The 115,343-nt window shown below is 39.8% G+C and carries 113 protein-coding genes, 1 tRNA gene and 1 riboswitch (2 of these 115 running past the window's edge); of the genes, 20 read left to right on the top strand and 94 right to left on the bottom strand.

Going from position 1 to position 115,343, the window contains the following annotated elements:
- The 18 genes from P8P68_RS02220 to P8P68_RS02135 all read right to left on the bottom strand — a co-directional run.
- Nucleotides 1-314, bottom strand: the beginning of a protein-coding gene (locus P8P68_RS02220) for a hypothetical protein (RefSeq protein WP_278276071.1). Its footprint begins 658 nt before the window's first position; only the first 314 of its 972 coding nucleotides appear in the window; it begins with the start codon at nucleotides 312-314; the stop codon falls past the left edge of the window.
- 189 nt (nucleotides 315-503) lie between these two features.
- Nucleotides 504-632 carry a hypothetical protein gene (locus tag P8P68_RS02215; protein ID WP_000901527.1) on the bottom strand — a complete coding sequence of 43 codons (129 nt, stop codon included), beginning with the start codon at nucleotides 630-632 and terminating at the stop codon, nucleotides 504-506.
- 40 nt (nucleotides 633-672) lie between these two features.
- Nucleotides 673-1,290, bottom strand: a complete 618-nt coding sequence (locus tag P8P68_RS02210; RefSeq protein ID WP_216733060.1) for an SAP domain-containing protein — start codon at nucleotides 1,288-1,290, stop codon at nucleotides 673-675.
- A 104-nt stretch (nucleotides 1,291-1,394) separates the two neighbouring features.
- On the bottom strand, nucleotides 1,395-1,523 hold the full coding sequence (locus P8P68_RS02205) for an ADP-ribosylglycohydrolase (protein ID WP_080702749.1): 129 nt from the start codon (nucleotides 1,521-1,523) through the stop codon (nucleotides 1,395-1,397).
- Between the two features lie 11 nt (nucleotides 1,524-1,534).
- Nucleotides 1,535-2,341 (bottom strand): alpha/beta hydrolase, encoded by an 807-nt coding sequence (locus tag P8P68_RS02200; protein WP_278276070.1) that lies wholly within the window; start codon nucleotides 2,339-2,341, stop codon nucleotides 1,535-1,537.
- A gap of 154 nt (nucleotides 2,342-2,495) precedes the next feature.
- Nucleotides 2,496-3,239, bottom strand: a complete 744-nt coding sequence (locus P8P68_RS02195; protein WP_049489667.1) for a type II CAAX endopeptidase family protein — start codon at nucleotides 3,237-3,239, stop codon at nucleotides 2,496-2,498.
- 353 nt (nucleotides 3,240-3,592) lie between these two features.
- Entirely contained in the window at nucleotides 3,593-4,330 is a 738-nt protein-coding gene (locus tag P8P68_RS02190; RefSeq protein WP_049520305.1) for a hypothetical protein, read from the bottom strand.
- A 218-nt stretch (nucleotides 4,331-4,548) separates the two neighbouring features.
- Nucleotides 4,549-5,148 carry a hypothetical protein gene (locus P8P68_RS02185; RefSeq protein WP_049520304.1) on the bottom strand — a complete coding sequence of 200 codons (600 nt, stop codon included), beginning with the start codon at nucleotides 5,146-5,148 and terminating at the stop codon, nucleotides 4,549-4,551.
- A 579-nt stretch (nucleotides 5,149-5,727) separates the two neighbouring features.
- Nucleotides 5,728-7,083: a 23S rRNA (uracil(1939)-C(5))-methyltransferase RlmD gene (gene rlmD / locus P8P68_RS02180; RefSeq protein ID WP_278276069.1), complete on the bottom strand. Its 1,356-nt coding sequence runs from the start codon at nucleotides 7,081-7,083 to the stop codon at nucleotides 5,728-5,730.
- Nucleotides 7,084-7,157: 74 nt separating this feature from the next.
- Nucleotides 7,158-8,132 (bottom strand): DUF1002 domain-containing protein, encoded by a 975-nt coding sequence (locus P8P68_RS02175; RefSeq protein WP_001227745.1) that lies wholly within the window; start codon nucleotides 8,130-8,132, stop codon nucleotides 7,158-7,160.
- A gap of 86 nt (nucleotides 8,133-8,218) precedes the next feature.
- Complete coding sequence (locus P8P68_RS02170) at nucleotides 8,219-8,821, bottom strand: lysozyme family protein (protein ID WP_008289362.1); 603 nt, start codon at nucleotides 8,819-8,821, stop codon at nucleotides 8,219-8,221.
- The gene (locus P8P68_RS02165) at nucleotides 8,821-9,795 is read right to left on the bottom strand and encodes a nucleoid-associated protein (protein ID WP_000356117.1); all 975 of its coding nucleotides are present in this window, start codon (nucleotides 9,793-9,795) and stop codon (nucleotides 8,821-8,823) included. Before P8P68_RS02165 ends, P8P68_RS02170 begins: the two co-directional genes overlap by 1 nt.
- Before the next feature lie 7 nt (nucleotides 9,796-9,802).
- Entirely contained in the window at nucleotides 9,803-11,059 is a 1,257-nt protein-coding gene (gene glyA, locus P8P68_RS02160) for a serine hydroxymethyltransferase (RefSeq protein ID WP_278276068.1), read from the bottom strand.
- A gap of 49 nt (nucleotides 11,060-11,108) precedes the next feature.
- Nucleotides 11,109-11,540 carry a GNAT family N-acetyltransferase gene (locus P8P68_RS02155; protein WP_044020823.1) on the bottom strand — a complete coding sequence of 144 codons (432 nt, stop codon included), beginning with the start codon at nucleotides 11,538-11,540 and terminating at the stop codon, nucleotides 11,109-11,111.
- Between the two features lies 1 nt (nucleotide 11,541).
- Nucleotides 11,542-12,144, bottom strand: a complete 603-nt coding sequence (locus P8P68_RS02150; protein WP_278276067.1) for an L-threonylcarbamoyladenylate synthase — start codon at nucleotides 12,142-12,144, stop codon at nucleotides 11,542-11,544.
- Nucleotides 12,128-12,964, bottom strand: a complete 837-nt coding sequence (gene prmC / locus P8P68_RS02145) for a peptide chain release factor N(5)-glutamine methyltransferase (protein ID WP_000761888.1) — start codon at nucleotides 12,962-12,964, stop codon at nucleotides 12,128-12,130. The genes P8P68_RS02150 and prmC overlap by 17 nt, the downstream gene beginning before the upstream one ends.
- A complete protein-coding gene (gene prfA, locus P8P68_RS02140) occupies nucleotides 12,964-14,043 on the bottom strand; it encodes a peptide chain release factor 1 (protein ID WP_001028815.1) in 1,080 nt (359 codons plus the stop codon). The genes prmC and prfA overlap by 1 nt, the downstream gene beginning before the upstream one ends.
- The gene (locus P8P68_RS02135) at nucleotides 14,040-14,630 is read right to left on the bottom strand and encodes a thymidine kinase (protein ID WP_000068122.1); all 591 of its coding nucleotides are present in this window, start codon (nucleotides 14,628-14,630) and stop codon (nucleotides 14,040-14,042) included. Before P8P68_RS02135 ends, prfA begins: the two co-directional genes overlap by 4 nt.
- 122 nt (nucleotides 14,631-14,752) lie before the next feature.
- Between P8P68_RS02135 and P8P68_RS02130 the strand changes: the two genes are divergently transcribed.
- Entirely contained in the window at nucleotides 14,753-14,935 is a 183-nt protein-coding gene (locus P8P68_RS02130; RefSeq protein WP_001117401.1) for a 4-oxalocrotonate tautomerase, read from the top strand.
- Between the two features lie 134 nt (nucleotides 14,936-15,069).
- On the top strand, nucleotides 15,070-16,443 hold the full coding sequence (gene mnmE, locus P8P68_RS02125) for a tRNA uridine-5-carboxymethylaminomethyl(34) synthesis GTPase MnmE (RefSeq protein WP_278276066.1): 1,374 nt from the start codon (nucleotides 15,070-15,072) through the stop codon (nucleotides 16,441-16,443).
- A 46-nt stretch (nucleotides 16,444-16,489) separates the two neighbouring features.
- Here mnmE and dapA read toward each other — a convergent pair whose 3' ends face one another.
- The 4 genes from dapA to P8P68_RS02105 form a co-directional block, all read right to left on the bottom strand.
- Nucleotides 16,490-17,425, bottom strand: coding sequence for a 4-hydroxy-tetrahydrodipicolinate synthase (gene dapA, locus P8P68_RS02120; RefSeq protein WP_000121598.1), 936 nt, complete (start codon nucleotides 17,423-17,425; stop codon nucleotides 16,490-16,492).
- A gap of 56 nt (nucleotides 17,426-17,481) precedes the next feature.
- Nucleotides 17,482-18,558 carry an aspartate-semialdehyde dehydrogenase gene (locus P8P68_RS02115; RefSeq protein ID WP_000542494.1) on the bottom strand — a complete coding sequence of 359 codons (1,077 nt, stop codon included), beginning with the start codon at nucleotides 18,556-18,558 and terminating at the stop codon, nucleotides 17,482-17,484.
- Nucleotides 18,559-18,897: 339 nt separating this feature from the next.
- A tRNA-Thr gene (locus P8P68_RS02110) sits at nucleotides 18,898-18,970 on the bottom strand.
- A 105-nt stretch (nucleotides 18,971-19,075) separates the two neighbouring features.
- Nucleotides 19,076-19,588, bottom strand: coding sequence for a QueT transporter family protein (locus tag P8P68_RS02105; RefSeq protein WP_125418052.1), 513 nt, complete (start codon nucleotides 19,586-19,588; stop codon nucleotides 19,076-19,078).
- A riboswitch (PreQ1 riboswitch) is annotated at nucleotides 19,586-19,682 on the bottom strand. (Overlaps the previous gene by 3 nt.)
- 28 nt (nucleotides 19,683-19,710) lie before the next feature.
- On the opposite strand from P8P68_RS02105, the gene P8P68_RS02100 reads away from it, so the two are divergent.
- Complete coding sequence (locus P8P68_RS02100; RefSeq protein WP_278276065.1) at nucleotides 19,711-20,148, top strand: GtrA family protein; 438 nt, start codon at nucleotides 19,711-19,713, stop codon at nucleotides 20,146-20,148.
- Nucleotides 20,149-20,227: 79 nt separating this feature from the next.
- The gene (gene mscL, locus P8P68_RS02095; protein ID WP_000910206.1) at nucleotides 20,228-20,608 is read left to right on the top strand and encodes a large conductance mechanosensitive channel protein MscL; all 381 of its coding nucleotides are present in this window, start codon (nucleotides 20,228-20,230) and stop codon (nucleotides 20,606-20,608) included.
- 41 nt (nucleotides 20,609-20,649) lie between these two features.
- Here mscL and hemH read toward each other — a convergent pair whose 3' ends face one another.
- The 6 genes from hemH to pitA all read right to left on the bottom strand — a co-directional run bounded on the left by hemH (nucleotide 20,650) and on the right by pitA (nucleotide 28,162).
- Nucleotides 20,650-21,744, bottom strand: a complete 1,095-nt coding sequence (hemH, locus tag P8P68_RS02090) for a ferrochelatase (protein ID WP_278276064.1) — start codon at nucleotides 21,742-21,744, stop codon at nucleotides 20,650-20,652.
- A 77-nt stretch (nucleotides 21,745-21,821) separates the two neighbouring features.
- Nucleotides 21,822-22,694 (bottom strand): class B sortase, encoded by an 873-nt coding sequence (srtB, locus tag P8P68_RS02085; RefSeq protein ID WP_278276063.1) that lies wholly within the window; start codon nucleotides 22,692-22,694, stop codon nucleotides 21,822-21,824.
- 75 nt (nucleotides 22,695-22,769) lie between these two features.
- Entirely contained in the window at nucleotides 22,770-23,771 is a 1,002-nt protein-coding gene (srtB, locus tag P8P68_RS02080; RefSeq protein WP_000695090.1) for a class B sortase, read from the bottom strand.
- Nucleotides 23,772-23,787: 16 nt separating this feature from the next.
- On the bottom strand, nucleotides 23,788-25,008 hold the full coding sequence (locus P8P68_RS02075; protein ID WP_000750686.1) for an FctA domain-containing protein: 1,221 nt from the start codon (nucleotides 25,006-25,008) through the stop codon (nucleotides 23,788-23,790).
- 44 nt (nucleotides 25,009-25,052) lie between these two features.
- Nucleotides 25,053-25,604, bottom strand: a complete 552-nt coding sequence (sipA, locus tag P8P68_RS02070; RefSeq protein WP_000924791.1) for a PI-2 pilus system signal peptidase SipA — start codon at nucleotides 25,602-25,604, stop codon at nucleotides 25,053-25,055.
- Entirely contained in the window at nucleotides 25,604-28,162 is a 2,559-nt protein-coding gene (gene pitA / locus P8P68_RS02065) for a PI-2 pilus tip adhesin PitA (RefSeq protein WP_084880674.1), read from the bottom strand. The genes sipA and pitA overlap by 1 nt, the downstream gene beginning before the upstream one ends.
- 357 nt (nucleotides 28,163-28,519) lie before the next feature.
- Here pitA and pepT point away from each other — a divergent pair, with 357 nt between their 5' ends.
- The gene (gene pepT, locus P8P68_RS02060; protein ID WP_084880673.1) at nucleotides 28,520-29,743 is read left to right on the top strand and encodes a peptidase T; all 1,224 of its coding nucleotides are present in this window, start codon (nucleotides 28,520-28,522) and stop codon (nucleotides 29,741-29,743) included.
- Between the two features lie 35 nt (nucleotides 29,744-29,778).
- Here the strand turns inward: pepT and P8P68_RS02055 are convergent, their stop codons facing one another.
- The 5 genes from P8P68_RS02055 to P8P68_RS02035 all read right to left on the bottom strand — a co-directional run bounded on the left by P8P68_RS02055 (nucleotide 29,779) and on the right by P8P68_RS02035 (nucleotide 38,746).
- Nucleotides 29,779-32,826, bottom strand: a complete 3,048-nt coding sequence (locus P8P68_RS02055) for a pneumococcal-type histidine triad protein (RefSeq protein WP_278276062.1) — start codon at nucleotides 32,824-32,826, stop codon at nucleotides 29,779-29,781.
- 13 nt (nucleotides 32,827-32,839) lie between these two features.
- On the bottom strand, nucleotides 32,840-33,757 hold the full coding sequence (locus P8P68_RS02050) for a zinc ABC transporter substrate-binding protein (RefSeq protein ID WP_000747426.1): 918 nt from the start codon (nucleotides 33,755-33,757) through the stop codon (nucleotides 32,840-32,842).
- A 195-nt stretch (nucleotides 33,758-33,952) separates the two neighbouring features.
- Nucleotides 33,953-36,490: a pneumococcal-type histidine triad protein gene (locus tag P8P68_RS02045; RefSeq protein WP_278276061.1), complete on the bottom strand. Its 2,538-nt coding sequence runs from the start codon at nucleotides 36,488-36,490 to the stop codon at nucleotides 33,953-33,955.
- Nucleotides 36,491-36,743: 253 nt separating this feature from the next.
- Nucleotides 36,744-38,477, bottom strand: coding sequence for a phosphoenolpyruvate--protein phosphotransferase (ptsP, locus tag P8P68_RS02040; protein ID WP_000138129.1), 1,734 nt, complete (start codon nucleotides 38,475-38,477; stop codon nucleotides 36,744-36,746).
- Nucleotides 38,478-38,482: 5 nt separating this feature from the next.
- Entirely contained in the window at nucleotides 38,483-38,746 is a 264-nt protein-coding gene (locus P8P68_RS02035; RefSeq protein WP_000146948.1) for a phosphocarrier protein HPr, read from the bottom strand.
- 362 nt (nucleotides 38,747-39,108) lie between these two features.
- On the opposite strand from P8P68_RS02035, the gene nrdH reads away from it, so the two are divergent.
- The 4 genes from nrdH (at nucleotide 39,109) to P8P68_RS02015 (ending at nucleotide 43,640) form a co-directional block, all read left to right on the top strand.
- Nucleotides 39,109-39,327: a glutaredoxin-like protein NrdH gene (gene nrdH, locus P8P68_RS02030; RefSeq protein WP_000259239.1), complete on the top strand. Its 219-nt coding sequence runs from the start codon at nucleotides 39,109-39,111 to the stop codon at nucleotides 39,325-39,327.
- A gap of 80 nt (nucleotides 39,328-39,407) precedes the next feature.
- Nucleotides 39,408-41,567, top strand: coding sequence for a class 1b ribonucleoside-diphosphate reductase subunit alpha (nrdE, locus tag P8P68_RS02025; protein ID WP_278276059.1), 2,160 nt, complete (start codon nucleotides 39,408-39,410; stop codon nucleotides 41,565-41,567).
- 195 nt (nucleotides 41,568-41,762) lie between these two features.
- A complete protein-coding gene (nrdF, locus tag P8P68_RS02020; RefSeq protein WP_000451379.1) occupies nucleotides 41,763-42,725 on the top strand; it encodes a class 1b ribonucleoside-diphosphate reductase subunit beta in 963 nt (320 codons plus the stop codon).
- A gap of 147 nt (nucleotides 42,726-42,872) precedes the next feature.
- Entirely contained in the window at nucleotides 42,873-43,640 is a 768-nt protein-coding gene (locus tag P8P68_RS02015; protein WP_061427277.1) for a DeoR/GlpR family DNA-binding transcription regulator, read from the top strand.
- Nucleotides 43,641-43,679: 39 nt separating this feature from the next.
- Here P8P68_RS02015 and lacG read toward each other — a convergent pair whose 3' ends face one another.
- The 17 genes from lacG to P8P68_RS01930 form a co-directional block, all read right to left on the bottom strand.
- A complete protein-coding gene (gene lacG, locus P8P68_RS02010) occupies nucleotides 43,680-45,086 on the bottom strand; it encodes a 6-phospho-beta-galactosidase (protein WP_049484411.1) in 1,407 nt (468 codons plus the stop codon).
- 84 nt (nucleotides 45,087-45,170) lie between these two features.
- A complete protein-coding gene (locus P8P68_RS02005; RefSeq protein ID WP_001037310.1) occupies nucleotides 45,171-46,865 on the bottom strand; it encodes a lactose-specific PTS transporter subunit EIIC in 1,695 nt (564 codons plus the stop codon).
- On the bottom strand, nucleotides 46,865-47,182 hold the full coding sequence (locus P8P68_RS02000; RefSeq protein ID WP_001078328.1) for a PTS lactose/cellobiose transporter subunit IIA: 318 nt from the start codon (nucleotides 47,180-47,182) through the stop codon (nucleotides 46,865-46,867). The genes P8P68_RS02005 and P8P68_RS02000 overlap by 1 nt, the downstream gene beginning before the upstream one ends.
- A 35-nt stretch (nucleotides 47,183-47,217) precedes the next feature.
- Nucleotides 47,218-48,054 (bottom strand): transcription antiterminator, encoded by an 837-nt coding sequence (locus P8P68_RS01995; protein WP_278276058.1) that lies wholly within the window; start codon nucleotides 48,052-48,054, stop codon nucleotides 47,218-47,220.
- Nucleotides 48,055-48,290: 236 nt separating this feature from the next.
- Nucleotides 48,291-49,271 (bottom strand): tagatose-bisphosphate aldolase, encoded by a 981-nt coding sequence (lacD, locus tag P8P68_RS01990; protein WP_001229130.1) that lies wholly within the window; start codon nucleotides 49,269-49,271, stop codon nucleotides 48,291-48,293.
- Nucleotide 49,272: 1 nt separating this feature from the next.
- Nucleotides 49,273-50,202, bottom strand: a complete 930-nt coding sequence (locus P8P68_RS01985) for a tagatose-6-phosphate kinase (RefSeq protein WP_278276057.1) — start codon at nucleotides 50,200-50,202, stop codon at nucleotides 49,273-49,275.
- A gap of 10 nt (nucleotides 50,203-50,212) precedes the next feature.
- The gene (gene lacB, locus P8P68_RS01980; protein ID WP_001216921.1) at nucleotides 50,213-50,728 is read right to left on the bottom strand and encodes a galactose-6-phosphate isomerase subunit LacB; all 516 of its coding nucleotides are present in this window, start codon (nucleotides 50,726-50,728) and stop codon (nucleotides 50,213-50,215) included.
- A 30-nt stretch (nucleotides 50,729-50,758) separates the two neighbouring features.
- Nucleotides 50,759-51,184 carry a galactose-6-phosphate isomerase subunit LacA gene (gene lacA, locus P8P68_RS01975; protein WP_000029277.1) on the bottom strand — a complete coding sequence of 142 codons (426 nt, stop codon included), beginning with the start codon at nucleotides 51,182-51,184 and terminating at the stop codon, nucleotides 50,759-50,761.
- 286 nt (nucleotides 51,185-51,470) lie between these two features.
- Nucleotides 51,471-52,367 carry an aldose 1-epimerase family protein gene (locus tag P8P68_RS01970; RefSeq protein WP_278276056.1) on the bottom strand — a complete coding sequence of 299 codons (897 nt, stop codon included), beginning with the start codon at nucleotides 52,365-52,367 and terminating at the stop codon, nucleotides 51,471-51,473.
- A gap of 108 nt (nucleotides 52,368-52,475) precedes the next feature.
- The gene (locus P8P68_RS01965) at nucleotides 52,476-53,951 is read right to left on the bottom strand and encodes a PTS galactitol transporter subunit IIC (protein WP_044020842.1); all 1,476 of its coding nucleotides are present in this window, start codon (nucleotides 53,949-53,951) and stop codon (nucleotides 52,476-52,478) included.
- A gap of 55 nt (nucleotides 53,952-54,006) precedes the next feature.
- Nucleotides 54,007-54,312, bottom strand: coding sequence for a PTS sugar transporter subunit IIB (locus P8P68_RS01960; protein ID WP_000590551.1), 306 nt, complete (start codon nucleotides 54,310-54,312; stop codon nucleotides 54,007-54,009).
- Between the two features lie 37 nt (nucleotides 54,313-54,349).
- On the bottom strand, nucleotides 54,350-54,826 hold the full coding sequence (locus tag P8P68_RS01955) for a PTS sugar transporter subunit IIA (RefSeq protein ID WP_000521987.1): 477 nt from the start codon (nucleotides 54,824-54,826) through the stop codon (nucleotides 54,350-54,352).
- Nucleotides 54,827-55,016: 190 nt separating this feature from the next.
- Nucleotides 55,017-55,706: a sugar phosphate nucleotidyltransferase gene (locus tag P8P68_RS01950; RefSeq protein WP_000643950.1), complete on the bottom strand. Its 690-nt coding sequence runs from the start codon at nucleotides 55,704-55,706 to the stop codon at nucleotides 55,017-55,019.
- A gap of 11 nt (nucleotides 55,707-55,717) precedes the next feature.
- A complete protein-coding gene (locus P8P68_RS01945) occupies nucleotides 55,718-56,596 on the bottom strand; it encodes a DMT family transporter (RefSeq protein ID WP_278276055.1) in 879 nt (292 codons plus the stop codon).
- 1 nt (nucleotide 56,597) lies between these two features.
- Nucleotides 56,598-57,455, bottom strand: coding sequence for a phosphotransferase family protein (locus tag P8P68_RS01940; RefSeq protein WP_000413082.1), 858 nt, complete (start codon nucleotides 57,453-57,455; stop codon nucleotides 56,598-56,600).
- A gap of 16 nt (nucleotides 57,456-57,471) precedes the next feature.
- On the bottom strand, nucleotides 57,472-58,494 hold the full coding sequence (locus P8P68_RS01935; RefSeq protein ID WP_000609906.1) for a ribitol-5-phosphate dehydrogenase: 1,023 nt from the start codon (nucleotides 58,492-58,494) through the stop codon (nucleotides 57,472-57,474).
- Between the two features lie 4 nt (nucleotides 58,495-58,498).
- Nucleotides 58,499-59,206, bottom strand: a complete 708-nt coding sequence (locus P8P68_RS01930; protein ID WP_000638516.1) for a 2-C-methyl-D-erythritol 4-phosphate cytidylyltransferase — start codon at nucleotides 59,204-59,206, stop codon at nucleotides 58,499-58,501.
- A 441-nt stretch (nucleotides 59,207-59,647) separates the two neighbouring features.
- Here P8P68_RS01930 and P8P68_RS01925 point away from each other — a divergent pair, with 441 nt between their 5' ends.
- The gene (locus tag P8P68_RS01925; protein WP_000981534.1) at nucleotides 59,648-59,947 is read left to right on the top strand and encodes a YbaB/EbfC family nucleoid-associated protein; all 300 of its coding nucleotides are present in this window, start codon (nucleotides 59,648-59,650) and stop codon (nucleotides 59,945-59,947) included.
- Nucleotides 59,948-59,988: 41 nt separating this feature from the next.
- Here P8P68_RS01925 and P8P68_RS01920 read toward each other — a convergent pair whose 3' ends face one another.
- The 7 genes from P8P68_RS01920 to glmU form a co-directional block, all read right to left on the bottom strand.
- Complete coding sequence (locus P8P68_RS01920) at nucleotides 59,989-61,752, bottom strand: glycerophosphodiester phosphodiesterase (protein WP_213951979.1); 1,764 nt, start codon at nucleotides 61,750-61,752, stop codon at nucleotides 59,989-59,991.
- An 8-nt stretch (nucleotides 61,753-61,760) separates the two neighbouring features.
- Entirely contained in the window at nucleotides 61,761-62,351 is a 591-nt protein-coding gene (locus tag P8P68_RS01915; RefSeq protein ID WP_000413620.1) for a 3'-5' exonuclease, read from the bottom strand.
- Between the two features lie 81 nt (nucleotides 62,352-62,432).
- Entirely contained in the window at nucleotides 62,433-62,927 is a 495-nt protein-coding gene (gene rocS, locus P8P68_RS01910) for a chromosome segregation protein RocS (RefSeq protein WP_000021252.1), read from the bottom strand.
- A gap of 76 nt (nucleotides 62,928-63,003) precedes the next feature.
- Complete coding sequence (locus P8P68_RS01905; protein ID WP_278276054.1) at nucleotides 63,004-63,696, bottom strand: 5'-methylthioadenosine/adenosylhomocysteine nucleosidase; 693 nt, start codon at nucleotides 63,694-63,696, stop codon at nucleotides 63,004-63,006.
- A gap of 15 nt (nucleotides 63,697-63,711) precedes the next feature.
- Nucleotides 63,712-64,023, bottom strand: a complete 312-nt coding sequence (macP, locus tag P8P68_RS01900) for a cell wall synthase accessory phosphoprotein MacP (RefSeq protein WP_278276053.1) — start codon at nucleotides 64,021-64,023, stop codon at nucleotides 63,712-63,714.
- An 11-nt stretch (nucleotides 64,024-64,034) separates the two neighbouring features.
- Nucleotides 64,035-64,580 (bottom strand): NUDIX hydrolase, encoded by a 546-nt coding sequence (locus P8P68_RS01895; protein WP_000393797.1) that lies wholly within the window; start codon nucleotides 64,578-64,580, stop codon nucleotides 64,035-64,037.
- A 9-nt stretch (nucleotides 64,581-64,589) separates the two neighbouring features.
- Nucleotides 64,590-65,969, bottom strand: coding sequence for a bifunctional UDP-N-acetylglucosamine diphosphorylase/glucosamine-1-phosphate N-acetyltransferase GlmU (glmU, locus tag P8P68_RS01890; RefSeq protein ID WP_000073757.1), 1,380 nt, complete (start codon nucleotides 65,967-65,969; stop codon nucleotides 64,590-64,592).
- Between the two features lie 155 nt (nucleotides 65,970-66,124).
- Here glmU and P8P68_RS01885 point away from each other — a divergent pair, with 155 nt between their 5' ends.
- The 5 genes from P8P68_RS01885 to lysS all read left to right on the top strand — a co-directional run bounded on the left by P8P68_RS01885 (nucleotide 66,125) and on the right by lysS (nucleotide 70,606).
- Nucleotides 66,125-66,925, top strand: coding sequence for a glycoside hydrolase family 25 protein (locus P8P68_RS01885; RefSeq protein ID WP_001227570.1), 801 nt, complete (start codon nucleotides 66,125-66,127; stop codon nucleotides 66,923-66,925).
- 104 nt (nucleotides 66,926-67,029) lie between these two features.
- Entirely contained in the window at nucleotides 67,030-67,872 is an 843-nt protein-coding gene (locus P8P68_RS01880; RefSeq protein ID WP_278276292.1) for a DUF368 domain-containing protein, read from the top strand.
- The gene (locus tag P8P68_RS01875) at nucleotides 67,872-68,354 is read left to right on the top strand and encodes an aminoacyl-tRNA deacylase (protein ID WP_001085910.1); all 483 of its coding nucleotides are present in this window, start codon (nucleotides 67,872-67,874) and stop codon (nucleotides 68,352-68,354) included. The genes P8P68_RS01880 and P8P68_RS01875 overlap by 1 nt, the downstream gene beginning before the upstream one ends.
- The gene (locus P8P68_RS01870) at nucleotides 68,354-68,977 is read left to right on the top strand and encodes a histidine phosphatase family protein (protein WP_000780804.1); all 624 of its coding nucleotides are present in this window, start codon (nucleotides 68,354-68,356) and stop codon (nucleotides 68,975-68,977) included. The genes P8P68_RS01875 and P8P68_RS01870 overlap by 1 nt, the downstream gene beginning before the upstream one ends.
- Before the next feature lie 138 nt (nucleotides 68,978-69,115).
- A complete protein-coding gene (lysS, locus tag P8P68_RS01865; protein ID WP_000102437.1) occupies nucleotides 69,116-70,606 on the top strand; it encodes a lysine--tRNA ligase in 1,491 nt (496 codons plus the stop codon).
- 226 nt (nucleotides 70,607-70,832) lie between these two features.
- Here the strand turns inward: lysS and P8P68_RS01860 are convergent, their stop codons facing one another.
- The 6 genes from P8P68_RS01860 to P8P68_RS01835 all read right to left on the bottom strand — a co-directional run bounded on the left by P8P68_RS01860 (nucleotide 70,833) and on the right by P8P68_RS01835 (nucleotide 77,834).
- Nucleotides 70,833-71,672: an amino acid ABC transporter substrate-binding protein gene (locus tag P8P68_RS01860; RefSeq protein ID WP_000823413.1), complete on the bottom strand. Its 840-nt coding sequence runs from the start codon at nucleotides 71,670-71,672 to the stop codon at nucleotides 70,833-70,835.
- A 15-nt stretch (nucleotides 71,673-71,687) separates the two neighbouring features.
- Nucleotides 71,688-72,317, bottom strand: coding sequence for an amino acid ABC transporter ATP-binding protein (locus P8P68_RS01855; RefSeq protein WP_278276052.1), 630 nt, complete (start codon nucleotides 72,315-72,317; stop codon nucleotides 71,688-71,690).
- Between the two features lie 10 nt (nucleotides 72,318-72,327).
- On the bottom strand, nucleotides 72,328-72,969 hold the full coding sequence (locus P8P68_RS01850; protein WP_278276051.1) for an amino acid ABC transporter permease: 642 nt from the start codon (nucleotides 72,967-72,969) through the stop codon (nucleotides 72,328-72,330).
- 388 nt (nucleotides 72,970-73,357) lie between these two features.
- Entirely contained in the window at nucleotides 73,358-75,157 is a 1,800-nt protein-coding gene (locus P8P68_RS01845; RefSeq protein WP_278276050.1) for an FctA domain-containing protein, read from the bottom strand.
- 291 nt (nucleotides 75,158-75,448) lie between these two features.
- Nucleotides 75,449-76,678, bottom strand: a complete 1,230-nt coding sequence (locus P8P68_RS01840) for a tetratricopeptide repeat protein (RefSeq protein ID WP_278276049.1) — start codon at nucleotides 76,676-76,678, stop codon at nucleotides 75,449-75,451.
- Entirely contained in the window at nucleotides 76,668-77,834 is a 1,167-nt protein-coding gene (locus P8P68_RS01835; protein WP_139689832.1) for an AI-2E family transporter, read from the bottom strand. Before P8P68_RS01835 ends, P8P68_RS01840 begins: the two co-directional genes overlap by 11 nt.
- Before the next feature lie 144 nt (nucleotides 77,835-77,978).
- Here P8P68_RS01835 and P8P68_RS01830 point away from each other — a divergent pair, with 144 nt between their 5' ends.
- Complete coding sequence (locus P8P68_RS01830) at nucleotides 77,979-78,992, top strand: lactonase family protein (RefSeq protein ID WP_278276048.1); 1,014 nt, start codon at nucleotides 77,979-77,981, stop codon at nucleotides 78,990-78,992.
- 33 nt (nucleotides 78,993-79,025) lie between these two features.
- On the opposite strand, the gene P8P68_RS01825 is transcribed toward P8P68_RS01830, so the two are convergent.
- The 11 genes from P8P68_RS01825 to P8P68_RS01775 all read right to left on the bottom strand — a co-directional run bounded on the left by P8P68_RS01825 (nucleotide 79,026) and on the right by P8P68_RS01775 (nucleotide 88,147).
- Nucleotides 79,026-79,445 (bottom strand): F0F1 ATP synthase subunit epsilon, encoded by a 420-nt coding sequence (locus P8P68_RS01825; protein ID WP_000940836.1) that lies wholly within the window; start codon nucleotides 79,443-79,445, stop codon nucleotides 79,026-79,028.
- 10 nt (nucleotides 79,446-79,455) lie between these two features.
- The gene (gene atpD / locus P8P68_RS01820; protein ID WP_000094372.1) at nucleotides 79,456-80,862 is read right to left on the bottom strand and encodes a F0F1 ATP synthase subunit beta; all 1,407 of its coding nucleotides are present in this window, start codon (nucleotides 80,860-80,862) and stop codon (nucleotides 79,456-79,458) included.
- 192 nt (nucleotides 80,863-81,054) lie between these two features.
- Nucleotides 81,055-81,933 carry a F0F1 ATP synthase subunit gamma gene (locus P8P68_RS01815; protein WP_000301228.1) on the bottom strand — a complete coding sequence of 293 codons (879 nt, stop codon included), beginning with the start codon at nucleotides 81,931-81,933 and terminating at the stop codon, nucleotides 81,055-81,057.
- 15 nt (nucleotides 81,934-81,948) lie between these two features.
- The gene (gene atpA / locus P8P68_RS01810) at nucleotides 81,949-83,454 is read right to left on the bottom strand and encodes a F0F1 ATP synthase subunit alpha (RefSeq protein ID WP_000996615.1); all 1,506 of its coding nucleotides are present in this window, start codon (nucleotides 83,452-83,454) and stop codon (nucleotides 81,949-81,951) included.
- Nucleotides 83,455-83,468: 14 nt separating this feature from the next.
- The gene (locus P8P68_RS01805) at nucleotides 83,469-84,005 is read right to left on the bottom strand and encodes a F0F1 ATP synthase subunit delta (RefSeq protein WP_000359021.1); all 537 of its coding nucleotides are present in this window, start codon (nucleotides 84,003-84,005) and stop codon (nucleotides 83,469-83,471) included.
- Entirely contained in the window at nucleotides 84,005-84,499 is a 495-nt protein-coding gene (gene atpF, locus P8P68_RS01800; RefSeq protein ID WP_000366311.1) for a F0F1 ATP synthase subunit B, read from the bottom strand. Before atpF ends, P8P68_RS01805 begins: the two co-directional genes overlap by 1 nt.
- Before the next feature lie 18 nt (nucleotides 84,500-84,517).
- Complete coding sequence (gene atpB / locus P8P68_RS01795; RefSeq protein ID WP_000392937.1) at nucleotides 84,518-85,234, bottom strand: F0F1 ATP synthase subunit A; 717 nt, start codon at nucleotides 85,232-85,234, stop codon at nucleotides 84,518-84,520.
- 32 nt (nucleotides 85,235-85,266) lie between these two features.
- On the bottom strand, nucleotides 85,267-85,467 hold the full coding sequence (locus P8P68_RS01790; protein ID WP_001054551.1) for a F0F1 ATP synthase subunit C: 201 nt from the start codon (nucleotides 85,465-85,467) through the stop codon (nucleotides 85,267-85,269).
- Nucleotides 85,468-85,698: 231 nt separating this feature from the next.
- The gene (locus P8P68_RS01785) at nucleotides 85,699-86,010 is read right to left on the bottom strand and encodes a CHY zinc finger protein (protein WP_008279616.1); all 312 of its coding nucleotides are present in this window, start codon (nucleotides 86,008-86,010) and stop codon (nucleotides 85,699-85,701) included.
- A gap of 14 nt (nucleotides 86,011-86,024) precedes the next feature.
- A complete protein-coding gene (locus P8P68_RS01780; protein ID WP_000169096.1) occupies nucleotides 86,025-87,311 on the bottom strand; it encodes a U32 family peptidase in 1,287 nt (428 codons plus the stop codon).
- A gap of 137 nt (nucleotides 87,312-87,448) precedes the next feature.
- A complete protein-coding gene (locus P8P68_RS01775) occupies nucleotides 87,449-88,147 on the bottom strand; it encodes a GntR family transcriptional regulator (protein ID WP_000936182.1) in 699 nt (232 codons plus the stop codon).
- A gap of 140 nt (nucleotides 88,148-88,287) precedes the next feature.
- Between P8P68_RS01775 and guaA the strand changes: the two genes are divergently transcribed.
- Nucleotides 88,288-89,850: a glutamine-hydrolyzing GMP synthase gene (gene guaA / locus P8P68_RS01770; RefSeq protein WP_278276047.1), complete on the top strand. Its 1,563-nt coding sequence runs from the start codon at nucleotides 88,288-88,290 to the stop codon at nucleotides 89,848-89,850.
- A 79-nt stretch (nucleotides 89,851-89,929) separates the two neighbouring features.
- On the opposite strand, the gene ffh is transcribed toward guaA, so the two are convergent.
- The 4 genes from ffh to P8P68_RS01750 all read right to left on the bottom strand — a co-directional run bounded on the left by ffh (nucleotide 89,930) and on the right by P8P68_RS01750 (nucleotide 94,537).
- The gene (gene ffh, locus P8P68_RS01765) at nucleotides 89,930-91,501 is read right to left on the bottom strand and encodes a signal recognition particle protein (RefSeq protein ID WP_278276046.1); all 1,572 of its coding nucleotides are present in this window, start codon (nucleotides 91,499-91,501) and stop codon (nucleotides 89,930-89,932) included.
- A gap of 11 nt (nucleotides 91,502-91,512) precedes the next feature.
- The gene (locus tag P8P68_RS01760; protein WP_000402066.1) at nucleotides 91,513-91,845 is read right to left on the bottom strand and encodes a putative DNA-binding protein; all 333 of its coding nucleotides are present in this window, start codon (nucleotides 91,843-91,845) and stop codon (nucleotides 91,513-91,515) included.
- A gap of 138 nt (nucleotides 91,846-91,983) precedes the next feature.
- Nucleotides 91,984-93,180: an elongation factor Tu gene (tuf, locus tag P8P68_RS01755; RefSeq protein WP_001040720.1), complete on the bottom strand. Its 1,197-nt coding sequence runs from the start codon at nucleotides 93,178-93,180 to the stop codon at nucleotides 91,984-91,986.
- 235 nt (nucleotides 93,181-93,415) lie between these two features.
- Nucleotides 93,416-94,537, bottom strand: a complete 1,122-nt coding sequence (locus P8P68_RS01750; protein ID WP_000489829.1) for an AI-2E family transporter — start codon at nucleotides 94,535-94,537, stop codon at nucleotides 93,416-93,418.
- Between the two features lie 104 nt (nucleotides 94,538-94,641).
- On the opposite strand from P8P68_RS01750, the gene pbp3 reads away from it, so the two are divergent.
- Nucleotides 94,642-95,883 carry a D-alanyl-D-alanine carboxypeptidase PBP3 gene (gene pbp3 / locus P8P68_RS01745; RefSeq protein WP_278276045.1) on the top strand — a complete coding sequence of 414 codons (1,242 nt, stop codon included), beginning with the start codon at nucleotides 94,642-94,644 and terminating at the stop codon, nucleotides 95,881-95,883.
- Nucleotides 95,884-95,912: 29 nt separating this feature from the next.
- On the opposite strand, the gene sdbB is transcribed toward pbp3, so the two are convergent.
- The 9 genes from sdbB to P8P68_RS01700 form a co-directional block, all read right to left on the bottom strand.
- A complete protein-coding gene (gene sdbB, locus P8P68_RS01740; RefSeq protein WP_000755585.1) occupies nucleotides 95,913-96,458 on the bottom strand; it encodes a thiol-disulfide oxidoreductase-associated lipoprotein SdbB in 546 nt (181 codons plus the stop codon).
- Between the two features lie 11 nt (nucleotides 96,459-96,469).
- The gene (gene ccdA2, locus P8P68_RS01735) at nucleotides 96,470-97,177 is read right to left on the bottom strand and encodes a thiol-disulfide oxidoreductase-associated membrane protein CcdA2 (RefSeq protein ID WP_000443809.1); all 708 of its coding nucleotides are present in this window, start codon (nucleotides 97,175-97,177) and stop codon (nucleotides 96,470-96,472) included.
- 127 nt (nucleotides 97,178-97,304) lie between these two features.
- The gene (locus P8P68_RS01730; RefSeq protein ID WP_000631561.1) at nucleotides 97,305-98,165 is read right to left on the bottom strand and encodes a methionyl aminopeptidase; all 861 of its coding nucleotides are present in this window, start codon (nucleotides 98,163-98,165) and stop codon (nucleotides 97,305-97,307) included.
- Between the two features lie 15 nt (nucleotides 98,166-98,180).
- Entirely contained in the window at nucleotides 98,181-99,458 is a 1,278-nt protein-coding gene (spxR, locus tag P8P68_RS01725) for a CBS-HotDog domain-containing transcription factor SpxR (protein ID WP_000033809.1), read from the bottom strand.
- Nucleotides 99,451-100,002 carry a GNAT family protein gene (locus P8P68_RS01720; protein WP_001028744.1) on the bottom strand — a complete coding sequence of 184 codons (552 nt, stop codon included), beginning with the start codon at nucleotides 100,000-100,002 and terminating at the stop codon, nucleotides 99,451-99,453. The genes spxR and P8P68_RS01720 overlap by 8 nt, the downstream gene beginning before the upstream one ends.
- Before the next feature lie 15 nt (nucleotides 100,003-100,017).
- Nucleotides 100,018-101,277, bottom strand: a complete 1,260-nt coding sequence (locus P8P68_RS01715) for a UDP-N-acetylglucosamine 1-carboxyvinyltransferase (RefSeq protein WP_001227109.1) — start codon at nucleotides 101,275-101,277, stop codon at nucleotides 100,018-100,020.
- Nucleotides 101,278-101,436: 159 nt separating this feature from the next.
- Nucleotides 101,437-102,942: a pyruvate kinase gene (pyk, locus tag P8P68_RS01710; protein WP_001042816.1), complete on the bottom strand. Its 1,506-nt coding sequence runs from the start codon at nucleotides 102,940-102,942 to the stop codon at nucleotides 101,437-101,439.
- Between the two features lie 66 nt (nucleotides 102,943-103,008).
- Complete coding sequence (pfkA, locus tag P8P68_RS01705) at nucleotides 103,009-104,016, bottom strand: 6-phosphofructokinase (RefSeq protein WP_000820876.1); 1,008 nt, start codon at nucleotides 104,014-104,016, stop codon at nucleotides 103,009-103,011.
- A gap of 80 nt (nucleotides 104,017-104,096) precedes the next feature.
- Entirely contained in the window at nucleotides 104,097-107,198 is a 3,102-nt protein-coding gene (locus P8P68_RS01700; protein ID WP_000561561.1) for a DNA polymerase III subunit alpha, read from the bottom strand.
- 413 nt (nucleotides 107,199-107,611) lie between these two features.
- Here P8P68_RS01700 and P8P68_RS01695 point away from each other — a divergent pair, with 413 nt between their 5' ends.
- Together P8P68_RS01695 and P8P68_RS01690 are read left to right on the top strand one after the other, a co-directional pair.
- Entirely contained in the window at nucleotides 107,612-109,894 is a 2,283-nt protein-coding gene (locus tag P8P68_RS01695; RefSeq protein ID WP_278276043.1) for a Xaa-Pro dipeptidyl-peptidase, read from the top strand.
- Between the two features lie 520 nt (nucleotides 109,895-110,414).
- The gene (locus tag P8P68_RS01690; RefSeq protein ID WP_049477502.1) at nucleotides 110,415-110,885 is read left to right on the top strand and encodes an arginine repressor; all 471 of its coding nucleotides are present in this window, start codon (nucleotides 110,415-110,417) and stop codon (nucleotides 110,883-110,885) included.
- 35 nt (nucleotides 110,886-110,920) lie between these two features.
- Here P8P68_RS01690 and P8P68_RS01685 read toward each other — a convergent pair whose 3' ends face one another.
- From P8P68_RS01685 to P8P68_RS01655, 7 genes are all read right to left on the bottom strand, one after another.
- The gene (locus P8P68_RS01685) at nucleotides 110,921-111,085 is read right to left on the bottom strand and encodes a hypothetical protein (protein ID WP_000502578.1); all 165 of its coding nucleotides are present in this window, start codon (nucleotides 111,083-111,085) and stop codon (nucleotides 110,921-110,923) included.
- A gap of 9 nt (nucleotides 111,086-111,094) precedes the next feature.
- Entirely contained in the window at nucleotides 111,095-112,405 is a 1,311-nt protein-coding gene (obgE, locus tag P8P68_RS01680) for a GTPase ObgE (protein WP_278276042.1), read from the bottom strand.
- A gap of 71 nt (nucleotides 112,406-112,476) precedes the next feature.
- The gene (locus P8P68_RS01675; RefSeq protein WP_000863851.1) at nucleotides 112,477-112,611 is read right to left on the bottom strand and encodes a DUF4044 domain-containing protein; all 135 of its coding nucleotides are present in this window, start codon (nucleotides 112,609-112,611) and stop codon (nucleotides 112,477-112,479) included.
- Between the two features lie 29 nt (nucleotides 112,612-112,640).
- Nucleotides 112,641-112,829 (bottom strand): PspC domain-containing protein, encoded by a 189-nt coding sequence (locus P8P68_RS01670; protein WP_000735789.1) that lies wholly within the window; start codon nucleotides 112,827-112,829, stop codon nucleotides 112,641-112,643.
- 20 nt (nucleotides 112,830-112,849) lie between these two features.
- Nucleotides 112,850-114,175 (bottom strand): glycosyltransferase family 4 protein, encoded by a 1,326-nt coding sequence (locus P8P68_RS01665; RefSeq protein ID WP_001219459.1) that lies wholly within the window; start codon nucleotides 114,173-114,175, stop codon nucleotides 112,850-112,852.
- Nucleotides 114,176-114,183: 8 nt separating this feature from the next.
- Nucleotides 114,184-115,227 carry a glycosyltransferase family 4 protein gene (locus P8P68_RS01660; protein ID WP_008292415.1) on the bottom strand — a complete coding sequence of 348 codons (1,044 nt, stop codon included), beginning with the start codon at nucleotides 115,225-115,227 and terminating at the stop codon, nucleotides 114,184-114,186.
- 113 nt (nucleotides 115,228-115,340) lie between these two features.
- On the bottom strand, nucleotides 115,341-115,343 hold the 3' portion of the coding sequence (locus P8P68_RS01655) for a metal-sulfur cluster assembly factor (RefSeq protein ID WP_000331922.1). The gene runs 327 nt beyond the window's last position; only the last 3 of its 330 coding nucleotides appear in the window; the start codon falls outside the window, past its right edge — the gene reads right to left on this strand; it ends in the stop codon at nucleotides 115,341-115,343.

Raw genomic sequence — 115,343 nt, 5'->3', positions numbered from 1 at the left:
AACATAGGTTTTACAACATCACCGTAGTAGAAACTGATAGTAGAAAGTAGATGCTCATCATCAAGATAGACCCTGCATTTCTTTAAATGATTCTTGACAGAAAACGAATGTTCAAATACAATACCAGCATTGTCGTAAATGTACTTTATGTATTTATTTTCTTTTTTTACAACCTGATCAGGCTTTCCTAATACAGCCTCAATATCTTTCAAAGATAATGGAAAAGACAAGCTGGTTCCGTTCAATACCATTGAATTGTCATGAAAATTGATTTCGAGGTTTTTAGGACCTTTCTTTTTAAAAAAACTAAACATTTGATTCTCCTATTTATAATTTTTTTATCTAAATGCATCAAATCTATTTTTCTAACGTTAGAAAATTTACTGTATAAAATAAGGTTTTGCCGTATTTTTCGTCCGTAGGATTAAAAAAGCAGGAAGCCTTCTTACCTTAAAATGAAAAGGTGAGAGGATTAGCTACGTTTCACTAACAAACTTACACATTCAGCGGTTCGGATTTACCGTATCATCCGTGAAAAAACAATCCTCACGAAATAATGGAAAGTCTTTTGTTTTAATATTGTTCCATTCGTAAACTGAACCTACAATATCTCCAATAATAGATCCTAGCATGGCATTTCTCCTTATAAACTATTGGTTTAGACAGACATTTCTATTTGTCATACTCTTTTATTTTATCTGCATATTTAGTCAAAAGTTTTTTTGAATAAACTTTTTCTTTCTTTGAGTCTCGAACTTCTTTCCAAAGAATAGAAGCTACTTTTAGTTTGTTCGAGTAGTTGCCACTATTTTCGTCTGCACAGAAATCCTTTAAAAATTGATTCCATTGACAAACCGAATGGTCATACTTGGCATAATCTGAATCTCCATAATAAACTTTTAGCATATCTTGGATTGTAAAACTCAAATCATGTTCTCTTTTGACTTTTCTCCAGGCAGTGGCCATATCAGCAGTAAATTTAAAGGGCGAAACACCTGTTAAAGTTGAGAAATATTCTCTAAAGTGTGCATTAAAGGAGAATCCACATTCAAGTAAGGGCGAATCTAAGGTAACGACTTCTACTCGTTTCTTATTTTTTTTTACTGATGACTTTTTAATCAAATTCCCCTTGAAGTACTGCTCAATAATATCATTGAGTTCCTGTTTTGTACCTCTATATTCAAGTCCTAATGACCTGCATATCTGTGAAAGTTCATCACGATACCAGTAATATTTATTAAATTCATCAAAGGATGAGATTTTTTCAAACATAGGTCTGCTTTCTATCAATATTTCACCTCCTTAAAAACAGTTTAGGTTTTCATCTCAAAATAATGGAGTTTTAGTTTCTTTATTTTGAGGATTAACTACGTTTCACTAACAAGCTTACACACTCAGAGGTTCGGACTTACCGTATCATCCGTGAAAAAACAATCCTCACAAAATAAAGGAAAATCCTTCGTTTTGATATTGTTCCATTCGTAAACAGAACCTACAATGTCTCCAACAATTACTCCGAGCATCCGTTTCCTCCTTATTGCATATCAGATTCGTTACACATTTCTAATGAGTCACTCTTTAAAAATGGCACCACCAAATCAATCCACTCATAAGGCAGGTAAGCTGATAAATAGCCGTGGTTATAGCCCTTTGCTTCATACAAAATTGTATTTGAATGTAGCTGATGAAATAATTTCGCTGATTCTTTCACACAGTTCAATTCTTTTTCACCATAGATATACAGAACCTGAGCCTTGCTAGCAGAAATCATATCTTTCAGCTTGTAACATCCCATATAGTTTTTGTAAATGGTCACCAATGTTTTGATAGGCGTCCTCGGCAAATCCTCCAAATAATAAGTTTTTATTTCCTCTGGATAAGCGAGTTTAGGATAGAGTTTGTTCATCATGCTTAACTGAAGTTTGCAAGAGATTTTATTGAACATCAGTTTACCAAATAGAGACACTAGAAAGATGCTGATTTTAGCTAACCTTGGTTGAGGAATACAGAGGCTTCCATCTATGATGGCCTTCTCAGCAATTTCACTGTCTAAAGACAAAAGCTCTATGGCAATTTGACCACCAAGTGAAACACCACCGATTGCAAATAATTTCCCACCACAGTTTGCTTTGATATAGTCTAGAATCTCCAAAGCAGAATCTTCAGTAGAAACATAATCAAGTTGATATTCCTCGCCGTGGCCATTCAAAGTGGGTAGAATAATACGGTATTCTTCTGACAAGATTCGTGCTTGACGAAGATAATTCCACCAAGAACTTCCACCACCATGTATCAGTAAAATAGGAGGCAAATTCTTATCACCAAATTCATGGAATTTCATGTTTAAACTCCTTACTGTAGAACTTTCACTAGCTACACCCATGTTTAATCAGCTCGTACAAGCAGTGATGTCTCATCAAATAGAAAAGTCTCTAACATTGATTATCTAGAATGACTACACGTTACTTTCAATAATGGATATCCTGATCTAAATTTTAAAATGTTGTTTCCTTACTAATTCTATTACTCGCCAATATAGTATAAATCAAATAACCAATAAAAATGATAATAAAAATAAGATTAATTTTTAACACAAAATAGAGATTTAACAAATTTGCGAATGCATGAAATAATACACAGTATCCCACAGATTTCGTTTGACGGTAAAGAAGCCCTAAAACAAAACTTAAAAATAATGTATATATAAAAAATAAAATAAAAGGAAATCCTTGATGACTTTCTCCAACTATAAACCATAAAGGCAGATGCCATATTCCCCAAATTGATCCTACAATCAAATTAGATTGCCAATAAGTATATTTTTTGTCAAGTAATGGTTGTAATATTCCTCTCCATCCTAATTCTTCATGTCCACCACCAAAAAAAATTAGTTGTATAAAGAATAATGGCATCAGATAAATTGATACTCCGTTTAATTCTAAGGAAGATACAGAAAATAGTATCAAAATTGCTAACATATGATAAATGAAATAAATACTGCTATTTTCTATCTTATTAAATAAAAAATGTTTAAATTTTATATTATTACTTTTTAAATAAAAGCCACTTGCAATAGCTGGTCCAAGTGCACCAACTATATGTAATATTCTTCCTATAAATGTCTCTAATCCCAAAATATAAGATTGTGTAAATATGGCAAGAAGCCCCCAAGATATATAAGTAATTCCAAATGTAAAACAAAGATAATTTTTTAAATTCCTTTTATCAATTTCTGTCATTTTTTTCTTCCTGATCTTGATTATTTTATGAATAATATTTTTACTGCTTCTTAGTTGCTATCGATTATAACTACCTATATTCTATCATAAAAACACAAAAATGCCTTACAATCAAGGCTTTTGATTATCCCTTTCGTTACAAGGTTTCTAGGCTTTTACCAGCAAAGCTACACACTCAACGTGAAACGAGTGAACACCAAGTATGTCAAGTAGTTACGTTCGTATGTGGGAACATATCTATAAACCTTTTAACGATAGCATAAGGTTATCGTTAAAAAGTATCAGACAGATAAATTTAGATTTGTCATAATCCTAACCATTTTTATTACAACAACTTAGCCAAGTAATAACCATTAATTCGTAGTCTCAGCCACATTTATCAATCCAAGACCATCAAAGTAATCATACAGTTCACTATTATATTTTTTTACAATTTCACTAGCCCTTTTATTCCAAAAACTATATATACGTTGTATTTCATCAATACAACCTTTCTTATCTTTTGATATATATATTTCTAATGGATTATCTGATATTTTGTACCCTGACATACCATGAATTTCTAAAAAAGATTCATATGTAAACTTCTGAAAATACTCATCTGTATTTTTTATAACCCCTGAATATACTTTGTTTAAATACGAATCTAGAGAATCATAGCGATTGAGTTTTGCACTTGTTCTTCCATGACACATAGGAATAACCCAAAAATTAGCTAAACAATGATACTTAGACTGATAGTCAATTAATTCTTTAGGCCACTCTTCTTTTAGACTTCGTTCTTTTTGCGATCTATTACCCAAAATCACATTCGCAAGTGAATTAAATGAATGAATAGTATCTCCCATATAATTCTCATTTTTATATGTCCCATCTTCATTTAAAATTTCTACATTATTCCCCCCTAAAATGTCCTTATATACTATTTTATAGAAACCCACACTAAAATCTGACATGTCTTCATCCGGAGTACTTTTATATAACTGTGGGCTATATATAACATTATCTTTCAAACAAATTTTAGGGACATTTTTATCACATTTGATAGGAGTAAGTAATATTTTATAAACTGTATTTTCTTTTTCTGTCACTTTATTCCCCCATGTAAATTCTTATTATATCTTACATTTTTAATTCTTGTTGACTATATTTTATTATACCATATTTCGTATACTTCATAAATCACAAAAGGCAGAACCAGAGTTCTGCCATAAATAACCATTATTTATCTTACAACTTCAATCTCCACCTTGCTCTAAATCAAATTTTAAGGAATTGAAGTATTCTCTTTCTAATCCTATAGATATGCCTATTCTGTTCGAGTCTCAGCTAAATATATTCCACATTCAGCTAATTCTTCAGGCAAATCATAAACAGTTTTTCCATTACTCTCATAGAGTTCAGAGATTCCTGGTGAGGTCTTAGAAAAAGTTTTCCAAGCTGTCACTAGTTCTTCTACAAATTGAATATTATGAGGTTCAAAAAAGTCATTAAATTTCGATAGTTCTTCACTATAAATTGTCACAACATTATAGCTATCAAGCATAATCTCATCATGACTTTTATGCCCACCAAATCCAAACTTACTTAGTCCATCATTAACAAGCAAATCACCGTATCTAATCAACAGTGCTAGGCATTCCTCTCTTGAACAACCATCAATATAATAAACATCCTTATGGGATTCCTTGATAATATTCTTTGCTATCACTTTTTCTCTATCAATACTGACAGGCAATTCCAAAATAAAAAACAAGGGCTCGTCATGAATCGCAATAAAGTGTTGAAAAACCTCTAATATTTTTTCTGCGTGTACATTCGCCGTAAAATGATGTTCAGTTAACTTTGTAAATGATTCAAATAGATTTTCTACCAAGCTAACTTGGTGACCTTTTACTAAATTCAACATTATGCGTCCTCCAGAGAATTTAAACAATATCCAAATTTATAATCTCATTATACCATTAAAACCCGAAAAAGACTGAAACTTCCCAGTCACAGTCTTTTATCTGAAAGCTAATTCATTCGACTATAAAATGTGATAAGGACTATATTCAACTAATTCAATTAACTTTTTTCAACATGCAATAGTATCTGCTGATTAATGTTATAAAACTTTTGAATAGATAAAATACTTCTTCTTTATGTTTATTAGTTTATGTGTTTGTACGGATGAACGTATTTTATCATAAAAATTTTCATAGTAACAGTTTCAAAAGAAAGCCAAGACAGATCCGACTTTAATTCCATAGAACGATTTCAGATTGAGTTAGTTATCATAAAACAGAGTGGCTACGTTTCTATTCCCACAAACTCCTTGTCAATGGAAACAACACTGTATCCCCTAGGGTTTATGGAAATAGATTGAGAACCTATCAGGTTAGCATATTAAGACACACAACTTGTATTCTCACTCTGATACTTATCCCCTTTATAACAAAAAGCCTTGCAATCAAGGCTTTTGATTATCCCTTTCGTTATAAGGTTTCTAGGCTTTTACCAGCAAAGCTACACACTCAACATGATGCGTCTGCGGAAACAAGTCCACCGGCTGGACTTTCTTCAAGTCATATCCTAATTCTTGGTAGAGTTTGATATCACGCGCCATGGTTGCAACATTGCAGGAGATATAGGCAATGCGGTCTGCTCCTGTTTGACTACCTGCCTTGATAAAGCTTTCTGTGAGGCCTTTTCTTGGTGGGTCGACTAGGATAGCGGTTGGTTGGATACCTTCCTTGAGCCAATTCTTCATAGCATTTTCAGCTGTATCACATACATAGTGGGCATTAGTGATGCCATTTATACTAGCATTTTTCTGGCTATTCTCCACGGCTTCTGGAATCACTTCAACACCGTAGACTTCCTTTACATGTTTCGCAACAGACAATCCAATCGTTCCAATTCCTGAGTAAGCATCAATCACCACATCATCTCCTTTTAACTCTGCAAAGTCAATGGCTTTTTGATAGAGTTTCTCAGCCATTTCTGTATTGACCTGATAGAAGGCTGGTCCAGATATTTGGAAGTCATTTCCCAACATTTGGTCGGTAATGTAGTCTTGACCATAAAGTGTTCGCCAGTCCTTACCGAAAATAGCATTGGTATTCTGGTCGTTGATATTTTGCACGACAGAGACAATCTCTGGAAACTGCTTGATGACTTGTTCAATCAACTGCTCTACTCGAAAAACTTTCGGACGAGTTGTTACTAAAATGACCATGATTTGTCCTGAATAGTGCCCACGACGCACAACGAGGTTTCGAATCAAGCCAGACTGTTCCTTTTCATCATAAGGTTTCAAATCATAACGACGGAGCAAGTCGCGTAGGGCCACTACTACCTCATCAATCATAGGATCTTGGATAAAGAAATCTTCCAGTGGCATGAGATCATGCGAATTTTTACGGAAAAAACCTGTTTCCAAGACACCATTCACTCGACGAACGGGCACCTGTGCCTTATTTCGGTACTTGACTGGATGTTCCATACCCAGCGTTTCAGCGACCTCTACATCTCTAATGCCAGCAATTTTGTAGAGACTGTCTTTGACTTGCTTGCTTTTAAACTTGAGTTGCTCTGGATAGGCAAGATGCCCCAAATCAGCGATACCTGAGCGTAGATAAGCTAGGTCAAGGTCTTGGTTACGATGCGGAGAATGTGTAAGGTATTCTTCAACTTTCCCATAGCCAATCTTTTTATTGACCTTAAGGACACGCATGAGGATTTTCTCAGTTGGTAGAGCATTTTCTACAAAGAAAACCAAACCATCTACCTTAGCAACCCCTGCACCTTCATGAGTCAAATCAACAATTTCAACTTCTACAATATCATTTTTCTTTAACATATTTTTCACTTTCTATCGGCCGACAAAAAAAGACGGCAACATTTCTGTTACCATCTATTATATCATGAAATGACCTAAGCACCAAAACTCTTGAAGAAGTTGACAATGGCTTGCCAAAGAGAGCTAAAGAAGTTGCCCCCCTCTTCTAGCGCTTTATTGGCATCAAAGTTGAGGTTGATATTTTTAAAACTATCACCAGCTTGGGAAACGATGCTTTGTTTGAGATCATTTAGGGTTTTAGTAAAATCAGCATTTTTCAAGATGTCACTCTTTGAGAGGTTGAGCGCAAAATTGATGATGATATTGACCTGGTTTCCTGTTATAACCTGATCGAGTTTGTAGTTTTTTAGAGTGTCTTCAACGATTTTTCGGACATCTTCTTCTGTCAGATTTCCTTTGGCTTCTTTTGCCTTTGCGATTCCTGCTTTGATATCTGTCATAGCCGCATTGAGCTTATTGGCATCGTAGCCTGACTTGTCCTTGTTTTCAGCATTGATATCGGACAAGGCTTTTAGTTCTTCTTGGGCTAGGTCTTTATTGGCTTGCGGTACTTTAGCACCATTGGCCTCTAATGAGTAGTAAATCCCAGCTAGGGCGCTCTCACCTGTAACTGGTATGGGAGCTGCAACTGTGATTTTGGCATGCTCAACTCCCAGGGTCACTGCTGCATTACGGTACATATCCTGCGTCACCTTTGTGATATTTTCAGGCGTTTCAATCTTGACCTCTAGAGGTGATTTGTCACCTAGCTTTTGAATCTTAGCCGATGAATAGAGTTGTAGACTAGCATCATTAGCCACATTCATAATTTTCGAATAGATATCAGGTGTCATTGTTTTGATATCTTTGGTGTCTTTTGATGCGTCATAGCCAAGTTTGCTAAGAGTTCTATTTTTCTGGTCTTCAGTTAGTGAAGAACCAAGCACATATTCAGGTTGTACATAGGTTTCATCGATTACTTTTTGAACATCTGTTGCTGCGTGGACACTCGTCATAGCTGTTGCTGCCCACAAAACTGCAGCGCTTGTTAGAAAGAGTTTCTTTCTCATGGGATATTCCCTCCTTTACCTTTCTAGGGTAATAAAACAATCTTAAAGAAAGCTTATAGCGAAAAACACCTGGAAAAACCAGATGCTTAGAAGAAATTAAAGAATTTCATGATGTACAGGTTAAAGCGTACCTGTCGCGAATAGTAATAATTTCCACCATTTTCATAGAGTTCTGCACCATGAAAGATAGAAATTGGGTTGATGTAGGTATAGGTCTTCCCAGTGGTATTTCCAAGGATAGGAGCGACCGTTTCTCGGGAATAACGCTTGGCTAATGCTAGTGTATTTTCCTTACCATTCTGAGCGATAAAGTCTATATAGGCAGGTCCAAAATTATAGGCTTGAACGGCCGTCCAGACATCCACTCCTTTGTTTTGAGCAAGATAAAGGTTATCTGTAAGAGTTTGAATGCCTTGCCGAATGCTAGAGGCATTATCATTGATGGTGTTGGTGGAGCCACTTGCAGACTCACTAGACTGCATAACATCGCCTTCTTTTCCTTTGGTTTCGGTATAAATCATGGCGAGCACCAACTCTTCATTGGCTGGAGTATCTCTTTCACTGAGAATTTCCCGAACCATAGGTTGGTAGGTCATGACTTGCTTTACATCCTGACGAATGTGGTAGGCTTTGTATCCAGCAAAAAGGAGGACTGCTAGCACTAGCATTCTTCTTATAAATTTAAACATTATTTACTTTGAATATCCTCAATATTTTTGATTAAGATAGAATAGGTTCCATTGTCGTTTTGGATAAATTCAACAGACTCCGCGTCTTGGTATACATTATTTGGAACGATAAGTTCGATTCCATTTGACAAGGAAAGTTTTTGGTTTTCAAATTTCTTGAGTTGGCGACTGGCATCAATTTCATCGAACTGAACCGGTTCTGGTACAGCTTCCTTGACTTGGTCGATAAAACTTAGACGAGCTGTCAGGTTGTTATCAAAAAGGTCATTAGCCAATTTCTCAGGTGACAGTTCGTTGCTTTCTTCAAGATTGTTGAAAATCGCTGATTTGACCTTGGATTGGAATTGAAAATCATCTGTGTTAAAGGACTCTGCAATTCTCTGAGCTGTTTTTTCCAGTTCCTTGATGGATTTTTTTGGCGAAATCTTAGGGGCAACGTTTAAGAGATTGTCTGAAAAATAGTTCAAGAAAGCCCCGTTGTACTTGATTCGTTTTTCGATCAAATGGTACTTGCGACTTTGAAGATTGATGACCAAAGCCTCATCAGCCCCCGTTCCAAATCCAGGCAGGTTATTCTGAGTCATCTTGATTGGATTATCAACTTCTCCTCCAAGGTGAGTCAAGGTCTCACGTAGAGCAATTCGCAAGAAAGCGAAATGCTCTACGCCTTCTTTATAAAACTGAACAAAAACCAAGTCATTGGTCTTGAGATTTTCAGAAATGCTGAACTCCTCTTTCCAGAGATTAGCCAGTGTTACTGATGTCTCCAACAAATCGTCTGTGATGTGATTGAAGAAGGGATTTTCTTCCTCGAAAATCCCAGTCTTAGCTTCATCTGAATACACACGTTCAATTTTTTTGCGCAGGTATTCTTCGATTTTTGGAGTGATATTGAGAAACTTATCCGCTAAGAACAACTCAGTATCGTCTGGGCTGAACTGATGGATAATAGCTTTCTTAATATAAATGTCCATAAAAGTATTAGTCCTCGTATAGTGGGAAGGCATCTGTCAACGCTTTGACTTCACTTCTCACTTCTTCTAATACAGCCTCATTTTCTGCATTTTTAAGGGTTTTAATGATGAGTTCAGCCACTTTACGGCTTTCTTCTTCACCAAATCCACGTGCAGTGATGGCTGCTGCTCCGATACGAATTCCACTTGTCTTGAATGGTGACAAGGTTTCGTATGGAATTGAGTTTTTATTTAGGGTAATATTAACTTCATCCAGCAAGTTTTGAGCAACTTTTCCGTTTTCTACAACCTTAGTCACATCCACTAGGAAGAGATGATTTTCAGTACCACCTGAGATGATACGGAAATCAGGGTCTTTCAAGAAGACTTCAACCATAGCCTTGCTGTTTTTGATGACATTAGCAGCATATTCCTTGAAGGCTGGGTCCAAAACTTCTTTGAATGAAACCGCCTTAGCAGCAACAACATGCTCTAAAGGACCGCCTTGAATACCTGGGAAAATAGCTGAGTTGATTTTCTTAGCTAGGTCCTCATCATTTGTCAAGATCAAACCACCACGCGGTCCACGAAGAGTTTTGTGGGTCGTTGTTGTAGTGATATGAGCGTATGGTACTGGGCTTGGATGAAGTCCAGCTGCAACCAAACCAGCGATATGGGCCATATCGACCATAAGCTTAGCCCCAACAGCATCTGCGATTTCACGGAATTTTGAGAAGTCGATAATTTGAGAATAAGCTGATGCACCTGCTACGATTAGTTTTGGTTTTACTTCTTGGGCTTGTTTCAAGATTGCATCAAAGTCCAAGAGTTCCGTTTCAGGATCCACACTGTAAGAAACAAAGTTGTAGGTTTGACCAGAGAAGCTAACTGGAGCTCCGTGGGTCAAGTGTCCACCTGCTGCCAAATCCATCCCCATAACGGTATCACCTGGCTCAATCAAGGCCATGTAAGCCGCACAGTTGGCTTGGCTTCCTGAGTGAGGTTGGACATTGGCGAATTTAGCACCGAAAATTTCTTTTGCACGTTCAATAGCTAGAGTTTCTACCACGTCTACTACATCAGTTCCACCATAATAACGGCGTCCTGGGTAACCCTCGGCATATTTGTTTGTCAAGATAGACCCTTGAGCTGCCATAACAGCCTTGGAAACAACGTTTTCCGAAGCAATCAACTCGATATTGTTTTGTTGGCGTTCTTCTTCTTTGGCAATAGCATTCCATAGATCAGCATCGTATGCTTTAAAATCGTCTTTATCAAAAATCATAGGTCTTCTCCTTTATAGTGTGACTGGTCCTTTAGTTTAAGAAATTATACTAAAAGATGCGAATAAACCGTTTCTGCACTTTATCACAAGTATAACCAACTTTTTCATAAAATGCATGAGCTCCCAGACGATGATCAGCAGAGTTTAAGCGGATAAACCCATAACCCCGTCTTTTTGCTTCTTGATCCAACCCTTGCAGTAAACTTTTACCGATACCTCGTCCTTGTGCTTGAGGCGAAACTGCTAAGCCTAAAATATTAAATCCTGCTTTGGAATAGAGGGATTCATAAACTTCAGCATGGACATATCCAAGTAGGACATGGCTGACCTCATCCTCATAGCCAAGTAGGAAATGATGAGAATCCTGAGACAGTCTAGCTAGTTGACTAGCTGTGTCCTCTGGACTAAAAGAATAACCCAAAGCCTCTTGGTTAATCTCACATATAGCATTCACATCTGTTTCTTGCAAATCTCTTAGCATCTCATTCCTCCTCAAAAGAAATCTCTGGCAACCGAGCAAGAATATCTTCTCGCTTAATCGCCCCCTGGCGCAAGATTTTCACCTTGTCTCCAGACAAATCCAAAATAGTCGAATCCTGTCCAGTTAGAAAAGCGTCGTCCTCCAGACCCAAAACCTCTTGGTCAAAATCCTCTAGAATTTGAGCAAAGGTCACTCCACTCGCCTGACCCGAGATATTGGCAGACGGCCCAATCAAGGGTCCTGTCTCTCGAATCAAATCCAGTGTAATGGGATAACTCGGCATCCGAAATCCCACCGTTGAAAGACCAGAATTGACCCAATAGGGAACTCGGTCATTGGCTTCGAGGATAATGGTCAAGGGACCCGGTAAAAAGGCCTCTACAAGCTTTTGTAGATAAGTTGGCTGATTCTTTGAAAAGTGCAAGATGTCCTCTAGAAAAGCGACATTAAGATTGAGTGCCTTATCTCTAGGACGACGTTTGAGTTTGTAAACATGGTCGACAGCTTTTTCGTCTAAGGCCTTAGCAAAGAGACCATAAACTGTCTCTGTAGGCAAAACAACAGCTCCGCCCTTTTCCAACTCTTGTCTAATCCTGTCCATCATCAACTACAACCATCCTATCTTGACCAAATTGGTCTTTGAGTGTTCGTACTCGTTTTTCAGGAAGATATTTCCTAAAAAGCGCAGGAACACTTTGACCTTGCTTGTATCCAATTTCAAGGTAAATCTTACCACCATCTGTGAGATAGTCTTTTGCATCTTCCGCAATTCTGCGATAAATAGCTAGGCCATCCTCATCTGCAAAGAGAGCTAGATGAGGTTCTGAATGCAAAACATTCAAACCAACCTCTGACTCATCTTCACGAGAGATATAGGGTGGATTGGATACAATTATATCATATTTTTCAGAAATTTCTGCAAAACAATCAGATTTTTTAAAAAATATATTAAGATTTTGATTTTTAGCATTCTCTGATGCAAGCTCTAAGGCATCTTGGGAAATATCTGCTGCTGTCACTGACCAATCTGGTCTGTTTTTTGCTAATGCGAGAGCTATGGCGCCACTTCCAGTTCCGATATCTAGGACCTTAAGCTTATCCTCAAGATTTTCGACTAGGATAAGTTCCACCAACTCTTCTGTTTCTGGACGAGGAATCAAAACCCGCTCATCCACTTTTAACTGCATTCCAAAGAAATCTGCGTGACCAATGATGTACTGCGCCGGTTTGTGAGCCACTAACTGCTGGTAAATTTCTTCTACAAAATTTTCTTCCTCTTTTGTCACTTCCTGCTGAAGAGCAAAGACAAAGTCCGTAAAAGAGAGATTTTTTAGGCTACGATAGACAAAAGAGAGGCTTTCAGCTTCCTCTCCTTGTCTAACCAACTCTTCTTCAAAATCTGAAAATAATTGAGCTAATTTCATTATTTGTTTAATTCTTCTAATTTTTGTGTTTGGTCATAAAGAACCAAGGCATCCACAACTTCATCCAATTTACCAGACAAGATGGTATCTAGTTTTTGGAGAGTCAAGCCAATACGGTGGTCTGTGACACGGTTTTGTGGGAAGTTATATGTACGAATACGTTCTGAACGGTCACCAGTACCGATAGTAGACTTACGTTCAGCGTCTTGTTCATCCTGGGCAATTTGTGCAAAGTGGTCAGCAACACGCGCACGGATGATTTTCATGGCCTTCTCACGGTTTTTCTGCTGGGTACGTTCTTCCTGCATCTCAACCTTGATATTGGTTGGCAAGTGAACGATACGAACGGCAGTCGCAACCTTATTGACGTTCTGTCCACCAGCACCTGATGCGTGGTAGATATCAACACGAAGGTCTTTTGGATCAATATCGTATTCTACTTCTTCGACTTCAGGCATAACAAGAACTGTCGCAGTTGAAGTGTGGACACGACCTTGGCTTTCTGTCACAGGGACACGTTGCACACGGTGGGCACCTGATTCGTACTTAAGCTTAGAATATACAGATTGACCAGAAACCATAGCAACCACTTCCTTGAAACCACCGACACCATTCATAGAAGCTTCCATGACTTCAAAGCGCCAGCCTTGGGCTTCTGCATACTTTTGGTACATAGTTAGCAAATCTCCAGCGAAGAGCGCTGCTTCATCTCCACCAGCTGCTCCACGGATTTCAAGGATGATGTTCTTGTCATCATTAGGATCTTTTGGAAGGAGCAAGATTTTGAGTTTTTCTTCGTATTCTTCTTTTTCAGCCTTGGCATCTTTTAATTCTTGCTTGGCCATTTCTTCCAAGTCCGCATCTCCACCTGATTCCTTAATCATCTCTTCGGCATCAACGATGTTTTGAAGAACTTGTTTGTACTCACGGTAGGCTGTTACCGTATCACGAGTTGAAGCCTCTTCTTTTGAAAGCTCCATGAATCGCTTGGTGTCAGAAACGACATCAGGGTCACTCAGCAATTCTCCTAGTTCTTCATAACGGTCTTCTACAGCTTGTAGTTGATCATAGATGTTCATTTTTCTTCATTCTCCTTATTGATTTCAGGTGCAAAATAATGTTTTCGGCAGACTGAGATATAGGTTTCATTTCCACCGATCTGAATTTGTTCGCCATCATAGACTGGCACACCATCCTGCGTACGCAACACCATGGTCGCCTTTTTCTTACAAAACTGACAAATGGTTTTAATCTCATCGATTTTATCTGCTAAAAGCAAGAGATATTTGGAGCCTTCGAACAATTCATTGCGAAAGTCATTCTTCAAACCAAAAGCCATGACAGGTATGTCTAGCTCGTCCACAACACGAGCTAGGTCGTAAACATGGTGACGCTTGAGAAACTGGGCCTCATCGACCAACACACAGTATGGTTTCTCAGGTAAGTCTCGGATATAGCCGAAGATATCTGTCGTTTCCTCAATCGCAATTGCTGGGCGTTTCATGCCGATTCGACTCGACACATAGCCAACACCGTCACGCGTATCCAGAGCCGAAGTCATAATCACAACTCCCTTTCCTTGCTCCTCATAGTTATAGGCCACCTTGAGAATCTCAATCGTTTTACCTGAGTTCATAGTCCCATAACGATAATACAACTGTGCCATGCTTCTATTTCACGTCCATTTCTAAATTTTTGCTACATTCTAGTATATCATAATTTCCTGAAGCTTTAAACGGCAAAATGTGGTAAAATAGAAGAAATCACAAACTAGTGGAGGAAGCTATTATGCCATTTGTACGCATCGATTTATTTGAAGGTCGCACGCTCGAGCAAAAGAAAGCTCTTGCTAAGGAAGTAACGGAAGCTGTTGTCCGCAACACTGGAGCCCCTCAATCAGCCGTCCATGTCATCATCAACGACATGCCAGAAGGAACTTACTTCCCACAAGGGGAAATGCGCACCAAATAATCTAGCTTAAGCAGAATTGCTTAGGCTTTTTCAATCTCCAAGTAGCATCCATTGAAGAAATAGTCTAATTTTGTTACAATTTGAAGAGATGCTTGGATACCTATCCTAAGAAAAGAAATACAAAAGGAAATAGTATGATTACACGTGAATTTGATACCATCGCTGCTATCTCTACTCCACTAGGTGAAGGAGCCATTGGTATTGTCCGCTTGAGCGGAACAGATAGTTTTGCCATTGCGCAAAAGATTTTTAAAGGAAAAGACTTGAGCAAGGTTGCAAGCCATACCCTCAACTACGGTCACATTGTTGACCCGCAGACAGGGAAGGTCATGGACGAAGTTATGGTTGGAGCTATGAAGTCTCCAAAGACCTTCACTCGTGAGGATATTATCGAGATTAACACTCACGGTGGGATTGCGGTGACCAATGAGATTCTCCAACTAGCTATCCGTGAAGGAGCTCGGTTAGCAGAACCTGGTGAATTTACCAAGCGTGCCTTTCTAAACGGTCGTGTGGACTTAACACAGGCTGAGGCGGTGATGGACATCATCCGTGCTAAGACAGATAAGGCCATGAATATTGCAGTCAAACAATTGGACGGTTCTCTTTCTGACCTCATTAATAATACTCGCCAAGAAATCCTCAATACACTTGCCCAAGTTGAGGTTAATATCGACTATCCTGAGTATGACGATGTTGAGGAAGCCACTACTGCAGTCGTCCGTGAGAAAACAATGGAGTTTGAGCAATTGCTAACCAATCTCCTTAGAACAGCTCGTCGTGGTAAAATCCTTCGTGAAGGAATTTCCACTGCTATCATCGGACGCCCCAACGTTGGGAAATCCAGTCTTCTCAACAATCTCCTTCGTGAAGACAAGGCTATTGTAACAGATATCGCTGGTACGACACGAGATGTTATCGAAGAATACGTCAACATTAACGGGGTTCCTCTCAAATTGATTGATACAGCTGGTATCCGTGAAACAGATGACATCGTGGAACAAATCGGTGTCGAACGTTCTAGAAAAGCCCTCAAGGAAGCTGACTTGGTCCTGCTTGTCTTAAATGCTAGCGAACCTCTAACTGCCCAAGACCGACAACTTCTTGAAATTAGTCAAGATACTAATCGAATCATTCTCCTCAACAAAACTGACCTGCAAGAAGCTATTGAAACAGAGGAACTTCCAGAAGATATCATCCGCATTTCAGTCCTTAAAAATCGAAACATCGATAAGATTGAAGAACGCATTAACAACCTCTTCTTTGAAAATGCTGGTTTGGTCGAGCAAGATGCTACTTACCTATCTAATGCCCGTCATATTTCCTTGATTGAGAAGGCCGTTGAAAGCCTACAAGCAGTTAATGAAGGTCTTGAACTGGGTATGCCAGTTGATTTGCTTCAAGTTGACTTGACCCGTACTTGGGAAATTCTCGGAGAAATCACTGGAGATGCCGCACCTGATGAACTCATCACCCAACTCTTTAGCCAATTCTGTTTAGGAAAATAAGAAAAATCCATGATCGTTCATTCGGTCATGGATTTTATTGTCTTTATTAGTAATCTGGTCTAAGGACACCTGTTACAGTTGCCTTAGTCGCTTCGTAGTCGCCATCTACGACAACTTTGATGATGCGTTTGGCATCTTCTTCTGGTGCTGGAACAAGAGGTAGACGAGTTGGCCCCGCTTCAAATCCCATGTAGTTCAAAACTGCCTTAACTGGAGCAGGACTTGGATAAGAGAAGAGGGCATTGACCTTAGGAATGAATTTACGCTGAATAGCTGCAGCTTTCTTCATATCGCTTTCTGCAATGGCAGTGAACATCTCGTGCATCTCATCTCCATTTGTATGGGAGGCAACAGAAATAACCCCATCCGCACCAAGGTTCATGGCATGGAAGGCATCTCCATCTTCACCTGTATAAATCAAGAATTCTTCTGGCTTGTGCTCAATCAAGTAAGCCATATTTGCCAAGCTGGTACATTCTTTGACACCAATGATATTTGGATGGTCAGCCAAACGAAGCATGGTTTCTGGAGTTAATTCCACTACTACACGCCCTGGAATGTTATAGATGATAATAGGCAAGTCAGAAGCATCTGCAATAGCTTTAAAGTGCTGATACATGCCTTCTTGTGAAGGTTTGTTGTAGTATGGTACGATTGCAAGTCCAGCAGCGAAACCGCCAAATTCTGCGACTTCTTTGACAAACTCAATCGAGTCACGCGTATCATTGGTACCTACACCCGCAATCAAAGGAACACGTCCATTAACAATCTTTTGTACAGCCGCAAAGAGTTCCAACTCCTCATCGTGGGTCAAAGTTGGACTCTCAGCAGTCGTTCCAGCTAGAAGAATTGCATCTGTGTGATGGGCCAATAAATGCTCAATCAAGGCTGGAATAGCATCAAAGTTGATGGAACCATCCTCATGGAAAGGGGTAATAAAGGCCGTGATGATTTTACACTCTTTTAAATCTTGATAAGACATGAGAAACACCTCTCTATTTCAAAGAAGGAGTTCATCTGAACTCCTAAACGATATGACTATTTTAATTCAAATTTCAACTCAGCTGTTGGACGAACCAATCCACGTTCGTGAAGCGTTTCTGCAATCTGAACTGAGTTCCAGGCAGCACCTTTGAGAAGGTTATCTGAAACAACCCACATATGGATTCCTTTTTCAGCATCTAAGTCTTTACGGATACGACCAACAAAGGTATCACGTGAACCAACTGCATTGATGGCTTGCGGATAGATTTGATGCGCTACGTCATCCTCAAGAACTGCACCTGGAAAGGCTGCGATAGCTGCTTTCACTTCTTCGATTGGAGCCACTTCTTTTGTTTCGATATAAACTGACTCAGAGTGAGCTGACAAGACTGGAATACGCACACATGTTGCAGACACTGCGATGCTATCATCTTCCATGATTTTCTTCGTTTCCTTAGTCATCTTCATCTCTTCGTAAGTGTAATCATTGTCAGTGAAGACATCAATTTGTGGAAGAGCGTTAAAGGCAATAGGATAGTGTTTCTTGTCACCACCTGAAGGTAAGATTTCCGCATGCAAATCACGTGGATTCACACCGTCATTCAAGACTTCACGAAGTTCACGTTGTGTTTCAAGGATCGCTCCCATACCAGCACCAGAGACTGCTTGGTATGTTGAAACGATGATACGGTCCAAGCCCCATTTTTGACGAACAGGCTCAAGAGCCACCATCATTTGGATTGTTGAACAGTTAGGGCAAGCAATAATCCCGTTGTGGGCATCAAGTGCGTGAGCATTGACTTCCGGCACAACCAATGGTACATCTGGATTTTGACGGAAATAAGATGTGTTATCTACTACTACCGCTCCAGCTTGAACTGCGTATGGTGCATACTTAGCTGATGTCGAACCACCTGCTGAGAAGAGTGCAATATCAACACCCTCAAAAGCGGTCTCAGTCGTTTCTTCAATCGTAATATCTTGGTCTTTAAATTTCAAAGTCTTGCCTGCTGAACGTGCAGAAGCAAGGTAACGAATTTTATCGATTGGAAGTGTTGATTCTTCCAACATTTTTATCATCTGAGCTCCGACAGCACCTGTCGCGCCGACTACAGCAACTGTATATCCCATAAATAACCTCTTTCGGAATTTTCTAAAAATTTCTATAATAGATGTATTATACTACTTTTTCCAGAAATTGAAAAGCATTTTTGGGTTATATTTTCTGAAAATTAAAAATCCCTAGTCATTGACCAGGGACTAAGAGGCATCTTCATGTGATGAGCAGGTTCACACAACTCATCAAGGTCCGCTCCTGCGTTGTGACCTCCTTATGCTCAATAGCAGTCCGAAGACTACCTATCGACTCATCGCAGGTTTTATTCTACTATGCTTTGCTGACTTTGTCAAGGCTAATGCGGGGTAAATATAAAAAACTCTCAAATATCAAGAGTTTTCCTGTCTATATCATGCTAATTGCCGGGATTGAACCGGCGACCTCATCCTTACCATGGATGCGCTCTGCCAACTGAGCTAAATCAGCTTACCTAAAAAGTATACTATAGTTCTATGTTCTTGTCAAGCGCTCTCTTTTAATTTTATGGAATGAAAAAAGCTAGATTTAGCAAGAATCTAGCTTATAAACTTCTTATTTTGTTAGATCGATTCGCTGTCCCAGTTTACCAATCAAAATCGCTCCCACGATAAGTGATGCAAACTCTCCAATCCCTGTAGAAAACCAAGTGAAGAAGAATGGAGCTTCAGCAACGATATGAAGTTCTGCTGCAATGGTAATCATTGAAATAGAAAAGAGGATTGAAAAGAAGAAATGATCTTTTCGAATCAAACCATTGAACAAATAGTCTTTCTTATACTTGCTAAAGAGCCATACCCCTAGACTAAGGAAAACTAGGGTAGAACCTCCACCGACAAAGACATCTATTAGGCCAAAACTACTAAATAAATTAGCAATCATACATCCAATTGTCACACCAATGATGTATTTAGGGTTGTAAAAAGCCAAGAAATTCAACATTTCTGAAATACGGAACTGATACGCCCCAAAACTAAGAACATTGATTGGTGGTGTAATAGTCAAAACCACATAAATAGCAGCAACAATAGCGATGTCTGCCATGTCACGAACAGTTAATTTTTTCATGTTTTCTCCTTTGGCGGTTTCCCGCGTAAAATATGCTTGGTGAAAGAAGCTAAGCACCAAGGGTTGAGTGAATCAACCTTACTAGTATAGCACATTAGCCAGCTTTATGCTATACTAAAATCATGAAAAAACGAATAAAAGCTTTCTTTAATAACGAAATCCTCTCCTACCTATTTTTTGGTGGTGCTACTACTCTGGTTTCTATTGTATCACGTTTGGTTATTTACCATATCAGCCACCAGGAAATCCTCGCAACTGCCCTCGCTAATATTATCGGTATTCTTTTTGCCTTTATCACAAATGATACAATCGTCTTTAAACAAGAGAGAAGGAATTGGCCAACCCGCCTGGCTAAGTTTTTCTTAGCTCGTCTTTCTACTCTTGGTCTTGACGTTCTTTTAACTTATATCTTTGTTACAACTTTCCCTGATATTATTGGCCAGTTTGTCGAATTTAATATAGATAGGGTTAATACGATTGAAACTATTCTAGCACAAATCTTGATCATCATTTTAAACTATATTTTCAGTAAAATCTATATTTTTAAAGGGAACAACTGACCACTTTGAGCGTTCAAGTTGCTTTTTGTCACAATTTAGGATATAATAAATTAGAAAATTAGGAAAGGAATTTATGAAAATGTTAAAGGATCTTAAAGAATTTTTGCTTCGTGGTAATGTCGTTGACCTTGCTGTCGGTGTGATCATTGCCTCTGCATTTGGTGCTATCGTTACTTCATTTGTTAACGATATCATCACTCCACTTCTATTGAACCCAGCTTTGGAAGCTGCGAAAGTACAAAACATCGCTGAGCTTGCATGGAATGGTGTTACATATGGTAAATTCTTGAGTGCTATTATCAACTTTCTCGTTGTAGGTACTGTGCTTTTCTTCGTTATTAAAGCTATGGAAAAAGCGCAAAACCTTCGTAAGAAAGAGGAAGTGGTTGAGGAAGCACCTGCTGCTCCAACTGAACTTGAAGTTCTTCAAGAAATCAAAGCTCTTCTTGAGAAAAAATAAAACAGATAAAGGATTTAGCTTAAAGCTAAATCCTTTTTTCTTTACTCTTTTGGTAACTTCCCAGCCTTTTCGAGCATTTTCTTAATCAAGTAAGGCATCTTCACATTTTCACGGCCTTTTTTCTCAATGAGTTTTTTGACAAATTCTGGCATCTGAAGGTCGTCTGTCTCCTCCATGATGTCCTTTGTAGTTGCCGAAGGCGCTAACTCATCGAAGGTTTCTTCTTCTGGGAGAAAAGCTTTAAATTCTTTGTCTTCATTGGCTCGTACAGTAGCAACTAAAGCGTCAATTAAACGGCTATCCGTATTGGGCATCGGTGGACGATGGTAGGTGACACCTAATTCTTGACACAAATCATAACATTCCACATCATTATCGAACAAGACTTCGATATGCTCACTGATAAAACTTATCGGGACAAAAATATAATGTTCTGGATGTTGCTTTTGTTCTCGTAAATATTCTAAGACATCTGGCTTGATCCAAGGGATTCCAATATCGCTTTCGCTCTGCCAAGTATTGGTATACTGGTCTGTCATTAGGCCGAGTTGTTCAGCAATGAGCTTGCTATTATCGAAAATCTGATCAATATATGGATCTCCAAAGTCCAAGGCAAAAATGGGGACGCTATGGGCTGAAAAGATTACCTTGAAGGATTCTTCTCCCACCTCATTTCGTAAAATTTTTCTAATCTCATCTGTCCAGAAGTCCAGCAAAGGCTGTTGTTGATACCAGTCCTTAATAACTAAAAATCGGATCTGCTGGCTTTCCAGAAACTTTTCATACCCCATGACTGAGTAAAAAGAATAATGAGGTTCCAAAATCAAGCAGATACATTCTTCAACACCATCAGTTTCCATCTGCTTGATCACGTCTGGAATAAAGGGACGAGAAAATTTGTTGGCAAAGTAGATACCATACTCTTCTCCTAAACGTTCCTTGACTAGACTGACCTCCTCACGTGTAATCCTCTGCAGGGGCGTACCACCTATACGAACATAATTGTCATAAAGAGTCTGAATCTCGTGATCCTTGGGCCTGATTCCACGACGAATATTTGTAAAAAATTCTGCTACTCCTTCAAAACTAATCTCCTCTGGAGATCCAAAGGTCATCATTAATATTGCTTTTTTCATGTTATCATCCTTATGTTATTATTTTCACTATCTATTCTATCATGAAAGAAAAAAATAGTAAACGCTTCCGACGTCTACTATTTCTTTTGTTCTTTTGTTTTTCTATCTCGTCTTATGATTAGGATGATAACGACAAGGAGTAAAATGACGATAATCAGGAGAAGAAAGGCAAGGATATAAATCCAATGCGTTGGTATACCTTGGTCAAAATAGCGTGTTCCTACTGCTTCCCCACTTTTATACTGGGAGGCTTTTACTGGTGCATCCGTTATTTTAGCTAAGAGGATATGTCTTCCGTTGGTAATATTAAGGAAACAGGTGCTTAATAAAACAATCTTGTCTGTTGAAGTCAAAGAAACATCTCGCTTGTACTTGGCTTTACTTAGCAGATATTGATAGTAAGCCTGGTGTTCCTCATCGTTGGAACTCAAAGTTCGGTAAATCTCCGTGTCATAGGCATCCACTTCTAAAATCCCAAATATCTCAAGACCACGTTCACGACCATTGTAGTAGATAGAACCATAGCGATGCTTTTCAAAAAAATCTTGATCCGCAAATTTTTGAATCTCCCCAAACATAGCACCAGAAGCCATGGAGTGACCATAAATGATGGTGTTAAAGTCCGTAAAATTTGGGTTAAAACGATAGTCTAGGAATATAGAACCTGACACAGTATAATCGCCAAAAGCATTGCGGTCAAGGTATTTGACATTGTCCTGACTCTGCAAGAGGGGATAGTCTACCTTGGTCCCATCAAGGCTAATCCAACCACAAACATCCTTGTTGAGGTGCTGCAAGGTTTCAAAGCCCGTACTGCTGGCATCCTTTTCAATGGGATTATAATGATCGTAGTCGCTCGCAAGAGCTCTATCAGCTGTAAAAAGACAGAAAAAAACTAGAAAGAGGGATAGAATGACCATTATGGTCTTGTGACTCGTACTTGTTTTCATATTTCCTTCTTTCTCCTTTCTAGCCTTGAAAATAAAAGAGCAAGAGAGGCTATCCCTTTCTCTTTTATTGGTAGTTTAGTCAGTAATGGTATCTGCTCCTTCTTCCTTTGCTTCTCTTCTACGACGCAAGATCAAATAGAGGATGATGAGCAAGAAGATCAATAGCAAGAGCAAGATAAATAAGATGATATACCATATCCACAAAGGAATCGATGAGAGAAATCGTCCGAGCGACGAATCATCAAAGACACTATAAGGGAATGGTTTTGATTTTTTCGTATGGAAGGTGTTCTTTGGAACTGTATCCGTAATCTTGGCAACTACGATATGTCTCCCATTTGTTACGTCTAGGAAACAGGTACTGAGAAGAATGATATGGTCATTTGGCCCCAGTGTAATGTCTCGTTTGTGAATGGCAACCGAGAGTAAGTGATCGATATATTCTTGGCGCCGATCATCCCCATTAATACCTGGATCGTAGATGTTAAAGTCATAGGCGTCCACCTCGAGCATTTCAAAGATTTCAAGACCTTTTTCAACGCCATTATAGTAAATACTGCCGTAGCGATGCTGGTCAAAAAATTCCTTATCAGAAAACTTTGCTACATCTCCAAACATAACCCCATTTTCTACATGGTGTCCGTAGATGATGGTATTAAAGTCTTCGAACTTGGATTCATTTCGAGCCTCAAGGAAAATAGCCCCTGTAGCTGCAAATTCTCCCTTGGAATCCTTGTTCAGGTATTTTTCATTGTCTTTGGCTTGAACTAAGGGATAGTCGATATTGGTGCCATAGACATTGATCCAACCGAGAACCTCTGGATTGACTTGCTGTAGCTTGTGAAAGCCAGAAAAACTAGCAAGCTCATCCTTCTCACTGGTACTAACAGGTCTATAGGCCTCATACTCACTTGATGAAGCCTGAGAATAAACCTGATTGGCATCCCAGAGGGCGTAGAAACCAAAGAGAAAGACTAAGGCTGTCAAGAGGAGCAAGATATGATTCATCAATGCATCTACAGCAAGGACCAGACGCCTAGACAAACTCCTTTTGGGTTTCTCACGCTTGATTTTCATCGGTCAAACCACTTGCTTAAGCTTGTCTGCGTTTTTTAGACAAAACAACAAATCCAGCCAAACCAAGACCAATCATCAAGATGAAAGGAAGGTTGTCAATCAAGAGACCAGTAGGGGTAACGTCTGGTAAGCTATTTGTGATAGTGTTATCGTTTGGTTTTTCACCAATAAGGATACTATCTTGAGTGAAATTTGTAGAAACTGTACCAGCTTGATTTTTTGATGCTCCGTTCTCCTTATATGCAGCTGAAGCTGTGTAACCTTGAGATCCAGTTTCAACCAATTTATAACGAGTACCAGCAGGAATTGTGTCAAACACTAAAGATTGATCGTGACGTAGTGTTATAGTCGTTTCTTGACCATAGACAAATGTTTTTGAGGTTTCACCGATTTTACCAGTGATTGATTGTGAAGTTTCTGTAGATGCTTTTGTGAAAGTAAGCTTGAAAGTGAAATCTTTTGATTTATCTGCAGTAGCACCTGATACAACTTTTTTAATTACTAAAGATTTAGCATTTGGGTCAACTTTTGAAACATTTGGTTTATTAGGGTTTGGTTCATTTGGATCTGTAATTTTACCAGCATTTTTACGATAAATGTTAGTGAAAAGATCATATTTGTAAGTAGTTCCACTTTCAGATGGTTTTACTTTACCATTCACACTTGGGGATACTTGTTTAAAATACACAGAAGAAATATATGTTCCTCCTGTAGTTTTGTTCTTAACAATAACGTGCATTTCATAGTTGCGATTATCATATGTCATAAAATCAATAGGTGAACCATTTTTTTGAATAACTTTCCAACCAACATTTTGTTTTTCAGCAACAGTATAGACATATTCACCAGCATGTGTATAGTTCACTTCTCTAAAAATATCGCCGGTATCTTTCTTAATGTTAGTTTGGCCAGTTGCTAAAACGTCTGTTCCAGAATAAGATACATTTTTATCTGTAATTTGACCATTAGAAGAATCAATTGTTTCATAGGGTGCACCATTTGATGATGTACCAGTTTTTGGGGTGAAAGTAAATGTAAAAGTTGCTTCAGGTGTTGTAATTCCTTCAGCAATGTTCAACACCTTATTAATAGAAACTTTTGCACTTGTTTCACCAGTTGCTTTGGCAGTCGCCACATCATTATCATCCGCAAATGTTGGCACTCCTCTAAAGACCGACAAGGCGGTTACAGCTGCAATACTTGCAGTAACTAATTTTTTCAAAAATGTTTTTTTCATGATTATTCCTTTTATTTTTTAATTTCTTTTTTCATAAATTATCATCAAAAGCCCCGTCGCCTTAAGACTGTTACCACCTTGCCATGGGTATCCTGTATAGGAATGGTTCCAAAAGCACGACTATCTACAGCCGTTGTTCGATTGTCCCCGAGGACAAAGAGTTGTCCTGCTGGGACTTTCATTGGGAAGGTAGCCCCTTCCTTATAGAGCAGCGTTTCTTTGTAGATATCCTGCTCTTGTTGAGGAGAACCGTTGATGATGAGACCATTTTCGTTTATATCGATCGTACTTCCTTCGGTTGCTATGACACGCGCCACTCTTTCCTTGCCCTTATAACTATAGACGAGCAGGTCACCAATCGAATAACGTTTATCCAACCTATAGTAGACAACCAAGTCGCCATCTTTTAAGGCTGGCTTCATGCCATCGTCATTGTATCTCAATAGTCCAAAGACAAAAAAGTAAAGGGTGGCCAGTACAAACCCAACCATCAGAAGCTTACTGACTAAGTAGAGGATATCTCCCCATACACTCGGCGGAGACTTATCCCGACTGACTTGTGTTACTGTTTTCTTATGTTTCTTTTTAAGTAGCATTATTTTCTCCTATGTACCACTAGATAGCCGAGTAGGATTGTAAAGAAGATACCTCCTAGAGGAAGGATTATTCCTAACACGAGTGTACTGCTGAGGAAGTCAACTCCGGTTTCAGGTACACTATTCTTATTATTCGTGACTGTCGCGGACTTATCCCCATCCAGTTTGCCTTCTTGATTCTCATAAGATACCTGATATCCACGAGAAGAGTTTGATTCCTCTTCAATAGTGTAGTGACTATTGAGTGGAAGTCCATCAATTTTTATGGTTTGATCTTTGTTTAGATCTATAGACGCTCGACCGTTCGTAAATTGCAAAGGAATTCTTTTATTATTCACCGTTGCATTATAGGTTCCATTCAATGGACTGTTCTGAGCATCCCTGATGTTAATGGTAATCTTGAAGGATTTTAATAGATTGGCAAATACACCTGTAACTTTTTTTGTGACTGATAAACTTGGAAGCTTGTGATTTGTGACAATGGTGGTCTCGTCTTTATTCAGATCGCCCTCTTGATTCTCATATGTAACGTGGTAACCATTCGTTGATGCCGCTTCTTCTTCAACCTTGTAATGGGTTCCTCGAGGAAGATAGCTTAGAATACCTTTCCAACGTTTTCGTTTTTCGACACGGATCTCCGCTTCTCCATTCACAACAGTTATCTCGCCAAAAGTTCCATTCAATGGCGTAGAATTAGGAGAGGTTAGTTTTACCTTAATCCTAAACTCTTTGTTCAAGTTACTTTCAGCTTCCAACACTTTCTTAATCGTCAGACTTGGCAATTGTTTATAGATTACCTTGAAGGATGGTTTAGTTTCTGTACCAACATTTTTTATTTCTTTGGTAAAGGCGGGGACGTCTGGTGCAATTAAATCGTATTGATATCCTTTGGCAACTTTTTCAAAGTTCCTCGTTTCATTAGATACGTTTTTACTAACATTCACATTGGTCTTTCGATAGTCTTGATTATCAGGACCTCCGTTCTTGTTCTTTTGAACCAGTTTCAGTTCAACATTACTCGGTTGATCAGCTGTAATGACAGTTCTCGCACCCGTCACACCTTGCCATTCAACTTCCACTGGTACCGTTAATGGATCTGAAGGCTTAAAGGTTGGGTTGTCAGAGTATTCTTTGGTCTTGGTTTGAGAGGTGCCTATTCCATAGGAATAGGTGACACTGGCACCTTTATTGGAGTAGAGTTTATTGACATCCGAACCTTCAGCATCACCAGCCTCTAGTTTTTTATCACCAGCAATGGCATCCAGAGCATCTTGACTAGATGTAACAGTGAATTTGAGGGCGTACTTCACACCATCATCAAGAATGTAGTTAGGATTAAATTTTGCTGTTACTTCGACCAGACCATTTTCATTCTTCCTTGTTTCCAGCGTAACCTTATCTGATCCCAAGGTTTCCTCTTTATCGTTTTCGATTTTTACAACTCGAATATTTGAACTGTTATCGGGAAGAAGTTGAACATATTTGGACAAAACATCCTTGATGGTCACATGGTGAACAGCTAGGGGAAGGATTTTCTTGGTGATTTCCTTAAATTGTTCTCTCAATTCCCTTTCATTGTTAGCGGATAATATTTCGTTTGGAATGGAAGAATTATAACTACCAATGTACTCTTTTAGTTTAGAAATACTATCTGTACTATTAGAGTAGCGGAATTTGATAGAATAAAATCCATCAATCTTGGGAGCAAGATAACCAGAAACTGTTTCAGTAAACGTGTTTAGATTGGTTTGATACCACGATGGAGCTATTTCTGTTACACCATCATTATTGCTCCAATTGTAGATCGTATAGCCTCTAGTATCGTAGTACATGTTCGCAAAACCATCTGACAAAAGAATAACAACCTTTTTTGCACTTGATCTGGCTGACTGAAGTAATTCTGTTGCTGACTGAAGTCCTGCTCCAATATTTGTACCTGTACCTATTCCTCCTTCGTAACCAATCGAATCACCACTATTATCAACAGACATTCTAGAAACCATTCTTTTGGCTCCTTGAACATCATTGCTCCAGTTTAATACTGTCTTAGCATCATCATGAGAGGAAATACCAGAAAAGTACCCCGCCCAAGCTGGCCATTGATAATAACTATTGTAACGTTGGTTATCTATTTTCCCAGCAAATCCAACAATTGATAAACGGTTGTTAGAGTTTGAAAGGATTGTATCTATCAAACCACGACGACCGTTTTCGCCTTGGAGTGTATTTTTCAGAGCTTGAAGCCGACTAATCAAAGCCCCATTAGAGGAGTTGACATCCTGATAAGTCATACTTCCAGATAAGTCTGCTACTAAAACAACATCCAAGGGATCCGTTTGGGTCTCCGTTCCCAGTTTGGACGTGATATCCAATGACAACTCATACTTGTCATCCTGTCCCGATATCGGAGTAATTGTTTTATGAAGGGTTGTCTGAGGTTCTGTAGTAGAATCAGCATTTAACAGGCTTATCGGAGCACACAAAAAGAGAATAGCTAACAGTGTAACTAAACGGCGCGCAATAATTTGAACTTTCTTAAAATCGAAACGAATGTTCATTTTATTCTCCTTAACTAGAATGTACTAATATTGTTACTATATCAATCTAGGACATTTACAAGATAATTGTACAATAAAGTTCACGCAGTGTCAATTAATATGATTAATTTTATATTATATTAATCAATAAAAGAGTATGATTCTTCTTTGTCTTTCAAACTATTCTATGGTAAAATGAAAAAAGAATAAAAAAATCTCATAAAATATCAATGCATATATTTTATTCTAGAATATCCAAAATTTCATTTAAAAGTCTATTGAATTTGAATTATTATATTTTTTCAAAATTCATGAAATTTTCAGAATAAGGTTTTTCCGAAGTTTGCATTCTATTTTATGATTGTAAAAGGAGTTTTTATGACTTATCCGAACCTTTTAGATCGTTTTTTGACCTACGTTAAGGTCAATACGCGTTCTGATGAACACTCGACTACTACTCCAAGTACGCAAAGCCAGATAGATTTTGCGACCAATGTTCTTATTCCTGAAATGAAACGTGTCGGTCTGCAAAATGTTTACTACCTCCCAAATGGTTTTGCCATTGGTACCTTACCAGCTAATGATCCCAGCTTGACACGCAAGATTGGCTTCATCTCCCACATGGACACAGCTGACTTTAATGCTGAGGGAGTTAATCCGCAAGTCATCAAAAATTACGATGGTGGAGCTATCGACTTAGGAGATTCTGGATTTAAACTAGATCCAGCTGACTTTAAGAGTCTTGAGAAATATCCAGGCCAAACGCTTATCACAACTGATGGCACGACCTTGCTGGGTGCTGATGACAAATCAGGAATTGCTGAGATTATGACTGCAATTGAATATCTGACTGCTCATCCCGAAATCAAACACTGTGAGATTCGAGTTGGTTTTGGACCAGATGAAGAAATTGGCGTTGGTGCTAATAAATTTGATGCAGATGACTTTGACGTTGACTTTGCCTATACTGTTGATGGTGGTCCGCTAGGAGAACTTCAGTACGAGACTTTCTCAGCCGTTGCTGCTGAGCTTCATTTCCAAGGGCGCAATGTTCACCCTGGTACTGCTAAAGGACAGATGGTCAATGCCCTTCAGCTAGCGATTGATTTTCATAATCAACTTCCAGAGAATGACCGACCTGAATTGACAGACGGTTACCAAGGTTTCTATCATCTTATGGATGTGACAGGTAGTGTCGAGGAGGCGCGTGCAAGCTACATCATTCGTGACTTTGAAAAGGATTCCTTTGAAGCTCGTAAAGCGGCTATGCAGTCTATTGCGGATAAGATGAATCAAGAGCTTGGGAATGATCGCGTTAGCTTGACTCTGACAGACCAGTACTACAATATGAAGGAAGTCATTGAGAAAGACATGACACCTATTACTATTGCTAAGACTGTTATGGAAGATCTAGGGATTACGCCTATTATCGAACCAATTCGTGGTGGGACTGATGGCTCTAAGATTTCCTTTATGGGTATTCCAACTCCAAATATCTTTGCTGGAGGTGAAAACATGCACGGACGTTTTGAATACGTCAGCCTTCAGACCATGGAGCGTGCGGTGGATACCATCATTGGCATTGTATCTTATAAAGACTAAAAAGACGAGGTAGCTTAGCTACTTCGCCTTTCTTTTTATTCGTTTGGTTGAGCACTTAGCTCAGACTCACTTTGTGCTTGCTTTTCTGTTGGTTTAGAAGCATCTGTTTCACTGTCTTTCTCAGACTTAGATTGGCTATTAGTTTCACTTGCTTTTGAACGGAGTTCTTGGTTCAAGCTAATGATTTCTTTAGCTAGAGTGAGGAGACCTTCTTTATCACTGCTTTTGGCTGCAAGTTGATCAAATAGGGCATCAACACGTTCAAAGTCAGCATCGGATCCTTTGTTATCCTCTAAATACTTGTGAAGAGAGAGCAAGACATTATAGAGTTTTTGGTAGATAATCACCGTTTGTGGATCTTGTTCTGCTTCTTTTTTCTCTCGTTGGATAGTCGCTGCAATACGATTTAAAAGATCCTCAAGTTGTGTTTTAGCTTCGTCAAGGTCTGCATTTTCCTTCTCAATAGCCGCTTTGATATTAGCTGCTTCTTCAGCTAGGGATTGTTTGACACCATCTTCTTTGACACGTGCTAGGAGTTGGGCAGCTTTTGTTAGAAGAGCATCCACTTCTTCCTTCTTAACATGGCTAACCCGCTCTTCTGGCATAAAATCACCGTAGAGCTCTTTTAGGAATTCATAGATGGCGGTCTTAGCAGTTTGACTATCTACTTTTTCCGTATCTAGAATAGTCTTACCAGCTTTTGTAGAAACGGGTTCTTCTTTGAGAGCTTCTTCTACTTCTAGCTTAGTTTGGTAAATAGTTGGGAATAACTTGTTCAAGTCGGTTGCTTTGAGGAAAGATTGTGACTGGTAAAGTTCCCAAGTCAGCTTGGCAACACGGTTTCGAAGTTCTTCTCTCAAACGGCCATCAGACACATGTTCGTAGAAGTACTTGATGTACTCTACTGTTGTGACTCCTGTCCGATCTCGGAAATCTTGCAAGGCCTGAAGTTTCGCTTCAATGGCAGCCAACTCTGTCTCATCCTGTGCTAGTTTTGCTTCCTGCAAATGTACCAAAAGATCTTTCTTAGGCAAGCCATAAGTATCCGTATCCAGTGTATTGATCTTATCTACTAGGGCTTGGTATTTTTTGTCCAAAGGTGAAGTTTCAACCGGTGCCACACTTTGATCCACATGGATGTATTGTTTATCGAAGAGATCCAAGGTTGCTAGGTATCCAGCAGTTGAGTTTGTTGCCAATTTTTTCATATTTTCGGTAAACTGTCCCAAAGCAAGTTCAACCCGTCTCTGCATGATTGGCTGGTCTTTGTAGAGACTTCTGCTATCTGCTAACAGTTGATCAACTTTAGAAAGAACAGTTTGTTCATCAAATGCACCAGGCTGATAGCTTGATTGTAAGGCCGGAATCTTGTTCTTCAGAGCTACTTCATAGCCCTTAGTTTGGACCTTAATGTAGTGATTGTGGTCTCCGTGAGGAATGACAAAACTACCACTTTCTACCTGTAAACTATAAGGAGACACCCCATCACGCAGAGCAGTCGTATACAGTTCATTTAGGAAGTCCAGTTCTGGATTCCCAGTTTGGAGAGGAATTCGAACATGTTCTTTTCGAACAGCATAGGGATGGATATGGGTTGGATCATAGGCTTGATCCGGATTTCCAAAGACAAAGAATCCATTTGAAATGCGAATCGCTTCGAGCGGAACCCCGTAGGTCTGTGAGATATACTTGATTTTTTCTTCATCGCTAGCATCTCTTGAGAAACTTTCCACAGTCTTTGCAAGTGGTTGAACAGGCTCAGACTGATGATTTTCTTTCAAGTGATCTTGGGCAGCTTTGATTTGGGCTGCAGTCAAGTCCTTCTTAAAGAAATAATGAGCGTGATCTCCATGAGAAACTACAAACCCTTGCTCATCTTCACTAATAACATGGTCAGCTGCAAAACCATGATCATGTTCTTCACCGTGGTGATGGTCATGCTCCTCTCCATCATGGTCATGATCTTCATGGTTGGTACCCTGACTTCCATGGTCACCGTCTTGGTCATGAGGATGATCTGGTTGAGCTGGATGTTCTGCTGGTTTGCTTGGATTTTCCAAAGGTGTTGGCTTCCCACTGTCGCTAGATAAAGGAATCATACGTGCAATCTTTTCTTCCAAGGCAGAAAGTTTTGTATATGGGATGAAATGATAGTGATTTCCGTGAGGAATCGCCACGCCACTCGGTGTTCTACTTGAAATCTTAGCAGGGTCAAAAATCAAGCCATCTGATTCAGCATAACGTTGACTACTTGGAAGAGCATAGAGCTGTTGCAATAGACTCTGAAGACTCTCAGCTTGATTACTTGGTGTTTCAGCCTGTTGACTTTGGTTGGTAGTTTGACCAGTTTCGTTTGGACTAGGACGATAGTTAGTCACACTCTGCTGAGTTCTAGTTCCAGAGAGGTAGGCTTGGGCAGCAGCTAATTCGCTAGCAGACAAGGAACTCTTTGGAATGTAGTGGTAATGTCCACCGTGAGGTACGATATAAGCATCTCCAGTATCCTCTATAATATCAGAAGGATTAAAGATGTAGCCATCATCAGTTGTATAGCGACCTTGAGATTGAGCAAGCGCCACTGCACTATTAGAAGTTGGTGCGTCGTGAGTATGGTCTTGTTTTTGGCGCTCAATTTCCTCCTTCGTACGAACGTTATCTGCATGCGCCACATCCTTAAGGTAAACATAATACTTCCCATCAACCTTGATAATGTAGCCACCTTTGATTTCATTGACAATATCAGCGTCTTTAAGTTGATAATTGGCATCTTTCATCAACAGTTCTTCGCTGAAAATCGCGTCAAAAGGAACTTTACCATTGTAATAATGGAAATGATCACCATGTGAAGTCACATAACCTTGATCGGTGATTTTCACGACAATTTGTTCAGCCTGAATATCTTCTTTCTTGCTAACTTGATCTGGTGTCTGGGTCTCTGTTTTTTGAGAATCTTGCTTCCCATCGACATAAGACACACGGTTATTATCTTTGTTTCCTTCTATCTGGTGTTGGTTCAATGCATAGATGCAAAGGCTTAGGGAAAGGACAAGAGCCGATCCTGCTGCAAGGTATTTCTTCTTCATTTTCATCATCTCCTCATTTTAATTCTTCTGCAAGAACATTCATGTTTTCTTCTAGATTTTCTAAGTAAGTTTTGTCATTTTCAGGATCTGCTTCTAAAGGATTGAGTGTCTTTAGGCTAACTCCTGTTGATTTGACCAAGGTCTCAGCGACTTTAGAAGAAGCATTGCTCTCAGTAAAGATGGTTTTAACCTTATAGGTCTTAACGAATTCCTGAATTTCTGTTAGTTGTCTCGGACTTGGTTCTTGTTCAGGGGAAATCCCTGCTATACCAAGTTGTTTCAAACCAAAGCGTTTAGCGAGATAAGAAAAGGCTGTGTGTTGTGTAACAAAGGTCTTTTGACTCGCTTTTTCAAAAATAGGCTGGTACTTCTTAGTCAATTCTTGGGCTTTAGCGATAAAGTTTTTAGCATTCTTTTGATACGTTTCCTTATTAGAACTATCAATCTCCGAAAGTTTGTCAGCGATAATCTGAGCTTCTTCACCTGCTTTTTCTGGATCTAACCAAGTGTGAGGGTCGTAGAGTGTTTTTTCATCGATGCCGTCACCAGCTTCTACATCTTCTAAGCCCGGTACACGCTCCAAGGTCATTCCTTCAGAAGCTTCTAAAACTTTAACTTTTGAGTTTTTCAAGTTAGGATCTAGGCTTCCAGCCCAAGATTCGAGCGTATGAGAATGGTAGACAAAGACATCTGCATCATAGATAGCAGCAATGTCATTTGCTGACGGTTCAAAGGAGTGAATCCCACTACTTGACTGAATCATCCGTACGTCATTCAAGTCACCTGATACCTCTTTGACCATGGCATAGATTGGGTAAAAACTTGTTACAATCTTCATCCCTTTTGCTTCTTGTTTTTCTTTTTGGCTACATGCTCCTAAGACAAGAACCAAGAGACCTACCACTAATAATAGAAATGTTCTTTTTTTCATCGTTACTCCTTAACTAGTATTTAACCATTTAATTAACTAGTAAATAGTTTATCTTTATTTACACTATATGTCAAGATATTTTACATATTTTCATGAAAAAAATGAGAACTAGAACTTACATTCTGTTCTCATTTTCGATTTTAACTTTTCTAGTTCTCCTATCCTGTTTTTAGGAGTTAGAAAATGTTGTTACAACTACTTACTCTCCCTTAACAAAGCCAATAATTTTTCAGCTTCTGCCATAATAGTATTGTTGTCCTGGGAGCCAAATAGCAGGTTATTTTTTAAGCCAGTGAGAGTTTCTTTGGCATTGGACTTGATAATGGGGTCTTGGATCTTTGCAAGTAGCTCTTCAGCCTCTCTCAGTTTTTCTTCAACCTTTTCAGTTTCAACCTGAGGTTCTTCTGGTTCCTCTGGTGATTCTTCTTCTGGCTCCTCAGTTGGTTTTGGAGATTCTGGTTTCTCACTCTGAGGTTTCTCTTCGCGAGGTTTTTCTTCCTCAGGTTTTTCTGTACGAGGTTTCTCCTCTGATGGTTTTTCCGTTTGATTGGTATCAGCTTGACCATTTTGGTTTCTTTGAACATGGTCACTTGCATTCCCCCAACCACTATCTGAATGCGGACGTTCGTTTGGATGTTCGACATAGTACTTGACAGTCGCAAAGAGATCCTCAAGAGTATACCCCTTAGGTGCCTCATAAAGTCCTTCGTCAAACCACTCAAATTTTATGTTATGGTAATGATCATAATGAGGAATGATTAAACTACCGTTTTTAACTTCCACGGTATGTTGGAGATTGTAAGGCATACGATCAAGCGGCACCTTCTTAGCTGCTTTCACGCGGTTGTAGATAGCTTCTGCTCCTTTAGCCTCCGTATTTCCTGGATTCTGATGGTCTGTTGAAGGAGGAGTCAAACCTTTCTCTTTAGCATAAGCCTGGGCTGCCGCTCTTTCGGCTTCAGACAAACTATCTTTCTTAATCCAATGACTATGGGTCATATGTGGAGCTACATAGGCATCCCCCTCATCACTGGTGATATCACGAGGATCAAAGATATAGCCATCTTCTGTTGTATACTTGCCTGCCAACTTGGCTACCTGAATCTCATCATCAGTGTAGGCAATTTGCGCATTTGGTTTTCCTAAACGTTCTGGATGACGAATCGGTGCTAGAAAGGCCAAGATATCATCCACCAACTTGACTTTATCACTGCTTTCATCATTTAAACGTTCCAACAGTTTATCCAAAGCGTCAAAATCAGCTTGGCGCCCTTTATTATCAAGTAAGTCCTGATGAATTCTTGCTAGTAAATCATAAGCCTTATTGTAAAATCCTCGATCATCAGATGGGAGATTGGTTTTCTTAGCTCCGAGTTTATGAGACAAACTTTCTTGCTTGGCTAGTTTACTATCAATTGCTGCTGCTGTTTCTGCTGAAAGCTTCTTGGCAGGAATATAACGTGAGGTTCCATTCTCCTCAAAGACATAGCCGTCAGCTACTTTTCGAATAGCCTGTTTAACTAATTTTTCGTCAATTGGATTGCTTGGAGTTGGTTGAGGAGTTGGTGCAGGTTGCGGGCTTGGACTAGGTTCCGGAGTCGGTTGTGGACTTGGTTGTTCTGGTCTTGAATCCGGCACCCTATGGTTCGAACTGTACTGTAGAGGAATAATACGAGCGATTCGTTCTTCCAATTCAGACATCTGTGAATAAGGGATGAAATGGTAATGGTTCCCATGAGGCACAGCAACTCCTCTAGCTGTTCGACTTGTAATCTGTGCTGGGTCGAAGACAAGACCATCAGATTCTACGTGTCGTTGGCTGAGCGGCAAGGCGTAAAGTTGTTTCAGAAGGCTATCAATATCCTCATCACTCTGACTTGCTTGGTTATCGTCGCTACTGTTGTTAGCTGTGTTCGTGTTCGTATAGCTGTTGCCTTGATTATTATAGGATGGAGTCCATCTATCTACATCGCTGCTAGCACTGTTGTTATTGGTACGGCGATAAGTAGGCGTATTTGATTGGCCACTTCTACCAGATAGAAAGGCTTCTGCTGCAGCCAATTCGCTGGCTGATAACTCGCTCTTAGGAATGTAATGGTAATGGTCGCCATGAGGAACGATATAAGCATCACCAGTATCTTCAATGATATCGGATGCATTAAAGATGTAACCATCATCTGTGGTGTAGCGTCCCTGTGAACGTGCCAAGGCTACCGCACCATCGTTTGCTGAAGTCCCTCTTTCACGATGCTGACTATGTTCTTGTTTTTGCCGATTGATTTCTTCTTTCGTACGGACATTATCCGCATGTGCAGCATCCTTAAGGTAGACATAGTATTTTCCATCTACCTTGATGACATAACCACCCTTGATTTCACTGACAATATCCTCGTCCTTGAGCTGGTAGTTTGGATCATTCATCAGCAACTCTTCACTGATGATAGCGTCATAAGGGACCTTGCCATTATAGTAATGATAGTGGTCGCCGTGCGAAGTAACATATCCTTGGTCTGTTATCTTGATGACGATTTGCTCCGCATTGATGCCTTCTTTCTTGCTAACCTCATCAGGAGTCAGATTCTCCGTTTTTTGCGCCGCTTGTTTTCCATCTATATAGGAAACACGATTATTTTCTTTGACTGTTCTAGCTTGATACAGTCCCAACTCGTAAGAGCAAACACTTAAAATTAAAGCTGCCGCAGAACCAGCAAGGTATTTTTTATTAATTTTCATTGAAACTCACTTTCTTTTTGATATTTTTAGTTACAATTCATTTCTAAATTGCAGAAACTCCTCTCTATTACTTAACTGGTTAATAGTTTACTCCTAAATTTGCAACTTGTCAAGAATTTTATGAACCGGTTAAGTATTTTTTATTCTTCACCGCTACTTTCTCTAGAATGGACTTTATATAAGAAGAATTAGCTTGAACATTTTTTTAAAATATCAAAAAAATCCCTGCAACTGGGTTGCAAGGACTTTTCGATTAATCAAAATTAACGTATTCTTTTTGAAGTTCAAGAACTTCTTCCATTGTTGAGCATTCTGTAAGGGCACGGTTTGCGTACTCTTCCATCTTAGCTGTATCGAGTTTCTTCATCAAGCTACGTGTACGAAGTACTGATGTTGCTGACATAGAGAACTCATCCAAGCCCATTCCTACAAGAAGTGGAACAGCTTGTTGGTCACCAGCCATCTCACCACACATACCAGCCCATTTACCTTCAGCGTGAGCTGCTTTGATAACGTTGTTAATCAAACGAAGGATTGATGGGTTGTATGGTTGGTAAAGGTATGAAACTTGTTCGTTCATACGGTCTGCTGCCATTGTGTATTGGATCAAGTCGTTTGTACCAATTGAGAAGAAGTCAACTTCTTTAGCAAATTGGTCTGCAAGCATTGCTGCTGCTGGGATTTCGATCATGATACCAACTTGAATATTATCCGCAACTGCAACACCTTCAGCAAGAAGGTTTGCTTTTTCTTCGTCAAAGACTGCTTTCGCTGCACGGAATTCTTTCAAGAGCGCAACCATTGGGAACATGATACGCAATTGACCGTGAACAGACGCACGAAGAAGGGCACGGATTTGTGTGCGGAACATAGCATCTCCAGTCTCAGAGATAGAGATACGAAGGGCACGGAATCCAAGGAATGGGTTCATTTCGTGAGGCATATCGAAGTAAGGAAGTTCCTTATCTCCACCGATATCCATTGTACGAACAACAACAGGTTTACCGTTCATTCCTTCAAGTACAGCCTTGTAAGCTTCGTATTGCTCGTCTTCTGTTGGGAAGTCTTGAGAATCCATGTACAAGAACTCTGTACGGTAAAGACCAACAGCTTCAGCACCGTTGTCATTGACACCTTCAACGTCTTTTGGAGTACCAATGTTGGCAGCCAATTCAAAGTGTTTACCATCAGCTGTTACTGTTTTAGCATCTTTCAAGAGAGCCCATTCAGCTTTTTGCTTCGCATACGCTTCACCAGCAGCCTTGAATTCTGCTGCTTGCTCATCAGTTGGGTTGATAATAACCTCACCTGTGATACCGTTAACGGCAAGAATGTCACCGTCTTTAACGATTTCAGTGATGTTGTTTGTACCCAATACTGCTGCAATTTCAAGCGTACGCGCCATGATAGCTGAGTGGCTTGTACGTCCACCAATGTTTGTTACAAAAGCTTTTACAAAGTTTTTGTCCAACTGAGCTGTATCTGAAGGAGTCAAGTCATGCGCAATCACAATCACTTCTTCATTGATAGAAGCTGGGTTTGGCAATTTTTTACCAAGGAGGTTGGCCAATACACGTTTTGTCACGTCGCGGATATCCGCAGCGCGTTCTTGCATGTATGGGTTGTCTTCCATGCCTTCAAAGATAGTGATAAACATGTCTGTTACTTCTTTCAGACCTGCTTCTGCATTCACTTTCTTCGCACGGATTGTTTCCTTGATTTGGCTGATCATTTCTGGGTCAGCAAGAACCATTAAGTGAGCGTCAAAAACTTGAGCTGCTTCTTCACCGAGCGTACCTACTGCTTTCTCGCGAATAACAGAAAGCTCGTCTTGTGATGCCTGTAGAGCGGCATCAAGGCGAGCTTCTTCTGCGTTTGTATCTTCGACTGTAATAGTCTCAAATGACAAATCCGGTTGAACGAGTAGATATGCTTTTGCAACTGCAACACCGTCAGATGCTGCGATTCCTTTAAGCATTTCTGTCATTTTCCTTATGCCAATCCTTCTTTTTCCATAGTTTCAGTGATAGCAGCGATTGCGTCGTCAGCATCTGCACCTTCAGCTGAAATTGTAACGTCAGCACCTTGGCCAACACCAAGACTCATAACACCCATGATAGATTTAAGGTTTACTGATTTACCTTTGTATTCAAGAGTGATATCTGAAGCAAATTTGCTAGCTGTTTGAACCAACAATGTTGCTGGACGTGCGTGAATACCTGTTTCTGCCACTACGTGGAAATCTTTAGAAGCCATAGTTTGACTCTCCTTTAGTTATTTCTTTTTTGGATTATATGTGATAACCCTTACAAGACTGTATTATATCACCTTCTAGATAATTTTTCAAGTATTTTATGGACTTTCTTCTATTTCCTTTCTGATAACTTGCTGAAAATCTTCTATTTATCTTACCAATATACAGTATATAGTTTTTTTGTTTTGATAAACTTTGATAGTTCAATGAAAAACCAATTTTACACTCTGACAAAACACTATATCTTGTGCTTTGTTTTTGAAACTGTAACTTTTTAGCACAAGATTTAGTTTAAAAAGTTTGACAAAGTTTTTTTTTCTGATATACTAAGAAAGTAATCAATTTTGAAAGAGGAGTTACGAAAATGGTAACCGTTTATTCTAAAAACAACTGTGTCCAATGTAAGATGACCAAGCGTTTCTTGGACAGCAACAATGTCGCTTATCGTGAGATTAATCTTGACGAGCAACCTGAGTACATCGATCAAGTTAAAGAGCTCGGTTTCAGCGCAGCTCCTATTATCCAAACACCAACTGAAGTTTTTTCAGGTTTCCAACCAGGAAAACTAAAACAGTTAGCATAATCTTAGTACATCATCCAGAAGAAACTGCTTCTAGGGCTAACTTAGAAGCCTTTCTTTTGTAATTAGATAAGGGAAATTTTATGGGATTAAAACATCTTGAGGACGTGACCTACTTCCGTCTCAATAACGAAATCAACCGTCCTGTTAATGGACAAATCATGCTTCATAAAGATAAAGAAGCCTTGGATGCCTTCTTTAAAGAAAATGTAGTTCCAAACACTATGGTTTTTGATTCAATCACTGATAAAATCAACTACCTCATTGAACACAACTACATCGAAACTGCATTTCTCAAGAAATACCGTCCAGAGTTTTTGGAAGAATTGCATCAATTTATCAAAGACCAAAACTTCCAATTCAAATCATTCATGGCTGCCTATAAGTTTTACAACCAGTATGCCTTGAAGACTAATGACGGTGAATATTACCTTGAAAGCATGGAAGACCGTGTCTTCTTTAACGCACTTTATTTTGCTGATGGTGATGAAGCTGTTGCGATTGATATTGCCAATGAAATCATCCATCAACGCTACCAACCTGCTACTCCTTCCTTCTTGAACGCTGGTCGTGCTCGCCGTGGGGAGTTGGTATCTTGCTTCTTGATTCAAGTAACGGATGACATGAACTCTATCGGACGTTCCATCAACTCTGCCCTCCAGCTTTCTCGTATCGGTGGTGGTGTGGGAATTACCCTCAGCAACCTTCGCGAAGCGGGTGCACCTATCAAAGGTTATGAAGGAGCTGCTTCTGGTGTCGTTCCAGTTATGAAACTCTTCGAGGACAGTTTCTCTTACTCCAACCAATTGGGTCAACGTCAAGGGGCTGGTGTAGTCTACCTCAACGTCTTTCATCCAGATATCATCGCCTTCCTTTCAACCAAGAAAGAAAATGCCGATGAAAAAGTTCGTGTGAAGACCCTCTCACTTGGAGTTGTGGTACCAGATAAATTCTACGAATTGGCTCGTAAAAATGAAGAAATGTACCTCTTCAGCCCTTACTCTGTAGAGCTTGAGTATGGTGTGCCATTCAACTATATCGATATCACTGAAAAATATGATGAATTAGTAGCAAATCCAAATATCCGCAAGACAAAAATCAAGGCGCGTGATTTGGAAACGGAAATCTCTAAATTGCAACAAGAGTCTGGCTATCCATATGTAGTCAACATCGATACGGCTAACCGTGCGAATCCTGTTGATGGAAAGATTATCATGAGTAACTTGTGTTCTGAGATTCTTCAAGTTCAAGAGCCAAGTTTGATCAACGATGCTCAAGAATTCCTTCAAATGGGAACAGACGTCTCATGTAACCTTGGTTCAACCAACGTGGTCAACATGATGACCTCACCTGACTTTGGTCGTTCTATCCGTGCGATGGTTCGTGCTTTGACTTTCGTTACAGATAGTTCACACATCGTAGCTGTCCCTACTATCGACCACGGAAACAGTTTGGCTCACACCTTTGGTCTTGGTGCCATGGGGCTTCATAGCTACCTTGCCCAACAACTCATCGAATACGGATCTCCTGAGTCAGTTGAATTTACAAGCATCTACTTTATGCTTATGAACTACTGGACCTTGGTGGAATCAAATAATATCGCCCGCGAACGTGGTATCACCTTCCACAACTTTGAAAAATCAGATTATGCTAACGGAAGCTACTTCGACAAGTATGTAACTGGTGAATTTGTTCCAAAATCAGACCGTGTTAAAGAACTCTTCAAAGATATCTTTATTCCAAGTGCTGCTGATTGGGCTGAACTTCGCGAAAAGGTTCAAGCAGATGGTCTTTATCACCAAAACCGCCTTGCTGTAGCGCCAAATGGTTCTATCAGCTACATCAACGATGTTTCTGCTTCTATCCACCCGATTACGCAACGTATTGAAGAACGCCAAGAGAAGAAAATCGGTAAAATCTATTATCCTGCTGCAGGTTTGTCAACAGATACTATCCCTTACTACACTTCTGCTTACGATATGGATATGCGTAAGGTGATTGATGTTTACGCTGCTGCAACAGAGCACGTGGACCAAGGACTTTCACTCACCCTCTTCATGCGTAGTGATATTCCAAAAGGTCTTTACGAATGGAAGAAGGAAAACAAACAAACGACACGTGACCTATCTATCCTTCGTAACTATGCCTTTAACAAGGGTATCAAGTCTATCTACTACGTCCGTACCTTTACAGACGACGGTGGAGAAGTCGGTGCTAACCAATGTGAAAGCTGTGTGATTTAATTTTTATCTGGGGCAACCACATTTTCTCAGACTACTGATTAAGTTCCCCATCATACAAAACTTGATAAGTATCTTAAATACTATGAAAAACTAAAAAGTCGGTCTTCCGACTTTTTGTGCGATACTCTTCTCAGACTATGATAAAATAGAGAAGATTCCTTTATCGCATTATTACATACAGAAAGAGATTTCAAAATGGAAACTTACTACAAAGCCATTAACTGGAATGCCATCGAAGATGTCATCGACAAATCAACTTGGGAAAAGCTGACGGAGCAATTCTGGCTCGACACTCGTATCCCCTTATCAAATGACCTTGACGACTGGAGAAAACTATCAAACAAGGAAAAAGACTTGGTAGGAAAAGTCTTTGGTGGTTTGACCCTTCTTGATACCATGCAATCAGAAACAGGGGTTCAGGCTCTTCGTTCAGACATCCGTACACCGCATGAGGAAGCTGTTTTCAACAATATCCAATTTATGGAATCTGTCCACGCAAAATCTTACTCTTCTATCTTTTCAACCTTGAACACCAAGGCTGAAATTGAAGAAATCTTTGAATGGACCAACACCAACCCTTACCTACAAAGAAAAGCTGAAATTATCAACGAAATCTACCTCAATGGTACGCCTCTTGAAAAGAAGGTTGCCAGCGTCTTCCTTGAAACCTTCCTCTTCTACTCTGGTTTCTTCACACCGCTCTACTATCTCGGTAACAACAAACTGGCCAATGTTGCGGAAATCATCAAACTGATCATTCGTGATGAGTCTGTTCACGGAACTTACATCGGTTACAAATTCCAACTTGGTTTCAATGAATTACCTGAAGAAGAGCAAGAAAAACTCAAAGAATGGATGTACGACCTGCTCTATACCCTCTATGAGAACGAAGAGGGCTATACAGAAAGTCTCTATGACGGTGTTGGTTGGACTGAAGAAGTCAAAACCTTCCTTCGCTACAATGCCAATAAGGCCCTTATGAACCTAGGACAAGATCCACTCTTCCCAGACTCAGCTGATGATGTCAACCCAATCGTCATGAACGGTATTTCAACAGGAACTTCTAACCACGACTTCTTTTCTCAAGTCGGAAATGGTTATCTCCTTGGTGAAGTTGAAGCTATGCAAGATGAAGATTACAACTACGGTTTAGACTAATTTGGCCAATCATTCAAAATATCATGGTTTGTTTAAAACAACCATGATATTTTTGTTTTTTGTTTTTTGTTTTATTTTGTTTTTTTCTATTTGATATATTGAGCGTTTTATGGTAAGATAATGATAGTAGAAATCGAGGTGATAAGGATGCTAAAGCAAGAAAAACTAGATAATATTCTAGAAACAGTAAATACAAAGGGAACTATTACTGTAAAAGAAATCATGACGCGTCTGGATGTATCAGATATGACAGCTCGTCGCTACTTACAAGAATTGGCAGATAAGGATTTGCTGGTTCGTGTGCATGGTGGTGCTGAAAAACTTCGTACAGGTTCTCTCTTAAACAACGAACGGTCAAACGTTGAAAAACAAGGCTTACAGATTGCTGAAAAACAAGAAATTAGTCGTTTTGCAGGTCGTTTGATTGACGAAGGAGAAACCATTTTTATCGGGCCAGGAACAACCTTAGAATGTTTTGCTCGCGAGCTCCCTATCGATAACATTCGCGTTGTAACAAACAGTCTTCCAGTTTTTCTCATCCTAAACGAACGAAAACTAACAGATTTGATCTTGATTGGTGGAAATTATCGCGCTATCACTGGTGCTTTTGTAGGTACACTTACCTTACAGGATTTGACAAACCTTCAGTTTTCTAAGGCATTTGTTAGCTGTAATGGTATTAAGGATAAGGCAATTGCTACTTTCAGTGAAGAAGAGGGCGAGGTACAACGAATCGCCTTGAACAATGCCAATAAAAAATACTTACTGGCAGACCACAGCAAGTTTAATAAGTTTGATTTCTACACCTTCTACAATATCTCAGAGATTGATACGATCGTTTCAGATTCCAAACTGAGTCAGGAAACATTTGAAGATCTATCGAAACAAACAACCATTCTTTTATCAAAACCATAAAAATTCCCCTGCCTTTTGGCGGGGAATTTTTGTTGAATTTTAATCAATAAGTTGTGTCTCAGCTAGTTTCTTGTACCAGTGAGCCGATTTCTTTGGATAGCGCTCCTGAGTCTCAAAATCAACATAGAAGAGACCGTAACGCTTTTCATAGCCATTTGACCAAGAAAAGACATCCATTAGCGACCAGATAAAGTATCCTTTGACATTGGCTCCATCAGAGATTGCAGATGCAATCACTTCCATATGTTTCTTAACATAATCAATCCGCCCATCATCGTAGACTGTCCCATCCACAAACTCATCTTTGTATCCGAGACCATTCTCAGTGATGTAGATTTTTTTGTAATTAGGATAATCTTTCTTCACGCGCATGATTTGGTCATACAAACCTTGAGGGTAGATAATCCAATCCCAATCGGTACGTGGGACATAATCAGGAGCTACACGACGACCAACTCCCTTAATCTGATACTTAGAGCTTCCTTTTTCACCTTTTCCATTGTGGATGATTTCCGTCTCTCCATCAAAGGCTTGCATCCAATCACTCATATAGTAGTTAATTCCTAGGAAGTCGTTCAAGTCTTTTGCAGCTTCTAGGACTGCGAAGTCTTCTTCACGCAAATCTAAGCTTCCACCATTGACTGCTAAGATATGGTTGACACCTTCCATGGTTTCTTCGGAATATCGTCCTAGATAAGTTGCATCCAAAATAAATTTATTGTGAATGATATCTTCTAACTCAGCCGCTCGAACATCTGCTGGATTATCTGGATCCAGAGGATACTTAGTAGGCAGGGCATGAACCACACCAATTTCACCTTTATAACCTTTACCTTTATATAGCTTGACTGCACGCGCATGCGACACCATCATATTGTGATGAGATTGGAAGACTTTGGCAAGGTCGTACTGAATACCTGGAGGGAATTTCCCAACCAAGTATTGACCATCACCAATTGGCCCAATTTCATTAAAGGTTGTCCAATAGTTAACTTCAGGAAATTCTTCAAAACAGAAAGCCGCGTAGTCTACAAAGTGTTCAATGTTTTCACGGTTTAAGAAGTCTCCATTTGAATGTAGAGCTTCTGGCGTGTCAAAGTGATGAAGAGTTACAAAGGGCTCAACATGCCGTTTGTGACATTCTGCAAATAGATTATGATAGAACTCAACCCCCTTGTCATTAACCTTCCCATAACCAGTTGGAAAGATACGTGACCAAGCGATTGAAATACGGATACCATTGACACCATACTCTTCTGCAAGTTTGAGGTCAACTGGGTATTTGTGGTAGAAATCACTGGCTGGTTCAGCAGTGTACCAGTAGTTATCTTTGAGGTATTTGTCCCAGGCAACTGGTCCTTTACCATCGGTATTGGTCGCACCTTCTGCTTGATAGGCTGCTGTTGCCCCGCCAAAAATAAAGTCTTTTGGAAGTGTTTTTGTCATTTGATTCACCTTTCAAGAAATAGAAATGAGATGGAGATAGAGTTGGGAGGAGTTCCGCCATCTCACTTCTTTGCTATTTACATTTTACTCTTCGAACTGCGCTTGAACAAAGGCAAGAGCGCCTTTTCCATCACGAGTCAGTTTAATGTATTGGCCACCTTCTGTCTTGGCAAGTTTGATACCAAGTTTGTCGGTTTCGGCCTTCATGTCTTCAAAGTTTGAAGCAACTTGAGGAGCAAGGATAACCAGATCAAACTCAGGCAACATTTCACGGTGAGCACCATAGCCACCAGCTGCTGCTTTAACAGGAACTTTGTACTCTGCAGCTGCCTTGTTTAGAGCATTTGCAAGGAGACCACTTGTACCTCCTCCTGCACAGAGAACGAGAACATTTGTTTCTTCTGTGATTGTGTTTTGCGCTGCTTCTACACCAGCTTTTTCAAGAATAGCATCTGCTTTGGCAGTATTGAAGTTTGCAGCTACTTTTTCTTTCAATTCATCATTGGCTTTACCAGAACGTTCTTCTTCAAGGATTTGTTCATCATAAACCTTGAGGAATGGATAGTAGATGGCTACGTCAACAAGGATTAACAAAGCAGCAAGTACAAATGACAAGAATTGGAAGTTTGTACCGAGAACAATACCGAGCGGACCTGGTGTTGTCCAAGGAAGGTTGGCAGTAAATGAGTTCATGCCAAGCGTCTCAATGAAGAATTTAAAAATCCATACGTTGGCAATTGGCGCAAAGATGAATGGAATAAAGAAGATTGGGTTCAAGACAAGCGGTGCACCAAACAAGATTGGTTCATTTACACCAAAGAAAGTTGGAACTACTGAAGCACGTCCGATTGCACGGTTACGTTTCGATTTGGTTAACCACATGAACATGAATGGAACAACCAGTGTCGCACCAGTACCACCCATGGTAACGATAAACATTTGTGTACCAGAAGTAAGAATCTTGTCAGCGTGCATACCTTGTTGGAGAAGGTTCAAGTTGACTTCGGCATTTGCATAGGTAATCGCTGCGATAGCAGGTTCAACGATAGATGGACCATGGATACCAACAAACCAGAAGAAGGCAAAGGCACCAAAGATAATGGTAATACCTAGATAGCCATCAGCAGCTGAGAATAATGGTGCAAAGAATTTACCGATTGATTCAGCTACGCTTGCACCAACAAAATGACGAGCTAGTAAATCAAGAGCATAAAGAGAAACCACTGATAGAGTGAATGGAATCACATCTTTAAAGACTTGTGAGATATTTGGTGGAACTTCGTCAGGCATACGAATAGTGACGTTGTTCTTAACACAAACCTTATAGATGGCTACAGTAACAAAGGCAGCAAGGAAGGCCGAAAGCAAACCTTTTGTCCCCAAGAATCCAGTAGCTAGTCCATTTTCGATAGGATCAGCTGCTAACATTAACAAACCAACAATCGCAGCCAAAAGTGTCGACATATAGTTGATTTGGTTGGTTTTCTCCATGCTACGGTTTACTGAGTCGGTCAATGACTTAGCTGTTGTACCAGCTACCAAGAGAGCTAGAATCCCCATTGAATAGCTATAAGGTTTCATGAGGAGATTGACAACATCGTCAGACCATTTAAAGCCCCATGAGTTTGGTACAAAAGCAATCAAGATAAAGATACTTGAGAAGAGAATAACTGGCATTCCAGCAATGAAACCATCTCGAATGGCACGAAGGTAGATATTACGAGACAGTTTTTCAAAGAAAGGCTTTCCTTTCTCGATAAAAGCAATTAATTTATTCATTACTTAACTCCTCTCTTGTAGAGTTCGATTAAATGGTGCATCAAATCTTTTAACAAGATAGTTGTCATCAAGTGATCCTGACCGTGCATCATGGTTACACTATAGGCTAAGTCCTCACCTGAAGCTTCCTTAGTTAATAGACTTGTTTGCGCGTGATGAGCCTCAGCGATGCAACCACCAGCTTCCTCTACGAGAGTATCAGCTTTCGCAAAATCGCCAGCTTCAGCAGCCTTCAAGGCTTCCAATAGTTTTGAACGAGCATCGCCAGCATAGGCTACGATTTCAAAACCTAACAATGTTACTTCTTCTCTATTCATGATAGAATTCTCCTTATGTATTTTTAATTAAATTTTTATGACAATAAACGTTGGATATGTAGAACTAGATAAACTCGTTCACTTTTATACAAATCAAGACCCGTATGTTGCGTAATCACATCATAGATCTTGGAACCAATCTCGAACGCTTTTGGATAGGATTGTTTAATATGATCTTCCATATCCAGAAGTGATTGGTTATCATCTCTGGAACGGTCTAAATAATCCAAGAAATAATTCAAATGAATCATAAAACGATCATAGAAATGATTATTCTCTTTGGTTCGTTGAATTGCATAACCCTTTAGCACTTCTTCGACATTCCTGAGAATTTCTTTCCTCTTATCAATCGACTCAACCACTTGAACTTCATTCTCCCCTTCGGCATTGATGAAATGATAAGCGATCCGAATAATTTCATCCTCAGGGAAATGATCTGTCAACTTCTGACGATAGATTTCAAAGGCTTCCTTTGCGATTTGAAAAGCGAAAGGATACTTGGCAGAAATATCTGGCAGATTGCTATCCTTGTACCTTCCTTGTGCTAGAGCTTGGTAAGAGCAGTAAATATGATCTGTCAAGGTTACGTAGAGATACTCTTGAATCGGATAATGATATTTCTTTGATAGCTTATCAATGATTTCATAAGTCACTGTGATAAAATCAAGCGGAACATCTTTGAGGAGAGCCATAAAGTTTTCTCTTGACTCTTCGGTCTTCATCCGAAAGATTTTCTCAACCTGATTTTCAGCAATCAAATCCCCCTTCTTCTTTCCGAATGCAATCCCCTTACCAATTACAATCACCTCTTCTCCTTTGTCATTTCTGACAAGTGAAACATTGTGATTCATTGGATTTAGAATTCGATACATGGCAACCTCCTTTTATATCTTAAAGGTATATGAGTACAAAAAATGACCACAAATGAACTAGAAAATCCTTTGATTTCTAATTCACCTGTGATCATGCCTAATATTACTTAGTAACACTCACCTTGTATTAACTTGTGATTTAAGTATAGCACAAGTCAGTTTTTTTGTAAACCTTTACATTCAACTTTTTTTAAAATTTTTATTTAGATCAATGTTCCTAAGATTAGGGGGGAAACTTATACACGTTCTTTCCATGAAGTCGCTGTTGTTTGAAGAACCTTGTTGAGTTCGTCAATGTTCTCAAATCCAGTTGTACGCAACCACTCACGAGCTGCTGCTTCACCGTCTTTGATGTAGGCTTCAACTGATCCAGCCCAAGTTGCACGGCCACAAAGAACTCCGTTGAAGTTTGCACCTGATTCGTGGGCAAAGACAAGCGTTTCTTGGAAGAGTTTAGCTGATACACCCGCACTCAAGTAGATGTATGGAAGATTTGTTGCTTCGTCTTGCGCTTTGAAGAAAGCTGCCGCTTCTTCACGAGTATGCACGATTTCACCATCGCCAAAGCCTTCAACGTATTTGACGTTGACTGGAACTTCTACTTTCAAGACATCGATGTTAAAGCGTGGGTCTGAGAAGACTTTCATAGCACCAATAACCTTGTGTGGTTTCACTTTTGCGTATTCTGCAGAGCCAGCATCAGCAATTTTTTCATCGTAAGCCAAGATTTCAAGGAAGAATGGAATATCTTCTGCCACACACTCTGAACCGATGCGTTCAATGTAGGCTTGTTTTTCTTGGTTGAGTTCGTCAGCGCTGTCTACGTCATAGTAAAGCAAGAACTTAACAGCGTCTGCACCTTGTTCTTTGATGCGTTTTGCAGACCAAACATCCAAGCAGTCAGGCAAGCGTTTAGTGCTAGTTGTATCGTAGCCAGTTTTCTCATAAGCAAGGAGAAGACCAGCATTTGGATCAAGCGCTTTTGTAGCTGGAAGACCATACTCTGGGTCAAGAAGCATAGAGGATGCGTATTTTGTCAATTCATCTGCAACTAAGACTTTGAGTTCTTCCATTTGAGCCACTGTCGGCTCTTCTGTTTGGTATTGAGCCATAAGGCGTTTCAAAGCACCACGTTGGTCAAAGGCAAGAGCGGAGATAATGCCATTTTCATCTGAAAGTTTTTCTAAGCGTGCACGTTTTTGTTCTGTTAAAGCCATTTTATACCTCTTTTACTATTAATTGATCATATAAAGCTTGATAGTTGGCCATATTGACATGACCTGTCATCTTTTCTTGGGCATTGAGCATACCAAGGACATTGGCCTTGATGAGGAGTTCTTGATCAGATTCCTTATGAAGAAGACCTGAGGAAATCCCTGCCACAGTAGAATCTCCAGATCCAACAGGGTTCACTACCTGAATTCTTGGAATATCAACCTTGTAGAAAGTATCCCCATGCTTTGCAAAAGCACCATTTGCACCAAGTGAAACAATTATCCACTCAATCCCTGCAAATAAAGGCTCTTGAAGAACTTCTTTTAATTCATCCAAATCCTCAGAAACTTCTTTCCCAAGAAGCTGAGACAATTCTTCGTTATTTGGTTTAATAACTGTTGGTTTGTGTGGTGATTCAAGGACAGCCTGAAGAGCTGCACCTGAGCAGTCTAGAACAACTGGTTTGCCTGCTTGATTAGCAAGTTCTACTAAGCTTGCATAATAGTCAACTGGAAGCCCAGCTGGCAGACTACCTGAGATAGCGACTACTTCCACAGTGTCAAGGAGATTTTCGAAATGAGCCAAGAAATCTTGCCCTTCTTGTTCAAGAACTTCGGGACCTTTTTCAAGGATTTCTGTTTGGTTTTCACCGTGTAGAATAGCGATACAGTTACGAGTCTCTCCTTGAATCGAGAAGAAACGTTTCGTTACTTTATCATCGATATGCTCTACTAAAAACTCACCAAGTTTACCACCGACCAAACCAGTAGCAGCAACAGAATCACCAAATTCTGAAAGAACTCGTGTAACATTGAGACCTTTACCACCAGCTGTCTTGGTCACGTCCACCACACGGTTGACAGTGTCAATTTTTAATTCATCCAAAGGATAAGAAATATCAATGGACGGATTCATTGTGACTGTTAAAATCATGCGTCACCTCTTAGTCGTGGTATTCACCGCGATCCCATTTTTCAAGGAATTCTGTAAAGAAGTTTGCATCTGCTTGATGAGCATTGTGAGTTTCAACGTGCTCAATTTTCGCAATCAATTTTTTGTTTTCTTCTGATGGTTTGTATTCAGCATTGATGAAAGCTTCAATGATATCACACATAAGCAGTTCACCAGTGATTTTACCACCAAAACCAATAACATTGGCGTTCAATTGTTCTTTTGCATAAAGTGCTGTTGTCATATCACGAACCAAGGCAGAACGAACTCCTGGAACTTTATTTACAGCGTTGTTGATACCAACACCAGTACCACAGATACATACCCCAAGATCAGCTTGACCGCTTGTAACGGCTTCACCAACTTTTTTACCAAAGATTGGGTAGTGAGTACGTGTGTGGTCATAGGTACCAAAGTCGATGACTTCATATCCTTTTGATTTCAAAAATTCTGAAACCGCCATTTTTTCATCTGTTACGATGTGGTCACATCCAATTGCAATTCTCATTTTTAACTTACCTTTCTTACTGTAATCTAATTAGCACATTTTGTTCAACATATCCACACGAATTTGGTGACGACCACCGTCGTATTTACCGTTAACAAAACCTTTAGCAATATTTTTAGCCAATTCATCACCAACAAGTTGTGCACCCATAGTGATCATACGTGAGTTGTTGTGTCCACGAGTCATATAAGCTGAACGTTCGTCAGATACTTCTGCGGCAACCATTCCTTTGATCTTTGTTGCAACCATAAATGGACCAGCACCATAAGCATCAATCACGATACCAAGGTTTTGTTCTTCTTTGTTTACTTCTGCAGCAACAGCAAGAGTCACATCAACAAAATCTTGACCTTCAGCTGTAACATCCACAACGTGGAAGTTTTCTTTTTCCAAGAAGTCTTTCACAACTTCTTTCAATCTCAAACCTGCAGCATCTGCACCGATAACAATAGACATATTGTATACTCCTTTTTATTTTTCTAGGCTAGTAAAGACTTTTATAGTTAGCAGTTTACCTACAAAAGACTTTCTAGCAGTTTATTGACAAATTTGATTGAATGAGATGAATATCACCTTATCCAAGTCCAGGAAATCAAGTTCCTAGAAACAAACTTTCTCCTCTAAAGAGAATATAACAAGTGATTATTTGTTTGTTACAAACATCATTTGTTGCTTACAAACATAATATACTCCTATTTATAGAAAAAGTCAACAGTAAATGTTTGTTTTTGTAGTTTTTAATCTAAAATATTTCAATATCAAAGCCAATCTGATCTACTTGACCAGGTTCTAGGAGACGAACATTCTTCTTATCTTCTAAATGATCTCCTTCTTCAAGAGATGTTGACAAGCCAGACCAAGGTTCAAAGGCAATGAAAGGTCCCTTATTCAAAGTTGACCAAATGATGAGATTTGAAAACTCTTGAAAGTGTACTTTTAATCCCTTCTCATGCTTGCGAGAACGAAGGGCAATTGTTCTGGATTGCAACTCATCCAAAGTCACTGCATCAACACTAAACAGATTGTAACTGAGATCCACTTCCTTTTGCGAATCCAACCATGGACTTCTATCTTGGAAGTCTAACAAGCCAGTTTCTGGGAAAGGCCGGGGAACAGAGCAAGTCTCTTCTTTCTCAAACTCTAAATAGTAATCTTCATAAGTTTCGCCATCTAGCAGAGGACAATTAAATCCTGGATGTCCACCAATAAAGTATGGCATGACCTTGCTAGTTTCTTTATTGAAGACTTTGTATTGAGTACGAACAGTCTTGCCAGTCACTTCATAAGTGATTTCAAGGCGGAAGTGATAAGGATAGTTTTGATAAGTATTCTTATCGTCTTCGATAGCAAAAGTAACACTGTTTTCTGTCTGAGCAACTAAGTCAAATTTTTTTTTACGGACCAAACCATGGCGAGGAATGTTTCCTTTCGTCTCTGTTCCATCTGCATGACTGTAGAAGGCTGTATCTTCTCTTAAAGAGCCACAGATTGGAAAAAGTACTGGCGCTTGTCCACTCCAGTAAGTGGCATCTCCTTGCCACAAATACTCAATGCCTTCTCGGTCCTTGATTGACGACAAGGCGCCACCTAAGGTTTTAAACTGGACCGTTAACTGGTCTGATTTGATTTCAATTACCATAATATTCTCCAACTATTTTTTAGATTTTTATATAAAAAACTAGGTTGCCACTCCCAATGTAGGAAATTAACAACCTAGTTTTCACAATTTACATTTTATAGGAGCGAATTATTTAGCATTTGCTGCGTATTCTTCGTTACGTTTGATCATTTGTTTTCTATACCAAGCAAAGATACCTACATAGAATACAAGGAAGACTGCTGCACCAAGGATTGCTTTGATATCACCTGTTGTAGCATTACCGATTGCCCAACCAAATAGTTTTTCAATTGGTCCTTCAAGAGTTGAGTGAGTAATCAATTGAGATTGGTTCACACCTTCTGGGAAGGCACCTACACCTTTAGCAAGTTCTGTTGCGAATGGTGCGATAAGAGTACCTGAAAGAAGGAAGAGAGGCAACAAGAGTGTTCCGAAGATAATCATACGGAGCAATTTACCACGTGTAACAACCAAGAGAGCTGGAGTCACACCCATAGCGATGATACCTGCAAGTGGCAAGATACCATTTCCGACATTAGAAAGAAGTACAGCTTCAATCAACATGATTGGTGCAAGTACGTTGGCACAAGCCCAGATTTCAGCACGACCAGCGATGAAAGGCCAGTCAAGACCGATGTTGAATTTACGTCCTTGAAGACGTTTAGTAGCAACGTTTGTAATACCTTGTGAAAGTGGTTCTACGGCTGCGATGAACCAAGATCCGATAAGTGAGAAGAGCTCCAAGCAGACACCAGCTGTCAAACCAAGGCTCAACCAACCTTTAATAACAAGTTCCCATGAAGATGCATCTTCTACTCCAGCAACTGGATGTGGAGTTCCCATCAAACCAATAACGATACCAAGAATGAAACCGATGAAGAATTTAGATCCCCAGAAACCGATTTTCTTGTTCAATTTTGCAGCGTCAAAGTCATATTTATCAAGACCTGGCAAAACTTTATCAAAGATCTTATCCAAGACCATGATAACTGGGTTCATCATATAGTTCATGTGTGTTGAAGTCATTGGTGATGAACTTGGTGCGTTAAGAAGGTCGTCGAAAGTTGGTTTCATCAAGTCAGAGTTAATGATCTTCAAAATACCTACAAGTACTACTGCTGCTGTCGCGATGAAGAGTGAAACCCCTTGGCTTACACCGTTGTTGTCTGCATACCATTTGATCAAAAGACCAGTAATTGACAAGTGCCAGATATCGAAGATATCGACGTCAAGTGTATCTGTTTTCTTCATTGCAAGCATCACAACGTTGACAATCAACATTACAAGCAAGAAGTAAAGTGTCCATGCAGATCCCCAAGTGATCGTAGCAAGCGGTGCCCAACCAACGTCAGTGATGTTCAATTGGATACCAGTATTTTCAACAAACTTCGCAAGGGATGCTGAGAAAGCTCCGTTGAGCATACCGATGATAGCACCGATACCAGTAAGAGCAATGGCAAGCTTGATACCACCTTCAAGCGCTTTGGAGAATTTCACTCCAAAAAGTAGGGCCAATACTGTCAAAATGATCAGCATGATGATAGGACCACCCATAGCCAAGATAGGTTTGAAGATATCGTTGGCCAGATTGATAATGACATCCATAATGGTTCCTCCCGTTTTTTTTAGTTATATGAATGTTAACAAGATAAAGAATAAATTAGCTTAGTCCGTGTTCTTTGATAGCTGCTTCAATATTGTCAAATACTGGAGCGCTCATCGCTGGAATACGGAACAAGATTGGTCCAGCTTCAATTACTGGAATACCTGGTTCAAAACCAAGGTCAGTTGCAGCGATTGGTGTAAAGATATCGTAGCCCTTGATAAGGTCTTCGTTTACATCTTTCACCATGACTGCATCACAGTGAACATCATAACCACGGTTTGAAAGTTCTTCTTCTAGAGCACTTTTAATTTGGTGACTTGAGTTAACACCTGCACCGCAGGCAGCAAGAATTTTAATCATTTGGATTTCCTCCGATTTTATATTTTAATAGACAAGATTAAGCGGTTGCTTCAGCAATGTAAGCATAAAGTTTTTCTGGTTCGGAAATTTTTGATAGATCTTCCAGATGTCCATTTCCTGTGAAAAAGTCCATCAACTGAGCCAGAATATTTGTTTGACTTGAACTTGAGTTGTTAATGATAAAGAAGAGTAGGGATACTTCTACTTCCTTATCAGGAGCTATCATATTGTGAAAAGTTACTGGTTTTTCTAATCGAACAACCACTACTTTCTCAGCTAGATTATGAACAATATCTGTATGAGGAATCGCTACATTTGGCAAGTCCTTTCCTAGAAATTCCATATCTAAACCAGTTGGAAATGACTTTTCACGCGTGATCAAGGCTTCACGATAAGTTGGAGTGACAATTTCTCGTTCTTCCAACAAGCTTGCTACCTGATCAAAGAGTTGTTCTTGATTATTCGCTTCTAAGCAAAACACTAGGTTTTTGTCAAAGAAATGATCTAATCCCATAACATTTTCCCTTCTTTCAATTATCTTTTATGCTATAAGTATAACACTATATGAAATCGTTGTCAATAATTTTTGTTTTATTTTGTTCTTTTTTTTGTAATTTTTGTTTCATTTAAAGAATACAATCAATATCAAACATTCTTGTTGTAAAATCCACAAAAAAAGAAGGCCCAAGCCTTCTTCTCTTTCCTTACTCAATAGTAGATAAAATCTCTTCTAACTTATGGTAGTCCTTTACACTATCAATTTCATAGATGCTATTTCCTTCTAATTCTTCGACATAGACATCTAATTCTTTGATATTATCCTTAACCATGTTGTCCCAGTAGAGATCAACAAATTCACCACTTTCGTAAGCTTTGTCAATAAAGCCAACAATCTTCTCAGCAGTTGGTGCATCCCAGAATGAAACTCCGCTCAGAATGCGACCAGCCTTGCTGTCAACAATAATGTCTTGAACCTTGTAGTCATCACCGTAAACCAAGAACCACTCGTTCGTACAGTCTTCACGATAAACGCTAAAATAGGTAGAACGTTTAAGATCGTTTCGAAACATATTTTTGAAAAGATAGTTATCTGCATCGATGACGTAGCTGTTAGCCAAATCTTCTTTTACTAGATAAAGTGAGTAAAAGTTATTGTAATCAGCATACTTGTCGTTAAAGACTAAACGGACACCATATTTTTCTTTTAGGTAGTCAAATTGTTCTTTGAGGTAACCGACAACGATGATAATCTCATCAATTCCTCTCTCTTTCAAAAACTCAATTTGGTATTCTACCAAGGGTTTTTGATTAACCTTAACCAAAGCTTTTGGTGTATTTTCAGTCATAGGGCGTAGACGAGTTCCTAAGCCCGCTGCTAAAATAATCGCTTTCACACGAATCTCCTTTATTCTTTAATAATAATATAAACACCAGCCATAACAATAAGTGAAGTGATGATTGTCAGCATATCTAGCGGTGCACCCAAGAAAACAACTGCAAATAAGACAGTCCAAACTACATAGCTCACATTCAAACCTGTCGCTTTCGCAGGTTGCAAACGATTAATGGCGATATAATAAGCTAAGTAGGAAATCATGTTAAAGGCCGCAAAGACAAGCAAGAGGCCTAGTAACTGCCTATCTGCCACTTCTGCAAATGAATGGTGTGAAAAGAGCACAATCACAAGATAGGACAAGAATGAGGTTACTTGTCGGATTAACAAGGCTTCAATTTCACTTAAATCACTTTCCATAGCATAGGAGCTGAGAACACTTTCGCTCCCCCAGGCAATGGCACAGATAAGGGCACAAAGAATCCCAATGTAAAACGAGTTAACTTGTTCAACCTTATAGGTTTGAGCAATGATAGCTGCAATAATCAAGAAAACACCAAATACTGTATTCTTTGAAACCTTGTGTTTCAAAATGAAGAAGGCTAGAAAAACTGAAACTGCTGGATAGATAGCTGATACAGATGAAGCTAGTGAACTACCGATATATTTAACCGCATAAAGATTGGCCTGCATACCAATTGGTCCTGCTAGTAAAGCTCCGATTATAACACTCACATTTCGAATATTTAAGAAAATAGAGAGGCGAACTTTTCCTTCTTTTACCAAAAGAAAAGCTAACAAGATAAAGATACTCAAGAAATCATGAGCAGCAGCCACCACAAAAGGTGAGAGATTTGTAAAAATTGAAAAGATATAAGCACTAATCGTTAGACCTAATCCCCAGAAGATACCAGAGAGCAGACCAAAAGAAACACCATTTTTATTCTTCATCCTAACCTCCATAATAAGTCAAACCCTCGACAGCTCTTTGGTAACGGTTGATACCGTAATCTCCAAAATCAGCTCCTTGAGCTTCTTTGTACACTGTCCACAAACTCCAGATAGTATCTTGCAAGATTTTATAGATACGAATCTTCTCACGTGATACAGGCGTTTTGTCACTTTCATAGTAGGAAAGGAAAGCATCTTCCTCTTGCTTTGTAAATTCAGACTCTAAGAAAAGTGCTGCCAAATCCCACATTGGATCATTCATGGAAGAGTATTCCCAGTCAATCAAATACAAGCGACCTTGAGGTGACTCGATGAAGTTTTCTGGAACCAAATCGATGTGACAGGACTTTCTATCAACACCCAAATCAGCCAATCTCTTTTCTAGTGAAAATACATCTTTTCTTACAGCTTCATAGTTTTCATAAGGGATAGCTCCCTCAATCAAGGATTCATATTTGCTGATTTCCTCAAAAGGAGCAAACTCTCCTCTTAATTCTTTCCCTGAAGCATGGATGGTTTGTAAAATTGGTGCAATCTTTTCAAACTTGGACTTGATTGATGTTGAATCAAGAGTTACTGCTGATTCAATGTACTCATTTACTTTAATCCCTGACTCAATATCAAAGAGATAATTTTTGACATCTAAATCTAAATCCTCTAAAAGTTCAAGATTGTACTTTTCATTTTGACGATTGATGAGTTTTTCAGTCCCTTTACCAAAAAATTTCACAATATACTGTTTGTTGGTTGTTTTAACCAAATAGTTTTGGTTGGTCATGCCTCCCAACTGTTCAACACTGAGTACTTCCTCTTCATCAGATAGTAAAGAAGAAATTTTTTCTTTGATGAGTTTCTCCACAATTAACCTCCATCTTCTACACTTCCCACTTAAATACTGTTTTAAAAGCAGTATTCAGGTCTGTAGCAAAGACACGGTGAATGTCCTTGATTTCTCTCACAGGCTCTTCAACATAAAGGATATTCTTCAGACGATTTGCAAACTTTTTGACTTCCATCATTTGAATGGCCTTCTCAAAATCAACGCGTCCTGAACGAGATGATCCTACTAATAACAATCCTTTTTCCAAAGCATCTCGTGTATTGATATTAACCTTGTATTCACTCACTCCCATCATGAGAATCGTTCCCTGTGGACGAATATAGCGAATCAGGTCATTGATAGCTGGTCCTGTACCATCACCACCGCAACACTCAAATCCATGATCAAAGGTCAAATCCTCTGGGATATTATCAGTAATATAGCACTCTTTTGCAAAAGAGAAGAGTTCCAGTTTTTCCCAATGGCGTCCAATCACGATAATCTCTGCTTCTGGCAAGGTATAATTGATAATATTTGCAACCACAAAGGCCAAACTACCATCTCCGATAACAGCGATGCGCTCTCTCTTGCTATGAGCAAGATTTAAGAAACGATCCATGGCATGCATACCAACACTTACAAACTCGGTAATGGCAGCAACTGTATCTTCGATATCATTATAAGAAACGACTCGGTCTTTTGGAAGAGAGACAAATTCTCGCATAAAACCATCGTGACCACTAGATAGGAAGTAGGTTCCTGTCATGTAGTTCTCGTAGAATTCCTTGTCACTCTGCGTCGGCGGTTGATTGGGAATCATAACTACCTTTTGACCAACTTCATAAGTCCCAGTTGGATCTGAAATAACAGTCCCACAAGATTCGTGTATCATCGCCATAGGAAGCTTTTTAGCCAATATCTTTGGATCGCGTTTCCCTTGATAGTAACGTTGATCTGCATGACAAACCGCCATATAATTTGGACGAATAAGGATATGATTCTCCTGATCAATGTCTTCTTCTTGATATTTTACATTGATAAACTTTGGTTTGGTCAGTTGATAAATTTGATTAATCATAGCCTTAGTCTTTCTCAATCATGCTTTTCGCGATTTTCAAGTCTGTCACAGTTGTGATTTTAAGATTTGAATATTCCCCTTTAGCTAGGGCAACATCCTTCCCTTTGATAACAAAAATCTTACATGCATCCGTCAGGATTTCCTTTTCTTGGTCAGATAGGGAACCATACAAATCCATGAAATCCTTGCAGCGGAATGTCTGAGGTGTTTGACCTTGATAGAGGTGAGCACGATTTGGAATATCAGTGATAAACTGACCATTAGTACTTTCAACAATGGTATCAACTGCTTCTACTACTGTGTCAACCGCATCATGATTTTGGGCCAGTTTGATATTGTCCTGAATCATGCGAAGTGTAATAAAGGGACGAACAGAGTCGTGGGTAATCACGATATCTTCTGGAGTGATTGGACGATAGGCATTAATAGCTTCTATAATCTTCTCGATACTGGTATTGCGATCAGCACCACCCTTGGTAATGATGATGCGATCCTTGTGGAGAGAAAGATACTTATCAACTAGGTCCTCAGCGTGTGACACCCAATCTCCATGAACTCCAACTACAATTTTTTCAATACTTGGTTCCAAAACAAATTTTTCGATTGTGTGGATCAAAATAGGTCTATCACCTAACTCCAAGAATTGTTTTGGTAAATTACTGATTCCCATGCGTGTGCCAGTTCCTCCGGCTAGGATTCCTGCATAGATCATATATTTTCTCCTTTAGTTTATTCTAAAAAACTCATTACCATCTATTATATCACAATCTGTCTCCATCATGAAAAAAAGACAGAGCGTCATTTAGTCTAATCAACACACCATTAAAGGTAAAAAGTGAACAATGTGTTACTAAATCTGGAAAGACTATAACAAATTAAGAAATAAAATTAGGTTATCCTCTATATTTTCTGCTTAACGTTCGGTTAACATAGAGTTCTCTAGAATATAATAGAATCCTTAAAGAAAACTTAAATGAAATTTATTTGTTTCGCAAAGAATACCAGGTGTGCATAGTAAATTTCTTAAAAGTTGTTTAAGGGACTCATTATAAAAGTTCATATATCTAATGAATTAAACAAATAATAGACTTTTGCTCCTAAAATTGATAAAATAAAAAGAAAAATAATAGAAAAAAGGGAACTGTAAACCGCCATGATGAACATGCAAAACATGATGCGCCAAGCACAAAAACTTCAAAAACAAATGGAACAAAGCCAAGCAGAACTCGCTACCATGGAATTTGTTGGAAAATCTGCTCAAGAGCTTGTCCAAGCGACCTTAACTGGTGACAAAAAAGTTGTCAACATTGACTTCAACCCAGCAGTTGTAGATTCAGAAGATCTCGAAACACTTTCAGATATGACCGCGCAAGCAATTAACGCTGCTCTTGAGCAAATTGATGAAACGACTAAGAAGAAACTCGGTGCTTTCGCTGGAAAATTGCCTTTCTAATCCACAAAAAAAGAGAAACATCTGTTTCTCTTTTTTTTTTCTTAGAAATCAAAGAATTCCATTGCTTTCTTTAAGAGTAATTCCGTATATTCCGGATCGTCTTGAGCCATTGTGACTTGTGACTGGACCATTTCAAGATCATCAGTAATCATGCCATCTGCACCGAGACGAACTGCTTTATCAAATGCCTCCGAACCATTTACGGTCCAAACATAGAGTCTCTGATCAGTTGTCCAGAGTTTATTGACAAAGTATTCGTCCAAAGTTGAGTACTCCATAGTGTAACCAGTTGCCTTGGTTCTTGGGAAGATACTGTTATAGGGAAGAATAAAGTAAACTGGAATTTCAGAATCATAAGTCAACACTTTATCAATCACATGGTAGTCTAGCGATTGCATCTGGTGTCCATATTTCTTGATAGTCGCTCCGTACTTTTCGAGGAAATGGTCCATCATTTGCGGACTATCTTTTTTACTGGTCTTAATCTCAATCAGCAATTTTTGGTTTAAAGCATTTGCACGCTCTAAATAGGCATCAAAGCTTGAAATCTTTGTTTGATAACCATTCTCGTAAATATCTGTATTTGTTAATTCATCCAGAGTCAAATCTTGCGGTGTAGCATTAATACCTGTTAAATTTTTGAGGTTAGCATCGTGCATCATCACGAACTGACCGTCTTTCGTTTCCTGCACATCCATTTCGATGAGATCTGGTTTTAGTTGAGCTGTTTTTTCTAAAGACTGCACAGTATTTTGAACACCGTTTTTATTACTTACTCCTCTGTGCGAAATCACTAAAGGTGTATTGGTATCTGGAGTTTCCAGATAAACGTAGCCTTCTATGGCAAAGATGATGCTTGCACACCCCATGACACCCCATCTCATCAGATGATCTTTCTTTCGCCTTGGCATAATCTCTAGTTCTTCTCCTGTCAGGAAGGAAACAAACTTCACTAGGAAATAAGTAAGGGTCATATAATGGAAATTTTTAATCAAGACAAAATTAATTACACCGAGAATCAAGGATTCTTTTTGAGTTAGATTATCCATCACTGCTTGCGCAAAAAGCAAGGGAATTAACAAACCAAAGAAGAAAAGATACGTTTTAATGATAATGAGCAAGAGATGCCAAGAGAAGAAAAGGACATTTTTCTTTGTCTTTTGGAGACTATATTTCACACCTTCTCTTACGGTCTTTCTTTCAAAGAGAATCTTAGGAAGGGCAAACATAAATCGGACAGAGATGTAGAGAAAGATCCAAGCGGATGCTATGATCATCAGACCTACCAGCCAATGTTTACCTTCCCAATAATTCACAATAAAATCAGGGATAATAATCTTGTTGAGGTAGTAGATTTTTAAAATCTTACGGATGAACGGGAAAAGCAAAGCAATGTAAAAAAAGACAAAGGCCATCTTACAAAAGCTCAATCGCTTAACGAATAGAAAACTCTGGTGAAATACTTTTCTACTGTACTCAATTAAAGTTCTCTTTTCATGATAGAGAAGGTGACGAGCTCCTATAAACAAAAGACAAATCTGGAAATAGGCAACCAGGAGATTGATTGCAATTAAGATGAGAAAGGCTAAACTGATAAAAGGCGAGCCTTGTATAATCGCCCAAAAGTTATTGTAGGAGATAAACAAGTAACCTGTTTGTCTCAGAAGGATGCCAGCAATCCATGAATTTAATGGTAGCCAGACAAACTCAACCATCATAAATATCAAGAAAAATAGAAATAAAATCTTATCTAGGTTATAGTATATCTTCCTAAAACCTAGCTTCTTAGGTTTTTCAGGTTTCATAAGCACTCCTAGTCTAAAAATTGGGATAAATCTAAGCCACCGAAAGGATTCATCGAAAAACTACTCTGGTCTTCTATTAATAGCTTTCCTTCATCTGATTCCAAAAAAGCTTCGTAAACACGCGCCGTCATGCGGGCATCCTCTAAACTGTTATGAGACTTCCTGTGAAAGCCTAAAAAATTTGCAACAGTTTGCAATTTAAGATTGGCTATGCCGTGTAGATCAGAACTACGGCGTTCAAAAGCCTCCTCATATAGATCAACCTTATACTGGTCACGATAATCAATGCCATGCTCCAAGAGAATAGGCAAATCACTCTTAGCTGCATTGTAACCAACGATAGGTAAGTTACCGACAAATGCTTGAAAGTCCTTTAAAACTTGTTCTACCTTTGGCGCATCTTTCAAGGTTTCAGCTGTGATTCCAGTCAAACCATTGATAAAACTCTTCAATGGGGCTGTAGTATAAACATAAGAGTCAAAAGCAGCACATTCTTGCCCATCTTGAAAATGGACTGCTGATACTTGAATTAAATGGGTAACCCCCTCGTGTTGATTGAATTCCAAATCAAAGGCGATATAATCTCTTAATTTTTCCATTATTTACCTCAATTACTACCCAAAATAAACTATAAATAATAAAAGAAGCCATTAGGTTAGTGAGTAACCCAAACAGCTTCTTTATTTTCCTCCAAAAAGGCGAGCAAAAAAGCCTTTTTTGGTTGCTTGGACTTCTTCTTTTGCTTGGTCCAACTCGAGTTTCAAGGTTTCTTGATCCTTCATGGCTTGAAGAGTTAACTGTTGCTGTTGGTCCAACTGTTTGTCCTTTTCAGCAATCTGGCGGTCTTTGATACGCATCTGTTCGTCTTTTTCTGATAACTGGCGGTCTTTTGCTTTGAGCTGCTCGTACAAGCGAAGAATTTCAGCGTTTTTCTCATCGACCAAGATTTCCATCAGTTCACGTTGTTTGACATCATCACTGACTGGTTCATCTTCAAAAATCGTTTTTTTGTAGATTTCTTCTAGCTTGATCAAGCCACTTCGAGTAACTACAGTTACACCTTTGTCATTTTTTTTCGTGTCCTCTTCTGGAAGTTCTTTGACACGATTGTTGATTGCTTGACGAGATAGTCCTAAAACCTCTGCAATCTCACTGACGGTCATTTCAATACTCATAATATCCTCTGAAACGTTTTCTAGCTTTTCTTTATTTAAATCTTATCATAAGCTAGATAAACTGTCAAATTTCCGCTTAATCCAAGGCCTTTAAAAAGGCTAGTAAGACTTGGGCAGAACGATGTCCAGCTTCGATAATAAACTCATCAAAAGAGATAGAGGCTTCGTGATTGGCATTGTCACTCATAGCACGAATGACTAGGAACGGTAAATTAAGAGACTGAGCCGCTTGTGCAATAGCAGCCCCTTCCATTTCAACTGCTAAAACATCAGGGAAGTGGGATTTGATACTAGCAATCTTATCATCTCCAGCTATAAAACTGTCTCCTGTAGCAATCAAGCCTAGGTGCCATGTCTGCACTAACTGAAATAAGTTTTCTTTAATCCTAGCGATAAATTTCTTATCTGATTCAAAGTACAGAGGTTGACCAGCCATTTGGCCATAAGCATAACCAAAAGCAGTCACATCCACATCATGGTATGCTAGTCTATCTGCAATCACGACATCACCAACAGCAATCCCTTCTGCTAGAGCACCTGCTGATCCTGTGTTGATGATAGCTTCTACCTGAAAATGGTCAGCTAGAACAGCTACACTCATAGCTGACATAACTTTCCCAATTCCACTCTGAACTAGGACAACTTCTGTCTTACCAATAAGACCTGTGTAGTAAGTATTTCCGAGGACTTGGACTTCTTGAGGTTTGTCCAAATTCTGAGTCAAATATAGGAGCTCTTCCGGCATGGCAGCAATGATTCCAATTTTCATTTCATGTCCTTTCAATTACAAGAGTTTCATCGCTAAAATTAACAAAATCAAGAGTATAATGACTGCAAACAAGATGCGATTGAGTTTCGAATTAAAAACATTTCTCTTGGTGTTCTCAATGCGGCGGCTCTTATGAATCGTTGGCTCTACTTCGATTGTAAGTGTATCTTGACTAAAACCGTGGTCTCTAGAACGTGAATAACCAAAATATTGTGAAGACGTTGGTAGGATCTTTGTTTCCTCATCATCTTGAAGAGGTGGTCCTGAGATTTTCTCACCACGATTGGCACGTTCAATCATTTCGTCTGTTAATAAAGGTTTTCCCATGGGTTGCTCCTCTATTTCTTTTGTAGTTCCCAGTACTGGATCGCCATAATAGTTTTGGCATCACAGATATGACCTGACTGGATCAGGTTTTTGGCTTCCTCTAGGCTTACTTCTAGGACTTCCAAAGTTTCATCATCATCTTGTGGGCGAGGATTTTCCACCTTGACCAAATCACTAGCGAGGTAGAGTTTTAGTTTTTCATTACAAAATCCAATCGCAGAATAGAAATCGTACAACAGTTCTAACTTACCAGTGTAGGCAACTTCTTCTTCCAATTCACGAAGCGCCGCTGCCATTGGATCAGCATTTTCACCAAGTTCTAGTTTACCAGCAGGAATCTCATAAGAAACCGCCTCGATAGCCTTTCGGTATTGCTTAACGAGAACGATTTTGTCCTCAGCTGTCACGGCTAGTACACAAACAGCTCCATTGTGAAAAATCAAGTCACGTTGGGCAGTGCCCTTTCCTTCTGGTAGTTCCACCTGGTCTTGTACTAGTTTGAAAATAGGACCTTGATAGATTTCCTTCCGACTAATCGTTTTTTCTTCAAATTCCATGACAAACTCCTACTGGTTCTTTGGATGATGAGGGAGGCGAGTCGCATATTCATCTTTGTTGACCTGACGTCCACGGCCGATAGCAATGGCATCAGCAGGAACATTCTTGGTAATGGTTGAACCCGCTCCAACCAGAGAATTATCCCCAAGTTCTACAGGAGCAATAATAGTTGAGTTTGAGCCAACAAAGACATTATTGCCAATGACAGTTTTATATTTATTTTTGCCATCGTAGTTGACTGTAATAGTTCCTGCACCAAAATTAACGTTGCTACCCACTTCACAGTTTCCAATATAAGTCAAATGACCCGCCTTGGTATTTTCACCAATTGAAGATCCTTTTACTTCAACAAAATTTCCAATGTGAACTTGAGCAGCCAGGCTTGAACCTGGACGAATATGGGCATAAGGGCCAACAGTCACGCCGTCTGCAACTGTACTTTCCTCAATCATAGAGTTGGTAATCACAGCTCCAGCTCCGATAGTGCTATCCACTACATAAGTACCGTTTGTCAAAACAGTCTCAGCACCAATCTTCGTTTGACCTTTCAAGGTAACATTAGCTTCGATTTGGACTTCGGGAGCAATCTCAACATCAATGTCGATGTAAGTTGCTTCAGGATTGACAAAGCTAACACCATTAACCATATGCTTTTGGTTGATACGGCGACGCATCACTGCTTCTGCAGTCGCAAGAGCTACACGGTCATTTACCCCGAGGCTTTCATCAAAATCCTTGAGAGTATAGGCCCCAACCTTCTCACCCGCATTACGGAAAATACCAATCACGTCAGTAATATAGTACTCACCTTGGGCATTGTTGGTGTTGATGTTTTTAAGGGCTTCAAAAAGACGTTCATTGTCAAATACATAAGTTCCTGTATTGATTTCCTTGATTTGTTTTTCAAAGTCTGTGGCATCTTTCTGCTCCACAATGCGAAGAACTTCAGCATTATCATTGCGGACGATACGACCATATCCAAAAGGATCAGCTGCTTCAGCTGTCAAGATCGTCGCCACATTTTTGTGATTGATATGGAAATCCAAAAGGTTTTTCAAGCTTTCACCTGTAATCAGAGGAGTATCTCCAGCGATAACCAATGTGTGGCCTGTACGATTTTGGAGAATAGGCTCTGCCATCATGACAGCATGCCCAGTTCCTAGTTGTTCTGATTGGGTAACAAAGTCTGTCTGACCGGCTAATACTTGCTCAACTAGCTCTGCCTTGTGACCAACTACAGTAACTGTTTTTTCAGGTTGAATAGCACCAACACTACGAAAAACATGTTCCAACATCGAAATTCCAGCTACTTTATGAAGTACCTTTGGAAGATCTGATTTCATGCGAGTACCTTTACCCGCTGCTAAAATAATGGCATAATTTGACATAATCTTCTCTTTTCTCTAGAAATTCCCTTATATTATACCATAATTTAGTTTCTTAGGAGTAAACAAACAGAAAAATAGGGAGAAGACGCCCATATATTCACTTTTTCCGATGTTTTCTTTGATTTTTTTGTCTATTTACGTTAAACTATTTAAATATGAGAAAAAAGATTCATCCAGCTATTATTTTTACTTTATTTACTATATTTATAGCTATTTTGATCCTCAATAGACCAACTTATGAAGACCATCCTATCAAGTCAAAACCCAATGCAGTCCAGGTTGAAAATCAGGCCTTGCATAATCTTGACAAACCTATTATTGACGTCTCTGGCTGGCAAATACCTGAGGAAATCAACTACGATACCTTATCTCAAAATATTTCTGGTGTTATTGTTCGTGTCCACAATGGGGGTCAGCATACTGAAACAAATAATGCCGCCTATGCCAATGGTGTCGATAAAGCCTATATAAATCATATTTCAGAATTTCAAAAACGGAATGTTCCAGTTGCTGTTTATGCCTATCTAGCAGGTACTAGTAAGAAAGAAATGGAAAAAGCTGCTGAGGTTTTCTACAATGCTGCTTCTCCATACAACCCTAGTTACTATTGGCTCGATGTTGAAGAAAAAACAATGTCCGATATGAATGAAGGTGTTGAAGCTTTTAGGGCTAAACTAGAAGCCCTTGGCGCCAAAAATATCGGAATTTACATCGGTGTTTATTTTATGCAAGAGCATAGTATCAATACAGATAAGTTCTCTGCTGTCTGGATTCCATCTTATGGAACGAATTCAGGCTACTTTGAAACCACGCCTAATACAGATTTAGACTATGACCTCCATCAGTATACTTCAAAAGGAAGAATTGCTGGATTTGAACATCATTTAGATATTAACCTGATTTCTACCTTGAAGGAAAAAGAAGAAACCTTCAGAAAACTATTTTTAAGACCATAAAACAAGTGAAAATCGTAACTTTTTCACTTGTTTTTTCATTTTTTTGCCGTCTGTGTTATAATTGATAGAATAGAGAAGAATTTTATGAAATTGAGGATTTTATGATGTTTTCATGGATTGCAAGAGTTATTAAGGGAATCATCATCGCCTTAGGATTTATCCTACCTGGAATTTCTGGTGGTGTTCTGGCAGCTATTTTGGGAATTTACGAGCGAATGATTTCTTTTCTGGCTCATCCCTTTAAAGATTTTAAAGCGAATGTCCTATACTTTATTCCAGTAGCAATTGGGATGTTGCTAGGCATTGGTTTGTTTTCTTATCCAATCGAGTATCTGCTAGCAAATTACCAAGTCTATGTTTTATGGAGTTTTGCTGGAGCTATCATCGGTACAGTGCCTAGCCTCCTTAAAGAATCTACTCGAGAATCTGATCGGGATAAGATTGACCTAGTCTGGTTCTGGACCACCTTTATCCTTTCAGGTGTCGGGCTCTACGCGCTAAATTTTGTTGTTGGTTCTCTCAGTGCTGGTTTCGCTAGTTTCATCTTAGCGGGTGCTCTTTTAGCTCTAGGTGTCTTGGTGCCTGGTTTAAGTCCGTCAAACCTACTCTTGATTTTAGGGCTGTACGCTCCAATGCTAACTGGCTTTAAGACCTTTGATTTATTCGGAACCTTCCTTCCTATTGGGATTGGTGCAGGAGCAACACTCATCATTTTTTCAAAATTAATGGACCACGCCTTGAACAACTACCACTCCCGTGTTTATCACTTTATTATTGGGATTGTGCTGTCAAGCACCCTCTTGATTTTGATTCCAAATGCTGGAAGTGCTGAAAGTATCCAATACACTGGACTTTCTATTGTGAGCTATGTTCTCGTCGCCTTCTTCTTTGCGCTTGGCATTTGGCTTGGTATCTGGATGAGTCAATTGGAGGATAAATATAAATAATGGCAAAGAAAGTTAAGATTAAAAAAACCTTGGTCGAACAAATCTTGACCAAGGCGGGTATTGACCATACTGGTATACAAATCAACGCGCTTGAGGGAGAACTTCCTTCAGAATATGATCGAACTCATATCTTTAAAACCTTGGCTCTATTAGGGGACAAAACGGGGCCAATCATCGGAATCGTTCCCATAACAGAACACCTCGCTGAGAAAAAACTAGCAAAGGTTTCTGGTAATAAAAAAGTCAGCATGATTCCTCAAAAAGACCTAGAAAAAACGACAGGCTATATTCATGGGGCTAATAACCCCGTCGGCATTCGCCAAAAACACAATTATCCTATTTTTATTGATCAGACTGCTTTGGATTTGGACCAAATGATTGTCTCTGCTGGAGAAGTTGGGCATAGTATTATCATCCGACCTCAAGACTTAGCCAGTTTTGTAAAAGCGGACTTTGCTGATATCTTGGAGGAAAGTAAGTAATGAAACTCTATTTTGTCCGTCATGGTCGCACCCTCTGGAATCTTGAAGGACGTTTTCAAGGTGCTAGTGGTGACTCTCCCCTTCTTCCAGAGTCCATTGACACACTAAAACAACTGGGGCAGTATCTTAAGGAAATTCCTTTTGATACGATTTATTCTAGTGATTTACCCAGAGCCGTTAAATCTGCTGAAATTATCCAAAGTCAACTCCTAGCCCCTTGTCCTTTAAAGAGCATTCCTAACCTACGTGAATGGCAACTTGGCAAACTAGAGGGATTAAAAATTGCTACGCTCAATGCCATCTACCCACAACAAATCAAGGCCTTTCGCTCTAATCTGGCTCAGTTTGATACGAGGATGTTTGAAGCCGAATCTCTCTACTCTACGACTCAGCGAACCATTCAGTTTATCAAATCTCTGAAAGAAAGTCCGGCTGAAAGAATTCTGATTGTCGGGCATGGGGCCAATCTCACTGCTAGCCTTCGTACACTTTTAGGCTATAAAGAGGCTCACCTTCGCAAAGATGGAGGCTTGGCAAATGCTAGTCTGACAGTTTTAGAGACCGATGATTTTGAAATCTTCACTCTGGAAAGATGGAATGACACTTCCTATCAAAGAAAATAATGGAACTTGATCTTAATAGTCAAGTTCTTTTTAGTTTTCAAAGAATATCCGTGAATTTCTCTGCTATTTATGATAAAATGGGAGTATCGCAAAAAATGACTCATCGTATCAAATTTTGAGTAAAATTAGGAGGAACCCATGTCTACAGAACATATGGAAGAACTAAATGACCAGCAGATCGTTCGCCGTGAAAAAATGGCTGCGCTCCGTGAACAAGGAATCGATCCCTTCGGAAAACGTTTTGAACGTACTGCTAACTCACAAGAGCTTAAAGACAAATTTGCAGAACTTGATAAAGAACAATTACATGAATTAAATGAAACTGCTACTATCGCTGGACGCTTAGTAACCAAACGTGGAAAAGGGAAAGTCGGCTTTGCCCATCTTCAAGACCGAGAAGGTCAAATCCAAATCTACGTTCGTAAAGATGCTGTTGGTGAAGAAAACTACGAAATCTTCAAAAAAGCAGACCTCGGTGACTTCCTTGGTGTCGAAGGTGAAGTCATGCGTACAGATATGGGAGAACTTTCTATCAAGGCAACTCACATCACACACTTGTCTAAAGCACTTCGCCCACTTCCAGAGAAATTCCACGGTTTGACAGACGTTGAAACCATCTATCGTAAACGTTACCTTGACTTGATTTCTAACCGCGAAAGCTTCGAACGTTTTGTTACTCGTTCAAAAATCATCTCTGAAATCCGTCGTTATCTAGATCAAAAAGGCTTCCTTGAAGTGGAAACACCTGTCCTTCATAATGAAGCCGGTGGTGCTGCTGCTCGTCCATTTATCACTCACCACAATGCCCAAAACATTGACATGGTGCTTCGTATCGCGACTGAGCTTCACTTGAAACGCCTTATCGTTGGTGGTATGGAACGTGTCTATGAAATTGGCCGTATCTTCCGTAACGAAGGAATGGACGCTACTCACAACCCTGAATTCACTTCTATCGAAGTTTACCAAGCTTATGCAGACTTCCAAGATATCATGGATTTGACGGAAGGTATTATCCAACACGCTGCTAAGGTAGTTAAGGGTGATGGTCCAGTTAACTACCAGGGCACTGAAATTAAGATCAACGAACCATTTAAACGTGTTCACATGGTGGATGCTATCAAAGAAATTACTGGTGTTGATTTCTGGCAAGATATGACTTTCGAAGAAGCTAAAGCTATCGCTGCTGAGAAGAAAGTTCCAGTTGAGAAACACTACACTGAAGTTGGTCACATCATCAATGCCTTCTTTGAAGAGTTCGTCGAAGAAACCTTGATCCAACCAACCTTTGTCTATGGACATCCAGTAGCAGTATCTCCACTCGCGAAGAAGAATCCTGAAGACGAACGCTTTACTGACCGTTTCGAGCTCTTCATCATGACTAAGGAGTACGGTAATGCCTTTACTGAGTTGAACGACCCAATCGACCAGCTCAGCCGTTTTGAAGCTCAAGCTAAAGCTAAAGAGCTTGGTGATGATGAAGCAACTGGTATTGACTACGACTACATTGAAGCCCTTGAATACGGTATGCCACCAACAGGTGGTTTGGGTATCGGTATCGACCGTCTCTGCATGCTCCTCACTGATACAACTACTATCCGTGATGTATTGCTCTTCCCAACAATGAAATAATACTCTTCGAAAATCTCTTCAAACCGCGTCAGCATTTCCTTGCCGTATGTATGGTTACTGACTTCGTCAGTTATATCCACAACCTCAAAACAGTGTTTTGAGAAGCCTGCAGCTAGCTTCCTAGTTTGCTCTTTGATTTTCATTGAGTATAAGCTCTTATCCTCTGGTACTTTCCAGAGGATTTTTCAATGCAAAAAGAGACTGAGGAAAAACTCAATCTCTTTTCTTATTCTTGATTTTTAACTTGACTGGTGGCTACATCTTCCCCAAACCATTTCTGGCTGATTTCCTGAAATTTTCCTTCTTGGTATAGTGAGATAAAGGCTTGATTCAGAGCAGCTAGCAAGGTTTTATCAGCAGGTCTAACACCCACTGCAAAAGCTTCACTTTCAAATCCAGCTGAAAAGACATTGTAGTCATTTAATATTCCTTCAGACTGGAGATAATAATTAGCATATACCCGGTCAATCACAAGGGCATCAATCCGATCATTTTTCAAATCAATCAAGGCTTCATTGAAACTTTGGTATTGATTGGCCTTCTGATCTTTCACTTGATTCTTGAGTAGTTCGGGTTGTCCTTCAAAATTCAAATAGCCAGAAGATCCTGCCTGGGCCCCTAAAACTTTGTCAGTCATATCCTGAATTGAGTGGATATTTTGAGACTTTTTAGAGACCAAAACTTGTTGATTTTCCATGTAAGGAATGGTAAAAGCAACCTTCTCTTTCCGTTCATCTGTAGCTGTATAGCCATTCCAGATGGCATCAATGGTACCATTTTGTAGCTCGGTTTCTTTCATATCCCAGTCGATGGGTTGAAATTTAATCTGAATTCCTAGCTTTTCAGAAACAGCTTGGGCCAGGTCAATATCAAAGCCTGCATACTGGCCATTCTTTTCCTCAAATCCCATGGGAACAAAGGTATTGTCAAAGCCAATGGTAATGCTTCCCTGTTTTTGATATTTGGCCCAATTATCCTGATTTGGATCACTTGCCTTCTGAGTACAAGCCGTCAGGAAGAAGCTAAAGAACAGAGCAAGTACAAGGGCAATTTTCTTTCTCTTCATAGGCACCTCCTAGTCCTACTTTGGATCAACCTTAAGGATCTGATCAGCAATGTTTTCCGCAAACTGAAGATCGTGGGTCACAACAATCTGGGTCATCCCACGCTCTTTATTTTGAAGGATAAGTTTTTCTACTTCTAATCGCAATTCTGGGTCTAAGGCTGATGTAGGCTCATCATATCCAATAATTTCTGGGTTTATCATCATGGCGCGTGCTAAGGCCACCCGTTGTTTTTGCCCACCTGAAAGTGAGAATGGAAAGGCATCTGCATGTCCAGCTAACCCAAGCTGTTCTAACAAACCACGCGCCCTCTTCTCAGCAACTTCCTTCTCCATGCTCATCGTTTTTATGGGCGACAGAGTTAAGTTATCTAGAACTGACAAATGCGGAAAGAGTTGAAAATCTTGGAAAACAAATCCCAGAAGATTGCGCTTTTCTAGTTCGTCTATAGCTAGCGATTCGCCGTTATAGTAGATTTCTCCAGAATCAATGGTTTCCAGTCCAGCTAGCATACGTAATAGGGTTGTCTTTCCGCCTCCTGATGGACCTACGATTGCGAGGATTTGCTTTTCAGGAATTGATAGGCTGAAATTGGTTAAGATTTGTTTGCCACTAAAGGCTTTGTTGATGTTTCGTAATTCTAACATAGCAATCCTCCTATCTGTAATAACTGTACTTCTTCTCAAGTTTTTTCGCTACAATGGTTACAAGACCAATCATAATCAAATAAATCGCTCCAGCTAAAAACATAGGAACAAGACTGGCATCTCGATTAGCTGCAGTCCGACTAGCCAAAATCAAATCTGAAATCCCCAAAGCATAGACCAAAGAAGTATCCTTGACCAAACTCATAATTTCATTAAAGACACTCGGTAAGACAATCTTTGTAACCTGAGGAAGGATGATATAGCGAACTGTATCAAAGGAGCCAAATTTTAACACTTTTGCGGCTTCATACTGCCCTTTGGGAATGGTTTCAATCCCACCACGAAAGATTTCTGCAAAGTAGGCTGCATAGTTCAATACAAAAGCGATCACAGCAGCAGGAAAACGATCTAAACGTATCCCAATGCTAGGAAGAACATAGTAAATAAAGATTAATTGCAAGAGCAAAGGAGTCCCTCGCATTACCCAAATATAAAGGTCAATGAGATAATGGAGGGGTTTCCAACGGACTTGCAAAGCAAAGGCAACGACAATACCTAAGGGAATTGAAAAGATCAAGACCAGAGCAAAGACTTGAAGAGTCATACTTGCACCATTCAATAAACTTGGTAATATCTCAAACATATAAGACATACTGCACCTCCTAAAAATTATTGTTCCTATTATAGCATAAATAAACAATTTAGCAAGGGTTTTTGTAAAAAAATTCTATAATTCTTGAACTATACACCTTTATCTAAGAAATAAGAGCGAAATATCATCTTACAGAATTCGAAGAATTATAAGGATTCTAGACTCGAATATAAGTTTAACTTCTAAATCTGAGAGAACAATGATCCAATTTTTTTATCAAATATCTATAAAAATTTCATTGATACAGAACGCTGTTTTCTCTCATTCACTTCATACCTCTAGAGATATAAAAAAAGAACCACTTTATAAGAATAGTATCATTTCTACTATCCATACAAGTGGCTCTTTGATGATGCCATAGCAAAGGCATTAAGATTTTTCAACTAGATTATTTAACTTTTTTGAAACGGAATAAGAGAATGGAACCGAATGCAAGTACTACTCCTACAACAGTAAACAAGATAGTCATTTCAGATGTACCAGTATTTGGTAGCTCTTTATTTTCTTCTGGTTGTTTAGGTTTGTTATCTGAAGAACCCGGAGTCTCAGCAACATAAGTATTTGTGATGGTTGGATTATTACCTGTAACTGTTGCTACAAGTTGACCTTGACCATTGTCTGCAACTTTTACTGTTACTGTATAAGCATTTTTATCATAAGTTACACCAGCTTCACCACCATCTTTTTCAGTGATCGTGTATGTGTGAGTTCCTGCAGTAGTGTATTCAATCGCTGGGAAAGCAACTGTTCCGTCTGCAGCATTCTTAGCTGTTGCTACAAGTTTGTCGCCTTCTTTCAATTCAAATTCATATTTATCTGCCTCAAGAGTTTTACCATTTAGGACTTTCTTAGCAGTAATTGAAGTTGTTGCAGATTTAGCAGAATACGAATTTACAAAAACTTTATTGTCATATTTAACACTTGCAAACTTCTCACCATAAACATCTGTTACAGTAACTTCTGCGTTAATAGTCTTATCATCGTAAGCAAAACCTGGTTTTTGATCATTAACTTCTTTGATCTGATACTTATAAGTACCCACTGTAGAGAATTTAACGGCTTTAAATTTCACTTTGCCATCTTTATCATTCTTAACAGTTTCCACAACTGATCCGTTTGGATCAAGTAGTTGGAAGCTAAATTCTTCAGCAGCTAAGTCTTTTCCTTTTAACTGCTTAGAAACCTCAAATGAAACTTCTGTAGAACGTGAACCTGAACTAATACCTTCAGTTGTGGTTAATGGTGCAAAACCTTCTACATCAAAGTTTTCAGTCGAAGTCGTAATTTTAACGTTATTGAAAGCTTTCTTTGTTGTATTATCAACTGGAGCTGTGATACGAGTCTTATAAACTACATACAAACCTTGGTTGATTAGATCACCATTACCATTTGGAGTAATAGTGAAGCGATTAGAATCTTGAACAACAATGTGACTTGGATTCAAAAGAGGATGATGCTCATCCTTACCCCATTCAGTAAAGTAGTAACCTGTAATCTCACTAGCTAATACTTGCCCTTCAGGGATTGTATCTTGAATCGAAACGCCTTCATAAGGATTAGCATATTTGTTTACGCGAATATACCAATTAATATAATTTGGATCGTTCGTATCTTGAACTCCCCATTTAGTAAATCCTGTTGGATCCTCATCTGGAACAATACGAGTCAAATTGTATACTCCTGCTCCAGGAATGTCGATTGGATATGATTTATTGAGTTCAACATTATCAGCCCATACAACAGTAAATAAGGCCGAAATTTGTTTCTCTTCAGGTAAGTTAGCAAAATAATCTTCGTTACTTACCGTCACAGTCGCTGTATTTGCAGACTTATTTGTCGTTAACTCAGCAACTTTAGTGACTCCATCGTTACCAAAAATTTCAGTAGTTGAATCTGATTCAATTTTGAATTCATTTGGAACTTTATAAACCATAAAGTCACCATTCTTCAACGTTGTTGAGTTGTCGAATTTGTAAGTGGTTTGAAGGTAAAATTTCCCTTCACCATACTCTGCACCGTCAACTAACTTATTATTGTTAATTGTCGGTACTGTCGTTAGCGTATAGCTACTAGATGGTAGTTCAGCAGCTTTAACCACATTGCTAGTTCTTAGTACTGGGATAAATACTGAAGCTACTAACAATAGCGCCATGAATGCATGAGAAAGTTTTTTATTAATCTTTTTCACAACATTTGCCTCCTTTATTTTTGGGGATAGATTCCCCTATTTATTATTATATATTCTTATATAAATTTGTCAAGTATTTCATAGTAGTTCGATGTTCAAATCATACCTTTAAACCCTTATTTTATAGGGTGTAGCAGGCTTTCATCGTTCAAAACTTCATCTAAATTGGCTATAAGAAATTCTAACATTTATATTATATTAGTAAAAAAGAAAAGACCTCTGAGGTCTTTCAAATCATTCATTTAAAGTCATTCGTTTCTGTTAATAAAATTTTACAAAAAATAGAAATCCTTAAAGTGTCTCTATGAGTTCTTGCATTTGAACATCATCTGGAACGAGTTTTAAATAAGCTTCAGCTTGCACTTTGGCTTCTTCAAATTGTCCCAATTCACGCAGGAGATAAGTATATTGCTCTAAAAATTCTGGATTGTCCTTGAGGCCAGATGACAGTTCTTGATAGAGCTCATAAGCCTTATCTAAATCCTCAATTTCCTGGTAAGAACGAGCAATCATCCACTTGGTCAGAAGGTTTTCAGGTTCTTGACTTTGAAGAGCAATAATATCCTCAAATCTCTCTTGTTCCATATAAATGGTTGCAAGGCGAAGAAAAATTTCTTCTGTATCCTCTGCATCTTCTTTTGCAGTAAGAAGAAACTGCTCAGCACCACTAGGATCATGCAATTCATACGAAAACTGTGAAGCAGCTAGTAAGAGCCGAGTTTCAAATGGATTTTTCTCCAAACCTTGTTTAGCGATACGAAGGGCCTCTTCCACCTGATGTTCCTTATGCAAAGCTTGACTATAACCATATTCATATCCTTCAAAATCAGGTGAAATGGTATCAATCCGCTTAAAGTAAAGAACAGATTTTTGATACTCTTCTTGGTCAAAGTAAAGACTAGCCAGTTCAAAGGCAGTTTGGTCATCGTATTCTAATTCTAAAGCTTTTTCTAAGAATTCAGTTGCAGCTTCAAACTTACCTAACTGAGCATAAGCGTAGCCAATTCGCTGATAGGTTGAGATACCCGTTTGCTCATAGATAGAGCGATTGTCTAATTGAGCATAACCCTGAATAGCTTCCTGATAATTTTCTAGCTCGCTATCCAACTCTGCCAAACCGAAGATTAAGAGTGGATCCTCTGAGTAGTTCAGAGCTTCCAGCAACTTTTCACGCGCCACATCCGTCAATCCTTCCAACTGATAGAGATCTGCTTTCAATACCAAAGCTGATACATACCAATCACTATCAGGTGTGATTTCCTCAAGGTAAACAAAGGCTTCCTCAACATTTCCATCCTCACTAGCAATGGTTGCTAGGTTCAGATTCACTTCTGGAAATTCTGTAACGATATGTTGGTAAATTTCTTTTGCTTGAGGATAAAAGCCAATTCCCTCTAGATAGCTTGCTAATTCGTAGAGAACTTCGGTTGAATCAGTTTCAAGCGCTTTGCGAAAATACTGATCTGCTTTACTTAAATCCTGTTCATCCAAAGCCTGGAGCATGCGTTGACTATTGTTCACTCTTGATTTCCTCCCCTTCTTCTTCATACAAACCGCTGACCTTTTTGTACCAGTTAAAGATAGCAGAAATAACCACCTTAGCGGAGGCATAGACAGGAATTCCCAGCAAGACTCCCCAAATACCAAACATAGACCCTGAAGTTAGGAGAACAAAGAGGACATTGATGGGATGGATGTTTAGCTGACTACCTAAAATAAGCGGAGAAACGAAGCGACCTTCAATCGTTTGTTCAACAATAAAGACAATAATCACTTTCAAAAGCATCACAGGTCCTGCTATCAAGCCCAAAACCAAAGCAGGCAACATCGCTATAAAACTACCTAGATAAGGTACTAGATTAAGGATACCAGCCGTGATCCCCAGAGTTACAGCATATCTGAGACCAATAATCTTAAAGAAGATAATAAACATAATTGCCACGATAATAGCAACTGTAACCTGCCCTCTAACATAGTTTGATAACTGTTTATTAACATCTGACAAAACTTGTCCGACAGGTTCTTTTAACTTGTTTGGGATGAATTTAGTTAGGTAATCCCGCAAGCCTTTCCCATCTCTCAAAAGATAAAAGAGCATGAAGGGTACGATAATAACCGCTACAATGACCTGGGAAACGCTACTGATAAAGGCGCTAACCCAGTTAACAGCTTGAGAAGAGATTTTGCTGGCCCACATAGTCGCCTCACTAGAAACATTGGAAAGAACCTGCTCCAACTGTGGTCTAAAATCATCTGGCAAGCGTTTGGTTACAAGGTCATTGATCACCTTATCAGCATCTTCCAGGTATGTCGGCACATTCTTCGCAAAATTTAAGACTTGACGTTGCAGATTAGGAATTGCGACTGCCAGCCCCCAAATGATAAAGAGTCCAATAATAACAAAAACAATACTAATGGCAAGGACACGATTGATCTTGTGCTTCTCCATCCAGTCAACAATCGGATTGAGGAGGTAATAAAGTAAACCAGATAAAATAACTGGCAACATGACAACTCCTAGAAAATCCAAAACTGGTAAAAAGATAAAACTAATCTTACTTAGAATAAAAATGTTTAGCCCCAGTAACAAGGTTACTAAAAATACAGTGATGGCTTTATTATCTAAAAACCACTTAAAAAACCAAGATAGGCTAAAATGTTTCTCTTTATGTTCCATAAATACATCCTTTCTGTCATTCTCTCATTATACCATTTTTAGACTAAAATAACTCTTTTTTAAAGTGCTTACATGGATGAATCTAGTGCTTCATGACTGCCATTTTGTGGTATAATGAACTTATCATTATTAAGAGGTATGGACATGAAAGAAACTGTTTATTTTGGAACTTACACTCGTCGCTTATCTAAAGGGATTTACAAGGCAGATTTTGATACAGAAACAGGCCAGCTTGAAAATCTAGAACTCTTTGCTGCTGAACCAAGTCCAACCTACCTTGCCTTTGACCAACAGCAACACTTATACACTGTAGGGAGTCAGGATGGCTTAGGTGGAATCGCTGCATATAAGACAGATGGCGCTTTGCTAAATCATGTGGTTGAAGAAGGCGCTCCCCATTGTTATGTGGCAGTGGATGAAAAGCGTGGTCTCGTTTATGGGGCCAACTATCATAAAGGTCAAGTTCTGGTTTATAAACGTCAAGCAGATGGTAGCCTCATCCAAACGGATCTAGATCAGCATAGTGGACAAGGTCCTCATGAAAACCAAACTTCCCCACATGTACACTTTACAGATCTAACACCTGACCAGTACCTCGTCACTTGTGATCTAGGAACAGATGAAGTAACAACCTACGATGTTAGTCCAGAAGGAAAACTAAGTAAACTCTATACTTATCACAGCCAAGCTGGAGCAGGTGCACGCCACATCGTTTTCCACCACCACTATAAGATTGCCTATCTCATCTGCGAACTTAATAGCACGATAGAGGTCTTGATTTATGATGGAGTTGGTGAATTTGAACGCATGCAAGTTATTTCAACCTTACCAGATGGATACGAAGGCTTTAATGCTACTGCTGCCATTCGTCTTTCAAAAGATGGCAAATACCTCTACGCATCCAACCGAGGTCATGATTCCATTGCGGTCTATACAATCCTCGCTGATGGTAGCTTGGAATTATTAGAGATTGTACCAAGCCATGGTAAAAATCCACGTGATTTCGACCTGAGTCCTGATCAAGAGTTTCTCATTGCTGTTCATCAAGATTCTGATAACGCAACCGTCTTTAAGCGCAATCCTAAAAGTGGTCGTCTTGCAGAGCTTTCTAACGACTTCCATGTCCCTGAAGCAGTCTGCATCAACTTCCCACATTAAAAAAAAATGAACTTGAGTTTCAAGTTCATTTTTTTATAGTCTATTTCCGACATTGATACGGTTGATAGCACGTTGCAATGCGATTTTTGCGCGACGTTCTTGGTCAATCAAGTGCTTGTCATGGGCTTCTTCGATTTCTCGTTCAGCGCGAAGTTTCGCACGTTCTGCCCGACTGATATCAATATCACGAGCACGCTCTGCTGAGTCTGCTACAATAGTAATGATATCATTAGCAATCTCGATAATTCCTCCGTTCACTGCAATCCAGTTCACATGAGTATCATCATCGATACGTTTTACCTTCACTTCATCAACCGCTAAAACCGCAATCATATTTTCATGTCGTGGCAAGATCCCCATCTCACCATCCAGAGTTCGTACCGATACAAAGCTGGCATGGTGATCATAGACGAGGCCATCTGGTGTCACGATCTGGACAGTTAAATGAGCCATAGATCACCTCTTAAAATCCCATTTTCTCTGCCTTAGCAATGACGTCTTCGATTGAACCGACACCACGGAAGGCATCTTCTGGTAGCTGGTCATGTTTTCCTTCAAGGATTTCCTTAAAGCCACGAACTGTTTCCGCTACTGGTACATAAGAACCAGGTTGGCCAGTAAATTGTTCTGCAACGTTAAAGTTTTGAGACAAGAAGAACTGGATACGACGGGCACGAGCAACCAAGGTCTTTTCTTCATCAGAAAGTTCATCCATACCAAGGATAGCAATGATATCTTGCAATTCATGGTAACGTTGAAGGACACGTTTAACCTCAGCAGCAACTGCGTAGTGCTCCTCACCAACAATTTCAGGTGCCAAGGCACGAGAGCTTGAAGCAAGTGGGTCAACGGCTGGATAGATACCCAACTGTACCAACTTACGTTCCAAGTTAGTCGTTGAATCCAAGTGAGCAAAGGCTGTGGCTGGCGCAGGGTCAGTATAGTCATCGGCTGGCACATAGATAGCCTGAATAGAGGTTACAGAACCCTTCTTAGTTGATGTGATACGTTCTTGCAATTGACCCATTTCCGTAGCAAGTGTTGGTTGGTAACCAACGGCTGAAGGCATTCGACCCAAAAGGGCAGATACTTCTGAACCAGCTTGAGTGAAACGGAAGATATTGTCGATAAAGAGAAGCACATCTTGGCCTTCTACATCACGGAAGTATTCGGCGATTGTCAAACCAGTAAGGGCAACACGCATACGTGCTCCTGGTGGTTCATTCATCTGACCAAATACCATGGCTGTTTTCTCGATAACGCCTGATTCTTTCATTTCCCAGTAAAGGTCATTCCCTTCACGAGTACGTTCCCCAACACCAGTAAATACTGAAATACCACCGTGTTCTTGGGCAATGTTGTGAATCAATTCTTGGATCAAGACAGTTTTACCAACTCCGGCACCACCAAAGAGTCCAACTTTCCCACCTTTTAGGTAAGGGGCAAGAAGGTCGATAACCTTGATCCCTGTTTCCAAGATTTCAGATGAGGTAGACAATTCATCAAAAGTTGGAGCTTTCTTATGAATTGGCTGACGCTCAGCGTCTTCAGCGAAAGGAGCATCCAAGTCAATCGTATCCCCCAAAACGTTGAAGACACGTCCCAAAGTTTCTTTACCTACTGGAACGGAGATTGGACGGCCTGTGTCCAAAACTTCCATTCCACGAGTCAAACCATCTGTTGATTCCATGGCGATCGTACGGACCATACCATCACCCAACTCCAAGGCTACTTCAAGGACGATTTTTGTTTTTCTTTCGTCATTTTTGTAGACGACAAGTGCATTATTAATCTCAGGAAGTGTTTCCCCTGCTGCAAACAAGACGTCTACAACGGGTCCGATAACCTGAGCAATTTTACCTGAACTCATCTCCTTCTCCTATTCTATATAAGATACTGTCGGTTCCTAGCTCAACTAGGTCCTAATACTCTTCGAAAATCAAATTCAAACCACGTCAGCGTCGCCTTACCGTACTCAAGTACAGCCTGCGGCTAGCTTCCTAGTTTGCTCTTTGATTTTCATTGAGTATAAGTTCATTTTCATACGAGCTGGACTAGAGCCTTATTCTAAGGCACTAGCCCCCGCTACGATTTCTGTAATTTCTTGTGTAATCGCCGCCTGTCTAGCACGGTTATACTGGATTGTCAAATCATTGATGACCTTCTTAGCATTATCGGTCGCCGTTTGCATGGCGGTCATACCTGCAGCATTTTCAGCTGTCTTGGCATCGATAATAGCCCCGTAAATCATACTTTCGGCATACTGTGGCAACAACTGCTCTAGAATCTCATCACGGCTCGTTTCTAACTCAAAGGTCAAGCTATACTCTTCATCTGCTTCATTTGGATCCAAGTCAACAATCGGAAGCATTTGTTCCACACGCATTTGACTTGTGAGAGTATTGACATGATGGTTGTAGCAGACGTACAATTCATCAAAAAGTTCGTTTTGGTACATCTCAATCGTTTTTGAAATAATTTTACGAACTTCATCAAAACTGGGTTGATCTGCCAAGCCACGTAGTTCATAGATTGGCTGAATACCACGAGCCTTAAAGAAATCAGCTCCCATACCACCAATACAGATTATCTCAAAATCTTTACCATCTGGATGATATTCTTCTTTCAGCTCCATCACAGCTTTAAGGATGGAAGCATTATAACCTCCAACCAAGCCACGGTCTGAAGTAATAACGATATAGCCTGTTTTCTTAACTGGACGACTAATGAGCATTGGATTGGTAGAGCCACCAGATCCGTTACCATGTAGAATATCCGTCAAAAGCTTACGAACCTTCTGAGCATAAACTTGAAAATTGCGTGCTGCTTCTTCAGAGCGACCTAACTTGGCAGCCGATACCATTTGCATGGCATTAGTGATTTGACTAGTATTTTTTGTTGAGGCGATTTTTGTTTTAATATCATTTAGAGATACTGCCATCTGACACCTCTATTCTTATTGGAAGCTGGATTGATTGAGAAACTCTGTAATCGCAGCATCCAAGACTGCTTCTTCTGGCAAGTCTTTTGTTTCACGAATGGTTTCCAAAATCTCTGGATGTTGTGCATCAAAGAAGGCATGGAACTCTTCCTCAAAACGAACAATGTCATTTACAGGAACTGTATCCAAGAATCCGTGTGTCAAAGCATACAGGATCGTCACTTGTTTCTCAACAGGCAAAGGCTTGTGAACAGGTTGTTTCAATACTTCTACCGTACGACGACCACGATTCAACTTAGCTTGAGTAGCCGCATCCAAGTCCGAACCGAACTTAGTGAAGGCTTCTAACTCACGGTATGAAGCAAGGTCGATACGAAGAGTACCAGCAACCTTCTTCATGGCTTTAATCTGAGCAGAACCACCTACACGAGATACAGATGAACCCGCATCAATAGCTGGGCGAATACCTGCGTTAAAGAGTCCATCTCCAAGGAAGATTTGTCCGTCAGTGATAGAAATCACGTTGGTTGCGATATAGGCAGAGATATCTCCTGCTTGCGTCTCAATAAATGGTAGGGCTGTGATTGATCCACCACCAAGCTCGTCAGAAACTTTGGCTGAGCGCTCAAGCAAACGGCTGTGAAGGTAGAAGACATCCCCTGGGAAGGCCTCACGACCTGGTGGACGACGGAGCAAGAGAGAAAGTTCACGATAAGCTACCGCTTGTTTAGATAGGTCATCATAAACGATCAAAACATGCTTGCCTTGGTACATGAATTCTTCTGCCATAGCGACCCCTGCATATGGAGCAAGGAAGAGTAATGGAGAAGGTTGTGAAGCTGAGGCTGTCACAACGATTGTGTAATCCAAGGCACCGTACTGACGAAGTGTTTCTACTTGTGTACGAACTGTTGATTCTTTTTGTCCAATGGCCACATAGATACAGATCATATCTTGCCCTTTTTGGTTCAAGATGGTATCGATTGCAATGGTTGTTTTCCCTGTCTGACGGTCACCAATGATCAGCTCACGCTGACCACGACCAATCGGTACAAGGGCGTCAATAGCTTTCAAACCTGTTTGCAATGGTTCTGATACAGACTTACGCTCCATAACACCAGGAGCTGGTGCTTCTACTGGACGAGTCTTGTCAGTATGGATTTCTCCGAGACCATCAACGGGACGACCAAGTGGATCCACAACACGTCCAATCAAGTTATCACCGACAGGAACTTCCATGATTTTACCCGTGCGACGGATAGTGTCTCCTTCACGGATATCCGTGAAGTCACCGAGAATGATGATCCCAACGTCTGTTGATTCCAAGTTTTGCGCCATACCATAAGAGCCGTTTTCAAAAATCAAGAGCTCTCCACTCATGGCATTTTCAAGGCCGTGGGCACGCGCAATACCGTCCCCGATATAGGTTACAACACCAGTTTCAGTCACATCAAAAATGGGTTTGAAATTTTCAATTTGTTGCTTAATTAAAGCGCTGATTTCTTGTGCGTTAATTGCCAAAAGAACACCACTTTCTATTTCAAATTTTCTTTAACAACACGAAGTTGCTGTTTAATACTCACATCAATTGTCTTGTGATTGGCAAAAATGACAAAACCACCAATGAGACTTTCATCGATTTGTTCTTTGATAGTCCGAACTTTCAGAGACATTTTTTTCTCAATCAAAGGAAGCAATCGCGCCTTCTGGTCATCTGTTAATGGATGAGCGGAGGCAATCGTTACTTCAAATCGATTCGTTTCTTTTTCAAGTCGACTCAAACAATCTACAATTACTTCATAAAATAAATTTGCTCTGTGATTGTATAGCAGCACCTGAAAAAAGTTTTGCATTAATGGTGACACTGAGTCTTGGAAGAAACGAACGGTTTTTTCCTTATCCGACTCACCTACTGCCACTTGACCTAAAAAAGAAGGCAAGTCTGTTTCTTCTGCGACTTGCTTGATTTGAGCTAAGTCAGAAAAGATACGGTCTTCTTCTCCCTTTTCAATCACCAATTGGACAAAAGGCATGCTGTATTTTTCAATTACCTTTACTGTCTTTTTGTCCATTAAGCTTCTCCTAGCTGATCGATGTACTGATCAATGAGTTCTTTATGGGCTTGTCCGTCAAGGTTTTGTGAGATGATTTTACCAGCGAGACTAATCGTCAAATCTGCTACCTCACCCTTAACGCTTTGTAAAGCTTCCGCTTTATTTTGAGCAATTTCTTGGTTAGCTTTTTCTTTCAAGCGTCCTGCTTCCAGTTTCGCCTCAGCCAAGATGTCAGCTCTACTTTTCTCAGCTGTTTCCTTTGCATTCTCGATAATTGTCTTAGCTTCCGAACGGCTACCTGCCAACTCAGCTTCACGTTTGCTAGCGAGTTCTTCGGCCTTCTTACGGGCAGCTTCTGCTCCGTCAATATCTGAAGAAATTTTTTCAGCACGTTCATCTAAAATATTGGTAAGATTTCCCCAGGCATATTTTTTCACTAAAAAAATTAATAAAAGGAAGGAACCAGCGATAAGAATAAAGTCACCAATAATGGTACTAATAGTTAAATCCATCTTCTAATCCTCCTCTACTTACTCTTCCCCAGCATTTATCTTCTTACCAATGTACATCGATGACAACATGGTAAAGACATAGGCTTGAATACATGAAATGAAAATCGAAAAGGCTGTCCATAACATGTTTGCGATAAAGGCAAAAGGATACCAATACAAAGCATTTTGTGACAAGGCTAATAGCAATCCAGCTAAGACCTCACCGGCAAAAATATTTCCGTAGATCCGAATCGCCAAGGAAGCAAAATTGGTGAACTCTTCTAAAATGTTCATCGGAGTCATAAAGCCAGGTGTAACAAATGCTCTCAAATATTCTTTAACGCCTCTACGACGAACTCCTTCTACATGGGCGATCAAAGTGATCAAGAATGATAGGGATAAATCGTATCCAAGGTTGGCTGTTGGGGAAGTCCACAAGTTATAACCGTTTGTTGTTTGTACTTTTGCCATTAAGCCGATATTATTGGCAACCAAGATAAACAGAAATAGAGAAAACAGAAATAAGGAATAATCCTTGATGTATGATTCTCCAATGTTTGGTTTGGTAAAACCAATCACAAAGTCGTAAATCATCTCAAGAGCATTTTGTTTGCCCTTTGGACGGATGGTCATTTTACGACTTGCCCAGTAGACAAAGGCAAAAACCATCAAAACAGTTACAAGAGACATGGCAAGCAGGGTCAAATCAAAGGATATTGGTCCAATATTAACGGTTGGATTCAAACTTTCTTCCATGGTTTGACACCTCCATTTCTAAATAGAGTTGTCTATTTAATGACAAATGACATCGCCAAGGTTACAAAGAATGTTCCTTCGATAAAGGCAATCCCCATGATCATCAAACTACGCAATTGTGGGATGATGTCTGGTTGGCGTGCTGCAGACTTGAACAAACCGTTCATCAAAAATCCTTCTGCAAGGGATACACCCATACAGGCAAGACATAGACCGAAAAATGTTAAATTCATGATGAATTCTCCTTTTTATTTAAATTTACTTCCTTAGTTTAGTCCTAAAATTTGTTTTTGTCAACTTTTTACTAACATTGAAAGCGTTTCATATGATTTATTTCTATTTTTGCTGTTTTTACCCCATTCTATAGAAAGTTTTTCCATTTTAGATTGCGAATTTTTCTTGATTTTACTCTATTTTCTGAAACAAACTGAAAAATCCAAGTTAAGAACTTGGATCGATTCATTTTATTTAAAATAGTAGGAATAGTGTTGTTTACAACCTGGATTAAATGGTGCACTGCAGTAAGGACAAGCCATCTGTTTTTGGTATTCTTGGAAAGTCATTGTCCTCTTACAACCCCCACATAAGATTGGTCGATCCTCAAAAAGCGCCAAGGGATAGGGAGAAAAAACATGTGTCTCCATAGTATTGTGACACTGATAGCATGCGTAGTATTTTTTGCATTCATAACATTGGAGTGAAACAATATCCTTTTCACTATGATAATGAACACATCTGCTTTCATCATCTACCAATAAACCTTGAGCTTGTATCATTCCCTTTTCCTTATCTAGGCACGAACTGTAACACTTGTCCCGTCTTCCTTATAGAGGTTGATGAGCCCTTCCTTGAGAGCGCGGACCATATCCCCTGCTTGAACAGGTTGTGGAACCTTGATTGTCAAGAGTTCCATTGGATTTGGAGCACGGTCTATTTTATTGCCCTTGGCATCATGAAGATCTTCGATATAAGTTTCAAAATGTCGGAAACCTGGTCCGTAAAACTCAACTTGGTCTCCTTCATTGATAACATTCCGTTGACGAATGGTTGCCGTTTGAGTCGCATCATCATACGAAACCACTTCAGCGACAAACTTGTATTCAGGAATTTTACGACGAGCGCCAAACAACTGTTCGTTTTCAGACGGTGTACCGTAGTAGAAACCTGTTGCCAATTCACGTTGGGCAACCTTCCACATCTCGTCTACCAAGTCCTGTTTGATGGCTTCAAATTTCTCGGGACTTTCGAGATAAGCATCTACAGCCGCCTTGTAACAGTTGGTCACAGTTGAAACATAGTGGATCGACTTCATACGACCTTCAATCTTGAGACTGTCTACACCGTTTTCGATCATATCTGGAATATGGTCAATCATGGACATGTCAACGGCTGACATCGAAAATTCTTCTGGAATTTCACCTTTCAGACTCTTACGTTCTTGACCAAAAGGCATGTCATAAAGATCGTATTTCCAACGACAAGACTGAGAACAGCCCCCACGGTTGGCATCACGCATACTCATGTGGTTTGATAACGTACAGCGACCTGAGTAAGAAATACACATGGCTCCATGGACAAAGGCTTCAATTTCTACATCAGTACGTTTGCGAATCTCTGCCAATTCTTCCATTGAAACTTCACGGGCCAAAACCACGCGAGTTAGACCAAGTTCTTTCCAGAACTCTAAAGTTTCATAGTTGGTCGCACTAGCTTGGGTTGAAAGGTGGATTTCAAGACCTGGTGCTTCGGTTGCTGCAATCATAATCAAGGCTGGATCTGACACGATAACTGCGGCAATCCCGATGTCACGCAACTTACGGAACCATTCTCCAGCACCAGCTTCGTTTCCTTCGTGCATAACCATGTTAGCAGCCACATAGACCTTGGCACCGTACTTAGCAGCAAACTGCACGCCTTCTTCCATCTGTTCAAAGGTGAAGTTTCCTGCACGGCTACGAAGACCATAGGCCTGTCCACCGATGAAGACTGCGTCCGCACCATATTGAACAGCTACTTTCAGCTTCTCTAAAGTCCCTGCAGGTGATAAAACCTCAGGACGTTTTAATGTTTTTGTCATTTCTTCTCCTATTTGCAATATAAAAGTTTGACGTTTTTCCTTCTCATTTTATAGTAAATAAGCAATAAAATCAAGCCTAGACAGATTGTTTTGACAATTCTAATCTTTTAAGAAAACAAAAAACTAGCCTTTCTAGACTAGTTATTTTCAAGATAAAATTCAAAGCGTTCGCCCACGTATTGACTCTTTACATACTCGAAAGCCGTCCCATCTTCAAGATAAGAGACCTGAGTCAAGGCTAAAATGGCATGCCCTTTTTCAACTTCTAGATAGTGAGCAATTTTTTCCTTAGCCAATCTCGCATAAATGGTCTGTTGGGATTTGCCAATCCGATAGCCATGTTGCTGCAAGGTATGGAAGAAATGACTGGTGATTTCTTCTTTTTTGAAATCCTTAATAAATTTCTCAGGAATAGATGCGACTTCATAGACTAGTGGAACTTGGTCAGCGTAACGCACCCGTTCCATGCGGATAATATTCTCTGTCGGAGCAATCCCTAGATTAGCGACCTCTTGCTCATTTGGAATGGTTCTTCTGTAAGAAATGAGTTGACTAGAAGGAACTTTCCCCTGAGATTTGACAATCTCCGTAAAACTGGTTGTACCCCGCATTTTTTCTTGGACACGAGTGCTAGAGACAAAGGTTCCACTTCCTACACGACGCTCCAAAACTCCTTCCTCAACCAAGAGAGAGATAGCCTGACGTAATGTCATCCGGCTAACTTGAAACTGTTCAGCTAAATCTCGCTCACTTGGAAGTCTCTCTCCGATTTTCCAATGATGCTCATCTATATCCTTCTTGATCTGATCGTGGATTTTCATATAAGCTGGTAACATGATTCTCACTTCTTTTCTTTATTTTCTCCATTGTACCGTATTTGCTAAGAAAAAGTCAAACTTTGCCTTGTTTAGTTGGTAATTCGCCCCTATTTGTGATAGAATATTGAAAAAGATATTTCTTTTGAGAAAGGAAAAAGATGAGCAACATTTCAACTGACTTGCAAGATGTCGAAAAAATCATCGTGCTGGACTATGGTAGCCAATACAACCAGCTGATTTCACGTCGTATTCGTGAAATTGGTGTTTTTTCAGAGTTAAAAAGTCATAAAATCTCAGCCGCAGAGGTTCGTGCGATTAACCCTGTAGGGATCATCCTCTCTGGTGGACCAAACTCTGTATACGAAGATGGTTCATTTGATATTGACCCAGAAATTTTTGAACTTGGCATTCCAATTTTAGGAATATGCTATGGTATGCAACTTTTAACTCATAAACTTGGAGGAAAAGTTGTCCCTGCAGGTGATGCTGGTAACCGAGAGTATGGCCAATCACCACTTACCCATACCACTTCTGCCCTCTTTGAAGGGACTCCTGAAGAACAGATTGTTTTGATGAGCCATGGCGATGCTGTTACAGAGATTCCAGCTGATTTTGTTCGTACTGGAACTTCTGCTGACTGTCCTTATGCAGCTATTGAAAACCCTGACAAGCACATCTATGGTATCCAATTCCACCCAGAAGTTCGCCATTCTGTATACGGGAATGATATCCTTCGCAACTTTGCCCTTAACATCTGTCAGGCTAAAGGCGACTGGTCAATGGACAACTTCATCGATATGCAGATCAAAAAAATCCGTGAAACTGTAGGTGACAAGCGTGTTCTTCTCGGCCTATCAGGTGGTGTTGACTCTTCTGTCGTTGGCGTTCTTCTCCAGAAAGCAATCGGCGATCAATTGATCTGTATCTTTGTTGACCACGGTCTTCTCCGTAAAGGGGAAGCAGACCAAGTTATGGACATGCTCGGTGGTAAGTTTGGGTTGAATATCGTCAAGGCAGATGCTGCTAAACGATTCCTTGATAAACTTGCAGGTGTTTCTGATCCTGAACAAAAACGGAAGATTATCGGTAACGAGTTTGTTTATGTCTTCGATGACGAAGCAAGCAAGCTCAAAGATGTGAAATTCCTTGCTCAGGGAACGCTTTACACTGACGTGATTGAGTCTGGTACAGATACTGCTCAAACCATCAAATCACACCACAATGTTGGTGGTCTTCCAGAAGACATGCAATTTGAATTGATTGAACCATTGAACACTCTTTATAAAGACGAAGTCCGTGCCCTCGGTACAGAGCTTGGTATGCCAGACCACATCGTATGGCGTCAACCATTCCCAGGACCAGGACTCGCTATCCGTGTCATGGGTGAAATCACTGAAGAAAAACTAGAAACTGTTCGTAAGTCAGACGCAATCCTTCGTGAAGAAATTGCCAAAGCTGGACTTGACCGTGATATCTGGCAATATTTCACTGTCAACACAGGTGTTCGTTCAGTAGGTGTTATGGGTGACGGTCGTACATATGACTACACCATTGCCATTCGTGCCATCACTTCTATCGATGGTATGACAGCTGACTTTGCCAAGATTCCTTGGGAAGTCCTTCAAAAGATTTCAGTACGTATCGTAAACGAAGTAGACCACGTTAACCGTATCGTCTACGATATTACAAGTAAACCACCAGCAACCGTTGAGTGGGAATAAACCAATCAAACACAAAAGAACTCTGAATCGAATTCAGAGTTCTTTTTATTAATAAGGAAAGCACTTCTGCTTTCCTTTTTTATTTACGTTTTTTCTTCGCTTTTTTCATTTTGTTGGCCATGCGTTTCATAGACTGTTTCATAGCAAATTCACCAATTTTACCTTTGAGTCCACCACCGAACATCTGGCTCATATCTGGCATGCCTGCTCCTCCGAGACCTGACATATCCGGCATTCCACCTTGTCCCATCATGCCTTCAAGGGCAGACATATCCATTCCTCCCATATTTGGCATATTTTTAGGAAGGTTATTGGGATTGATTCCCATTTGCTTCATCATTTTGTTCATATCACCAGACATGACACCTTGCATGAGCTGTTTGGCCTGGTTAAAGTCCTTGATGAATTTATTGACTTCAACAAAGGTATTTCCAGAACCTGCAGCGATACGACGGCGACGACTTGGATTTAACAAATCAGGATTTTCACGCTCTTCAGGAGTCATAGAAGACACGATGGCACGTTTACGCGCAATCTGGCGCTCATCCACCTTCATACTTTGAAGAGCTGGATTGTTAGCCATACCTGGAATCATCTTGAGTAAGTCTTCCATTGGCCCCATATTTTGCACCTGATCCAATTGATCGATGAAATCATTGAAATCAAAGGTGTTTTCACGCATCTTCTCAGCCATTTCAAGGGCTTTTTGCTCATCGTATTCCTGAGAAGCTTTCTCGATCAAGGTCAGCATATCCCCCATACCAAGGATACGGCTTGACATACGATCTGGGTGGAAGGTTTCGATATCTGTAATCTTTTCACCCGTACCAGTGAACTTGATTGGTTTACCAGTGATATGACGAACAGATAGGGCCGCACCACCACGAGTATCCCCATCAATCTTGGTAAGAATAACCCCAGTCACTTCTAACTGAGCATTAAACTCACGGGCGACATTGGCCGCTTCCTGACCGATCATGGCATCAATGACGAGCAGTATTTCATTTGGTTGAGCCAAGGCCTTAACATCACGAAGCTCATTCATCAAGAGCTCATCAATCTGCAAACGCCCTGCCGTATCAATCAAAACATAGTCGTTGTGATTGACCTGCGCTTGCTCCAAACCTTGGCGAACAATCTCAACAGCTGGTACTTCTGTTCCAAGAGCGAAAACAGGAACATCAATCTGTTGTCCAAGTGTTTTTAACTGGTCGATGGCAGCTGGACGATAAATATCCGCCGCAATCATTAAAGGACGAGCATTTTCTTCCTTCTTGAGTTTGTTAGCCAGCTTACCAGCAAATGTTGTTTTACCAGCCCCTTGCAAACCAACCATCATGATGATCGTCGGAATCTTAGGTGACTTGATAATCTCAGCAGTATCAGAACCTAAAATGGCTGTCAATTCCTCATCAACGATTTTGATAATCTGTTGGGCTGGATTGAGGGTATCAATGACCTCGTGTCCGACTGCACGTTCACGAACCTTCTTGATAAAGTCCTTTACAACAGGCAAAGCAACGTCGGCTTCCAGCAAGGCCAAACGAATCTCTTTGGTCGCTTCCTGGACATCAGCCTCAGATATTTTTCCTTTTTTACGTAGATTTTTAAAGACGTTCTGTAAACGTTCTGTTAAACTTTCAAATGCCATTTTTCTTCCTCTTATTCTCTATTATCAATACTTGTTAAAATTTCTATCTGCTCCTGCAGAAAGTCATCCTTGGGATAACGCTCTAAGATCTGGTCAAAAATCTGACTGCGGACAATGTAGTCCGAATACATGTGCAGTTTCATCTCATAATCTTCTAGAATCTTTTCTGTCCGCTTGATATTGTCATAAACAGCCTGACGACTGACACCGAACTCTTCAGCAATCTCAGCAAGACTGTAATCATCAGCATAATAGAGTTCAATATAGTTCATCTGCTTATCTGTCAAAAGCGCCGCATAAAATTCAAAAAGGGCGTTCATACGATTGGTTTTTTCGATTTCCATAACTTTTATTATACCAAAAAAACGATTATACTGCTAGAGTAGAAGCACTTCAAATAGACTAAGAAAAAAAGAACCTTGCAAGGCAAGATTCTTTTAGTGTCTGACTTAAATAATTGTTCTTCTGGGAACTTAATCGAATTAAGCTTCGATTTCTGTAACCATACCTGAACCAACAGTACGTCCACCCTCACGGATAGAGAATGTAGTACCTTGTTCTACGGCGATTGGGTGGATCAACTCAACGTCGATAGTCACGTTATCACCAGGCATTACCATTTCAGTACCTGCAGGAAGTTCGATTGAACCTGTAACGTCAGTAGTACGGAAGTAGAATTGTGGGCGGTAGTTGTTGAAGAATGGAGTGTGACGTCCACCTTCTTCTTTAGTAAGGATGTAGACTTCACCTTTGAATTTAGTGTGTGGGTTGATTGAACCTGGTTTAGCGATAACTTGTCCACGTTCGATTTCGTCACGTTGAACACCACGAAGAAGAACACCTACGTTATCTCCAGCAAGACCTTCGTCAAGTTGTTTACGGAACATTTCAACACCAGTAACAACTGCTTTTTGAGTTTCTTCTTTGATACCAACGATTTCGATTTCGTCGTTGACACGAACAGTACCACGGTCGATACGTCCTGAAGCAACTGTACCACGTCCAGTGATTGAGAATACGTCCTCGACTGGAAGAAGCAATGGTTTTTCAGTGTCACGTTCTGGTTCTGGGATGTACTCATCAACAGTGTTCATCAATTCCATGATGATGTCTTCGTATTTAGAGTCACCTTCAAGAGCTTTAAGAGCTGAACCTTGGATAACTGGAAGATCGTCACCTGGGAAGTCGTATTCTGACAAGAGGTCACGGATTTCCATTTCAACCAATTCAAGCAATTCTTCGTCGTCTACCAAGTCAATTTTGTTCATGAAGACGATAAGGTGTTTAACACCAACCTGACGTGAAAGAAGGATGTGCTCACGAGTTTGTGGCATTGGTCCGTCAGTTGAAGCTACTACAAGGATAGCTCCGTCCATTTGAGCGGCACCAGTGATCATGTTTTTAACGTAGTCCGCGTGTCCTGGAGCGTCGATGTGAGCGTAGTGACGTTTTTCAGTTTCGTACTCAACGTGCGCAGTGTTGATAGTGATACCGCGTTCGCGTTCTTCTGGAGCAGCATCGATAGACGCATAGTCTTTTGGTTGGTTAACTGCTGAAGGCAAGCGACGTGCCAATACAGTTGTGATAGCTGCAGTCAAAGTAGTTTTACCGTGGTCAACGTGTCCGATAGTACCAATGTTAACGTGTGGTTTACTACGATCGTATTTTTCTTTTGCCATTTGAGTAAAAGCCTCCAATAAAATATATTTTATAGATAGACAGTAGGCAATACAGTCTAACTTTCCTTACTATTTTATCAAATTTCTGCTAAATTGCAAGTGTTTTACACATATTTTGTGAATTAATCTAAATCTTATCAAATCCTGTTCTTCTGCTTCTTTATGGCAATATAAATTCAAACTTCTTTTTGTTTGGAGATAGTATTTTCATCAAAAAAATCAGGTTTCCCTGATTTTAATTTGATTCTGTTTTTTCCAATTCCTTAGCCTCTTTATGAGCTTCTTTATGGTTTTCATATAATTTCGCTAGGAACTTAGTAATTTCTTTAAAAATAGAGTAAGTAGGTACTGCTACGACCATCCCTATGACACCGTAGATATTACTTGACAGTAAAAGGAGCACCAAAATCGTAATCGGATGCACTTTCATAACCCCTCCAACGATGCGTGGATAGAGAACATTTCCGTCAATCTGCTGAATAATAAGCATATAAGCAACCGCAATCAACATACGATGAGGATCCGTGAACACATTGGCAATCACCATTGGAATCAAGCCAATACTTGGACCAACATAAGGAATTAAATTTGCGATTCCAGAGAAAATAGCAAAAACTAAGGCGTACTTTAATCCGATAACGCTATAGCCAATATAAGCTAAACATCCAATAATAACCGCATCAATCGCAATTCCACTGATATAGCGCGCTATGGTTGTATTGAGATTGGTTAAAAGGCTAGAAAGATTCAATTTGTCATGTTTTAAGACGGTACGTTCCAACATTGGTAGCAACTTATGACCATCCAACAAGAAATAAATCAAGAATACAGGGGTCATAATGAGAATCAGAACTGTACTAAACAAGGCTGAAAGAACGCTTCCTAAACTGTTGCTGACGCTATTCAGGATATTCTGGAGGATATCCACATAGGAGAGATTCAGTTGTTGAATTGTTTGTTGAATATCAATATTTTGGAAGACTGGATTCATGGACAAATCGATGATCAAATCTTGTAGTCTACTATAGATATTTTGACTAGAAATAATCAAGCTGGTCAACTGATTAATCAAAATCGGCAAGAGATAAACGACCCCTACAACGATAGCACCAATCAAGGCACAAAGAGTGACCAAGACACCAATTAGACGATTGATCTTACATCTCTTTTCTAAGAAAGTAACGACTGGATTTGTAATGTAGTAAAAAAATCCACCAAGCAAAAATGGAATCATGATGGTATTCACAACTGTCACGAAGGGAGTAATGATGGCTCCCATTTCTCTCCAAAGATAGAAAATCAGTGTTAATAATAAAATTTCAGCTGTCCAAAAAAATAATTTGTTTCTGCGGAACATAGGTATCCTCCTTCTCTCTATTTTACCATATTTCTGAAAAAGATAAGATGGCTTTAGTAAAAAAACGAGAATATTTTTTTTCTTTATGATAAAATAAAGCTAATATGAAAAAAATAATTTTATCTTTTATGACACTTTTAGTTCTTGGAACAGCTTCTACTGTTTCTGCTCAGGAGTTTGATGTTGCTGCTAAACATGCTATTGCTGTCGAGGCTACAACTGGAAAAATCCTCTATGAAAAAGATGCAAATCAGCCTGTAGAAATTGCTTCTATTACAAAACTGGTTACAGTTTATTTGGTCTATGAAGCTCTGGAACAAGGAACTATCAGCCTATCTACACCTGTTGATATTTCGGACTATCCTTACAAACTTACAACTAATTCTGAGGCGAGTAACGTCCCTATGGAAGCTCGAAATTATACTGTTGAACAACTATTAGAGGCTACAATGGTATCCAGTGCAAACAGCGCTGCCATTGCACTAGCAGAAAAGATTGCTGGTTCTGAGAAAGACTTCGTAGACAAGATGAGGGCTAAACTTCTTGAATGGGGAATTCAAGATGCAACTATTGTAAACACAACTGGTTTAAATAATGAGACACTTGGCGATAATATCTATCCTGGTTCTAAAAAAGACGATGAAAACAAGTTGAGTGCCTACGATGTTGCAATCGTCGCTCGTAACCTCATCCGAGATTATCCTCAAGTTTTGGAAATCACAAAAAAACCAACTTCTACCTTTGCAGGACTTGAAATCCACTCAACCAACTCTATGTTGGAGGGGATGCCAGCCTACCGAGGAGGAATTGACGGTTTAAAGACAGGAACAACTGATAAGGCAGGAGCTTCTTTCGTTGGAACCACTGTCGAAAAAGGAATGCGTATTATTACGGTTGTTTTGAATGCAGATCAACAAGATACCAACCCTTATGCACGTTTTACTGCTACTTCAGCACTTTTAGATTATATTTCTGCAAACTTTGCCTTAAAAACTGTCGTTCAGAAAGGTGAAGCTTACAACGATAGTAAAGTAACAGTTCTGGATGGTAAAGAAGATAATGTGACAGCTGTCGCTAAGTCAGACATTTCCATCGTCCAACGCATCGGAAGCGGTACTACACCAACTCTCCAATTCACACCGAAATCAACATCAGAAATGGCTCCATTGGAAGAAGGCAAGGTTGTTGGTACTCTGACCTATGATGATCAGGATTTGGTCGGCCAGGGCTATCTCACTTCCGACAAACCATCTTTTGAAATGGTTTCTGAAAAGAAAGTAGAAAAAGCCTTCTTTTTGAAGGTTTGGTGGAATCAATTTATCCGCTTTATCAATGAAAAACTATAAAAAAATCGCGAATAATCGCGATTTTTTCTTTATTTCATTTCTTTAAAAGCCGCTTCTGCATCAGCGTTGCTAATAGCACCAAATTGGATTTTTCCGATTTTACCTTGACTGTCAATCAAGTATTCCGTTGGAATACTACGAATTTGGTAGGCTTGGAAGGTAGTTGCTTGCGTATCATATAGAACTGGAATATCCTTGTAGCCTTGTTCTTGGTACCATTTTGGAAAGTCTTGAACTGTTTTTTCACCTTGTAGACCTGGTGCAATGACACTCAAGATTTCAAAGTCTCGATCTTGTTTGGCAGCTAATTCCATTAACTCAGGCATGCTTTTTTTACATGGTCCACACCAAGAAGCCCAGAATTTTAAATAGATCTTTTTCCCTTTATAGTCTGATAACTTGACTTCTTTGCCATCCATAGACTGCAAGGTAAAGTCTGGCGCATCCTTACCGACTGCGATTTGTTGTACAGCAGGTTGTTTGGGACTGCTTTTCTGTTTGGTTTCTTTTTCACCACAAGCAATCAACAAAAATAGAGACATGAGGCTCAATCCAGCAAAAATAACTTTTTTCATTTTTTCTCCTTTTATCCAAGAATTCCTGACAAGGCATTTAACTGCCCTAGCATTAATAATAATCCCATCAAAATAATCAAAGCTCCCCCGATTTTCTTTAGTAAAATCATATGGGGTTTTAATTTACTAAAATAGGGCATAATCCAGCCCGAAGCCAAGGCCAAAACAATGAAAGGAAGGGCCATTCCCAATGTGTATACTAATGTTAACACGGCTCCTTGCCAAGCACCATTGCCACCGGAAGCTGCTAGGGCCAAGACCGAACTTAAGACTGGTCCGATACAAGGGGTCCAACCAAAACTAAAGGTTATCCCAAGTAAAAAGGCTGACAGATAGTGATTCGACTTTGATTGTTTGAAGGTGACTGTCTTTTGAATCTCCAGTTTATTGAAATGCAAGATTTCCATCTGGTGAAACCCTAAAAGAATAATGACTATTCCCATAGCATAACGAAACCAGTCTGCATAGAGCATGTGCCCTAGGAATCCAGCTCCAAATCCCAAAATAAAGAAAATGAGGGAGATTCCTGCAATAAAGCACAAGGTTCGAATTAAACCAGACCATGCAACGTCTCTTCCAAAAAAGCGAAAGCTTTTCGAATTTCCCTGATCATCCAGTAAAATACCAGCATAGACAGGTAGCAAAGGAAAGATGCAGGGTGAAAAGAAGGACAGGATACCTGCTAAAAAAACGGATACTAGAAATATAATCGACTCCAACGAATTACCTACTTTCTCAAAATTCTAATCCTATTTTACTACAAAAGGATAAATTTGTAAGAAGTCTGCTACGCTTATTTATTTTGACTAAAGTTGACACAAAAAAAGGAGCTAAGCTCCCTTTATTTTAATACGTTCCTTCTTCACCTTGACTAGTCAAGATAACAGGACCGTCTTTGGTAATCACAAACTGGTGTTCATATTGGCAAGACAGGCCGCCATCTATAGTCTTATGAGCCCAGCCAGTCTTCATATCTGTATCAATTTCCCAGTCACCAGTATTGATCATGGGTTCAATAGTTAGTACCATTCCTTCACGGAGACGGAGTCCACGCCCTGCAATACCGTAGTTAGGAACCATTGGCTCCTCGTGCATAGTTGGACCAACACCATGACCAACCAAATCACGAACGACACCGTAACCGCGACTTTCAGCGTATTCTTGAATGGCTGCACCGATATCACCGATACGATTGCCAACAACTGCTTGCTCAATCCCTTTATACATAGCTTCCTTGGTCACGTCCATCAGGTTTTTCACTTCTTCAGACGGTGTACCAACCGCGTAAGCCCAACATGAGTCAGCTAAACCACCAGTATAACTTTGGGTGTATTTTTTCATTTGCTCAACATTGTTGAAGTTGAGTTTAGATACATTGAGGTCGGATTTGGCAATCGGACCACCCAATACCATGTCAACCTTGAGCAAATCGCCCTCTTTCAAGATGTAATGACGTGGAAAAGCGTGAGCTACTTCGTCGTTGAGAGAGCAACAAGTGGCATAGGGGTAATCCATGACTGCACCATCCACACCAATCTGTAAAGGAAGGAAATTCTCCTCTTTACAACGTCGTCGAACGTACTCTTCAACTTCCCACATATCCACGCCTGGCTTAATCAAATCACGTAAGCCGATATGGATACTTGCTAGGAAATCACCAGCCTTGTCCATGGCTTCGATTTCACGTGCTGATTTTAAAGTTATCATTTTTTCTCCTAGATTCTAATTAATTTTAACCGTAACATTTGCTTTTGAAACAATCTGATGACCATGATAAATATCATAATCAATAATAGCTGAGCGTCTCGTGTGGTGAATAATACGAGCCTGAATCCGCAAAGTATCATCTATCTGCACAGCCTGCAAGAAATAAATCAACATCTGCTCAATGATGAGATTACGTCCGCTATTGACAACGAGGTCTTGGGTCATATGGTTGAGGATTTCAGCCAAGACTCCATTAGCAAGGACACCATTTTTCTCCAACATGAAGGGCTCAACAGTAATAACGACTTCATCATGATGATAAGAGAGTTTTTGCCCGATTTGCTCTGAGAAGGTCGGCAAAGCAGAAACTTGGGAACGGCTCATCTTTTCCATGACATCTCGTCGTGTTACGACACCGAGCAAGGTTTGGTTACTTCTGACAACGGGAACCATCTCAAAATCTTCTGCAATCATTCGTTGACTGACATTGGCAATATTAGTCGCTAATCCTGTTACAAAGATACTACGTGTCATCACCTTGTCAATCGTCGTGCTGGGGGATTTATCTCCTGCGTCACGCATAGTAACAACCCCAACAACCACTTGATGTTGGTTAATGACTGGAAAACGACTACTTCTGTTCTTACGGACCAAGTCTAGATAGTCTTTTACCGTATCCGTTTCTCTCAAAAAACCATACTCATGACTGGGACGATAGAGCTTTTCGACTGTCAGAATATCGGTTTTGATTTGAACATTTGAGAGAGCTTTGTTAATCATGGTCGCTACTGTAAAAGTGTCATGTTTACTTCTTAGAACTGGAATCCCTTTTTTATTAGCCAACTCAAGAACATCGTCCTGCACATGAAAACCACCCGTTACAAGGACTGCATTTTCATTTTCCAAGGCTAAAAGTTGAATGCGAGTACGGTCACCTACGATCAAAAGACCGCCATCATGGAGATAAGACAGGATATTTTGCTCTGTCATAGCCCCAATGGAGAATTTACTAAACTCTCTCTCAAGCCCTTCCTGACCAGCTAAAACTTCAGAGGAGGTGACTTCAGCAATTTCAGCATAGGTTAGCCTCTCAATGGCCACTTTCTGGGACTTGACCCGTATGGTTCCACTACGTGGCCGAGTTTCAACGATGCCACGATTTTCAGCTTCTTTGATAGCTCGGTAGGCTGTTCCGTCACTAACACCTAGGTGATTGGAAATACTGCGTACACTAACTCTCTTCCCAATTGGCAACTCTTCCAGATAGGACAAAATTTCCTGGTGTTTACTCATTGAATTCTCCTTTTATGTATCGAAATTCAAGATAGTCCCTCATTTTTCGTGTATAGCGATCGCTCCCTTTAAACTGTCGGACGAGGTTAAAGCCTGATTTTAAGGCTACTTTTTGACTAGCTTGATTCTCCAAATGAGTGATGATGGATAATTGTTTTAAACCAAATTCTTCAAAGGAAAGCTGACAAAGCTTGGTAACCACTTCTGTCATAAAACCTTGTGACCAAGAATCCTTTTTTAAGAAGTAACCAATTTCTGCTTCTTTTTTGATTTCATCGATTTTTTCAAATTTAATGGAGCCAATCATTTCCTGATTTCCTTGGAGACAAATTGCCCAAACCCCTAGAGGATTCTTCATAAAATAGTTAGCAAGTGCGTACTGACTTTCTTCCAAACTTGCTTGACTGGGAAAAATAAACTGTAAATTCTCAGGGTTTGAAGCAATCTCAAAAAACGCTTGACTGTCACTAAAAAAGAAAGGACGCAAATACAAGCGCTCCGTTTCAAAAAAAGAAAACATTGCTAATTTGGTCCAAATATTCATAATCACCTCAACGGCTTAGTCTTCAACGAGTGTAATATCCGCTCCAAGACTACGCAATTTTTCAATAATATCTGAGTAGCCACGAAGGATAAACTCAATATTCGTAATTTCAGTCTGGCCCTGAGCCATCAAACCAGCGATGACAAGTGCAGCACCAGCTCGCAAGTCTGTAGCTTTTACACTTGCCCCGTGTAACTTACGACCACCGTTGTAAATAATGTGATCGTTTGTAGTCGTAATATCCGCATCCATTTTTGCTAACTCAAAGACATGATTAACACGTTTCTCATAAATCGTATCAATAATAGTTCCACGACCTTGGGCAGTTAGTAAAAGTGGCGTGATAGGCTGTTGCAAATCGGTTGCGAACCCTGGATAGGGAGCTGTTTTGATATTGATGGCCTTCAAATCAGACTGTTCTTCAACGAAGATACTGTCTTCTGAGACCGTCATACGAACGCCCATTTCCTCTAGTTTGGCGATAAAGCCTTCTAAATGTTCATAGAGAACGTTGTTAATGCGAATTCCTTTTCCTACCGCCGCAGCAAGTGAAATATAGGTTCCAGCTTCGATACGGTCTGGAATAACCTGATGACGCGTTCCATGAAGTTTCTCGACACCATCAATAATGATAATATCAGTTCCTGCACCACGAATATGGGCCCCCATATTGTTCAAAAGGGTAGCGACATCAATAATTTCCGGTTCACGAGCCGCATTTTCAATGACAGTACGTCCCTTAGCTTTAACCGCAGCAATCATGGTGTTAATCGTTGCTCCAACGCTAACGGTATCCATGTAAATACTTGCGCCATGAAGCCCCTTACCTTGGGCAGATAAATTCATATTATCTCCCTCATAGCTGACCTTAGCACCCATGGCTTCAAAGGCTTTTAAGTGAAGATCAATCGGACGAGGTCCCAGATCACATCCACCAGGAAGTCCAACTGTAGCTTCACCAAAGCGACCTAAAAGACTTCCGTAGAAATAATAAGAAGCACGCAAGCTATTAATCTTGCCATAAGGCATAGGAATGTTCTGAACACCTCTTGGATCAATCTCCAAGACATCCTCATAACGCTTAACAGTCGCCCCCATAATTTCCATGATTTCGACAAGACTAGCAACGTCTGAAATATCTGGAACACAATCTAAAGTGACAATATCATCTGATAAGATAATAGCTGGAATAAGCGCTACAACACTATTTTTAGCACCACTAATGGTGATCTCACCTTGCAATGGACGTCCACCATTGATGACAATTTTTCTCATGTTTTACTCTTTCAAAATTTACTAAAAAGGTCTTTTCGTTCTATTATATCATAATTTTCAGTTTTTTCCCATTCCTATTGATTAAACATTCTATTTCGATAAAAAAAGACCTATCACACAAGCGATAAAGCTTGATATGATAGGCTTTGTAATGTTAGATTAGCGTACAGTGCGGATGCGCATTGTGTTTGTACGAACAGCTTCGCCAAGTGGTACACCTGCAACGATAACAATATCATCACCAGATTCTACCAAACCTTGCTCAACTGCAATTCTTTCAGCGAGATCAAACATATCATCAGTGTTTGATGGGCGATCAGTGGTTACTGGAATAACTCCCCAGTTAAGCATCAAACCACGCTGAGTCAATTCATCGAAAGTGATTGCCAAGATATCAGCATCTGGACGGTATTTAGAAATCAAACGAGCAGTGTGACCTGTCTTAGTAAGAGTAACCACCAACTTGATATTCATAGAATTTGTCGCATCCTTAACAGCTGAAGCCATAACCTCAGTCTTAGAATTACGTGACAAGTTAACAGATGACAAGCGACCGTATTCTTTTAAAAGAGTTTGAGCATTTTTGTCAATAGTTGCCATCGTAGTAACTGACTCCAGTGGATATTTACCATTTGCAGACTCACCTGAAAGCATTGTAGCGTCGGTTCCGTCGATAACAGCGTTAAACACATCTGATACTTCTGAACGCGTTGCACGTGGTTTTTCAGTCATAGTTTCAAGCATGTTTGTTGCTGTGATAGCGACTTTACCAGCTGCATTTACTTTTGTAATAATCATTTTTTGGTAAACTGGAACCATTTCGAATGGTACTTCGATACCCATGTCACCACGGGCGATCATGATACCGTCAGCAGCTTCAATGATTTCATCCAAGTTATCGATACCTTGTTGGTTTTCGATTTTCGCAAACAATTGAACGTGACCGTTACCAGTTTCTTCACAGATTGCACGAACTTCGTTGACGTCTTTTGCAGTACGTACGAATGAAATAGCGATGAAGTTGATACCTTGTTCCAAACCGAAACGGATATCATCGTTGTCACGTTCAGCAAGAGCTGGGAAAGGAATTTTAGTATTAGGGATATTTACACCTTTTTGTTTAGCGATAATTCCGTCGTTTTCAACTTCTACTTCAAATTCACGAGTTGCATCGTCTTTTGCAACAACGCGAAGACCCAATTTACCATCGTCAACCAATACTTGACGACCAACTTCAACATCATCGTAGATATCAAGAGCACCAGCAACGTTCAAAGCAATCACTTCACGAGTTGATTTGATTCCTTGTTTAGTTGCAACACGGATTTTTTCACCAGTTTTGTAAGAGTACTCTTTTGCGTCACCTTCAAACAATTCTGTACGGATTTCAGGTCCTTTAGTATCAAGAAGGAAACCAACTTTTTTACCTGCAAGTTTTTCAGCAAGTTTAACAGTTGCCATACGCTCACCTTGTTCTTGGTGGTCACCGTGTGAGAAGTTGAAACGGAAAGTGTTTGCTCCTGCTTCAATCAGTTTAGCAATGTTTTTAGCTGAAGCTTCAACGTCAAGTTTTTCACCCCAGTATCCGTCTTCACCGAATTTTTTACCACCACGGATTTCAACCGCAGGACCTAAAGTTGCAACGATTTTTACACGTTTGTTCATGATTTTTGTGACTCCTTTATATAATTCGACCTTTTATGGTCATGTTACCAAATTAATGAAAGTTGATTAGGACAAGCTCTTGTTCAAATCAGAAAGTTCAAGATCAGCTTTATGAGGGTTGTTAACAACGATCTTACCATCAGCTGTTAAGCTAAACAAAGCTCCTTCTTCTGCTGTTCCAAGAATTGGATTCTCAACCATTTTCTCGTTACGAATACCGACAGCGACACCACCGATTCCTTGTTTAAGAAGTTTAACAGCGTGTGCACCCATGCGTGATGCCAATACACGGTCACGAGCGGTTGGTGAACCACCACGTTGGATGTGTCCAAGTTCAGTTACACGAAGGTCACTAGTGTCTCCAGCTTCCTTGAGTTTCTTACCAAACTCATTCGCAGACATAACTCCCTCAGCTAAAACGATGATGTTGTGTTTCTTACCACATTCATAACCAGCTTTGATGCTTGCAACGATATCTTCCATCTTGAAGTCTTCTTCAGGGATGATGATTTCGTCAGCACCAGTTGCGATACCTGCCCAAAGAGCGATATCGCCAGCGTTACGTCCCATTACTTCAACAACGAAAGTACGACGGTGACTTGATGATGTATCACGAATCTTATCAATCGCATCCATAGCTGTCGTAACTGCAGTATCAAATCCAATTGTGAAATCAGTCCCTACGATATCGTTATCAATAGTTCCTGGAAGTCCGATAGCTGGGAATCCATGCTCAGTCAAGCGCATAGCTCCGTGATAAGAACCGTCTCCACCGATAACTACGACTCCTTCGATACCGTGTTTTTTCAATTGCTCAATCCCTTTAAGTTGACCTTCAAGTTGTGCAAACTCAGGGTAACGAGCAGAGTGAAGGAAAGTACCACCACGAGAAATGATGTCTCCTACTGAAGCAGCATCAAGTGGATAAATTTCACCGGCAACCATACCAGCGTATCCATCATAGATACCAAAAACTTCCATTCCTTCTGAGATTGCTTGGCGAACTACTGCACGGATGGCAGCATTCATACCAGGGGCGTCTCCACCACTGGTCAAAACAGCAATACGTTTCATTTGGTTATGCTCCTTTTTCTTTTAACATTCTTACTGATTATACCACATTTAAATCGAAAATTCTTCTATTTTCCGTATTTTTAGCGATAAATCGTTTTCATAGCAATTCCCTCTAACTTTTCCTCTAGAGCAGAATCTTTTCTTACAAAATGTTGTGTAGAAACAACCGTTTTTCCTTCCTCTTCATACCTGATAATGACAGGGATTGGACCTTTGTATTGTTCTAGGATATTTGAAATCTCTTTATCGTATTCATGATTTTTAACTTGAATCCAGAATCGTTCTGCCACTGCTTCTTTCAAATCTTGTGCAATCATTTGCAGACGACCATCTCGAGATTGAACTTTGCCATTGATGTAGTAAAATTTCCCTTCGGATAAATTGGAAGCAAATTTTCTATATTGGTCTGAAAATACAGTTACATCCATCCGAGACTTACTATCATGAACCTGTAGAAAAGCCATACTCTCGCCTTTCTTGGTTCGAATCACTTTAATCTTTTGCACTTCAACTAGGAGAGTGGCTTGAGCTCCCTCGGTTAGATTAGTGATTGGAGTGGTCGGATATAGGGCTTGTTTGGCAAGAGTTTGGAGAGGATGGGGACTGATACCTACCCCAATCAGTTCCTGCTCTTTGTAAAATTTCTCTGCCTCAGTAAAATCATCAGCTTCAGTCCAACTATAATTTGTATCCGCAAAAAGTCCACCTAATTCCTCAACAAAAACAAATAAGTTTGGTAGGTTGACTAAGTTTTTCTGGCGATTCTTGTCAAATTCATCAAAAAGCCCTAGTTCAACCAAAGGCGTCAAAAGCGACAGTTTCTTGTAATTCTTGGGAAGACGTGTGACAAAATCTTCAATGCTTGAGAAAGGACGATTTTCAATAATCCAGTAAGACAAATCTCTCGGCATTCCCTTAATGGCTTTTAGACCCAGATAGATTTTCTTCTGAGCAATTTTATCATGATAGGGAATGCTGTTGATTGCTAAGGGAGCTACTTCAAAGCCCATCTGCAATGCATCTACAATGTAATCGCTGCTAGAATAGTTCAACATAACTTGAAAGAAAATAGCAGGATAGTGTGTCTTGAAATAAGCAAGCTGGAAAGCCAGCGCTGAGTAGGCATAAGCGTGGGATCGGTTAAATCCATAGCCGGCAAACTTTTCCATCACTGCAAAAACTTGGTTGGCCTTTTCTTCTGTATGCCCCAATTTCATAGCTCCTGTGATAAAATCTTCCTTCATCAGATGCATCTCTTTGGCATTTTTCTTACCCATGGCACGTCTGAGAATGTCGGCTTTACCAAGACTGAATCCTCCAAAGCGTTGAGCTACCTGCATGACCTGCTCTTGATAGAGCATAATACCGTAGGTTGATGAAAGGATGTCTTCTAAGGCAGGGTCTAACACCGTCACCTTTTCTTTACCATGCTTACGAGCGACAAAATTATCAATATAATCACTTGCCCCCGGTCTATTGAGGGATGTCGTTGCTACTACCTCTTCAAAGACTTGCGGCTGAACTCGTTTCAAGAGCCGAATGGCGCCAGGTTGTTCAAATTGGAAAATCCCCTTGGTATTTCCAGCAACAAAGAGGGCCAGAGTTTCTTTGTCTTCCAAATCAATATCTTCGATTTTTAGATGAACACCCTCTGACTCCGCAAGCAATTCCTGCATTTTTTGGACAAAAGTCAGGTTACGTAAACCGAGGAAATCCATTTTTAGAAGTCCATTGGCTTCAACACCATGAGCATCATACTGAGTGATGAGCATATCCTCACCATATTTTAGAGGAATGTAGTCCGTCAAGTCTTGGTCACTCATAACGACCCCAGCTGCATGGATAGAGGTCTGACGAGGATACCCTTCAATCTTTCGAGCAATCTCAAAAGCTTTTTGATATTCAATCTTACTATTGATGATCTGCCTAAACTGTAAATTCTTTTCATAGGCTGTCGTTAGCGTATCTCGGAAACTGATTTTTTTCGTAATATTTGTTAATTCGTACTCAGGGACACCATAACGTTTGAAAACATCACGAATTGCCTGTTTTGCTCCAAAGGTCGAATAAGTGACAATCTGTGCCACGTGTTGACTGCCATAGCGATCACGAACATAGCGAATGAACTCCGGCCTATAAAGGTCAGGGATGTCGATATCAATATCAGGCATGGTGTAGCGCTCACGATTTAAAAAGCGCTCGAAAATCAAGTTCTTCTCGACCGGGTCAATTCCTGTAATATCCAGTGAGTAAGCCACCAGACTACCAACAGCAGAACCACGCCCCATTCCCATATAGTAGCCTTGGGAGCGTCCAAAACGGAGCAAATCCCAAACTACAAGGAAATAATCGTCAAAGCCCATATCATGAATCACAGCTAATTCCTCATTCAGTCGCTCATGGTAAATAGCTGAGGTCAACCCCTTGTCACTCAAGCCTTGCTCAGCCCTCTCTCGAAGTTCTTCTACTGCTGGTCTTTCAGGATTAAAGCGAGGAAGTTTTAAACTTGGGTCGATTTGATAGCTTACATTCTCTATCAGACCTTGGAGATTGGCAAGCGCCTGAGGGAAGCGATTTTTAAACCGTGCTTCCAAGTCTGAGGCAGGTAAAAAAATCCCTTGTTGTGAATGCAGATCCACTTCTCTCAGACTGACATTGTCCTTGACTGCTGATAAGATTTGTAAAACTTGAATATCTTCTTTTTCAAAAGAGTTGACCTGATAGAGTGGAAGAATGGGGCTAGTAAAGACTTCTTGAGGAGTATCTGGACTAACACCGATAAAATAATCAACCCCCAAATCCAACTGTTCGACCCCATTAAAATAGGGAACAACAATGGCCACATCTTCGAGGTGGGAGGTGAAGTCAGACCAATTTTTCCGTCCAGTCATTTTTAAAGTGGATAACTTCATCAACTCTTGATAGCCTTTAGTGGATAGGGCTAGAAAACGAAGAGAAATATTCTCCTTATCTTTGATCAAGGTCATTTCAAGACCAATTAAAGGTTGGATTCCATATTTTCGAGTCACCTCTAAAAAATGATAAGCCCCATAGAGATTATCCACATCCATGATAGCAAGGTGAGAATAGCCATACTCTTTAGCCATTTGTACATATTTTTCAATCGAAACCACACTTTCCATAAAACTATAAACAGTCTTGGTGTCGAGCTGTGCAATCATTACTTCTCCTCCTTGCTTTCGTTTTACTACTATTATACCATTTTAAGCTGGATATTGAAGCAACTCTGCACTTTCTTTTCAATATCATCAGTTACAAACTTCTTCTCTTCTTACTGTTAAATTCTTCATTTTTCAAAGGAAGGAAACAAAAATTAATATTATATAATAGTTTTAGATGTAAATTTAGATATATTTATACCAAACGAAGAATAATAAAGATAGGAGTTATATGCAGTTTTACATATAAAAATCTCTAGAAAAAGGCTTACTTCTATGATATTTATTCAGCATTTTATAATAACTTACCAAATAGATATGCTGGTTTAAGAAATTTATTTCATTTAAGTTTATTTATTCCATTTTTCCCTCTTTTTTGATATAATAAATTCAGTCTGTTTTCAAAGGAGAGAAACATGCGTTTTAATCAATTCAGCTACCAACCAACCACTAGTTCTCAACGATTTGAGGAATTAGAAGGTCTTGGTCTAAAGCTGTCACCCCAACTGTCCTTAAAAAGACAGTTTGAAGACTTCATTCGTTGGAGTTTTTTCACTTATTCTAACACGGATTATGCCTTGTCAACTTTGGCTGCGGATAAAGAAACAGATTTAGTAACCTTTTTCCAGTCAGACCGTGAGTTAACTGCGGAGATTTTCTACACAGTAGTTTTTCAACTTTTAGGATTTAGCTATCTTGTTGACTTTGAGGATGCCGAACAGTTCCGTAAAGAAACTGGTTTTCCTATTGTTTATGGAGATCTCATTGAAAATCTTTATCAATTGCTCAATACGCGAACGAAAAAAGGAAATACGCTCATCGATCAGCTTGTTAGTGATGGACTCATTTCAGAAGATAATCACTACCACTACTTTAACGGTAAGAGCTTGGCTACCTTCTCTACTCATGATGTCATTCGTGAAGTCGTGTATGTCGAGAGCCGTGTGGATACTGATAAAGATGGACTCCCTGATTTAGTCAAAGTCAGCGTTATCCGCCCACGTTACGATGGTCAAGTACCTGCTCTTATGACTGCCAGCCCTTATCACCAAGGGACCAACGACAAAGCCAGTGACAAGGCTCTCTACAAAATGGAAGGGGAGCTTGAGGTCAAACTGCCCCACACCATTGAACTTGAGGAACCTAAGCTGAATTTAGTCGGACCTCATAGTCAAGCAGAAGTCGTCTCAGAAGCTGAAGAAAAGCTATCTCATATCAATAGCTCATATACTCTAAATGACTACTTCCTCCCACGTGGATTTGCCAATCTCTATGTATCGGGTGTTGGAACCAAAGATTCTCAAGGACTCATGACTAATGGTGACTATCAGCAAATCGAGGCCTATAAAAATGTCATTGATTGGCTCAATGGTCGTTGTCGTGCTTTCACAGACCACACGCGCAAACGCCAAGTCAAAGCTGACTGGTCAAACGGCAAAGTCGCAACAACAGGTATTTCCTATCTAGGTACCATGTCCAATGGTCTCGCCACCACTGGTGTTGATGGCTTGGAAGTGATCATCGCAGAAGCAGGTATTTCCTCTTGGTACAACTACTATCGGGAAAATGGTCTAGTGACCAGCCCAGGGGGCTATCCAGGTGAGGATTTTGACTCACTTGCTGAATTGACCTACTCTCGCAACCTCCAAGCTGGTGACTATATTCGTGGCAATGAAGCTTATCAAGCAGACTTAGAAAAGGTTAAAGAGAAACTCGATCGCAAGACTGGTGACTACAATCAGTTTTGGCATGACCGCAACTATCTGCTCAATGCTCACAAGGTTCAAGCTGAGGTCGTCTTTACGCATGGTTCCCAGGATTGGAACGTCAAACCTCTTCATGTTTACCAGATGTTTCATGCCCTTCCTAGCCATATCAATAAGCACCTCTTTTTCCATCATGGTGCCCATGTTTATATGAATAACTGGCAGTCGATCGACTTCCGCGAGTCCATGAATGCCTTGTTAAGTATGAAATTGTTAGGACTTGACTCAAGCTACCAACTTCCGACTGTCATTTGGCAGGACAATATCGCACCGCAAAAATGGCAAGGTCTTGATAACTTTGGCAAACAGGATGAACTGCATACCTTCTCTCTTGGTAATGAGGAAAAAGTGATTCAAAACCAGTATGATCAAAAAGATTTTGATCGTTATGGTAAGACTTACCAGACCTTCAACACCGAACTTTACCAAGGAAAAGCTAATCAGATCACCATTGACCTTCCAGTAAGTCAAGACATTCACTTAAATGGGCGAGTAGAGCTAAAACTTCGTGTCAAATCAAGTACAAACAAGGGCTTATTATCAGCCCAACTGCTAGAACTTGGACAAAAGAAATATCTGCAGCCTTATCCAGCGGTTTTAAGTGCTAGAACCATTGATAATGGCCGTTACCACATGTTAGAAAATCTCTGTGAACTGCCATTCAACCCAAGTGCCCAACGTGTCATCACCAAAGGCTACCTTAATCTTCAAAATCGAACCAATCTCTTGACGATTGAAGAAATCCAACCAAATGAATGGATGGACTTCAAGCTAGAGCTTCAACCAACTATCTACAAACTTAAAAAAGGAGATACTCTCCGTTTGGTTCTCTACACCACAGACTTTGAGATTACAATTCGAGACAATACAGACTATCAGTTGACTGTTGATTTAGCACAGTCTAGTCTTATCCTACCTTGTCAAAAGGTATAATCTACCAGACTTTCAATATGGAAGGATTCAAAGGAAAAGTCAATGAATTTGACCATTGAACTTCCTATAACCAAAGTTTTCCACTTGAACAGTCGAATCAGACATAAACTTTGTATCAAATTCAGTTCATCTGAAAGCATTTTAGAAGCCCCTAGACGGAACTTGGACAAAAGATACTCCCTCTAACCAACATGTGTAACCATTTATCATACACGCTACCAGACCACATGTTGGAAATCTCTGTGAATTACATTTAGAGTAAATTCACAAAACGCCGTGACAAAAAGCTACCCAAATTGAATGATTCACTGTCATTAAAGAACATCAATGTAGATGAACGAATCGCTACCCAGTTTATCTGCACCCAACTAGTGAAAAGTTAAAAGAAGGAGAATCTCTCCATCTAGTTCTTTATCCTACTGACTTTAAAATCATCATACGTGACAATACCGCCTACCACCCGACTGACGTTTTCGTTCAGTCCACGCTTACTGTACCTTTTAAAAGGAGTACTTACTTTATGAACAAATCAGAACACAGACACCAACTTATCCGCGCCCTCGTTTCAAAAAACAAAATCCATACTCAAGCTGAATTACAAGCCTTGTTAGCGGAAAATGATATCCAAGTTACTCAGGCTACCTTATCACGCGATATCAAAACCATGAACCTTTCAAAAGTGCGCGAAGAGGATAATTCTTACTATGTGCTAAATACAGGATCTATCTCCAAGTGGGAAAAACGTCTTGAAAATTATATGGAAGATGCTCTTGTTATGTTGCGTCCGGTGCAACACCAAGTTATTTTGAAAACTTTACCCGGTTTAGCCCAGTCATTTGGATCTGTAATTGATTCCTTGGCCTTTCCAGATGTCGTTGCAACTCTTTGTGGAGACGATGTCTGCATGATTATCTGTGAAGATGCTACAAAAGCGCAGGCTTGTTTTGAGAGTCTTAAAAAATATGCGCCACCATTTTTCTTTAGTGAATAAAACAAATCCCGTGATCAAAAGATCACGGGAACTTTTTATTTCTTTGACTGTGTTTCTTCTTTCTTTGTACGCGCCAATCGAAGAGCACGTTTAGGATTGAGACGATTAAACAATTCTTCTAGTTTCTTTTCATTCCACACATCTGCTGCAGAAACAAAATTTCCATCTGCATCTCGGAATGATATTGGTTTATCTCCCATATCAATCTCCTAGTCTACAAATTCAAACTCAAATTTACCGATGCGGACCAAATCGCCATCTTTGGCTCCACGCGCACGAAGGGCTTCGTCAACCCCCATACCACGAAGCTGACGGGCAAACTTCATGACTGATTCGTCACGGTCAAAGTTGGTCATGTTAAAGAGTTTCATAAGTTTATCACCAGAAAGTACCCATGTCGCATCATCATCACGGCTAATCTCAAAGGCCTTTTCTTCCTCGTCAAAGCCATAGTAAACTTCTTCTTCCATATCGGATTCATCATAAATCGGGAATTCTGGAGTCTTGTCTAACAATTCAGCTGTCGCGTCCAAAAGAGTCGCCAACCCTTGCTTGGTCAATCCAGAAATTGGGAAGATGGCTGGAAGTTCCTCAAACTCGTCGTAGTTTGCTGCCAACTTTTCCTTGAAAGTTTTAAGATTTTCCTGACTTTCAGGCATATCCATCTTGTTGGCTACGATAATCTGTGGACGTTCCATGAGACGAAGGTTATAGGATTCTAATTCCTTATTAATAGCAAGGTAATCCTCATAAGGATCACGTCCTTCGCTAGCTGACATATCGATGACATGGAGGATAACTCGAGTGCGTTCGATATGACGTAGAAACTGGGTTCCAAGACCAACCCCTTGACTGGCCCCTTCAATCAAACCTGGAAGGTCTGCTACTGCAAAAGATTCACCTGACTGTGTACGAACCATACCCAAATTAGGGACAATGGTCGTAAAGTGGTAAGCACCGATTTTAGGTTTAGCTGAAGTGATGACACTAAGCAAAGTTGACTTTCCAACAGATGGGAAACCGACCAAGCCAACATCCGCTAGGATCTTCAATTCCAGTTGCAACTCACGTTCTTGACCTGGTTCTCCATTCTCAGAGATTTCAGGTGCAGGATTTTTGGGAGTGGCAAAACGGATATTTCCACGACCACCTCGACCGCCATGAGCCACGATAAACTCTTGACCATGTTCAATCAAGTCTGTAATGACTTTTCCTGTTTCCGCATCACGTACAGTAGTCCCCTGTGGTACTCGAACACGAAGATCTTCTGCACCACGACCGTGCATTCCTTTGGTCATTCCTTTTTCACCGGAATCAGCCTTGAAATGACGGTTATAGCGGAAATCCATCAAGGTACGCAAACCTTCGTCTACCACGAAAACAACGTTACCTCCTCGTCCACCATCACCACCCCAAGGACCGCCATTAGGGACATATTTTTCACGGCGAAAGGCAACCATGCCATCGCCACCATTACCAGCCTTGACCTTAATCTTAGCTGTATCTAAAAACATATTCATATTTTCTTCTCACTTTAAAAAGGCTGGGGAGAACCCAGTCATTAGTTATTGTTTCTATCCCCGTAGCTTGCTTAGAATCTACTAAAAGCTCCAAGCGCAGTTGCAAAGATACCAGCAAGGGTTACAAACAACATGATGAGCACGACAACAAGTGTCACCTTTTCAAACAAAGTTTTTTTACGTTTTCCGTTATCTCCAAAAGCCATAACTTCTCCTTTTTCTATATAATTCTAATTTAATAGTCTGTTGAAACTGGTGCAATCAACCATAAAATGATATAAGCAAGGACTCCTGTCCCATAACAAAATGCAAGAACAGCCCAAATGACACGAACAATTGTTGGATCAATATCAAAATAATGAGCAACTCCTGCGCATACTCCACCAATTTTTTGATCTTTTCCGCTTCTCATTAATTTTTTCATTTTTACTTCCTCTTATTCTATTATTTGAATTCGTCTCTCCAATAATCTCTGATGCTAGACAATTGTTTTCGAGACGCTCTTAAAATACGCTTGGATTCTTTTACTGGGCTTGTAACAGCCTGTTGAGGTAGATAGAGAATCGTTTTTAAGAAGCGCTGAGTGACAGGTTGTCCATCATGTAGCTCATGTTCAAAGTTATTTGAGATAATGGCATCAAGGTAAAACTCATGAACTCGTTTCCCAAAATTTTCAGCCGAAATCTCGTACAACTTATCCGCCAACTTTTGTTCAGACATATCAGGAGTAGCAATCAATGCTTCAAGGATAGCTCCTGCAAGCTCTCGTTCTCCATAGTAGAGGGTCCCAAACATTTTATCATTGATCAGATTTTCAAGATAGGGGTTGCCATGAGCAATAACAGGCGTTCCACTGGCTAGACTTTCTAGATAGGTTAAACCCTGAGTTTCACTCGTAGATGCTGAAATAAAGAAATCAGCTGCTTTATAGTACAAGGCTGTCTCACTGGGAGCAATCATACCTGTAAAAATCACATGTTTTTGTATGTTTAATTTCTCTGCTTGTTCTTTCAGACTGTCCAGATAAGGTCCGTCTCCAGCAACAACCAACTTCACCTTGTCTTCTTCTTTCAAAACCTGCGCAAAGGCAGCTAAGACTGCTTGGATATTCTTCTCAAAGGAGATACGCGAAAGGCTCAGTAGCATTTTCTCGCCTTCCTGAATACCTAACTTCGAACGAAGCTCTTGTAAGTTTTCCTCTTTAATCTCAGGTCGTTCAAACTTAGCCAGCTCAATTCCAGTTGGGATGACACGCTTTTCAACCTTGACTTTGTATTTCGATAAAAGGTCACGAACAATCTCACTAGGGCAAATCACGCCATCTACATCATGAAGGAAGCCACGCACCAAATATTTTACCATACTCGGACGAATTAGCATGCCCTTAGCAATGTAATGTACATAGTCTTCATACTGGGTATGGTAGGTATGAATAACTGGAATTTTCAATTCTCTCGCAATCCAAATTCCTAACAAACCAAGAGAAAATTCTGTCTGGGTATGAATAATATCGAGTTGATACTGCTTGGCAATTTCAAGCGCCTTTGTAAAACCTCGGTAGGCAAATCGTCGATCCTTAAACGCAAAGAAAGGGACACTCGGAATGCGAATAATTTGCCAATCCTCGTAGCGGTTTACATCTTTATCTGTTGTTGTAAAGATAAAAACTGCATGCCCCTGCTTTTCAAGCTCAGTTTTCAAAGTCCGAATACTAGTCGCGACCCCGGAAACCTGAGGGAAATAGGTATCTGTAAATAAACCAATTCGCATAAATTACCTCACTTTTTGCCCAAAGCAGCCTGTTCTCGATAAAATTTTAACCAGATTTCCAACAAATGCTCCTCAGAGTACTCTTTGGAGATCTCGCGAGCTTTTTCTTTCAAGTCCTTTAAGGTTTCAGGGTCATTCTTATATTCTAGGATTGCTTCTCTCATCTCGGAAACATCACTTGTAGCACGATAATTCCCATCAAGAATAACCTTATACAGATCCAAATCCCTCAACATAATCGGAGCCTCGCAACTAGCCGCCTCTAAGATGGTCATAGGGAATAATTCATTGTAACTTGGTAGCAAGAATAAATCCGCCATAGCGTAAAGTTCCCGCATCCGTTCCGGTGACACAATCCCGGGAAAAATAAGATTTTTTGGTGGATTGTCCATAATCTTCTTGTAGCGTTCATAACCATCTGTCATCCCACCAAATGAAAAACCACCTGCCCAGATAAAGGTAATTTCTGGCAATTCCTCAGCAAGACGGATAAAATCATCAATTCCTTTACGTTTCTGAACCTGACCCGCACCGATTACGACAAACTGATCTTCCGCGAGATCCATTTCCTTCCGGAGTTGAGCAACTTGTTCAGCTGGTAATGGATGCCATTTTTCTTTATTTACAAAGTTTGGAATATAAGTTACTTTTTCACGTGGAATGCCAGCAGCCACTAAATCCTCGATAAACATGGGATTGACCACCACCAAGTGTTCCATTCGGTTGTAAAAGGAAAAAACATAGCGTTTGACAATTCCTTTTAGGAAAAATGGAATCTTCAAACTCCCCTCAAGCGTATCAGGCAAAAAATGCACATAGCCAATTTTTCTCCCAGAGCGTTTCTTTTGGAAAGTGGATAAATAATAGGGGAAATCAATGGTATGAAAGTGAGTTACATCTGCCTCTACAGGAAGATTCTCTGTAACAATCAACTGGTCTTTGGCATCACGGTGAAGGAGACTAACCAATTCTCTATAAGCTCCTGACACTCCTTGACCAGCTACTTTTTCACTTGAACTTAGCATATTAATACGCAATTTTTCGTTTTCCATACCTTTCATTATACCATTTTATTTCCAGAAAATCAGCAAAAGAAAGAAGAGACTATAGGAAAAAGGATAAATTTACCCTATTTTCCAATCGTCTCTCTCATTTTTCTTAGTCTTTA

This window comes from Streptococcus sp. D7B5 (genome assembly GCF_029691405.1).
In the GTDB taxonomy this organism is placed as follows: Bacteria; Bacillota; Bacilli; order Lactobacillales; family Streptococcaceae; genus Streptococcus.
This window is presented reverse-complemented; position numbering and strand designations above follow the sequence as displayed.

What these genes read in the sequence shown, in the direction of transcription:
- P8P68_RS02215 (WP_000901527.1), bottom strand. Translation starts at nt 632, where the DNA reads ATGCTAGGATCTATTATTGGAGATATTGTAGGTTCAGTTTACGAATGG.
- P8P68_RS02205 (WP_080702749.1), bottom strand. Translation starts at nt 1,523, where the DNA reads ATGCTCGGAGTAATTGTTGGAGACATTGTAGGTTCTGTTTACGAATGG.
- P8P68_RS02200 (WP_278276070.1), bottom strand. Translation starts at nt 2,341, where the DNA reads ATGAAATTCCATGAATTTGGTGATAAGAATTTGCCTCCTATTTTACTG.
- P8P68_RS02195 (WP_049489667.1), bottom strand. Translation starts at nt 3,239, where the DNA reads ATGACAGAAATTGATAAAAGGAATTTAAAAAATTATCTTTGTTTTACA.
- P8P68_RS02185 (WP_049520304.1), bottom strand. Translation starts at nt 5,148, where the DNA reads ATGTTGAATTTAGTAAAAGGTCACCAAGTTAGCTTGGTAGAAAATCTA.
- rlmD (WP_278276069.1), bottom strand. Translation starts at nt 7,083, where the DNA reads ATGTTAAAGAAAAATGATATTGTAGAAGTTGAAATTGTTGATTTGACT.
- P8P68_RS02175 (WP_001227745.1), bottom strand. Translation starts at nt 8,132, where the DNA reads ATGAGAAAGAAACTCTTTCTAACAAGCGCTGCAGTTTTGTGGGCAGCA.
- P8P68_RS02170 (WP_008289362.1), bottom strand. Translation starts at nt 8,821, where the DNA reads ATGTTTAAATTTATAAGAAGAATGCTAGTGCTAGCAGTCCTCCTTTTT.
- P8P68_RS02165 (WP_000356117.1), bottom strand. Translation starts at nt 9,795, where the DNA reads ATGGACATTTATATTAAGAAAGCTATTATCCATCAGTTCAGCCCAGAC.
- glyA (WP_278276068.1), bottom strand. Translation starts at nt 11,059, where the DNA reads ATGATTTTTGATAAAGACGATTTTAAAGCATACGATGCTGATCTATGG.
- P8P68_RS02155 (WP_044020823.1), bottom strand. Translation starts at nt 11,540, where the DNA reads ATGCTAAGAGATTTGCAAGAAACAGATGTGAATGCTATATGTGAGATT.
- P8P68_RS02150 (WP_278276067.1), bottom strand. Translation starts at nt 12,144, where the DNA reads ATGATGGACAGGATTAGACAAGAGTTGGAAAAGGGCGGAGCTGTTGTT.
- prmC (WP_000761888.1), bottom strand. Translation starts at nt 12,964, where the DNA reads ATGAAATTAGCTCAATTATTTTCAGATTTTGAAGAAGAGTTGGTTAGA.
- prfA (WP_001028815.1), bottom strand. Translation starts at nt 14,043, where the DNA reads ATGAACATCTATGATCAACTACAAGCTGTAGAAGACCGTTATGAAGAA.
- P8P68_RS02135 (WP_000068122.1), bottom strand. Translation starts at nt 14,630, where the DNA reads ATGGCACAGTTGTATTATCGTTATGGGACTATGAACTCAGGTAAAACG.
- P8P68_RS02130 (WP_001117401.1), top strand. Translation starts at nt 14,753, where the DNA reads ATGCCATTTGTACGCATCGATTTATTTGAAGGTCGCACGCTCGAGCAA.
- mnmE (WP_278276066.1), top strand. Translation starts at nt 15,070, where the DNA reads ATGATTACACGTGAATTTGATACCATCGCTGCTATCTCTACTCCACTA.
- dapA (WP_000121598.1), bottom strand. Translation starts at nt 17,425, where the DNA reads ATGTCTTATCAAGATTTAAAAGAGTGTAAAATCATCACGGCCTTTATT.
- P8P68_RS02115 (WP_000542494.1), bottom strand. Translation starts at nt 18,558, where the DNA reads ATGGGATATACAGTTGCTGTAGTCGGCGCGACAGGTGCTGTCGGAGCT.
- P8P68_RS02105 (WP_125418052.1), bottom strand. Translation starts at nt 19,588, where the DNA reads ATGAAAAAATTAACTGTTCGTGACATGGCAGACATCGCTATTGTTGCT.
- P8P68_RS02100 (WP_278276065.1), top strand. Translation starts at nt 19,711, where the DNA reads ATGAAAAAACGAATAAAAGCTTTCTTTAATAACGAAATCCTCTCCTAC.
- mscL (WP_000910206.1), top strand. Translation starts at nt 20,228, where the DNA reads ATGTTAAAGGATCTTAAAGAATTTTTGCTTCGTGGTAATGTCGTTGAC.
- hemH (WP_278276064.1), bottom strand. Translation starts at nt 21,744, where the DNA reads ATGAAAAAAGCAATATTAATGATGACCTTTGGATCTCCAGAGGAGATT.
- srtB (WP_278276063.1), bottom strand. Translation starts at nt 22,694, where the DNA reads ATGAAAACAAGTACGAGTCACAAGACCATAATGGTCATTCTATCCCTC.
- srtB (WP_000695090.1), bottom strand. Translation starts at nt 23,771, where the DNA reads ATGAAAATCAAGCGTGAGAAACCCAAAAGGAGTTTGTCTAGGCGTCTG.
- P8P68_RS02075 (WP_000750686.1), bottom strand. Translation starts at nt 25,008, where the DNA reads ATGAAAAAAACATTTTTGAAAAAATTAGTTACTGCAAGTATTGCAGCT.
- sipA (WP_000924791.1), bottom strand. Translation starts at nt 25,604, where the DNA reads ATGCTACTTAAAAAGAAACATAAGAAAACAGTAACACAAGTCAGTCGG.
- pitA (WP_084880674.1), bottom strand. Translation starts at nt 28,162, where the DNA reads ATGAACATTCGTTTCGATTTTAAGAAAGTTCAAATTATTGCGCGCCGT.
- pepT (WP_084880673.1), top strand. Translation starts at nt 28,520, where the DNA reads ATGACTTATCCGAACCTTTTAGATCGTTTTTTGACCTACGTTAAGGTC.
- P8P68_RS02055 (WP_278276062.1), bottom strand. Translation starts at nt 32,826, where the DNA reads ATGAAGAAGAAATACCTTGCAGCAGGATCGGCTCTTGTCCTTTCCCTA.
- P8P68_RS02050 (WP_000747426.1), bottom strand. Translation starts at nt 33,757, where the DNA reads ATGAAAAAAAGAACATTTCTATTATTAGTGGTAGGTCTCTTGGTTCTT.
- P8P68_RS02045 (WP_278276061.1), bottom strand. Translation starts at nt 36,490, where the DNA reads ATGAAAATTAATAAAAAATACCTTGCTGGTTCTGCGGCAGCTTTAATT.
- ptsP (WP_000138129.1), bottom strand. Translation starts at nt 38,477, where the DNA reads ATGACAGAAATGCTTAAAGGAATCGCAGCATCTGACGGTGTTGCAGTT.
- P8P68_RS02035 (WP_000146948.1), bottom strand. Translation starts at nt 38,746, where the DNA reads ATGGCTTCTAAAGATTTCCACGTAGTGGCAGAAACAGGTATTCACGCA.
- nrdH (WP_000259239.1), top strand. Translation starts at nt 39,109, where the DNA reads ATGGTAACCGTTTATTCTAAAAACAACTGTGTCCAATGTAAGATGACC.
- nrdE (WP_278276059.1), top strand. Translation starts at nt 39,408, where the DNA reads ATGGGATTAAAACATCTTGAGGACGTGACCTACTTCCGTCTCAATAAC.
- nrdF (WP_000451379.1), top strand. Translation starts at nt 41,763, where the DNA reads ATGGAAACTTACTACAAAGCCATTAACTGGAATGCCATCGAAGATGTC.
- P8P68_RS02015 (WP_061427277.1), top strand. Translation starts at nt 42,873, where the DNA reads ATGCTAAAGCAAGAAAAACTAGATAATATTCTAGAAACAGTAAATACA.
- lacG (WP_049484411.1), bottom strand. Translation starts at nt 45,086, where the DNA reads ATGACAAAAACACTTCCAAAAGACTTTATTTTTGGCGGGGCAACAGCA.
- P8P68_RS02005 (WP_001037310.1), bottom strand. Translation starts at nt 46,865, where the DNA reads ATGAATAAATTAATTGCTTTTATCGAGAAAGGAAAGCCTTTCTTTGAA.
- P8P68_RS02000 (WP_001078328.1), bottom strand. Translation starts at nt 47,182, where the DNA reads ATGAATAGAGAAGAAGTAACATTGTTAGGTTTTGAAATCGTAGCCTAT.
- P8P68_RS01995 (WP_278276058.1), bottom strand. Translation starts at nt 48,054, where the DNA reads ATGTATCGAATTCTAAATCCAATGAATCACAATGTTTCACTTGTCAGA.
- lacD (WP_001229130.1), bottom strand. Translation starts at nt 49,271, where the DNA reads ATGGCTTTAACAGAACAAAAACGTGCACGCTTAGAAAAACTTTCAGAT.
- P8P68_RS01985 (WP_278276057.1), bottom strand. Translation starts at nt 50,202, where the DNA reads ATGATTTTAACAGTCACAATGAATCCGTCCATTGATATTTCTTATCCT.
- lacB (WP_001216921.1), bottom strand. Translation starts at nt 50,728, where the DNA reads ATGAGAATTGCAATTGGATGTGACCACATCGTAACAGATGAAAAAATG.
- lacA (WP_000029277.1), bottom strand. Translation starts at nt 51,184, where the DNA reads ATGTCTATTGTTATCGGTGCAGATGCTGCAGGTTTGAGATTGAAAGAA.
- P8P68_RS01970 (WP_278276056.1), bottom strand. Translation starts at nt 52,367, where the DNA reads ATGGTAATTGAAATCAAATCAGACCAGTTAACGGTCCAGTTTAAAACC.
- P8P68_RS01965 (WP_044020842.1), bottom strand. Translation starts at nt 53,951, where the DNA reads ATGGATGTCATTATCAATCTGGCCAACGATATCTTCAAACCTATCTTG.
- P8P68_RS01960 (WP_000590551.1), bottom strand. Translation starts at nt 54,312, where the DNA reads ATGATTAAAATTCTTGCTGCCTGCGGTGCAGGTGTTAACTCAAGTCAC.
- P8P68_RS01955 (WP_000521987.1), bottom strand. Translation starts at nt 54,826, where the DNA reads ATGGGATTAGATCATTTCTTTGACAAAAACCTAGTGTTTTGCTTAGAA.
- P8P68_RS01945 (WP_278276055.1), bottom strand. Translation starts at nt 56,596, where the DNA reads ATGAAGAATAAAAATGGTGTTTCTTTTGGTCTGCTCTCTGGTATCTTC.
- P8P68_RS01935 (WP_000609906.1), bottom strand. Translation starts at nt 58,494, where the DNA reads ATGATTAATCAAATTTATCAACTGACCAAACCAAAGTTTATCAATGTA.
- P8P68_RS01930 (WP_000638516.1), bottom strand. Translation starts at nt 59,206, where the DNA reads ATGATCTATGCAGGAATCCTAGCCGGAGGAACTGGCACACGCATGGGA.
- P8P68_RS01925 (WP_000981534.1), top strand. Translation starts at nt 59,648, where the DNA reads ATGATGAACATGCAAAACATGATGCGCCAAGCACAAAAACTTCAAAAA.
- P8P68_RS01920 (WP_213951979.1), bottom strand. Translation starts at nt 61,752, where the DNA reads ATGAAACCTGAAAAACCTAAGAAGCTAGGTTTTAGGAAGATATACTAT.
- P8P68_RS01915 (WP_000413620.1), bottom strand. Translation starts at nt 62,351, where the DNA reads ATGGAAAAATTAAGAGATTATATCGCCTTTGATTTGGAATTCAATCAA.
- rocS (WP_000021252.1), bottom strand. Translation starts at nt 62,927, where the DNA reads ATGAGTATTGAAATGACCGTCAGTGAGATTGCAGAGGTTTTAGGACTA.
- P8P68_RS01905 (WP_278276054.1), bottom strand. Translation starts at nt 63,696, where the DNA reads ATGAAAATTGGAATCATTGCTGCCATGCCGGAAGAGCTCCTATATTTG.
- macP (WP_278276053.1), bottom strand. Translation starts at nt 64,023, where the DNA reads ATGGGAAAACCTTTATTAACAGACGAAATGATTGAACGTGCCAATCGT.
- P8P68_RS01895 (WP_000393797.1), bottom strand. Translation starts at nt 64,580, where the DNA reads ATGGAATTTGAAGAAAAAACGATTAGTCGGAAGGAAATCTATCAAGGT.
- glmU (WP_000073757.1), bottom strand. Translation starts at nt 65,969, where the DNA reads ATGTCAAATTATGCCATTATTTTAGCAGCGGGTAAAGGTACTCGCATG.
- P8P68_RS01885 (WP_001227570.1), top strand. Translation starts at nt 66,125, where the DNA reads ATGAGAAAAAAGATTCATCCAGCTATTATTTTTACTTTATTTACTATA.
- P8P68_RS01880 (WP_278276292.1), top strand. Translation starts at nt 67,030, where the DNA reads ATGTTTTCATGGATTGCAAGAGTTATTAAGGGAATCATCATCGCCTTA.
- P8P68_RS01875 (WP_001085910.1), top strand. Translation starts at nt 67,872, where the DNA reads ATGGCAAAGAAAGTTAAGATTAAAAAAACCTTGGTCGAACAAATCTTG.
- P8P68_RS01870 (WP_000780804.1), top strand. Translation starts at nt 68,354, where the DNA reads ATGAAACTCTATTTTGTCCGTCATGGTCGCACCCTCTGGAATCTTGAA.
- lysS (WP_000102437.1), top strand. Translation starts at nt 69,116, where the DNA reads ATGTCTACAGAACATATGGAAGAACTAAATGACCAGCAGATCGTTCGC.
- P8P68_RS01860 (WP_000823413.1), bottom strand. Translation starts at nt 71,672, where the DNA reads ATGAAGAGAAAGAAAATTGCCCTTGTACTTGCTCTGTTCTTTAGCTTC.
- P8P68_RS01855 (WP_278276052.1), bottom strand. Translation starts at nt 72,317, where the DNA reads ATGTTAGAATTACGAAACATCAACAAAGCCTTTAGTGGCAAACAAATC.
- P8P68_RS01850 (WP_278276051.1), bottom strand. Translation starts at nt 72,969, where the DNA reads ATGTCTTATATGTTTGAGATATTACCAAGTTTATTGAATGGTGCAAGT.
- P8P68_RS01835 (WP_139689832.1), bottom strand. Translation starts at nt 77,834, where the DNA reads ATGGAACATAAAGAGAAACATTTTAGCCTATCTTGGTTTTTTAAGTGG.
- P8P68_RS01830 (WP_278276048.1), top strand. Translation starts at nt 77,979, where the DNA reads ATGAAAGAAACTGTTTATTTTGGAACTTACACTCGTCGCTTATCTAAA.
- P8P68_RS01825 (WP_000940836.1), bottom strand. Translation starts at nt 79,445, where the DNA reads ATGGCTCATTTAACTGTCCAGATCGTGACACCAGATGGCCTCGTCTAT.
- atpD (WP_000094372.1), bottom strand. Translation starts at nt 80,862, where the DNA reads ATGAGTTCAGGTAAAATTGCTCAGGTTATCGGACCCGTTGTAGACGTC.
- P8P68_RS01815 (WP_000301228.1), bottom strand. Translation starts at nt 81,933, where the DNA reads ATGGCAGTATCTCTAAATGATATTAAAACAAAAATCGCCTCAACAAAA.
- P8P68_RS01805 (WP_000359021.1), bottom strand. Translation starts at nt 84,005, where the DNA reads ATGGACAAAAAGACAGTAAAGGTAATTGAAAAATACAGCATGCCTTTT.
- atpF (WP_000366311.1), bottom strand. Translation starts at nt 84,499, where the DNA reads ATGGATTTAACTATTAGTACCATTATTGGTGACTTTATTCTTATCGCT.
- atpB (WP_000392937.1), bottom strand. Translation starts at nt 85,234, where the DNA reads ATGGAAGAAAGTTTGAATCCAACCGTTAATATTGGACCAATATCCTTT.
- P8P68_RS01790 (WP_001054551.1), bottom strand. Translation starts at nt 85,467, where the DNA reads ATGAATTTAACATTTTTCGGTCTATGTCTTGCCTGTATGGGTGTATCC.
- P8P68_RS01785 (WP_008279616.1), bottom strand. Translation starts at nt 86,010, where the DNA reads ATGATACAAGCTCAAGGTTTATTGGTAGATGATGAAAGCAGATGTGTT.
- P8P68_RS01780 (WP_000169096.1), bottom strand. Translation starts at nt 87,311, where the DNA reads ATGACAAAAACATTAAAACGTCCTGAGGTTTTATCACCTGCAGGGACT.
- P8P68_RS01775 (WP_000936182.1), bottom strand. Translation starts at nt 88,147, where the DNA reads ATGTTACCAGCTTATATGAAAATCCACGATCAGATCAAGAAGGATATA.
- guaA (WP_278276047.1), top strand. Translation starts at nt 88,288, where the DNA reads ATGAGCAACATTTCAACTGACTTGCAAGATGTCGAAAAAATCATCGTG.
- ffh (WP_278276046.1), bottom strand. Translation starts at nt 91,501, where the DNA reads ATGGCATTTGAAAGTTTAACAGAACGTTTACAGAACGTCTTTAAAAAT.
- P8P68_RS01760 (WP_000402066.1), bottom strand. Translation starts at nt 91,845, where the DNA reads ATGGAAATCGAAAAAACCAATCGTATGAACGCCCTTTTTGAATTTTAT.
- tuf (WP_001040720.1), bottom strand. Translation starts at nt 93,180, where the DNA reads ATGGCAAAAGAAAAATACGATCGTAGTAAACCACACGTTAACATTGGT.
- P8P68_RS01750 (WP_000489829.1), bottom strand. Translation starts at nt 94,537, where the DNA reads ATGTTCCGCAGAAACAAATTATTTTTTTGGACAGCTGAAATTTTATTA.
- pbp3 (WP_278276045.1), top strand. Translation starts at nt 94,642, where the DNA reads ATGAAAAAAATAATTTTATCTTTTATGACACTTTTAGTTCTTGGAACA.
- sdbB (WP_000755585.1), bottom strand. Translation starts at nt 96,458, where the DNA reads ATGAAAAAAGTTATTTTTGCTGGATTGAGCCTCATGTCTCTATTTTTG.
- P8P68_RS01730 (WP_000631561.1), bottom strand. Translation starts at nt 98,165, where the DNA reads ATGATAACTTTAAAATCAGCACGTGAAATCGAAGCCATGGACAAGGCT.
- spxR (WP_000033809.1), bottom strand. Translation starts at nt 99,458, where the DNA reads ATGAGTAAACACCAGGAAATTTTGTCCTATCTGGAAGAGTTGCCAATT.
- P8P68_RS01720 (WP_001028744.1), bottom strand. Translation starts at nt 100,002, where the DNA reads ATGAATATTTGGACCAAATTAGCAATGTTTTCTTTTTTTGAAACGGAG.
- P8P68_RS01715 (WP_001227109.1), bottom strand. Translation starts at nt 101,277, where the DNA reads ATGAGAAAAATTGTCATCAATGGTGGACGTCCATTGCAAGGTGAGATC.
- pyk (WP_001042816.1), bottom strand. Translation starts at nt 102,942, where the DNA reads ATGAACAAACGTGTAAAAATCGTTGCAACTTTAGGTCCTGCGGTTGAA.
- pfkA (WP_000820876.1), bottom strand. Translation starts at nt 104,016, where the DNA reads ATGAAACGTATTGCTGTTTTGACCAGTGGTGGAGACGCCCCTGGTATG.
- P8P68_RS01700 (WP_000561561.1), bottom strand. Translation starts at nt 107,198, where the DNA reads ATGATTGCACAGCTCGACACCAAGACTGTTTATAGTTTTATGGAAAGT.
- P8P68_RS01695 (WP_278276043.1), top strand. Translation starts at nt 107,612, where the DNA reads ATGCGTTTTAATCAATTCAGCTACCAACCAACCACTAGTTCTCAACGA.
- P8P68_RS01690 (WP_049477502.1), top strand. Translation starts at nt 110,415, where the DNA reads ATGAACAAATCAGAACACAGACACCAACTTATCCGCGCCCTCGTTTCA.
- P8P68_RS01685 (WP_000502578.1), bottom strand. Translation starts at nt 111,085, where the DNA reads ATGGGAGATAAACCAATATCATTCCGAGATGCAGATGGAAATTTTGTT.
- obgE (WP_278276042.1), bottom strand. Translation starts at nt 112,405, where the DNA reads ATGAATATGTTTTTAGATACAGCTAAGATTAAGGTCAAGGCTGGTAAT.
- P8P68_RS01675 (WP_000863851.1), bottom strand. Translation starts at nt 112,611, where the DNA reads ATGGCTTTTGGAGATAACGGAAAACGTAAAAAAACTTTGTTTGAAAAG.
- P8P68_RS01670 (WP_000735789.1), bottom strand. Translation starts at nt 112,829, where the DNA reads ATGAAAAAATTAATGAGAAGCGGAAAAGATCAAAAAATTGGTGGAGTA.
- P8P68_RS01665 (WP_001219459.1), bottom strand. Translation starts at nt 114,175, where the DNA reads ATGCGAATTGGTTTATTTACAGATACCTATTTCCCTCAGGTTTCCGGG.
- P8P68_RS01660 (WP_008292415.1), bottom strand. Translation starts at nt 115,227, where the DNA reads ATGGAAAACGAAAAATTGCGTATTAATATGCTAAGTTCAAGTGAAAAA.